The following is a 108,648-nucleotide window of genomic DNA, read 5'->3' on the forward strand; positions in this document are numbered from 1 at the left end:
GCAGACGGCGCAAGTGTTCGCGGCCGTTTTCCTGCTGACGCTGTTGCGCCCTGAGATTCTGAAGTTGGGTTTCCAGAGTTTCAACCGTGGCTTCGCGTTCTTCACGCTCCAGGCCCAGCCGTTGGATTTCCTGGCCACGGGCGAGCACGCCGCTTTCTGCCTCGCTAGCCCGACGTACGCGTAAAAAGTGCCTGCCAACCCAGTAGCCGTCGCGGCTAATCAGGCTTTGGCCGGCAGCCAATTGCCCGCGCAAGGCCAAGGCCTGTTCAAGGCTGTCGACCGGTTTGACCTGCCCCAGCCAAGGCGACAGATCGATCTGCGCCTCGACCTTGTCGAGCAAACTGCCGGGCATGCGCACGCCATCGCTGGCCGGGCTGAGCAGGCGCAGATCGCCTTGGGCGAACCCGGCCAGATCGAAATCACCGAAGTCGTCCACCAGCACCGCTTGCAGGTCGGCGCCGAGCACGGTTTCCACCGCCAGCTCCCAACCCGCTTCAACTTTCAGGCCTTCGGCCAAACGCGGACGATCCGCCAGATGCTGTTCACGTAGCCATTCGGCGGTGCCGGTGCCCGGATCGAGCGCGGCTTGCTGCAAGGCTTCCAGCGAGGCCAGCCGACCGTTGAGCCGCTGCAAATCACCCTGGGCCTGCTGCTGCGCCGAAAGGGCTTGCTGCAACTCCTGACGCAGTTGCTCAAGACGTTCGACTTGCGCCTCTTCACTGGCCTGCAAGTCTTCCAGCGTCGCCTCGGACGCGGCCAACTGCTCGCTGAGTTCCATGATCGCCGCGTCTTCCGGGTCTGCCGAAAGCAACGCGCGCTCTTCGGCCAGACGCTTCTGACGATCGGCCAATCGCTCCATGCTGGTTTCCAGCTGCTGGATCCGCGACTGCTGAACTTCAGCCTGGCGACGGGGCTCGGCGGCGGTGAGGTTGAAGGTGTCCCACTGCTCCTGCCAGCCATGCATGGTGGTTTCGGATTCTTCCAGTGCGGCGGCGGCCTCTTCGGCGGCGGCGCTGGTGACTTCCTGTTCCGGCGTGAGCATGTCCAGCTCTTCGCCCAAAGTCAGCAGTAAGGTGCGGTCATGGCCCAAGTGCGATTCGGTTTCCAGCCGCGCGCGCTCGGCTTCTTTCAGATCGTCCTGCAATTGACGCAAGCGCTGCTGACCGTGCTGGATGCTCTGCTCGACCCGAGCGATGTCGCCGCCGACCGAATAGAAGCGCCCCTGCACCAGATTGAAGCGCTCGGACAGGTCGTGATGCCCGTCACGCAGGCGTTCGATGGCTGCGTCGGCATTGCGCTGCTCGGCCACCAGGGCTTCGAAGGTGATTTCCTGGGTGCCGATGATCGCTTCGCGCTGGCCAACCTGCTCGTTCAGCGCCTGCCAGCGCAGGGCCGACAACTGGGCCTTGAGCTGACGCTCTTCGCCCTTGTATTCCTGATACTTCTTGGCGGCCTCGGCCTGGCGGTGCAAGCGTTCAAGCTGACGCTCGAGCTCTTCGCGCAGGTCGGTCAGGCGGGCCAGGTTTTCGTGGGTGCGGCGGATGCGGTTTTCGGTTTCGCGTCGACGCTCCTTGTACTTGGAGATGCCCGCCGCTTCCTCAATAAAGTTGCGCAGGTCTTCCGGCTTGGCTTCGATCAGCTTGGAGATCATCCCCTGCTCGATGATCGAATAGCTGCGCGGGCCGAGACCGGTGCCGAGGAAAATGTCAGTGATGTCACGACGACGGCATTTGGCGCCGTTGAGGAAATAGCTGTTCTGGCTGTCGCGGGTCACTTTGCGGCGGATGGAAATTTCCGCGTAGGCGGCATATTCGCCGATCAAGGTGCCATCGGAGTTATCGAACACCAGCTCGATGCTCGCCTGGCTCACCGGTTTACGGCTGGTGGAGCCGTTGAAGATGACGTCGGTCATCGACTCGCCGCGCAAGTTCTTGGCCGAGCTCTCGCCCATCACCCAACGCACGGCGTCGATGATGTTCGACTTGCCACAACCATTGGGCCCGACCACTGCCGCCATGTTACTGGGGAAGTTCACCGTGGTCGGGTCGACGAAGGATTTGAACCCCGCCAGTTTAATGCACTTGAGCCGCACGCTTAAGCGACCGTCAAGGCAGAAACCACCAGATCGCAACTGCGCTGGGCATACGCCGTCAGCACCACGCGGATCTGCGCAAAGTCACGGGCCAGCACGGCGGCCAGCAGGCGTTCGAACAGTTCCAGGAACTCGCTCATCGAGGCCTTGCGCTGATCCAGGGCAAGGAAATACGCGCGGCTCATGGCCGGCTGCAGATTCTCGACGGTTTCCTGCAAGTACGGGTTGTTGGCGAACGGATACGCGGCACGCATCACACTGAAGCTGTCGTCGACGAACGTGCGGATGTCCTGGCGTTCGTAGCTGGCGGTCAGGCGCTGCTGGATCTGCAGGAATGGCGCCATGTCGGCCTGGACTTGCCAACCGCTGGCCACGGCATTGCCGAGCAATATGTACAACTCGCTCATCAGCGTGCACAGGCTCTGCACCTTGTGCGCCGTCAGTTCAGTCACGTGGGCGCCACGTCGCGGTAAAATCGCGATCAAGTGGCGGCGCTCGAGGATCAGCAAGGCCTCACGGACTGAACCGCGGCTGACATTGAGGGCCAGCGTGACCTTCTGTTCCTGGATGCGCTCCCCCGGCTTCATTTCGCCGCGAATGATACGTTCGGCGAGGTGGTGAGCGATTTGCTCGGCGAGGCTGTCCGGCGCCTTGAACGTCATGGTTGTCCTTCAAACTCTTCGATCTGCACAAGCGGCGCAGTGTAGCGCAATTGAGGGGTCATGGCGGAGTGCCCACCCAGCGGTTTTTGGCACGATTCAAGCAAAAAGCAGGCTATCCCGTGAGGGTCAATAATGAAGGAACGAGTCGTTGATCGACAAAATGCCATTTCCTGACCTTTAAGTCAGAAAATCATTGACCGGAAAGTCAGACCTGATAAATTCGGCTCATGTCGGTTAACAACAATAATGAGTTTGCGAGGCCATCCGTGATCCAGTTTTTACTCAACCAGGAACTCCGTAGCGAGCACGCCCTGGACCCGAACCTGACTGTGCTCAATTACTTGCGCGAACATGTGGGCAAACCCGGCACCAAAGAAGGCTGCGCCAGCGGTGACTGTGGCGCGTGCACTGTGGTGGTCGGCGAGTTGCAGACGGATGACGATGGCCGCGAACACATTCGCTATCGCAGCCTCAACTCGTGCCTGACCTTTGTTTCGTCGCTGCACGGCAAGCAACTGATCAGCGTCGAAGACCTCAAGCACCAAGGCCAACTGCACAGCGTGCAAAAAGCCATGGTCGAGTGCCACGGCTCGCAGTGCGGCTTCTGCACCCCGGGCTTTGTCATGTCGTTGTTCGCCCTGCAAAAGAACAGCGATCAACCGGACTCCCACAAGGCCCATGAAGCGCTGGCCGGCAACCTCTGCCGCTGCACCGGTTATCGGCCGATCCTGGCCGCCGCCGAGCAATCCTGCTGCAACAAGCAACCGGACCAGTTCGATGCTCGCGAAGCGCAAACCATCGCTCGCCTGAAAGCCATCGCCCCCACCGACATCGGTGAACTCAACAGTGGCGACAAACGCTGCCTGGTGCCGTTGACCGTGGCCGATCTGGCCGACCTCTACGACGCTTATCCACAGGCCCGCCTGCTGGCCGGCGGTACCGACCTGGCGCTGGAAGTCACGCAATTCCACCGCACCTTGCCGGTGATGATCTACGTCGGCAACGTCGCCGAAATGAAGCGCATCGAACGCTTCGACGATCGCCTGGAAATCGGCGCCGCCACCGCCCTCTCCGACTGTTACGACGCTTTGAAGGCCGAGTACCCGGACTTCGGCGAATTGCTGCAGCGCTTCGCTTCGTTGCAGATTCGCAACCAGGGCACCCTCGGCGGCAATATCGGCAACGCCTCGCCGATCGGTGACTCGCCACCGCTGCTGATCGCCCTTGGCGCGCAGATCGTGCTGTGCAAAGGCGAGACTCGCCGCACCCTGGCCCTGGAAGATTACTTCATCGATTACCGGGTCACCGCACGCCAGGAAAGCGAGTTCATCGAGAAGATCATCGTGCCCCGCGCCAGCGCTGAACAACTGTTCCGCGCCTACAAGGTGTCAAAGCGTCTGGACGACGACATTTCCGCAGTCTGCGCAGCATTCAACCTGCGCATCGACAATGGCGTAGTCGCCGACGCCCGCGTTGCTTTCGGCGGCATGGCGGCCATCCCGAAACGTGCGAAAAACTGCGAAGCCGCGCTGGTTGGCGCACCGTTCCACAACGCCACCATTGAACGCGCCTGCGCCGCACTGGCCGAAGATTTCACACCGCTCTCGGACTTCCGCGCCAGCAAGGAATACCGCCTGCTCAGCGCGCAGAACCTGCTGCGCAAATACTTCATCGAACTGCAAACACCGCACATCGAGACTCGGGTGACCGCTTATGTCTAATCATCACGCCGTAGAGAAGACCCAAGCCGAACTGGCTGAATTGTTCGCCAAGGACCTGACCACCGGCGTCGGCCGCAGCGTCAAGCACGACAGCGCCGCCAAGCATGTGTCCGGTGAAGCGCAGTACATCGACGATCGGCTGGAATTCCCCAATCAGCTGCACGTTTATGCACGGCTGTCGGACCGCGCCCACGCGAAAATCATCAGCATCGACACCCAGCCCTGCTACGCCTTTGAAGGCGTGCGCATCGCCATCACCCACGAAGACGTGCCAGGCCTGAAAGACATCGGCCCGCTGTTGCCGGGCGATCCGCTGCTGGCCATCGATGATGTGCAGTTCGTCGGCCAACCGGTTCTCGCCGTCGCCGCGAAAGACCTGGAAACCGCGCGCAAAGCCGCGATGGCAGCGATCATCGTATACGAAGACCTCGAACCGGTTCTGGACGTGGTCGAAGCCCTGCGCAAACGCCATTTCGTGCTCGACAGCCATACCCACCAGCGCGGCGATTCGGCCAATGCCTTGGCCACTGCCGAGCATCGCATCCAGGGCACGCTGCACATCGGCGGCCAGGAACACTTTTATCTGGAAACCCAGATCTCTTCGGTGATGCCGACTGAAGACGGCGGGATGATCGTTTACTGCTCGACCCAAAACCCCACCGAAGTGCAGAAACTGGTGGCGGAAGTGCTGGACGTGTCGATGAACAAGATCGTCGTCGACATGCGCCGCATGGGCGGTGGTTTCGGTGGCAAGGAAACCCAGGCGGCAAGCCCGGCGTGCCTGTGCGCGGTGATCGCGCACCTGACCGGTCAACCCACCAAAATGCGCCTGCCGCGTGTTGAAGACATGCTGATGACCGGCAAGCGTCACCCGTTCTACGTCGAGTACGACGTGGGCTTCGACAGCACCGGCCGCCTGCACGGCATCGCCCTGGAGCTGGCCGGTAACTGCGGTTGCTCACCGGATTTGTCGGCGTCGATTGTCGACCGCGCGATGTTCCATGCCGACAACTCGTACTACCTGGGCGATGCGACCATCAATGGTCACCGCTGCAAGACCAACACCGCATCGAACACCGCTTACCGTGGCTTCGGTGGCCCACAAGGCATGGTTGCGATCGAAGAAGTGATGGACGCCATAGCCCGTCATCTGGCCCTCGATCCGCTGGCGGTGCGCAAGGCCAACTACTACGGCAAGACCGAGCGCAACGTTACCCATTACTACCAGACCGTCGAGCACAACATGCTCGAGGAAATGACCGCCGAACTGGAAGCCAGCAGCCAGTACGCCGAGCGTCGCGAAGCGATTCGTCGCTACAACGCCAACAGCCCGATCCTGAAAAAAGGCCTGGCGCTGACCCCGGTCAAATTCGGTATTTCCTTCACCGCCAGTTTCCTCAACCAGGCCGGTGCGCTGGTGCATGTCTACACCGACGGCAGCATCCACCTGAACCACGGCGGCACCGAGATGGGCCAGGGCCTGAACACCAAGGTTGCACAAGTGGTGGCTGAAGTATTCCAGGTGGAAATGGACCGGGTGCAGATCACCGCGACCAACACCGACAAAGTGCCGAACACCTCGCCGACCGCCGCTTCCAGCGGCGCCGACCTCAACGGTAAAGCCGCACAGAATGCCGCGGAAATCATCAAGAAACGCCTGGTGGAATTTGCTGCGCGGCAATACAAGGTCAGCGAAGAAGACGTGGAATTCCACAACGGTCATGTGCGGGTTCGCGATCACATCCTGACGTTCGAAGCGCTGATCCAGCAGGCGTATTTCGCCCAGGTGTCGTTGTCGAGCACTGGCTTCTACAAGACTCCGAAAATCTACTACGACCGCAGTCAGGCTCGCGGTCGGCCGTTCTACTACTACGCCTTCGGCGCGGCCTGCGCCGAGGTGATCATCGACACCCTGACGGGCGAGTACAAGATGCTGCGCACCGACATCCTCCACGACGTCGGCGCCTCGTTGAACCCGGCCATCGACATCGGTCAGGTCGAGGGCGGTTTCATCCAGGGCATGGGCTGGCTGACCATGGAAGAACTGGTGTGGAACGACAAAGGCAAACTGATGACCAACGGCCCGGCCAGCTACAAGATCCCGGCCGTGGCGGACATGCCGTTGGACCTGCGGGTGAAGCTGGTGGAAAACCGCAAGAACCCGGAAGACACGGTGTTCCATTCCAAGGCTGTGGGTGAGCCGCCGTTCATGCTTGGCATCGCCGTCTGGTGCGCGATCAAGGACGCCGTGGCGAGTTTGGGCGACTACCGGCATCAACCGAAAATCGACGCGCCGGCGACGCCGGAGCGGGTGTTGTGGGGCTGTGAGCAGATGCGTCAGTTGAAGGCGGTGAAGGCCGTCGAAACTGAGTCGGAAGTAGTGGTTTGATCGTTCCCACGCTCTGCGTGGGAATACAGCCCGCGACGCTCTGCGTCGCATTGTGAACAGCGGACGCGGAGCGTCCAGAGATGCATTCCCACGCCGAGCGTGGGAACGATCTTGAGAGGTGAACATGTATAACTGGATCGACGCCCTCGCCGACCTGCAAAACCGGGGTGAACCCTGTGTGTTGGTGACCATCATCGAAGAGCTCGGCTCGACGCCGCGCAATGCCGGCTCGAAGATGGTCATCAGCGCCACGCAAACGTTCGACACCATTGGTGGCGGGCATCTGGAATACAAGGCCATGCAGATCGGCCGCGAGATGCTTGCCAGCGGCCGGCAGGACACCCATCTGGAGCGCTTCAGCCTCGGTGCCAGCCTGGGCCAGTGCTGCGGCGGCGTGACCGTGCTGCTGTTCGAACCGATGGGCCAGGTGCAAGCGCAGATTGCTGTATTCGGCGCCGGACACGTCGGTCGGGCGCTGGTGCCGCTGCTCGCCAGCCTGCCCTGCCGGGTGCGCTGGATCGATTCGCGGGAAGCCGAATTTCCCGAACAGATCCCCCACGGTGTGCGCAAAATCGTCACCGAAGAACCGCTGGATGAAGTCGATGACCTGCCCGCTGGCAGCTACTGCATTGTCATGACCCACAACCACCAGCTCGACCTCGAACTCACCGCCGCGATCCTCAAGCGCAACGACTTCGCCTACTTCGGCCTGATCGGTTCGAAAACCAAACGGGTGAAATTCGAACACCGCCTGCGTGATCGTGGTTTCGACAGTGCCGTGCTGCAACGCATGCGCTGCCCGATGGGGCTGGGCGAAGTCAAAGGCAAGTTGCCTGTGGAAATCGCCATCTCCATCGCCGGAGAAATCATCGCCACCTATAACGCGAATTTCGGCCAGCACACCGCCAGCGCCGGATCATCGATCGCCAAACTGCTGCCTGCTTCGCGCCGCAGCCAAGCTTCTAACTGAAGAGCTTCGAACTGAAAAGCCTCGAATTGAAAAGCTTCGAACCAATTGAGAACCCAAGCCAATGACTCGCAAAGCCTACCGCGCCGCCATTCTGCACAGCATCGCCGACCCTGCCGAAGTGGGCATCGAAGCCTCCTACGAATATTTCGAAGACGGCCTGCTGGTGGTCGAGAACGGCCAGATCAACGCCATCGGCCACGCCAGCGAATTGCTGCGAACGCTGCCGGCTGACATCGAGATCACCCATTATCAGGACGCACTGATCACTCCCGGCTTCATCGACACCCATATTCACCTGCCGCAAACCGGCATGGTCGGCGCCTACGGCGAGCAACTGCTGGACTGGCTCAACACCTACACCTTTCCGTGCGAAAGCCAGTTTGCCGACAAGGTTCACGCCGATGAAGTCGCAGATATTTTCATCAAGGAACTGCTGCGCAACGGCACCACCACCGCCCTGGTCTTCGGCAGCGTGCATCCGCAATCGGTGAGCTCGTTTTTCGAGGCTGCCGAGCAACTGGATCTTCGGATGATCGCCGGCAAGGTGATGATGGATCGCAACGCGCCGGACTACCTGACCGACACTGCCGAATCGAGCTACGTCGAAAGCAAGGCGCTGATCGAACGCTGGCACGGCAAGGGCCGCCTGCATTACGCCGTCACCCCGCGCTTCGCCCCGACCAGCACCCCGGAGCAACTGACCCTCGCCGGCCAGTTGCTCAGCGAATACCCGGATCTGTACATGCAGACCCACATCAGCGAAAACCTCAAGGAAGGCGAGTGGGTCAAGGAACTGTTCCCGGAGCGCAAGGGCTACCTGGACGTCTACGATCACTACCAACTGCTCGGCGAGCGCTCGGTGTTCGCCCACGGCGTGCACCTGTGCGACGACGAATGCGCGCGCCTGGCGCAGACCGGATCGGCGATTGCGTTCTGCCCGACCTCGAACTTCTTCCTCGGCAGCGGCTTGTTCAACCTGCCGATGGCCGAGAAGCACAAACTGAATGTCGGACTGGGCACGGACGTCGGCGGCGGCACCAGTTTCTCGCTGCTGCAAACCCTGAACGAAGCGTACAAGGTCATGCAGCTGCAAGGCGCACGGCTGAGCCCGTTCAAGTCGCTTTACCTCGCCACCCTCGGCGGTGCCCGCGCGCTGCGCCTGGAAGACAAGATCGGCACCCTGCAACCGGGCACCGACGCGGACTTCCTGGTGCTGGACTACAACGCGACGCCGCTGCTGAGCTATCGCCTGAAGCAGGCCAATAACATAGCCGAGACGTTGTTTGTGTTGATGACGCTGGGGGATGATCGGACTGTGCTGCAGACGTACGCGGCGGGGCATCTGGTGCATCAGCGTTAAGGTTTTTCGGGCATAAAAAATCCCCCGCATTCATTGATTGCGGGGGATTTTTTTTGTCGCCTGTCAGACCGCTATCGCGACTCGGCCCGATTTATAGCTTGGCAGTCGAACGCCCCGGTTTCTTGGTCTGCAACAGATGCGAGAACACCGCATGCAAATCATCCGACGCGCTTTCTTCGTCGAGGTTGAGTTTGCTGTCGATGTGGTCCATGTGATGCATCATCAAATCCACCGCCAGCGTCGCGTCCCGCGCTTCGATGGCGTCGATCAGCTGGGTGTGTTCATCGTAGGAACAGTGGGAACGGTTGCCGCTCTCATACTGGGCGATGATCAGCGATGTCTGGGACACCAGGCTGCGCTGGAAGCTGATCAGCGGCGCGTTCTTCGCCGCTTCGGCCAGTTTCAAGTGGAACTCGCCCGACAGACGAATACCGGCACCGCGATCGCCACGGGAGAAGCTGTCGCGCTCGTCGTTGACCATCTGCCGCAAGTCGGCAATCTGCTCGGCAGTGGCGTGCTGCACCGCCAATTCAGTGATCGCCCGCTCCACCAGACGCCGCGCCATGAACACCTGACGGGCCTCTTCAACACTCGGGCTGGCGACGACAGCGCCGCGATTCGGACGCAGCAACACCACGCCCTCATGGGCCAGACGCGACAGCGCGCGGCGAATGATGGTGCGGCTGACCCCGAAAATTTCCCCCAGCGCTTCTTCGCTCAACTTGGTGCCGGGCGCCAGACGCTGTTCGAGGATGGCCTCGAAGATATGCGCGTAGACAATATCGTCCTGGGTACCGCTGCGGCCGGCTTTGCCTGCTCGCGGTTGTTTCTTGAGGGGTTGCAACTGTTCGTTCATGGGCACTCGAGTCGGGAGAACTGCGGCGAATTGACCGTGACTGTAATACGGCACAGTGGGTCACTGGCAAGTATCGCGTAAAAAACACTGCAATTGTACACAATGGCGGGTGGCAACACGACTGTACGGCTGTTTGTCGCCTTTGCTGTATCGCAACGCCCGGTTACGTTTCAGTTTAGGCTTGAACGCGCAAACCTGTGGGCGGGAACTGAAGTGAAGAGACCATTGTGGCGAGGGAGCTTGCTCCCGCTCGGCGGCGAAGCCGTCGTTGATGCTGCTAACGCGCTTCATCTATCTGAGCGCATTGGATTGTTTGGGGGGCCGCTTCGCAGCCCAGCGGGAGCAAGCTCCCTCGCCACAAAAGCTCCCCGGAGTTGATTATTTTTATAAAACAAGGAACACCGCTGTCATGACCGACGCCACGCACACGCAGCTTCGTCCCCTGACCGACACGTCGCCCTCGGCCATCGTCGCCGGGTTCATCGCCATGATGACCGGTTACACCAGTTCGCTGGTGCTGATGTTCCAGGCAGGCCAAGCGGCGGGCCTGAGCAGCGGGCAGATTTCGTCGTGGATCTGGGCGATCTCCATCGGCATGGCGGTGTGCTCGATCGGCCTGTCCTTGCGCTATCGCACCCCGATTACCATTGCCTGGTCGACCCCCGGCGCGGCGTTGCTGATCACCAGCCTGGGCGGTGTCAGCTACGGCGAGGCCATCGGCGCCTACATTACTTGCGCAGTGTTGGTGACCGTGTGCGGCCTGACGGGCAGTTTCGAACGGCTGGTGAAAAAGATTCCGGCCTCGTTGGCGGCGGCGTTGCTGGCGGGGATTCTGTTCAAGATCGGCAGCGAGATTTTCGTCGCCGCCCAGCACCGCACCGCGCTGGTCCTGGGGATGTTCTTCACGTATCTGCTGGTCAAGCGCCTGTCGCCACGCTACGCCGTGCTTGCGGCACTGTTGATCGGCACCGCGCTGGCCGGTTTCATGGGGTTGCTGGATTTCAGTGGCTTTCACCTGGAAGTCGCGACGCCGGTCTGGACCACGCCGCATTTCTCCCTGGCCGCGACCATCAGCATCGGCATCCCGCTGTTCGTGGTGGCGATGACCTCGCAGAACATGCCGGGCATCGCCGTTTTGCGCGCCGACGGCTACAACGTCCCGGCCTCGCCGCTGATCACCACCACTGGGATTGCCTCGCTGCTGTTGGCACCGTTCGGCTCCCACGGCATCAACCTGGCCGCCATCAGCGCAGCGATCTGCACCGGGCCGCACGCCCATGAGGATCGCAACAAGCGCTACACGGCCGCGGTCTGGTGCGGGATTTTCTACGGGATTGCCGGAGTGTTCGGCGCGACACTGGCGGCGTTGTTTGCCGCGTTGCCTAAAGAACTGGTGCTGTCGATTGCCGCGCTGGCGCTGTTCGGCTCAATCATCAACGGGCTGAGCATTGCCATGGCGCAAGTGCAGGAACGGGAAGCGGCGCTGATTACCTTTATGGTGACGGCATCGGGGCTGACGCTGTTTTCCATCGGTTCGGCGTTCTGGGGGATTGTCGCGGGGGTGTTGACGCTGGTGATTCTGAATTGGCGCAAGGCCTGAAAAAAACGGCGACCCTTGGGTCGCCGTTTTTTTGAACATCAGGCTACCGGATTGATCGGCTTTTCCGGGTACCAGACGTCGATCAGCGGGCTGACTTCAGCGCTGGTCAATTCACTACGGCCCTTGAGCCAGGCTTCAACAGCGGCACGCTGTGCTTCGGTCACCGAGCCACGCTTCTGCAGGCAAACCAGACCGAAGTCATCGCCGCCCACATAACCCAGACCGTTGGCTTCCATGGCTTCTTTCAGGAACGCGTCGAGGAAAGCATCAATGGCTTCATCAGCCAAATCTTCTTTGAAATCCAGGTTCAGTTCGAAACCCAGCTCTTGAAATTCATCGACGCACAGTTTTTTGCGCAGACGCTGGGAACGGTTAGTCGCCATTGGAACAATCCTCATAAGTAATAACGGGCGGCACTTTAGCAGTTTAAGGCGCCGATTACCCGCCTCAGAACGGCGCGACGTCTACCGTCGGTAAAAAAATAGCGGATTAGTCGACCAAGGTGCGGCACAAGCCCTTGCACCTTGGGGCATAATGCCGACACTTTCATGACCGCTGAGGGAATTTATCACCATGCCCTCGTCTTTTTTCCCCTCGGCTGTAGGGTTTTATTTCAGATGATCAAATCTTTGCGTCCATTGCTGCTGGCCAGCCTTCTTCTGCCCCTGGCCCTCCCCGTTTCCGCCGCACCGATCAACACCGCCCTGTCGCCCAACGTTGAAAAGGCCCTCAAGGCCAGCAAATTGCCGGACAGTGCCTTGTCGCTGGTGATGATCCCGCTTAATGGCCCGGGCACCCCAACCGTTTATAACGCTGACGTTTCGGTCAACCCGGCCTCGACCATGAAACTGGTCACCACCTATGCGGCGCTGGAAATGCTTGGCCCGAACCATCAGTGGAAAACCGAGTTCTACACCGACGGCACCCTCAGCGGTGGCATCCTCAACGGTAACCTCTACCTCAAGGGTGGCGGCGATCCGAAGCTGAACATGGAAAAACTCTGGCTGCTGATGCGCGACTTGCGCGCCAATGGCGTGACCCAGGTCACCGGTGACCTGGTGCTGGACCGCGGCTTCTTCGTGCAGCCGCAACTGCCCGAGTTCAACGACGACGGCAATGACGAGAACAAACCGTTCCTGGTCAAGCCCGACGCACTGCTGGTCAACCTCAAGGCCCTGCGATTCGTGGCCCGCAACGACTCGGGCAAGGTCCTGGTGTCGGTCGAGCCGCCGATTGCCAGCATCCGCATCGACAATCAGGTCAAGGCGCTCAACTCCAAGCAATGCACCGGGGGCGTGCGCTACAACCCGGTGACCCAGGCTGATGGCAGCGTCACCGTGACCGTCGGCGGCCAGTTGGGCGAAGGTTGCAGCTCCCAGACCTACTTGTCGCTACTCGACCACGCGACCTACACCGCCGGCGCCGTGCGCGCGATCTGGAAGGAACTGGGCGGCAGCATCCAGGGCCAGGATCGTCTGGCACCGACGCCGAGCAGCGCCAAGGTGCTGGCCCGGGCCTACTCGCCAGACCTGGCGGAAATCATTCGCGACATCAACAAATACAGTAACAACACCATGGCTCAGCAGTTGTTCCTGAGCCTGGGCCAGAAGTTCCGCACCGACGCCGACAGTGATGACGCCAAAGCGGCCCAGCGCGTGGTGCGTCAGTGGCTGGCGCAGAAAGGCATCACCGCACCGCACCTGGTGATGGAGAACGGCTCCGGCCTGTCCCGCGCCGAACGGGTAAGCGCGCGTGAAATGGCCGCGATGCTGCAAGCCGCCTGGCGCAGCCCGTACGCCGCCGAGTTCATCAGCTCGATGCCGATTGCCGGCACCGACGGCACCATGCGCAAACGCCTGAAGCGCACGGCCATGACCGGTGAAGCCCACGTCAAGACTGGCACCCTGAACACCGTGCGTGCCATCTCCGGCTTCAGCCGCGATGTCAATGGCAATACCTGGGCGGTGGTGGCGATCCTTAACGACAAGGCTCCGTTTGGCGCGTCTTCGGTGCTGGATCAGGTGCTGCTGGACCTGTATCGCCAGCCGAAACTGCCGACCACGGCATCGGTGTTGTAACCGGATCCATAGAACACCTCAGATCCAATGTCGGAGATTCTATGTTGCAGGGCAACCCTGCAACATAGAATCTCCAACAGGGTCTGTATGCAGACCTAGCTCATCTGCCCTTCAACCCGATCCCTTCCCGCCTGCTTCGCCGCGTAAACCCCCGAATCCGCCCGCAACAGCAACGCATCCGCGCCTTCCCCGGCCCGCCAGCTGGCAATCCCGAAACTCGCGGTAACGATCCCCACCTCGTCGATCGGCGAACTGCGCAACCCTTGCCATAGTTCCAAGGCCAGCACATGAGCCTGCTCGCCGTCGATGTCCGGACAGAGCACCATGAACTCTTCGCCCCCCAGGCGACAGAACACATCGGTGCGCCGCAGGCGACGGCCAATACGCTCACACACCGCCTGCAATACCCGATCGCCCACGGCATGGCCGTGCTGGTCATTGATGCGTTTGAAGTGGTCGATGTCGAGCATGATCACCGACAACTCGCCACCGCCGCGCTCGACCCGGGCCATTTCGGTGGTCAGGCGCTCCTGGAAGTAGCGGCGGTTATAGATCCCGGTCAATGAGTCGGTCACCGACAGTGCGCGCAACTCCTCTTCCACCCGCTTGAGGTCGGAAATGTCCGAAATGTAGCCATGCCACAGCACACCGCCACCGGGCAGTTCCTCCGGCGTTGCTTCGCCGCGGACCCAGCGCAGGCCACGCTCGGGCAATTGCACGCGATACTCTTCGCGCCAGGGGCTGAGGTTGTCCGCCGACACCTGGATCGACGCGCGGACCCGGCGCGAGTCCTGAGGATGAATCCGCGAGAACACCGCTTCGGCATTGCTCAGCAGTACCTCCAATTCGAGTTCGTAGATCTCGCGCATCCCGTCGCTGGCGTAGATAATGCTGAAGCGCCCATCGAACTCCATCTTGAACTGGTAAATCCCGCCGGGCACATGGGCACTGAGCTTCTTCAACAACAGGTCCCGCGCCGCCAGAGCCTCGTGGACGCGCTTGCGTTCGGTGATGTCGATGCAAATCGCCAAGTACCCGACCCACAAGCCTTGTTCGTCGAGGACCGGAGTCGCCAGCATGTTCACCGTCAAATGGCTGCCGTCGCGGCGCACCAGCGTCCACTCCCGGGCTTCATGACCGCCCTCTTCCCCGCCTTCGACCAACATGGCCTGACAGGTCGGAATCGGCTTGCCATAGCGCGCGCTCAACTCCGCCGACCGCGCCTCGAGCTCCCGGGGCAGGTGCAGGTTTTCCAGGGTCATGTGGCCCACGGTCTGCGCACTGGAGTAACCAAGCATGTGCTCGGCACCGGCATTGAAAGTGCTGACGATCCCCCGCAGGTCGGTGGCGATGATCGCCACCTGAGTCGCAGCATCCAGCACGCCGCGCAATTGGCCATGCGTGCCGCGCAGCTCTTGCTCACGGGCGTGCAGTTCCTCGGTCCGTTGCTCGACCATTTTCAGCGCCCGTTGCCGCTGGCTGACCAACACATAGAGAAACACACTGAGCAACAAGCTGAGTAAACCACCCAGCACCACCTGGCTGGTCACTGAAGAATGGTTGGCTTGCAGGAACGCAGCACTGGGGCGCATATCCACTTGATAATCGTGGTCGGCCAGGCGCAGCAAGCGCGTGGAGGATAAGTCACTGGCCCCCGCCGGGTTGGTCGACTCGTACAGCACTTCGTGTTGGTCATCGGTGGACAAGTCGAGAATGCGCACCGAGAGAGAATCATGATTCTCTTCCGGCAGCCCGTCCGCCAGCAGCTGGCGCATGCTGATCACCGCCATCACATACCCGGCGGGCGTGGTGCCCGGCAGCTGCTGACGGCTGACCGGTGCCACCAGCAACACACCCCGTGAATAGGCAGGCTCAATGCCTACCAGATGCAATGGTTGCGAGACAACCATGCGGCCAGTTCGATCGGCACGCTCCAGGGTCGAACGGCGCAGGGGCTGGGCCAGCAGGTCGTAACCCAGCGGCGTGGGCAGTCGGCTCTGGGTTTGTGTATAGAGCACCGGCACGTACTCGTCCCGTTCCGCGGCCGGTTGCAACTGGCCGTCGGCGGTGAGTTCGCGAAAGGTGAAATTGCTCAAGCCTTCGTCATGCACGAAGCGTTCAAGCAAGGGGCGTTCGGCGCGGGAAACCCGTGGTGCCCAGGAATAGGCTTGAGTGCGCCGCAAAAGAGGTTTGGCGTAACCGTCGAATTCCTCGCGGGACACCGACTCGGAATTGGCGAAGAACCGGCGCAGGCCATCAAGGCGCTGCTCCTGATCTTCGAAACGTTCTACGATACGGCTGTAGCGTTCACTGGCGAGCAGTTGGAAACGTTGCCGCATTTGCTGATGAAACTGATTGAGTGTTGCCCAGGCCAGCAACCCCGTAAGAATCCCGCCGACGAGCAATACCAGCAGCGCGACCAGCCAGGCCGAGACATCTTCGCTGATAAAACCCAGGATCTTGGGGCGCACGGCGTGTAACGACATAAACGCAACTCATAACGCCAGGTGCCGGAAAGCCCATTGGCCATGAGTTGAGTTATAGCTATTAGCCACTAATTTGACCAGCACTGAAAGAACCAAAGAGCCTTTAAAAATCAAGGCTCTGTGGATCCAATCAGGCTCAAGTGTCAGCGAGCAGTGATCTTCCAGGCACGGTGGATCTTGCCATTACGGGCGAAATCCGGATCGATGGTCTGGGCCGTGATTTCTTCAACGGCATAACGCTCGGTGAGGTTTTCCTCGAGCTGGAACTTGCGGAAGTTGTTGGAGAAGTACAACACCCCACCCGGTGCCAGTCGCGCCATGGCCAGGTCGATCAACTGCACCTGGTCACGCTGCACGTCGAAGATCCCTTCCATGCGTTTGGAGTTGGAGAAGGTCGGCGGGTCGATGAAGATCAGGTCGTATTCGTCACGGCAGGCGTCGAGCCAGGCCATCACGTCGCCCTGCTCCAGACGGTTCTTGTCGGAGAAACCGTTCAGCGACAGATTTCGCCGCGCCCAGTCCAGGTAAGTTTTCGACAGATCGACGCTGGTGGTGCTGCGCGCACCGCCCTTGGCCGCATGCACACTGGCCGTCGCGGTGTAGCAATACAGGTTGAGGAAGCGTTTGCCGGCCGCCTCTTTCTGAATCCGCATGCGCATCGGCCGGTGGTCGAGGAACAACCCGGTGTCGAGGTAGTCGGTGAGGTTCACCAGCAGCTTCACGCCGCCTTCGTTAACCTCGTTGAACTTGCCCTGGGCGCTCTGGCGTTCGTACTGCTTGGTGCCGCTCTGACGTTCGCGACGCTTGACCACCACGCGGCTCTTGTCGATGTTCAACGCCTGCGGGATTGCCGCGAGGGCATCGAACATCCGCGCCGAGGCTTTTTCCGGATCGATGGATTTCGGCGCGGCGTATTCCTGAACGTGGACCCAGTCGTGATACAGGTCGATGGCCATGGAATATTCCGGCATGTCGGCATCGTAGACGCGGTAGCAGTCGATGCCTTCACGCTTGACCCACTTGCCCAGCGCCTTGACGTTCTTTTGCAGACGGTTGGCAAACATCTGCCCACCTTCGCTCAGGCGCGGCTGCTCGATCACCGGGGCGGGTGCCGGAGCCGGTTTGATCGGATTGCCGTTCTTGTTGTACTTGCGCTCTTGCGGCTCACTCGGTGCTTCATCGTAGGCCGCCTGTTCACGCTCGGCCTGACGCTGTTCCGGGGTGCGACGCTCGCCGGTGACGAACTGGTCTGGCGTGACCTTGATCAACAGCAATTTGCACGGCAACGCGCCGTTCCAGAACGAATACTGTTTGTGGCTGCGGATGCCCATGCGCTTGCCCAGGTCCGGAGCACCGGTGAACACCGCCGCCTCCCAGTTCAAGCACGCCTGACGCAGACGCTCACCGAGGTTCTGGTAGAGGTAGAGCAGGCTCGCCTCATCGCCCAGACGCTCGCCGTACGGAGGGTTGCAGATCACCAGGCCTTTCTGGTTCTGGTCCGGGCGCGGCTCGAACGTTGCCACTTCGCCCTGGTAAATCTTGATCCACTCGCTCAGGCCGGCACGTTCGACGTTGTTGCGGCCCGGTTGAATCAGGCGTGGGTCGGCTTCGTAACCGCGAATCCACAGCGGTGGCTTGGCCAGGCCGGCCGCGGCGCGTTCAGTGGCTTCTTCGTGGAGTTTTTTCCACAGCGCCGGTACGTGACCGAGCCAGGCGGTGAAGCCCCACTGCTCACGGCGCAGGTTCGGCGCCATATCGGCGGCGATCATGGCGGCTTCCACCAGGAACGTGCCGACACCGCACATCGGGTCAGCCAGCGCGCCACCATCGGCGGCAATGCGCGGCCAGCCGGAACGGATCAGAATCGCTGCCGCGAGGTTTTCCTTCAGCGGCGCCGCGCCTTGCTGCAAGCGATAACCGCGCTGGTGCAGGCTGTGCCCGGACAGGTCGAGGGACAGGATGGCTTCGCCACGGTCCAGACGCAGGTGAACGCGCAGGTCCGGGTTGAGCTTGTCGATGGACGGGCGATCGCCTTGCGGGGTGCGCAGTTTGTCGACGATGGCATCCTTGACCTTCAAGGCGCCAAAGTGCGTGTTGTCGATGCCAGAGCCGTGACCGCTGAATTCGACGGCCAGGGTGCCGTCGTTGAGCATGTGGTCTTGCCAATCGATATCCAGCACGCCGTGATAGAGATCTTCGGCGTCCTTCATCGGGAAGCGCTTGAGCACCAACAGCACCCGGTTCGCCAGACGCGACCACAGGCACAGGCGATAAGCGGTTTCCATGGTGGCCATGCCGCGCACAGCCGAGGTGTGCTCGCGTGCTTCCTCAAGGCCAAGCCCGACGGCTTCCTCGATGAGCAGACCTTCAAGGCCTTTGGGGCAAGTGAGGAAGAGTTCGAAACGATCGGACATGGTAATTCCAGAGCCTTTAGCTAAGTGAACCGGCAACGCGTTGCCGATCCGGTTTTCAATCAGGCGTTTTTCTAACAGAACGCCCGCGTGGCACGAAGGTGTGCCGTCCCACCCTGACTGCTCGGGTTAAAAGAGCTTAGATGCCAGGGCAGATAAAAAAGTTGATGAAACAAAATGTCATAAGTCGACCCTTCGTCGAATAATACCCAAGAGCAACGGGTGTCATTCTCGTTAAGGCGCAACCCCCAGCATCCCAGCGAAGGGCCGATCATACCGGGCTTTGGCCAATCAACACGGCACAAATATCGTGTTACTTATGGCCATACCATCTTTATGGTTACGTTCTTATGACAAAACGGTCATTCCCTCGATGTGACGCATTGGTTAGAACTCCACTCAGGTTGACGTCGCAACGGCGTCAACACCTTGGCTCGCGACGCCGGCAGCGAGCCACCAACGGCAGAATTTTTCTGCCTGACCTCGATTGAGGTCGACGCGATACATACAGTCAACAAGTGAGGGAAACACCCTATGAGAAGACTTAAGCGTGATCCGTTGGAAAGAGCATTTTTGCGCGGATATCAATATGGCGTTGGTGGTAAATCCCGTGAGCTTTGCCCTTTTACTCTACCGTCGGTACGCCAAGCCTGGATCAATGGCTGGCGAGAAGGACGCGGCGACAATTGGGACGGTATGACCGGCACTGCGGGAATCCACAGACTCAACGAACTTCACGCCGTCGGCTAATACAGGGCACACACTCCGACACGACAATCTGATTACGCTACGACTTAACCACGCACGTCCTATCCGGACGGCGGGCTTCGGCCCAGGGGCTCCTTCGGGGAGCCCTTTTTTATGCCTGCAAAGAAACTACGGTGGTGAGGTCGTTTCTGTGGCGAGGGAGCTTGCTCCCGCTGGGCTGCGATGCGGCCCCAAAACCAATCAACCCGGAGTGTCAGGTAAAACGCGGTTGCAGGATTTACGACTGCTTCGCAGCCGAGCGGGAGCAAGCTCCCTCGCCACAAAAGCCCCCACCATCAGGGCCCAAATCAGGCTTCAGCGCAACGCGGCGATGGCATCTACCGATTCACGAATCAGTGCCGGGCCTTTATAGATAAAGCCCGAATAGATCTGCACCAGGCTCGCACCCGCAGTGATTTTCTCAGCCGCGTGCTTGCCTTCAGTGATACCGCCCACGGCGATGATCGGCAAGCGACCGGCCAGTTCCGCCGCCAGCACCTTCACGGTGTGGGTGCTCTTGTCGCGAACCGGTGCGCCGGACAACCCGCCCGCCTCGTCACCGTGCTCCAGGCCTTCGACGCCGACGCGGCTCAGGGTGGTGTTGGTGGCGATCACCGCATCCATCCCGGTTTCGATCAACGCCTGGGCGACTTGAGCGGTTTCTTCATCGCTCATGTCCGGTGCGATCTTGATCGCCAAAGGCACATGTTTGCCGTGGCGCAGGGCCAATTCCGCCCGGCGCGTGGCCAGGTCGGCGAGCAATTGCTTGAGCGAATCGCCGAATTGCAGGCTGCGCAGGCCCGGTGTGTTCGGCGAGCTGACATTGACCGTCACGTAGCTGGCGTGTGCGTAGACCTTGTCCAGGCAGATCAGGTAGTCGTCAACCGCACGTTCAACCGGCGTATCAAAGTTCTTGCCGATATTGATACCCAGCACGCCCTTGTACTTGGCTGCCGCCACGCGAGCGAGCAAGTGATCGACGCCGAGGTTGTTGAAACCCATGCGGTTGATGATCGCCTCGGCTTGGGGCAAGCGGAAAATCCGCGGTTTCGGATTACCCGGTTGCGGACGCGGGGTAATGGTACCGATTTCGACGAAACCGAAACCCAGTTGGGCAAATCCGTCGATCGCCGCGCCGTTCTTGTCCAGACCGGCCGCCAGACCCACCGGGTTCGGGAATTCCAGGCCCATGACCGTCACCGGCATTTTCGCCGGTGCCTTGCACAGTAAGCCGTTGAGGCCCAAACGCCCGCCCGCGCCGATCAGGTCCAGGGACAGATCGTGGGAGGTTTCCGGGGAAAGTTTGAACAGCAGCTGACGGGCCAGGGTGTACATGGGCAGGCTTGACTCGGGTGGCGATGAGAGGCGGCGATTATAGCCGCGCATCGAGTCCACAGGCGAGGCGCACGACAAAATCAGCCAGCGATGGCATATGCCTTGCACCAACATGATCATCAGCACTCATGCCAACGACGGAATGAGTGGAAGGACAATGGCGTCGTCACCGGCTCTGCTCGCGCAGAGGCCATGGGACGACGTTTTTTTTGGAAGGTGCAAATCGATGAATGAACCATCAGCCGGCCCACTGGCCTGGGTCAACGGCAGCGATGCCCCGGAAAAAACCGAAATAAACCTTGGCTTCATGGCTCTGAGCGACTGCGCCTCAGTGGTGGTCGCCGCCACCCAGGGCTTCGCCCAGCCTTACGGTCTGACCCTGAACCTCAAGCGCCAGTCGTCCTGGGCCAACCTGCGGGACAAACTGGTCAGCGGCGAACTCGACGCCGCCCACAGCCTGTACGGCCTGATTTACGCCGTGCACCTGGGCATCGGCGGCGTAGCCTCCACCGACATGGCCGTGCTCATGGGCCTGAACCAGAACGGCCAGAGCATCAACCTCTCCCACGGCTTGCAGGCCTTGGGCGTGACCAGTCCTGAAGCACTGGACCATCACGTGCACCAAAGTCGCCCAAAACTGACCTTCGCCCAGACATTTCCCACAGGCACCCACGCCATGTGGCTGTATTACTGGCTGGCGAGCCAGGGCATTCATCCGTTGCAGGATGTCGACAGCGTGGTGGTGCCGCCGCCACAAATGGTCGCGCACCTGCAAGCCGGGCGCATCGACGGGTTCTGCGTCGGCGAACCGTGGGCTGCCAGTGCGGTGCAACAGAATCTCGGTTTCACCATGGCCACCACCCAGACCATCTGGCCCGACCACCCGGAAAAAGTCCTCGGCTGCACCCGCGCCTTCGTCGAGCAATACCCCAATACCGCCCGGGCCCTGGTGATGGCGATCCTCGAGGCCAGCCGCTTCATTGAAGCCAGCCGCGAAAATCGCCGCAGCACCGCGCAACTGTTGAGCGCCCCCGAATACCTGGATGCCCCGCTCGATTGCATCGAACCGCGTTTGCTCGGCGACTATACCGACGGCCTGGGCAATCACTGGCAAGACCCGCATGCGATGCGTTTCCACAGTGGCGGAGAGGTCAATCTGCCGTATTTGTCCGACGGCATGTGGTTCATGACCCAGTTCCGTCGCTGGGGCTTATTGCGTGACGACCCGGATTACCTCGGCGTGGCCCGTCAGGTCCAGCAACTAGACTTATACCGAGAGGCCGCCACCGCTGTCGGCGTGCCCGCCCAGGTTCAGGAAATGCGCAGCAGTCAACTGATCGACGGCAAAGTCTGGGACGGTTCGGACCCGGCCGGCTATGCCCGCAGCTTCACGCTGCACGCCATGAGCGACAGCGCCCCCCTTCTCGCCAGCCGCTGACAGGAGCCTGCGAATATGTTGCGTATCCTGCTGATCAATGACACCGCGAAAAAAGTCGGGCGTCTGAAAGCGGCCCTGATCGAAGCCGGGTTCGAAGTCATCGACGAATCCGGCCTGACCATTGACCTGCCCGCGCGCGTCGAAACGGTGCGTCCGGACGTGATCCTGATCGATACCGAGTCACCGAGCCGCGATGTGATGGAACAAGTGGTGCTGGTTACTCGCGACCAACCACGGCCAATCGTGATGTTCACCGACGAGCACGATCCCGGCGTGATGCGCCAGGCGATCAAGTCCGGCGTCAGTGCCTACATCGTCGAAGGCATTCACGCACAACGCTTGCAGCCGATTCTCGACGTGGCCATGGCTCGCTTTGAAAGCGATCAGGCCCTGCGCGCGCAACTGCACGCCCGCGACCAGCAACTGGCCGAGCGCAAGCGCATTGAGCTGGCCAAGGGGCTGCTGATGAAGATGAAGGACTGCAACGAAGAAGAGGCCTACACCCTGATGCGCCGCCAGGCCATGAGCCGCCAGCAGAAGCTGATACAGGTGGCGGAACAGATCATTGCCATGAGTGAACTGCTCGGTTGATCCGATCATTGTGGCGAGGGGGCTCGCCCCCGTTGGGCTGCGAAGCGGCCCCTTGCATTCCTTCAGAAGTCCTCGCACACAGGCCTTGCGACGGCTTCGCCGCCGAACGGGGGCAAGCCCCCTCGCCACAAAAAGCAGATTGTTGGCACAGATCTCGCTAAGTAATCCCTGCAAGGTAACCAACGGCGGTTGCCCCACCTACGACAAAGACGTCGCTCACCTCATTCGCCCCCTTTTGCGAATCAGGTAGCGGCGTTTTTCCGTTTTGGCCCCAGAGACCGGGGCTGGTGGTGCGGCCGTTGCGGCGCCCCACCTGCAAGCTCATGACTCCTTCTTGATACGCCTGACAGCTGAGGTGCGCGATGAATTCAAGCTTCTGGAAATCCGGCCATACCCCGACACTGTTCGCAGCCTTCCTCTATTTCGATCTGAGCTTCATGGTCTGGTACCTGCTCGGCCCCCTGGCGGTGCAGATCGCCGCTGACCTGCACCTGACCACCCAACAGCGCGGGCTGGTGGTGGCCACGCCGATTCTGGCCGGTGCCGTATTGCGCTTTGCGATGGGCCTGCTGGCTGATCGCCTGTCGCCAAAAACCGCCGGGATCATCGGCCAGATAATCGTCATCAGCGCCCTGCTCGTTGCCTGGAAAGTCGGCATCCACAGTTACGAGCAGGCGCTGTTGCTGGGCCTGTTCCTCGGCATGGCCGGTGCGTCCTTCGCCGTCGCCCTGCCGCTGGCCTCGCAATGGTATCCGCCGCAGCACCAAGGCAAAGCCATGGGCATCGCCGGTGCCGGTAACTCGGGCACCGTGCTGGCCGCCCTGATCGCTCCGGTGCTGGCCGCCGCGTATGGCTGGAGCAACGTGTTCGGCTTCGCCCTGATCCCGTTGATCCTGACCCTGATCGTCTTCGCCTGGCTGGCCAAGAACGCCCCTGAGCGGCCGAAAGCCAAGTCCATGGCCGACTACCTCAAGGCCCTGGGTGACCGCGACAGCTGGTGGTTCATGTTTTTCTACAGCGTGACCTTCGGCGGCTTCATCGGTCTGGCCAGCGCCCTGCCCGGCTACTTCAACGACCAGTACGGCTTGAGCCCGGTGACCGCCGGCTACTACACCGCGGCGTGTGTATTCGGTGGCAGCCTGATGCGTCCGTTGGGTGGCGCGCTGGCGGATCGCTTCGGCGGGATTCGCACCCTGTTGGCGATGTACACCGTGGCAGCGATCTGCATTGCGACCGTGGGTTTCAATCTGCCGAGTTCCTACGCAGCATTGGCGCTTTTCGTCTGCACTATGCTCGGTTTAGGTGCAGGTAACGGTGCCGTATTCCAGTTGGTCCCACAGCGTTTTCGTCGGGAGATCGGTGTGATGACCGGTTTGATCGGCATGGCCGGTGGCATCGGTGGCTTCGCACTGGCGGCCGGCATGGGCGCGATCAAGCAAAGTACCGGCAGCTATCAAATGGCCTTGTGGTTGTTCGCCAGCCTCGGCGTACTCGCCTGGTTCGGTCTGCACGGGGTGAAACGTCGCTGGAGAACCACTTGGGGTTCGGCAGCCGTCACCGCGGCTCGCGTGTGAGGATTGAATGAGCCTGCAACTGAGTTTTGCCGAAGCCAGCGCCATCGGCCCTCGCGAAGAGAACCAGGACGCTCTGCGCCTGGTCACTCCGGCTCCGGCACTGGCGGCGAGCAAGGGCTACCTGTTCGCCATCGCCGACGGCGTCAGCCAATGCGCCGATGGCGGTCTCGCGGCCCGTTCGACCTTGCAGGCGTTGGCGCTGGATTATTACGCCACACCGGAAACCTGGGGTGTCGCCCAGGCACTCGATCGCCTGCTGCTGGCGCAAAACCGCTGGCTGCAGGCCAACGGCGGCGGGCAACCGCTGCTGACCACGGTCAGTGCCCTGGTGATGCGCGGCAGGCGTTTCACCCTGGCGCATGTCGGCGATTGCCGGGTTTACCGCTGGCACGCCGACACCTTGCAACGGGTGAGCGAGGATCACGTCTGGGACCAGCCGGGCATGCAGCATGTGCTCAAGCGGGCCCTGGGGCTGGATCAACATCTGGTGCTGGACTTTCTGGATGGCGAACTGCGCCTGAACGAGAGTTTCGTGCTGCTCAGCGACGGCATCTGGGCCGTGCTGGGCGATACCGCCATCGCGGCGATTCTGCGCGATCAACCTGACCTCAACAGTGCCGCGCAGACCCTGGTCAGCGCCGCGCACCTGGCGGGCAGCCAGGACAATGCCAGCGCCCTGCTGGTGCGGGTCGATGCCCTTGGCGAAACCAGCATTGGCGATGCACTGATTCACCTGCAGCAATGGCCTCTGCCGCCTGCACTGAAACCGGGCCAGACCTTCGAAGGCTGGCAGGTCGAAGGGATCCTCGGCCAGAGCCAGCAATCGCTGCTCTACCGGGTGCGCGATGCACAACAACAGCGCTGGCTACTGAAAACCTTGCCCGGCGCTCTGCGTGACGATCACCAGGCCGGGCAGGCATTGTTGTCGGAGGAATGGTTTCTCAAGCGTGTAGCCGGTCGGCATTTCCCTGAAGTCCATGCCGCCAGTCAGCGTCAGCATTTGTATTACGTGATGCGTGAGTATTCCGGATCGACCCTGGCTGAGTTGCATGAGCGCGTCACAACGCTGCCACTGGCGCAATGGCAGGACTTGGCCGAACGCTTGCTGCGGGCTGTCGGCATCCTGCATCGACGGCAGATTCTGCATCGCGATATCAAACCGGAGAATCTGCTGCTGGGGGACGACGGCGAGTTGCGCCTGCTGGATTTCGGCCTCGCCTACTGTCCGGGGCTGTCCGAAGATCAAGCCTTCGCCCTGCCTGGAACGCCCAGCTATATCGCGCCAGAAGCGTTCCGCGGCGACCTGCCGACACCACAACAGGATCTGTATGCCGTCGGCGTGACCTTGTACTACCTGCTCACCGGGCATTATCCCTACGGCGAAATCGAAGCGTTCCAGCGCCCACGGTTTGGCGTGCCTGTCAGCGCCAGTCGCTACCGGCCCGACCTGCCGGAATGGATCGCGCAAAGTCTGGAGCGCGCGGTGGCGGTAGCCCCGGATCAGCGCTTTGAAACGGCCGAAGAATGGTTGTTGCTGCTGGAACAGGGAGAACGACGCAGTTTGAGCGTGCGACCCAGACCGTTGCTGGAGCGCGAGCCGTTGAAGGTTTGGCGGACGTTGGCACTGGTGTCGTTGCTGGTGAATCTGGTGCTGCTGTTTTTGTTGTTTCACGGTTAAAAGATCAAAAGATCGCAGCCTGCGGCAGCTCCTTCGGGAGCCCACGATCTCCTGCGGGAGCTGCCGTAGGCTGCGATCTTTTGATTTTTCTGCTTCAAAACCGGGCATCGCGCCTTGAACCGGTGCACGCAAACACCCTCCTCCCATGACCAGAGCCCATAAATCCGGCCCTTGCGAGACTTGGCACAACCACTGCATTACCTTTCCCAACAGACATAAAGCCCGGCCTTCAACGTAGAAGGCTGCGCTGCCCGAGAGAACGGGACAAGGACAAAGGCGTCCTCGCTAGTTAGCTAGCGGGACGCCTTTTTTTGTTTGCGCAAAATTTTGTCGAGCAAGGTCTGAATGCCCTGATGAGGCAGGCCCGAGCTCCCCGGAGAACCTGATGAAAAAACTAAAACTGGTGATGATCGGCAACGGCATGGCCGGGGTTCGTACCCTGGAAGAACTGCTCAAGCTGAGTAATGAGCTGTACGACATCACGGTCTTCGGCGCCGAACCGCATACCAACTACAACCGCATCCTGCTGTCCCCCGTACTGGCTGGCGAACAGACGTTCGAAGAGATCGTGCTCAACGATCTGGACTGGTACCTGGAAAACAACATCAAGCTGCTGCTCAACCGCAAAGTGGTGGAGATCGACCGGGTCAAACGCCGGGTCATCGCCGAAGACGGCACTGAGGCTGAATACGACCGCCTGCTGATTGCCACCGGCTCGACCCCGTTCATCCTGCCAATCCCCGGCAATACCTTGCAGGGCGTGATCGGCTACCGCGACATTGCCGACACCCAAGTGATGATCGACACCGCCAAGACCCACAAGCACGCCGTGGTCATCGGTGGCGGCCTGCTGGGCCTTGAAGCCGCCAACGGCCTGATGCTGCGGGGCATGCACGTCACCGTGGTGCACATCGGCGAATGGCTGCTGGAGCGCCAACTGGACAAAACCAGCGGCCAACTCCTGCAAACCGCCCTGGAAGCCCGTGGCCTGCATTTCCGCCTGTGCGAACAGACCCAGGCCCTGCACGACGCCGGCAATGGCCGGGTCGGCTCAGTGCAGTTCAAGAACGGCGACATCATCCCCGCCGATCTGGTGGTGATGGCCGCCGGCATTCGCCCCAACACCAAACTGGCGGAAAAAGCCGGCATCCCTTGCAGCCGCGGGATTCTGGTCAACGACACAATGCAAACCTACGACCCTCGGGTGTACGCCATCGGTGAATGCGCCAGCCACCGCGGCACCGCCTACGGCCTGGTCGCACCGCTGTTCGAACAAGCCAAGGTGTGCGCCAACCACCTCGCCCAACTGGGCTTCGCCACTTACAAGGGCTCGGTGACGTCGACCAAATTGAAAGTCACCGGCATCGACCTGTTCTCCGCCGGCGACTTCATGGGCGGCGAAGGCACCGAGACCATCACCCTCTCCGACCCGATTGGCGGGGTGTACAAAAAACTGGTGATCAAGGATGACGTGCTGGTCGGCGCCTGTCTGTACGGCGATACGGCAGACGGCGGCTGGTATTTCCGGCAGATCCGTGAGAACCATGCCATCGGCGAGATCCGCGATCATTTGATGTTCGGCGAAAACGCCTTGGGCGACGTAGGACACCAAGGCCAGGACAAAGCCATGAGCATGGCCGACACTGCCGAAGTCTGCGGCTGTAACGGCGTGTGCAAAGGCACCATCGTCAAAGCCATTCAGGAACACGGGCTGTTCAGCGTCGACGACGTGAAGAAACACACCAAGGCCGCCAGCTCCTGCGGCTCTTGTGCCGGCCTCGTCGAACAGATCCTGATCAACACCGTGGGCGGTGCGGCAGACGTCAAACCGAAAAGCGAAAAAGCCATCTGCGGGTGCAGCGACCTCAACCACGGGCAAATCCGCCAGGCCATCCGCGACCAGCATCTGCTGACCATCGCCGGCACCATGAGCTACCTGAACTGGCGCACGCCGAACGGCTGCGCCACCTGCCGCCCGGCGCTCAACTACTACCTGATTTCCACCTGGCCCGGCGAAGCCAAGGACGATCCGCAATCGCGCCTGATCAACGAACGCGCCCACGCCAACATTCAGAAAGACGGCACTTACTCTGTCGTCCCGCGGATGTGGGGCGGTGTGACCAATCCTTCAGAACTGCGGCGCATCGCCGACGTGGCCGACAAGTACAACGTGCCGATGGTCAAGGTCACCGGCGGCCAACGCATCGACTTGCTGGGGATCAAAAAGCAAGACTTGCCGGGCGTCTGGAAAGACCTGGACATGCCGTCCGGCCACGCCTATGGCAAATCCATCCGCACCGTGAAAACCTGTGTCGGCAGTGAGTTCTGCCGCTTCGGCACCCAGAATTCCACGCAACTGGGCATCGAGCTCGAACATGACCTGTTCAACATGTGGTCACCACACAAAGTAAAACTGGCTGTCTCCGGTTGCCCACGCAACTGCTCGGAAGCGGGGATCAAGGACGTCGGAATTATCGGCGTGGATTCCGGCTGGGAGATGTACATCGGTGGCAACGGCGGGATCAAGACCGAAGTCGCTGAATTCTTCGTCAAGTTGAAAACCGCTGAAGAGGTGCGCGAATACAACGGCGCTTTCCTGCAGCTGTACCGTGAAGAAGCCTTCTACCTCGAGCGCACCGTGCATTACCTGCAACGGGTCGGCATGGAACACATCAAGAAAGCCGTGCTGGAAGACCCGGTACGGCGCAAGGCACTCAACGAACGCCTGCAATTCTCCCTGTCGTTCGAACAGGACCCGTGGAAAGAACGCCTCGAGCAACCACTGCTGAAAAAAGAATTCGAAGTCATTCCCGTGAAGAACCTGGAGGTGTCGGTATGAACTGGCTGGATATCTGCGCACTGGAAGAGATCAACACCCTTGGCTCGCGGATCGTCGCCGGCCCGAAAGGCGACATTGCGATTTTTCGTACGAGCGACGATGAGGTTTTCGCCCTCGACGACCGCTGCCCGCACAAGGGCGGGCCGCTGTCCCAGGGGTTGATCTACGGCAAACGGGTCGCCTGCCCGCTGCACAACTGGCAGATCGACCTGGAAACCGGCGAGGCCCAGGCTCCCGATATCGGCTGTGCCCACCATCATTCGGCACGGGTCGAAAATGGCCGGGTGCTGCTGGCTCTGCGGGAAGCAAGCTGATGGACCGCCAAATCACCGCCTCCACCTGCTGCTACTGCGGGGTCGGCTGCGGCGTGCTGATCGAGCACGACGGCGAGCGCATTCTCGGCGTCAGCGGCGATCCGGCGCACCCGGCCAACTTCGGCAAATTGTGCAGTAAAGGTTCGACCTTGCATCTGACCGGCGACCTGACGGCGCGGGCCTTGTACCCGCAACTGCGCCTGGGCAAAGGACTGGCTCGCAGCCGCACAGATTGGGACAGCGCACTCGATCACGCCGCCAGTGTCTTCGCCAAGACCATCGCCGAACACGGCCCGGACAGCGTCGCGTTCTATATCTCCGGGCAATTGCTGACCGAGGATTACTACGCCTTCAACAAACTGGCGCGGGCGCTGGTGGGCACCAACAACATCGACAGCAATTCACGGCTGTGCATGTCTTCAGCGGTGGTCGGCTACAAGCGCAGCCTCGGCGCCGATGCTCCGCCCTGCAACTACGAAGACCTGGAACTGAGCGACTGCGTGATGATCGTCGGCAGCAACATGGCCTACGCCCACCCGGTCCTGTTTCGTCGCCTGGAAGAAGCCAAATCCCATCGTCCGCAGATGAAAGTCATCGTCATCGACCCACGGCGCACTGACACCTGCGATCTGGCTGACCTGCACCTGGCGATTCTGCCCGGTACCGATGTCGCGTTGTTCCATGGGATTTTACACTTGCTGCTGTGGGAAGACTGGATCGACCGCGACTTCATCAAGGCCCACACCGAAGGCTTGGCCGAGCTGAAAAACCTGGTACGCGACTACACCCCGGCAATGGTCTCGCAACTCTGTGGCATCAGCGTCGAGCAACTGCACCAATGCGCGGAATGGGTCGGCACGTCACCGAGCTTTCTGTCGCTGTGGTGCATGGGGCTGAATCAGTCCACCGCCGGCAGCGCGAAGAACAGCGCGCTGATCAACCTGCACTTGGCTACCGGGCAAATCGGTCGGCCCGGCGCAGGACCTTTCTCGCTGACCGGTCAGCCCAATGCCATGGGCGGCCGGGAAACCGGCAGTTTGTCAAACCTGCTGCCAGGCCATCGCGAAGCGGCCAATGCCGAACACCGGGCGCAAGTGGCCGCCTACTGGGGCGTCGATCAACTGCCCGAAAACACCGGGCTCACGGCCATCGAACTGTTCGAGCAGATGCGCAGCGGCAAGATCAAAGCCCTGTGGATCGCCTGCACCAACCCTGCCCAGTCGCTGCCGGACCAGACCTCTGTGCGCGAGGCACTGCAAGCCTGCCCGTTCGTGGTGTTGCAGGAAGCCTTCCACACCACCGAAACCGCCGCATTCGCCGACCTGTTGCTGCCCGCCGCCAGTTGGGGTGAAAAGGACGGCACGGTTACCAACTCCGAGCGACGCATTTCCCACGTCCGCCGAGCCATCGGCGCCCCCGGTGAAGCACGGCCCGATTGGGCGATCACCGTGGATTTCGCACAGCGTCTGGAAAAACACCTGCGTCCCGGAGCCTCCAGCCTGTTTGCCTTTGAAACCCCGGCACAGGTCTTCGACGAATACAAACAACTGACTCGCGGCCGCGACCTCGACCTGTCCGGGATCAGTCATGAGTTGATCGACCAGCTCGGACCGCAGCAATGGCCCTTCCCCGCCGGAGCCCGCGAAGGCACCGCGCGGTTGTACCTTGACGGGGTATTCCCGACCGCCAGCGGGCGTGCGCAGTTCGTGACCGACCCCTATCGCGCCGCCAAGGAACAACGCGATGCGCGTTTCCCGCTGACCTTGATCACCGGTCGCCTGCGCGATCAATGGCACGGCATGAGCCGCACCGGCACCGCCGCGCAACTGTTCGGCCATGTCAGCGAAGCCGTGTTGAGCCTACACCCGGATGAACTGCGTCGGCATCGCCTGCAACCTGGCGACCTGATCAATCTGAAAAGTCGCCGGGGCGCGGTGATCCTGCCGGTCAGCAGCGACGACAGCGTACGTCCGGGCCAGGCTTTCCTGCCGATGCATTGGGGCGACCGCTTTCTCAAGGGCGGTGTGAATACCCTCACCCTTCCCGCCTTCGATCCGTTGTCGAAGCAACCGGAACTCAAACACAGCGGTGTGCGGCTCGAGCCTGTGCATTTGCCCTGGCAGCTTTTCGCCCTGATCGAAGGTGATGTTCAACAGCACCTGGAGACGTTGCGACCACTCTGCGAGGCGTTTTCCTACGCCAGCCTCAGCTTGGCCGGCCGTGAGCGTCCCGCGCTGCTGATACGCGCCGCCAGCGCCACCGCGCCAGAGCCGCAGTTGTTGCGTGATATCGATCAATGCCTGGGGCTCAACGACGGCCCGGTATTGGCCTACGACGACCCCCGGCGCTCGATCGGTAAACGGGTGCGTATCGAGAACGGCCGGATCACCGCGATTCGCCTGGCCGGTGAAACACTCGCCCAACATTGGCTGCAAAGCCTGTGGCTCGAAGGTCGCGCCGACGAACAACTGCGCCGTTGGCTGCTGGCACCGTTGAGTGCGCCACCAGGCAACGCTGGCGCCCCTGCATCCGGCAGCAAAACCCTGTGCAACTGCATGAACGTCAGCCAGAACGCAATCTGTGCCGGAATCAGCCGTGGCCTGGACTTGCAAGGTTTGAAACAAGAATTGGGCTGCGGCACGCAATGCGGCTCCTGCGTCCCGGAAATCAAGCGTTTACTGGCCGCCACTGCGCAGCCAGTCGCCGTCACCTCGTGAGGAAAACACTATGAGCGCAAAAGTCTGGCTGGTGGGTGCGGGTCCCGGCGATCCGGAATTGCTGACCCTCAAGGCGGTTCGTGCGTTGCGCGAAGCGGACGTGGTGTTGATCGACGATCTGGTCAATCCTGCGGTACTGGAGCATTGCCCGAATGCGCGAATTATTCCCGTGGGCAAGCGCGGCGGCTGTCGCTCCACGCCTCAAGCCTTCATTCATCGCCTGATGCTGCGTTATACCCGCCACGGCAAATGCGTGGTGCGGCTCAAGGGTGGCGATCCGTGCATCTTCGGACGCGGCGGTGAAGAGGCGCAGTGGTTACGTGAACGAGGGGTCGAGGTTGAATTGGTCAATGGCATCACCGCTGGCCTTGCCGGCGCGACCCAATGTGATATTCCACTGACACTGCGGGGTGTCGCCCGTGGCGTGACACTGGTCACGGCGCACACTCAGGATGACAGTAGCCTGAACTGGCAGGCCCTGGCTCAAGGCGGCACCACGTTGGTGGTCTATATGGGTGTCGCAAAACTGAGCGAGATTCGTGAGCAACTGCTGGCCGGTGGAATGGCCGCCGATACTCCCGTGGCGATGATCGAAAACGCTTCGCTGCCGCACCAACGGGAATGCCGGAGCGACCTGACAGCAATGGAAGAGGATGCCCTCAGCTTTCAGTTGAAGAGCCCGGCGATCCTGGTGATCGGTGCCGTGGCAGCCTGTGCAACTTCATCTCTGTGGGAGCGCGACTTGCCCGCGATGGTGGCCGATCAATCAGCCTGAACCCTACCTATTACTCCCTCTTCACCAAATCGCAGACAAAGAAAAGCCCGGCCTAAGCCGGGCTTTTCTTGAGCTGCGAGCTAATTACTTAGCTTGAGCTTCAACCTTCGCTTCTACGCGACGGTTTACAGCGCGACCAGCTTCAGTGGCGTTGTCAGCAACTGGGCGGGATTCGCCGTAGCCAACAGACTGAACGCGGGACGGCGAAACACCGTACTGGTTGGTCAGAACTTGCTTAACGGCGTTTGCACGACGCTCGGACAGTTTCTGGTTGTAAGCGTCAGGACCGACGGAGTCAGTGTGACCTTCAACAACAGTAGTGGTGGATGGGTACTGCTTCATGAAGTCAGCCAGGTTTTTGATGTCGCCGTAGCTGTTAGGCTTGACTACCGACTTGTTGAAGTCGAATTTCACGTCCAGCTCAACACGAACAACTTCAGCAACTGCTGGGCAGCCATCAGCGTCAACAGTTACGTTGGCTGGGGTGTCTGGGCACTTGTCAACGTTGTCGCAAACGCCATCGTTGTCGCTGTCGGAGCAAACTTCAGCCGGTGCTGGAACTGGAGCAGCAGCAGGCTTGGAGCCGCCACCGAAGTTCACACCGATACCGACGCTAGGAGCCCACTCGGTGTCGCCCTGGTCGATGTTGTACTGAGCTTCAACGCCAGCACGGGCGTAGAAGTTTTCAGTGAAGTACAGCTTGGCACCGCCGCCAACGTTGGCGAAAGTGGAGCGGTTACGACCCGAACCGTTCTGGCCAATGCTCTGGTCCGAGAAACCGGCAGAAACGTATGGACGGATCATGTCGCCTGGGTTGTTGAAGTGGTACAGAGCGTCCAGAGCGGTATCAGCGCCCTTTACGTTGCGACCATCATCTGCACGTACGTTGTGTACTTCGTCGTAGGCCAGACGCAGTTCTACGTCGTCGGTCAGGAAGTAACCAACCGAGCCGCCGAACAGGTTGCCGTTGTTCTTGAAGTTACGATCGCTGTCGTACTGTTCTTTCTTGGCGAAGCCTTCGATTTCAACTGCGCCTTGGCCTTGTGCCAGCGCGCCGAACGAAGTAGCGGCAATAAGAGAACCAATGGCCAAGCCCAAGGTGTTTTTCAGTTTCATCCGTTAAATCCCCATCTGGTGATTGTGAAGCAGTCCCGCAAACCGGGGGACAACTCGGCGGCAAGTCTATCAGAACTTGCCTACACGTAAGAGATATTTGCGCCAAACTAAGTTTCGGCAATGCCTGCAAATTTCTCACGCAATTTGTCTAGAGCGCGTTTGTACCGCATTTTTGTTGCACTCAAGCCCATGTGCATGATGTCTGCGATCTCCTGAAACTCCAGCTCTGCGACAAAACGTAGCACCAGAATTTCACGATCAATCGGGTTCACATACACCAGCCAGCGATCAAGTCCGCCCTTCTCCTCGGGTTTCGGCGCCTTTTCTTCAGACGCTTCCTCGAGGGGGTCCAGACTCAAAGCGTCCATCAAGCGACGCTTACGCCGTTCCTTCCGATACTGCGTGATGCACTCGTTGTACGTGATGCTGTAGAGCCACGTCTTGAACTTCGATTTGCCCTCGAAGTTCTTCAGGCCGTACAGCACCTTCAACATCACTTCCTGACAGACATCGTCTGCATCACGATCGTTCCCCAGGTACCGTGCACAAACGTTAAATAATGTTCGCTGGTAACGCCGCATCAGTTCTTCATAGGCGCGCGTTACGTGAAACAGCTCGGTATGCGAGCGCGCGACCAACTCCTCATCAGAGAGCTCGCGGGGGTCGTAGCGCGTGGAGAGCGATTGAGCTTTATTCAAAACAAGTCGGGCCGACAGTCAGGTCAATGTCCGCCGCAACCCCTCAGGGCATTTTGCGGCGGCATACATTAGCAGGATTTGCCGGGTTAGCGGCTACTCACATGCTGCTCCAGGAGAATCCGATTCGAGAGAGAGACTAGCTCACCCTCGTCGGTCAGCACCGTGGTTTTCACCGTGCCGATCTCTTCGATCTGCCCTTCGACCTCGCCAACACGCACTTGTTGCCCAACCTGATACAACTCTCGCACATAGATTCCCGCAAGAATCTGACCGGCAATTTCCCGGCTTCCCAACCCCATGGCCAGCGCAACCGCCAGACCAACGGTAATCAAGACGATCACAATCACGTGGTTGAGCAGGTCTGTCTTGACCTCCAACTGGCTGATCGCAACCGAAATACTGATGATGATCACCAGGCCCTGGGCAATCCGCCCCAGGCCCGCGGCGTAATCCAGCCCTACACCTTCTGCCGCGCCACGTACCAGCCCATTGGCCAGTTGCGCCAGCAAGACACCCACCAGCAGCACCAGCGCCGCGCCGAATACTTTCGGAACATACAGCGCCAGCATGTCCAGCGTAGCCGAAACTCGTTCAAGTCCAAGGGATTCTGCGGCAGAAACGAGAAAAATCAGCAGGACGAACCAGTAGACAATTTTGCCGATCAGCGTCGAAATAGGCACCTGGAGGCCGGCGCGGGACAGCAATTTGGTCAGTCCGGTGCCACCCATCAGGCGATCAAGGCCCAATTTGGCGAGCAATTTTGAGAGCAGCGTGTCCAGCAGCTTGGCCACGACAAAACCCAGCAGCAGCACAACCAGTGCGCCAAACAGGTTCGGAATGAAGTTCGCAACTTTGGTCCACAACGCAGTCATTGCAGTGACGAGGCTCTGAGTCCAGAGATCAAGTTCCATATTCAATCAGCCTTATCAGCAGTGCGGGCGGTAGGTTTACGCAGACGAGAAACCGGCGCTACATGGGCCGATCCGTTATTCAGGGCGATCATCAGCGCGGGCAGCCAACGGCCCAGAAGGCTGAACAGATCGCCGGCACCGACCTGGCGGTTGGCGGTTTTCAGTACACGCCCCAGACAGGCATCGTCGTCACGGCTGGACGGCGATGCTTTGAGCATGTCACGCAAAGACTGTTCAAACGGATCGTGCATACGCACCTCTCGTGATGTCTGTCAAAGACGCGGTTAGATTTGGTCGGGTCACATGGCTCATCGTCAGACCCAGCGTAAACGTCGGAATAACCACCACTGCCCCAGCGCCACCAAGACCATCAACAGGCAGGCGATCAGGAAGCCGTAGGGGTTGGCAGAGAACGGAATACCGCCGACGTTGATGCCCAAAAGACCGGTCAGAAAACTCATCGGCAAAAAGATTCCGGTGATGATCCCGAAGCGATACATCGTGCGGTTCATGCGCACGCTCAAACGCCGGTCTTCAGCCTCCAGGACCAGCCCCACGCGCTCCCGGGTCAATTCCAGTTCCTCGAGGTAACGGGTCAGGCTGTTGTTCAATTCGTTCCAGTAATCGCCATCGTCTTCGCAGAACCACGGCAGTTTTATCCGCGTCAGCTGACCGAAAATATCCCGCTGCGGCGCCAGAAAACGCTTCAGCCCAGCGGCCCTGCGGCGGATCTGCAAAACAGCCCCATGCTCAGGTGTATACCGTTCGTCGGCATCCAGCTTTTCTTCTTCCTCATCGACAACTTCCGAGAGGTCGCCGACCAGATCCTGCACTTTATGGGTAAGGTATTGCGCCATATACAGGATCAGCTCGGAAGCGCTTCTCGGCCCTTTGCAGTCGGCCAGTTGCACCAACAACTCTTCGGTGGCACGCAACGGCCGCAAACGCAGGGAAATCACCCGTTGAGCCGAACCGAAGATCCGCACCGAGACCATGTCTTCCGGCTCCGCGCCCGGATTCAGGTTGACCCCGCGCAGAAACAGCAGCAGTTCAGAGTCCGGCAGCGGCAAAAGACGCGGTCGGGTGTTCTCTTCCAGCAACAAATCGCAACTAAATTCACTCAGCCCGCTGGATTTGCGCAGCCAGGTCTGGGTTTGCGGGTGACTGCGATCCCAGTGCAGCCACAGGCTTTCGTGGGCCTGCAGCTGCAAGTCATCGAGTTCAGTCCGGGCTATCGAACGCGCACCGCCTTTACCGTCCAGCACCAGGGCATGCACCAGCCCCCACTGCGCGTTTTCTTCCTCGAACATCCTCACCCCTATTCTTGAAACAAAAAGCCGGCAGCGCTTATTCAGGCATTTTCAGCGGGCTTGGCGAGATGATCACGCCGTTGTTGTCCGCATAAACGTAGTGGCCCGGGTGAAAGGTCACGCCCGCGAAGGTCACGGCAACGTTGAGATCGCCAACACCGCGCCTGTCGGTTTTCATCGGGTGACTGGCCAGGGCCTGAACCCCCAGATCAGTTTGCGCGATGACGTCGACGTCGCGGATGCAACCGTAGATCACCAGCCCTTCCCAACCGTTGTTCGCGGCTTTCTCGGCCAGCATGTCGCCCAACAGCGCGCGGCGCAGGGAACCGCCACCGTCGACCACCAGCACCTTGCCGTTGCCCTTGAGCTCGACTTGCTCCTTGACCCGCGAGTTGTCTTCGAAACATTTGATGGTCACGATTTCGCCGCCGAAAGAATCACGGCCGCCGAAATTGCTGAACATCGGTTCCAGCACCTGCACCAGCTCCGGATAGGCGTCGCACAGGTCAGGCGTGAGGTAATGGTTCATCGAGAAACTCCTGTAACAAGGAAGACAATCGAGTATGCAGCATACTCGGGCCAAGGCTGGACGGTTGCAAATCGCTCCATACGCACGAACACAGCGACCGCATCAATCACTCAAAGTGACCAGAACCACTCAATGCGTCACATATTAGCCGCAAGCCGACCAGAGAGAAATGCCCTTGTTAGAGCATCAGGCTCAAATCGCTGTGGCCAAATCCGGCTTTTCACCCAGTAAAGGCGTCTGTTGATCCGCCAGCCAGCGAGCCACCAACGGCCAGACTTCAGCCTGCGCAGCCTTGCTGACCAGCATTTCCACGTGACCGAAATTATCGCCAAAGCCTTGCTCGCGGCCAAGGGTGATGAACTGCTTGTGCTCGGAGCCGACTTGATCGAACAGCTTATGGCAGGCCCAGGTCGGGTCCTGATGATCGCCCGCGGCACTCACGGCCAGCACCGGCAATTGCACCTCGGCCAAACCCGCCCACCAGTCTTTGTCGGCATCGCCGAAGCGGCCGAACAGCCCGTACCAACGCATGCTTTCCAGGGCCAGGCCTATCGGCTCGTCCTCCGGGCCGCGCTTGAGCCGAGAGCCCGACAGTTGGGCAAAACGCTTGAGAATGAAGCGCCCGCTCCACTCCACCGGTGGAAACTTCAACGGCCAGTAAGTACGGCTGACTTGCGTGCCGAAAAACGCCGCGGAAGCCACGGCGGGCTCGCCCAGGTACTGGCCGCCCAACGCCGCGGCGAGGGTAATGCCGCCCAGCGAATGGCCGATCCAGTGCGGGATCTGGCCGCTTTGCTCGCGCACGAACGCGCCAATGGCCGGCAAATCGTAACGCGCATAGTCGGCGACGCTGTTCTGGCGATAGTTCTGGTTGCGCTGAGACAGGCCGTGACCACGCATTTCCGGAATCCACACATCGAATCCCAGACGCGTCAGGTAAGCGCCCAGGCCCAAACCTTTGGGAGAAAACCAGAACCGCCGATTGGAAAAACTGCCATGCAGCAGAATCACCGGCACGCCACGCACCGCCGGCTCATCGGCCAGGCCCAGGCGTGTCACAGCCAGCTCAACGGTGCCGTCGGGGCTGTTGCCGGGTTTCAAACGATAGACGTCTTCGCTCAGATCGCCGCGCCGCTCGGCGCTGATCAGGGCGACAGGAAATAGGTTGCTGCTACTTTGCATATGCTCTTGCACAAAAAAGGGCGGCATCCAGAGGAGCCCGCCCTACTTGAATCTCTGAAAGGGCCGATCACAGATCGGCCCTTTCACTCACACCATCAGGCCGAAGCCTGACCTTCAGCCAGGAAGAACCAGGTTTCCAGTACGGAATCGGGGTTCAGCGAAACGCTTTCGATGCCCTGCTCCATCAGCCACTTGGCCAGGTCCGGGTGGTCCGAAGGGCCCTGACCGCAGATACCGATGTACTTGCCGGCCTTGTTGCACGCGGCAATGGCGTTGGCCAGCAGCTTCTTGACTGCAGGGTTACGCTCGTCGAACAGGTGCGCGATGATCCCGGAGTCACGGTCCAGGCCCAGGGTAAGCTGGGTCAGGTCGTTGGAGCCGATGGAGAAACCGTCGAAGAACTCGAGGAACTCTTCAGCCAGGATCGCGTTGGACGGCAGTTCGCACATCATGATCACGCGCAGACCGTTGTCGCCACGGGCCAGACCGTTTTCAGCCAGCAGATCGACCACCTGGCTCGCTTCGCCCAGGGTACGGACGAACGGCACCATGATTTCAACGTTGGTCAGGCCCATCTCGTTACGCACGCGCTTGAGGGCGCGGCATTCGAGCTCGAAGCAGTCACGGAACGATTCGCTGATGTAACGCGAAGCGCCACGGAAACCCAGCATCGGGTTTTCTTCTTCCGGCTCGTAGAGTTTGCCGCCGATCAGGTTCGCGTATTCGTTGGACTTGAAGTCCGACAGACGCACGATGACCTTTTTCGGCCAGAACGCTGCCGCCAGGGTGCTGATACCTTCGACCAGTTTGTCGACATAGAAGCCGACCGGGTCGCTGTAACCAGCAATGCGCTTGTCGACGCTGTCCTTGATTTCCTGCGGCAGGCCACCGTAGTTCAACAGCGCCTTGGGGTGCACGCCGATCATGCGGTTGATGATGAATTCCAGACGGGCCAGGCCCACACCGGCGTTCGGCAGTTGCGCGAAGTCGAAGGCGCGGTCCGGGTTGCCGACGTTCATCATGATCTTGAACGGCAGCTCCGGCATGGCATCCACGGAGTTTTTCTTGATGTCGAAGCCCAGTTCGCCTTCGAAGATGTAACCGGTGTCGCCTTCAGCGCAGGAAACGGTCACGCCCTGGCCGTCTTTCAACAGCTGGGTGGCGTTGCCGCAACCGACCACGGCCGGGATGCCCAGCTCGCGAGCGATGATCGCCGCGTGGCAGGTACGGCCGCCACGGTTGGTGACGATGGCGCTGGCGCGCTTCATGACCGGTTCCCAGTCCGGGTCGGTCATGTCGGAAACCAGCACGTCGCCCGGCTGGACTTTGTCCATCTCGGACACGTCCTTGATGATCCGCACCTTGCCGGCGCCGATGCGCTGGCCGATGGCACGACCTTCCACCAGCACGGTGCCGGTTTCTTTCAACAGGTAACGTTCCATGACGTTGGCCTGGGTACGGCTCTTCACGGTTTCCGGACGGGCCTGCACGATGTAGAGCTTGCCGTCGTCGCCGTCTTTGGCCCATTCGATGTCCATCGGGCACTTGTAGTGCTTCTCGATGATCATCGCCTGCTTGGCCAGCTCGCTGACTTCGGCGTCGGTCAGGCAGAAACGCGCACGATCGGCCTTGTCCACGTCGATGGTCTTGACCGATTTACCGGCGCGGGCTTCGTCACCGTAGATCATCTTGATGGCTTTGCTGCCCAGGTTGCGACGCAGGATGGCCGGGCGACCGGCTTCCAGCGTGCCTTTGTGGACGTAGAACTCATCCGGGTTCACCGCGCCTTGTACGACGGTTTCACCCAAGCCGTAGGCGCCGGTGATGAACACCACATCACGGAAGCCCGATTCGGTATCGAGGGTGAACATCACCCCGGCGGTGCCGGTTTCGGAGCGGACCATGCGCTGCACGCCAGCCGACAGGGCCACCAGCTTGTGGTCGAAGCCCTGGTGGACGCGGTAGGAAATGGCGCGATCGTTGAACAGGGAGGCGAACACCTCTTTGGCGGCGCGAATGACGTTTTCGACACCACGGATGTTCAGGAAGGTTTCCTGCTGACCGGCGAAGGAAGCGTCCGGCAGGTCTTCGGCGGTAGCGGAAGAGCGCACGGCCACGGCCATGTCAGGGTTGCCGGCCGACAGCGTGGCGAACGCGGTGCGGATCTCGGCGTTGAGCTTCTCGGGGAACTCGGCTTCCATGATCCATTGACGGATCTGGGCGCCGGTCTTGGCCAAGGCGTTTACATCATCGACGTCCAGGGCGTCGAGGGCGGCATGGATCTGATCGTTCAGGCCGCTCAGTTCCAGAAAATCACGATAAGCCTGAGCTGTCGTGGCAAAGCCACCTGGCACCGATACACCGGCGCCTGCAAGGTTACTGATCATCTCGCCCAGGGATGCGTTCTTGCCCCCCACATGCTCTACATCATGGACGCCGAGCTTATCGAGGGAAACTACGTACTCTACCAAGGTGATCTCTCCACTAACTGTGTTGGAAAAGCTCAGAAGCCGGCGACTCGGGGGAGCCTTTGCCGGCTGTATGGCCTGGACCTGGAAAATAAGTGAGAATGCGGGCCATCGGTGGCCGACAAATCGCGCCTACTATATCCAAGAATCGTCACTAGCTTAAGGCCCAAGGTGCAAATGAAACGATCTGCTTTCTTTATCTCCGATGGCACCGGCATTACCGCCGAAACCCTCGGCCAAAGCCTGCTGGCGCAGTTCGAAAACATTACCTTCAGCAAAATCATACGACCGTACATCGACGACGCTGATAAAGCGCGGGCCATGGTACAACAAATCAACAAAGCCGCCGAAAACGATGGTTTTCGTCCGATTATTTTCGACACCATTGTCAATCAGGACATTCGTGAGATTCTCGCAACGTCGAATGGTTTCATGATCGACATTTTCTCGACCTTCCTGGCGCCCCTTGAACAGGAGCTGACCGAGCATTCTTCCTACACCGTCGGCAAATCCCACTCCATCGGCCATAACTCCAATTACATGGAGCGTATCGAGGCGGTGAACTTCGCCCTCGACAATGACGATGGCGCCCGCACGCACTATTACGACAAAGCTGACTTGATACTAGTAGGCGTGTCGCGATGCGGCAAAACACCGACGTGTTTGTACATGGCCATGCAATTCGGCATCCGCGCAGCCAACTATCCGCTGACCGAAGACGACATGGAGCGCCTGCAACTGCCGACCGCCCTGCGCGCCCATCATCACAAGCTGTTCGGCCTGACCATCGACCCGGACCGCCTCACCGCGATCCGCAACGAACGCAAGCCCAACAGCCGCTATTCGAGCTACGCGCAGTGCGAATTCGAAGTGCGCGAGGTGGAGAATCTGTTCCGACGCGAGAACATTCCCCACATCAATTCCACGCATTTCTCCGTGGAAGAGATCTCGGCGAAGATTCTGGTGGAGAAAGGTGTGGAACGGCGGTTCAAGTAGATAGTCGGCGGCAGTTATGCCGCCTTCGCGGCCAGCTAGATCACAAACAAATCCACAAACCGGTTCACCGGCGTCGCTTCAAGTGCTGCCGGGTCCTTGCACAGCGCAAGGATCTCGGCGCTTCGCTGAGCCGTGAAGCGCGTCGTCAGGTTGACCTTGAACTTGTCTTCCAGCAACGGAATGCCATCAGCACGGCGCCGGCGATGACCGATCGGGTACTCCACCATCACATTATCGGTGCTGGAACCGTCCTTGAAGAACACCTGTACCGCGTTGGCGATGGAGCGTTTGTCCGCCTCCAGGTATTCGCGGGTGAAGCGCGGGTCTTCGACAATGACCATTTTGTCGCGCAGCACATCGATAATCGGGTGCGCGGCGTGGAAGTCGTCTTCGTACTGCTCGGCCACCAGATTGCCGAATACCAGGGGTACGGCGGTCATGTACTGGAGGCAGTGATCGCGGTCCGCAGCGTTGGCCAGCGGGCCGACCTTGGAGATGATGCGGATCGCTGATTCGTGGGTGGTGATAACGATCCTGTCGATTTCATGCAGGCGATTCCTGACCAATGGATGCAGGGTGACGGCAGCCTCGCAGGCCGTTTGCGCGTGGAACTCGGCGGGGAAGCTGATCTTGAACAGCACGTTTTCCATCACATAGCTGCCGAACGGCCGGGAAAAACTGAAAGCTCGCTTGCCTTCAGGCTTGAGCCCCAGGTCGTTGTTGGTGTGGCTGAACAGTACATCGTAGAAACCCCATTGCTTGGCGGTCAGTACACCGGGGATGCCCATCTCACCACGCATCGCAATGTCCGCCAGACGCACGCCCCGACTGGTCGCGTCTCCGGCCGCCCAGGATTTACGCGATCCGGCGTTCGGCGCATGCCGGTAAGTGCGCAGCGCCTGGCCGTCGGCAAAGGCATGGGACAACGCCGACAGCAGCTGCTCGCGATTGGCGCCCATGAGTTTGGCAGTGACGGCGGTCGAGGCGACTTTCACCAGAATCACGTGATCAAGACCGACGCGGTTGAACGAATTCTCCAGGGCGATCACGCCCTGAATCTCGTGCGCCATGATCATGGCTTCCAGCACAGCGCGAATGGTCAACGGGGCGTCGCCATTGGCCAGGCGCTTTTGCGACAGGTGGTCGGCCACCGCGAGAATACCGCCGAGGTTATCGGACGGATGGCCCCATTCGGCGGCGAGCCAGGTGTCGTTGTAATCGAGCCAGCGGACGATGCAACCGATGTCCCAAGCGGCCTTGACCGGGTCGAGACGATAGCTGGTGCCGGGCACGCGGGCGCCGAAGGGGACGACAGTGCCTTCGACGATAGGACCCAGGTGTTTGGTGCATTCGGGGAAACGCAGCGCCAGCAAGCCGCAGCCGAGGGTGTCCATCAGGCAATTGCGGGCAGTATCAAGCGCCTCGGGCGACTGGATGTTGAAATTGAGGACGTAGTCGGCGATGTCCTGCAGAACCGTGTCGTAGTCGGGGCGGGTGTTCAGGTCGACGTTGGCGCTCATGTTCGATTCACTCTTGAAGTGGTTCGTTGATGGGACCTCGGTTCAGGGTAGTCTCAGTCGGCACAACACTCTTGTTTTGGAAATGCATCACCTATGGGAGCGGCGCTCCCACAGGGATTTGTGTATGCCTGGATTGAGGTTAGAAACAATCCCCCGGCACCCGGACATAACCTTCCATCAACACCCGCGCACTGCGGCTCATGATGGCTTTTTTCACCGTCCACTCACCGTTGACCTTTGCGGCCTCGGCGCCCACGCGCAAGGTGCCGGACGGATGGCCGAAGCGCACGGCGTTGCGTTCGATACCGCCCGCTGCCAGGTTGACCAAGGTGCCGGAAATCGCCGCCGCCGTGCCGATCGCCACCGCTGCCGTGCCCATCATGGCGTGGTGCAGCTTGCCCATGGACAACGCGCGCACCAGCAGGTCGATGTCGGCGGCTGCGATTTTCTTGCCGCTGGACGCGATGTAATCCGCAGGTGGGGCGACGAACGCGACCTTCGGCGTGTGCTGGCGCTTGGCGGCCTCATCCAGGTGTTCAATCAGCCCCATGCGCAGCGCACCGTAAGCGCGGATGGTTTCGAACATTGCCAAAGCCTCCAGGTCACTGTTGATCGCGCCCTGCAACTCGGTGCCGGTGTAGCCGATGTCTTCGGCGTTGATGAATATGGTCGGGATGCCAGCGTTGATCAGGGTAGCCTTGAGCGTGCCGACACCTGGCACTTCAAGGTCGTCCACCAGATTGCCGGTGGGGAACATCGAGCCACCGCCACCCTCTTCTTCCGCCGCCGGATCCATGAATTCGAGCTGCACTTCGGCGGCCGGAAAGGTCACGCCGTCGAGTTCAAAATCACCGGTTTCCTGCACCTCGCCATTGGTGATCGGTACATGAGCGATGATGGTCTTGCCGATGTTGGCCTGCCACACGCGCACCACCGCCACACCGTTGTGCGGAATGCGGCTGGCATCCACCAGGCCATTGCTGATGGCGAACGAACCCACCGCCGCCGACAGGTTGCCGCAGTTGCCGCTCCAGTCGACGAAAGGTTTGTCGATGGCGACCTGACCGAACAGGTAATCGACGTCGTGATCGGCCTTGATGCTTTTCGACAGGATCACGGTTTTGCTGGTGCTGGACGTCGCGCCGCCCATGCCGTCGATTTGCTTCTCGTACGGATCGGGGCTGCCGATCACGCGCAGCAACAAGGCATCGCGGGCGGTGCCTGGCATCTGCGCCGCTTCGGGCAAATCCTTGAGGCTGAAGAACACGCCTTTGCTGGTGCCGCCGCGCATGTAGGTGGCAGGGATTTTTATCTGAGATGCGTGAGCCATATTGATCCTGTATGGCCAGCGCGGGACTTGAAATCCCGCGCGGCTCGTCGTGTTAAACGGCAACCGCCGACTCTTCGAGGAAGTCCTGAGCGAAACGCTGCAACACGCCGCCGGCCTCGTAGATCGACACTTCTTCGGCGGTGTCGAGGCGGCAGGTCACCGGCACTTCGACGCGTTCACCGTTCTTGCGGTTGATCACCAGCGTCAGCGTCGCGCGCGGGGTGCGATCGCCGATCACGTCATAGGTTTCGCTGCCATCTATCCCTAAGGTTTTACGATTGGTGCCCGGCAGGAACTCCAGCGGCAACACGCCCATGCCCACCAGGTTGGTGCGGTGAATGCGCTCGAAACCTTCGGCGGCAATCGCTTCCACCCCCGCCAGACGCACGCCTTTGGCCGCCCAGTCCCGGGACGAACCCTGGCCATAGTCGGCACCGGCAATGATGATCAGCGGCTGCTTGCGTTCCATGTAGGTTTCGATGGCTTCCCACATGCGCATCACTTTGCCTTCCGGCTCCACGCGGGCAAGAGAACCCTGCTTGACCTTGCCGTTTTCCTGCACCATTTCATTGAACAGTTTCGGGTTGGCGAAGGTTGCGCGCTGCGCGGTCAAGTGGTCGCCGCGGTGCGTGGCGTAGGAGTTGAAGTCCTCTTCCGGCAGGCCCATTTTCGCCAGGTACTCACCCGCTGCGCTGTCGAGCATGATCGCGTTCGAAGGCGACAGGTGATCGGTGGTGATGTTGTCCGGCAGCACCGCCAGCGGGCGCATGCCCTTGAGCGGACGCGCGCCGGCCAGCGCGCCTTCCCAGTACGGCGGACGACGGATGTAGGTGCTCATCTCGCGCCAGTCGTACAGCGGCGTGACTTTCGGGCCAGTGTCTTCGTGGATGGCGAACATCGGAATGTACACTTGGCGGAACTGCTCCGGCTTGACCGAGGCCTTGACCACCGCGTCGATTTCTTCGTCGCTCGGCCAGATGTCTTTCAGGCGGATTTCCTTGCCATCGACCACGCCCAGTACATCTTTTTCGATGTCGAAACGGATGGTGCCGGCGATGGCATAAGCCACCACCAATGGCGGCGATGCGAGGAACGCCTGCTTGGCGTACGGGTGAATCCGCCCGTCGAAGTTGCGGTTGCCGGAGAGTACGGCGGTGGCGTACAGGTCGCGGTCGATGATCTCTTGCTGGATCACCGGATCCAGCGCACCAGACATGCCGTTGCAGGTAGTGCAGGCGAAGGCCACGACGCCGAAGCCGAGTTGCTCCAGCTCTTTGGTCAGACCGGCTTCATCCAGATACAGCGCCACGGTTTTCGAACCGGGTGCCAGGGACGACTTGACCCATGGCTTGCGGGTCAGCCCAAGCTGGTTGGCATTGCGCGCCAGCAGGCCGGCGGCAATGACGTTGCGCGGGTTACTGGTGTTGGTGCAACTGGTGATGGCGGCGATGATCACCGCACCGTCCGGCATCTGGCCGGGCACGTCTTCCCACTGGCCGGAGATGCCTTTGGCAGCCAGATCCGAGGTCGCGACACGCGCATGCGGATTGCTCGGGCCGGCCATGTTGCGCACCACCGAGGACAGGTCGAAGCTCAACCCGCGCTCGTACTGCGCGCCTTTGAGGCTATCGGCCCACAGGCCGGTCTGTTTGGCGTAGCTCTCGACCAGTTGCACTTGCTCGTCTTCACGGCCGGTGAGTTTCAGGTAGTCGATGGTCTGCTGGTCGATGTAGAACATTGCCGCAGTGGCGCCGTATTCCGGGGCCATGTTGGAAATGGTCGCGCGGTCGCCGAGGGTCAGGTTTGACGCACCTTCACCAAAGAACTCCAGCCACGCGCCGACGACTTTCTGTTTGCGCAGGTATTCGGTCAGCGCCAGCACCATGTCGGTAGCGGTGATGCCCGGTTGCAGCTTGCCAGTAAGCTCGACGCCAACGCTTTCCGGCAAACGCATCCACGACGCGCGGCCGAGCATCACGCTTTCCGCTTCCAGACCGCCGACGCCGATGGCGATCACACCCAGCGCATCGACATGCGGGGTATGACTGTCGGTGCCGACGCAGGTATCAGGGAAAGCCACGCCGTCGCGCACCTGGATCACCGGCGACATTTTCTCCAGGTTGATCTGGTGCATGATCCCGTTGCCCGGCGGGATCACGTCGACGTTCTTGAAGGCTTTCTTGGTCCAGTTGATGAAGTGGAAACGGTCTTCGTTGCGACGGTCTTCAATGGCGCGGTTCTTTTCGAAGGCCTCGGGATCGAAGCCGCCACGCTCGACGGCCAGGGAATGGTCGACGATCAATTGCGTCGGCACCACCGGGTTCACTTGCGCCGGGTCGCCGCCTTGCAGGGCAATGGCATCGCGCAAGCCGGCAAGGTCCACCAGGGCGGTCTGACCGAGAATGTCGTGGCACACCACGCGGGCCGGAAACCACGGGAAGTCGAGGTCGCGTTTGCGCTCGATCAGTTGCTTCAGGGAATCGGTGAGCGTGGCCGGGTCACAGCGACGCACGAGGTTTTCCGCCAGCACGCGGGAGGTGTACGGCAGGGTGTCGTAGGCGCCTGGCGCAATGGCATCGACCGCCGCACGGACGTCGAAATAATCCAGAGAGCTGCCGGGCAGCGGTTTGCGGAATTCAGTATTCATCGTCAGGACTCGGTCACGGTAATTTCAATAGGTGGGCGCCTGGCACCGGGCTGAACCCCGACCTGCAGGGTTCCCGGTTTCGTCAGTAACCAGTACCGGCGCCCTCCCCGGTCAGCGTTGTTCGATTGGCACGAACTTGCGCTGTTCGACGCCGACGTACTCGGCGCTCGGGCGGATGATGCGGTTGTTGGCACGTTGCTCGAACACGTGGGCCGCCCAGCCGGTCAGGCGCGAGCAGACGAAGATCGGTGTGAACAACTTGGTCGGGATGCCCATGAAGTGGTACGTCGAGGCGTGGTAGAAGTCGGCGTTCGGGAACAGTTTCTTCTGTTCCCACATGGTTGCATCGATGGCTTCTGAAACCGGGAACAACACCGTGTCGCCCACTTCGTCGGCGAGTTTTTTCGACCAGCCCTTGATCACCTCATTGCGCGGATCGTTGTCCTTATAGATCGCGTGGCCGAAGCCCATGATCTTGTCCTTGCGTGCCAGCATGCCGAGGGTGCCCTCGACCGCCTCTTCCGGCGAGCTGAAGCGCTCGATCATTTCCATCGCCGCTTCGTTGGCCCCGCCGTGCAGCGGGCCGCGCAGGGAACCGATGGCAGCGGTGATGCAGGAATACAGATCCGACAGCGTCGAGGCACACACCCGAGCGGTGAAGGTCGAGGCGTTGAATTCGTGCTCCGCGTAGAGGATCAGCGAAACGTTCATCACCTTGACGTGCAACTCGCTCGGCTTCTTGTCGTGCAACAGGTGCAGGAAATGGCCGCCGATGCAGGCTTCGTCGGTCACGCAGTTGATGCGCTTGCCGTCGTGGCTGAAGCGATACCAGTAGCACATGATCGCCGGGAACGCGGCCAGCAGGCGGTCGGTTTTGTCGTGCTGCTCGGAGAAATCTTTCTCCGGCTCGATGTTGCCCAGGAACGAGCAACCGGTGCGCATCACATCCATTGGATGGGCGTCGGCGGGGATGCGCTCCAGCACTTCCTTCAACGCTTGCGGCAGGTCGCGCAGCTTGCTCAGTTTCTCGGTATAGCCGGCCAGTTGTAACTGGGTCGGCAGTTCGCCGTACAGCAGCAGGTAAGCCACTTCTTCGAACTGTGCGTCAGCCGCCAGTTCGCGCACGTCGTAACCGCGATAGGTCAGGCCGGCACCCGACTGGCCCACGGTGGACAGTGCGGTTTGCCCGGCAACCTGGCCACGGAGCCCGGCGCCACTGAGTACTTTTGCTTCGGCCATTGCTGTCTCCAATCTTGAATTTGTTAGGGAATCGGCAAGTTGTGGGGGATTGCGCCTTACTTCTTCGCCGCAAACAACGCATCGAGCTTCTGCTCGAACGTGTGGTAATCGATGCGATCGTAAAGCTCCATGCGCGTCTGCATGGTGTCGATGACGTTCTGTTGCGTGCCGTCGCGGCGGATCGCGGTGTAGACGTTTTCCGCAGCCTTGTTCATCGCGCGGAACGCCGACAGCGGGTACAACACCAGCGACACATCGGCACCGGCGAGCTGCTCGGTGGTGTACAGCGGTGTCGCGCCGAACTCGGTGATGTTGGCCAGGATCGGCGCTTTCACGCGGCTGGCGAACAGTTTGTACATCTCAAGTTCAGTGATGGCCTCCGGAAAGATCATGTCGGCGCCGGCCTCGATGCACGCGGCGGCGCGATCCAGTGCAGACTCCAGACCTTCCACCGCCAGGGCATCGGTGCGGGCCATGATCACGAAGCTGTCGTCGGTGCGCGCATCAACAGCGGCTTTGATGCGGTCGACCATTTCCTGCTGCGAAACGATCTCTTTATTGGGACGGTGACCGCAGCGCTTGGCGCCGACCTGGTCTTCGATGTGAATTGCCGCCGCGCCGAACTTGATCATCGACTTGACGGTACGGGCGACGTTGAACGCCGAGGAACCGAAACCGGTGTCCACGTCCACCAGCAGCGGCAGGTCGCAAACGTCGGTGATGCGGCGCACGTCGGTCAGCACGTCATCCAGGCCGGTAATGCCCAGGTCCGGCACGCCGAGGGAGCCGGCAGCCACCCCGCCCCCCGACAGGTAGATAGCCTTGAAACCGGCGCGCTTGGCCAACAGCGCGTGGTTGGCGTTGATCGTGCCGACCACTTGCAGCGGATGCTCGCTGGCGACCGCATCGCGGAAACGCTGGCCTGGAGTGCTCTTGTTGGAACTCATGACTCACCTCGTTCAGTGGCTGTCGGGTTAGCGCCGTCCTGGTAGTGACGGGCGATATTGCGTTTGGAGGCGCCGATGTGACGGCGCATCAACAACTCGGCCAGTTCACCGTCACGGTCGGCGATGGCATCGAGAATTCGGTGGTGCTCGGCAAACGCCTGGCGTGGCCGATTGGGCGTGGTGGAAAACTGGATGCGGTACATGCGCACCAGTTGATAGAGCTCGCCGCAGAGCATCTGGGTCAGGGTGCGGTTGCCGCTGCCCTGGATGATCCGGTAATGAAAGTCGAAATCGCCTTCCTGCTGGTAATAGCCGACGCCCGCCTGAAACGCCGCATCACGCTCGTGGGTTTCCAACACCCGGCGCAGTTCGTCGATTTCTTCAACGGTCATGCGTTCAGCCGCCAGACGGCACGCCATGCCTTCCAGGGATTCGCGGATTTCGTAGAGTTCCAGCAATTCGGCGTGACTCAACGACACCACCCGCGCCCCGACGTGCGGCACGCGAACCAGCAGGCGCTGGCCTTCCAGTCGGTGGATCGCCTCACGCAACGGCCCGCGGCTGATGCCGTAGGTGCGCGCCAGCTCCGGCTCGGAGATCTTGCTGCCCGGGGCGATCTCACCCTTGACGATGGCCGCCTGAATGCGTCGGAAGACGTTTTCGGAAAGTGTTTCCGAGTCGTCCTGAACCGTGACCGGGGGATCGAGTTGATCCAGCATATTGTCGACACCTTTAAAAGCAATGCCGCAAAAACTAGCGAATAAGGCCGGTTACGTCAAAGGATAAATAGACATTGTCGACAATCGTCTAATAACCGCTTGCACCATAAAGAAGCAGCACCCTCGGTTACAGCCGTCCGCCAGCGCTGGCGCCATAAAACCACCGTGCTAGAATGCCGCCCGCATTTGCTTGTCATCTGCATTGCCTGTCATAAAAAAAGGATAGGCATACGAGGGAGCTTGTGCAGCAATGCCAGGGCCTTGAATTGAAGAACGGACCGCTGCGCATCAGGATTTATGAGACTCAAGCTCTTCACCACATTTCTTTGTCTTCTTGGCCTGTCAGGTTTTGCCGCGGCAGGGGAAAAGACTGTGTACGGCCTCAATGAGTACGCGTCGCTGGATGGCATCAACCTGGAAGTTGCCGCCAAACTCGACACCGGGGCGAAAACCGCCTCGCTGAGCGCCCGCGACATCAAACGTTTCAAACGCAATGGCGAATCCTGGGTGCGCTTCTATCTGGCCATCGACGCCGCGCATTCGCACCCGATTGAACGACCGCTGGCCCGTGTCAGCAAGATCAAGCGCCGGGCCGGTGACTACGACCCGGAAGAAGGCAAGAAGTACACCGCCCGTCCGGTCATCGAGCTGGATATCTGCATGGGGTCGGCTTTACGCAGTATTGAAGTGAACCTGACCGACCGCAGCGCCTTCCAATACCCGCTCTTGATCGGCTCCGAGGCACTCAAGCGTTTCGATGCGCTGGTCGATCCAAGTCTTAAATACGCTGCTGGCAAACCTGCCTGCGCCACCGACGCACATACCGCAGAGTAATTCCAATGCGCTCTCTTACCCTCCATCTGAAATTGCTGATCGCCATCCTGGTGGTGCTGGGCATTTCAGTTACGGCCTATCAGATTTTCGTGCTCGGTATTCCGGTGACTGAAGATGCCACCGATGACTTGTGGAACATCGACGCCAAGGTCGAGTTCGTCGCCAACGCCAAAGACCCGATCAAGATCCAGATGTTCGTGCCGCCGCTGAGCCGCGACTACGTGAGCCTTAACGAGAGTTTCATTTCCAATAACTACGGTGTGGCAGTGAACCGTGTCGACGGCAACCGCAAGGTCACCTGGTCGGCACGTCGGGCCAAGGGCAACCAGACCCTTTATTACCGCCTGGTGCTGACCAAGCGCTACACCGGCGAAAAATCCAAGGTCAAAGGGGCGACCTTCCGCGACAGCATCGCCGTCGAAGGTCCGGAAAAAATCGCCGCCGAAGCCTTGCTCGCGCCGATCCGCCAGCATTCGGCCGACGTCGAAACTTTCATCGGCGAAGCCATCAAGCGTGTCAACAACCTCAACGACGACAACGTGAAACTGCTGCTGGCCGGCGATACGTCCACCGCGAACAAAGCCAAAATCGTTGAGCTGGTTCTGTCCATCGCCCACGTGCCGGTGGAAAAGGTCCACACCATCCGCCTGGTGGCCGATCAGCCGCAAACGCCTGAACTCTGGTTGCGCAGTTTCAACGGTACCGACTGGCTGTACTTCAACCCGGAAACCGGCGAACAGGGCCTGCCCACCGACCGCTTGCTGTGGTGGACCGGCGATGAAAACCTGATCACCGTCGATGGCGGCAAGAAAGCCAACGTCACCTTCAGCCTGAACAACAGCGAAATGAACGCCATTCGCCTGGCCAAGCTGACCGACGAGAACTCCGACGCCAACTTCCTCGACTACTCGCTGTACGGCCTGCCGCTGCAAACCCAGCAGACCTTCATGATCATGGTGATGATCCCGATCGGCGTGCTGGTGATCCTGATCCTGCGCAACCTGATCGGCATCCAGACACTCGGCACCTTTACCCCGGTGCTGATCGCCCTCGCCTTCCGGGAAACCCAGCTCGGCTTCGGCATCGTGCTGTTTACCATCATCACGGCGCTGGGGCTGTCGCTGCGTTCCTACCTTGAGCACTTGAAACTGCAAATGCTGCCGAGATTGTCGGTGGTGCTGACCTTCGTGGTGGTGCTGATCGCGGCGATCAGCCTGTTCAGCCACAAACTCGGCCTGGAGCGCGGATTGTCGGTGGCGCTGTTCCCGATGGTGATTCTGACCATGACCATCGAACGCCTGTCGATCACCTGGGAAGAGCGCGGTGGCGGCCATGCCATGAAAGTGGCGATCGGCACGCTGTTCGCCGCCTCCCTGGCGCACCTGATCATGAGCGTGCCGGAGCTGGTGTACTTCGTGTTCACCTTCCCGGCGGTCCTGCTGATTCTGGTGGCTTTCATGCTGGCCATGGGTCGCTATCGCGGTTACCGCCTGACCGAACTGGTGCGTTTCAAGGCTTTCCTGAAGGAGGCTGACGCCTGATGTTCGGTCTCTGGAAGACCTGGAAAGCCCTGGAGGCCCGGGGCATCATGGGGATCAATCGGCGTAACGCCGACTACGTGCTCAAGTACAACAAGCGCAGCCTGTACCCGATCGTCGATGACAAGATCATCACCAAGGAACGCGCCATCGCCGCCGGCATCCACGTGCCGGAGCTGTACGGCGTGATCTCCACCGAGAAGGAAATCGATAACCTCAAGGAGATCATCGGCGGGCGCACCGACTTCGTGATCAAACCGGCCCAGGGCGCCGGCGGCGACGGCATCATTGTGGTTGCCGACCGGTTCGAGGGGCGCTATCGCACAGTGTCCGGCAAGATCATTGACCATGAGGAACTCGAGCACCATATCTCGAGCATCCTCACCGGCCTGTATTCCCTGGGCGGGCACCGCGACCGTGCGCTGATCGAATACCGCGTGACCCCGGACCAGATCTTCAAAAGCATCAGCTATGAAGGTGTGCCGGATATCCGCATCATCGTGCTGATGGGTTATCCGGTGATGGCCATGCTGCGCCTGCCGACCCGCCAGTCCGGCGGCAAGGCCAACCTGCACCAGGGCGCCATCGGCGTCGGTGTCGACCTGGCCACTGGCCTGACATTGCGCGGCACCTGGCTGAACAACATCATCAACAAACACCCGGACACCACCAACGCGGTAGACGGCGTGCAACTGCCCTACTGGGACGGTTTCATGAAACTGGCCGCCGGCTGTTACGAGTTGTGCGGGCTGGGCTACATCGGCGTCGACATGGTGCTTGACCAGGAGAAAGGGCCGCTGATTCTTGAGCTCAATGCCCGGCCTGGGTTGAACATTCAGATCGCCAACGATTGCGGCCTGACGTCCCGTACCCACGCGGTCGAGGCGCGACTCGAAGAGCTGAAGGCGCGCGGGATCACCGAAACGGCGCAGGAACGTGTGGCGTTCGTTCAGGAACTGTTTGGGCATATTCCGACGATTGAGGGCTGACCCCTCTGGCTCTTTGTGGCGCGGGAGCTTGCTCCCGCTTGACTGCGCAGCAGTCATAAAACGGCATCCTCGGTTTCTCTGAAAACCGAGGGGCTGATTTTTTTGGGCCTGCTTCGCAGTCCGCCGGGAGCAAGCTCCCTCGCCACAGGCAAACTTCCCTCGCCGCAGATGTATCTCTTGCCGACATCCCCTCTAGGAGCAAATCCTGCAGAGGACTACAATCGCTCCCCCGCCTCGTTGGCTGATCTGCCCCGCCCATGTTGACCTGTTCTGTACACCCGCTGCCCTATCGCGCCAACCCTGCCGAGTACTTCGCGGCGATTCGTCATGCCCCCGGTGCCGTGCTGCTCGACAGCGGCCGGCCGAGTGCCGAACGTGGGCGTTTTGACCTGCTCAGCGCCTGGCCGCTGGAGCAACTGGCCGTGTTGCCGGATGAAAGCGGCAGCCATTTCCTGCAACGCCTTCGCAAGAACCTTACACGGCTCGGTGAAGCAACCGTCCCTGACGACTTGCCCTTCGCCGGCGGCCTGATCGGCTACCTGAGCTACGACTTCGGCCGGCATCTGGAAAACCTGCCGAGCCAGGCGCGGGACGATCTGCAATTGCCCGACGCACGCTTCGGGCTGTATGACTGGGCACTGATCAGCGATCACCATCTGGCTACCAGTCAACTGGTGTTCCACCCGACGCTGATCGACAGCGAACGACAACGGCTGATCGAACTGTTCACTCAGCCCACCACCGAGAATATCCAGCCATTCAAACTGGACGGCCCGATGAGTGCTGACCTGAGCGCTGACGACTATCGGCAAGCCTTCGAACGCATTCAGCAGTACATCCAGGCTGGCGACTGCTATCAGGTCAACTTCGCCCAGCGCTTTCGCGCCCAATGCCAGGGCGATCCGTGGGCGGCCTATTGCGCGCTGCGGGCGGCTTGCCCGACACCGTTTTCCGGCTTCCAGAGCCTGCCCAACGGCGACGCGGTGCTGAGCCTGTCGCCGGAGCGCTTTGTCAAAGTCAGCGAGCGCCACGTCGAAACCCGCCCGATCAAAGGCACCCGCCCCCGCGGGCTGACCTCTGCCGAAGATGCGGCGAACGCCGCCGAACTGCTGGCCAGTCCCAAGGACCGCGCGGAAAACCTGATGATCGTCGACTTGCTGCGCAACGATCTGGGTCGTACCTGCCGTATCGGCTCGGTACGGGTGCCGGAGCTGTTCAGCCTGGAAAGCTATCCGAACGTGCATCACCTGGTGAGCAGCGTTACCGGCGAACTGGCGGATGACAAGGACGCGCTGGACTTGATCGCCGGCAGCTTCCCCGGCGGCTCGATTACCGGCGCGCCAAAAATTCGCGCCATGCAGATCATCGATGAACTGGAACCGACCCGTCGCGGGTTGTATTGCGGTTCATTGCTGTATCTGGACGTGCGCGGGGAGATGGACAGCTCCATCGCCATTCGCAGTTTGTTGGTCAAGGATGGGCAGGTGTGCTGCTGGGGCGGCGGGGGGATCGTCGCGGATTCGGATTGGCAGGCGGAGTATCAGGAATCGATTACCAAGGTGAAGGTGCTGCTCGAAACGTTGCAGGGCCTCTAAAAGCTTCGCGGGCAAGCCTCGCTCCTACAGAATTCAGGTCGTGGAATCGACCATGCCCTGTAGGAGCGAGGCTTGCCCGCGAAGGCATCCTCGCAGACGACTACAAACTCAAAGCCCGGTTCGAGGCCTTGATGAACTCCTGCTTCAACTCGGTAAAGCTGTGCACCGCCGGGAACTGCGGGAACTCGCGAATCACATTGTCCGGCGCGTGGAACAGAATCCCGGCATCCGCCTCGCCCAGCATCGTGGTGTCGTTGTAGGAATCCCCCGCCGCAATCACTCGGTAGTAGAGGCTCTTGAACGCCAAAACCGACTGACGCTTGGGATCTTTCTGACGCAGCTGATAGCCCGTGACCCGACCGGCATCGTCAGTAATCAGACGATGACAAAGCAAAGTCGGGAAGCCCAGTTGACGCATCAGCGGCTGGGAAAATTCGTAAAAGGTGTCCGACAGAATCACCACCTGAAAGCGCTCACGCAGCCAGTCGACAAATTCACTGGCGCCTTCCAGAGGCTTGAGCGTAGCGATCACTTCCTGAATGTCGGAGAGCTTCAGGCCATGCTCGTCGAGAATCCGCAGGCGCTGCTTCATCAACACGTCGTAGTCGGGAATGTCCCGAGTGGTGGCCCGGAGGGACTCGATCCCGGTTTTTTCGGCAAAGGCGATCCAGATTTCCGGGACCAGCACACCTTCAAGATCCAGACAGGCAATTTCCACAAGACACTCCCATTAGTATTATTTATGAGTCGAGCGAGCAAAAGGACTGCCGAACTCTAGCGACTCGCCCCCCTCCGTGCAACGCAGAGGACGCGCCAGCCACCGCAGGATTTTGTTACCATCGACGCATATAGAGCGCCCAGCGCCACCGACCTGTAGGAAGCCGCCCTGATGAGCCCATCGTTCGACGTCGTGGAACTCGCCACGACCTATGCCAACAAATCCGCCCAGGACATCCTGAAACTCGCGTTTGCCGAGTTCGGCGATGACCTGTGGATATCTTTCAGCGGCGCCGAGGATGTGGTGCTGGTGGACATGGCCTGGAAGCTGAACAAGAACGTCAAAGTGTTCAGCCTCGACACCGGCCGCTTGCATCCCGAGACCTACCGCTTCATCGAGCAGGTGCGCGAGCACTACAAGATCGATATCGAAGTGGTGTCGCCGGACTACAGCAAGCTCGAACCTTTCGTGAAGGAAAAAGGCCTGTTCAGTTTCTACAAGGATGGCCATGGCGAGTGCTGCGGCATTCGCAAGATCGAGCCGCTGCGTCGCAAACTGTCTGGCGTGACCGCCTGGGCCACCGGCCAGCGTCGGGACCAGAGCCCGGGCACCCGCAGCGCCGTCGCGGTGCTGGAAATCGACACCGCGTTTTCCACCCCGGAACGTACCCTGTACAAGTTCAACCCGTTGGCACAGATGACCAGCGAAGAGATCTGGGGTTACATCCGCATGCTGGAGCTGCCGTACAACAGCCTGCATGAACGCGGATTCATCAGCATTGGTTGCGAGCCTTGCACCCGTCCGGTGCTGCCGAACCAGCATGAGCGCGAAGGTCGTTGGTGGTGGGAAGAAGCCACGCAGAAAGAATGCGGGCTGCATGCCGGAAACATCATCAGCAAGTCCAAAGCTTAAAAGATCGCAGCCCGTAGCAGCTCCTGCAGGAGCTGGCGAAGCCTGTGATCGTTTACTTTAAAAATGTGTACACAGAAATGTCACCATAAGTGCCATATCTGTGTGCACTTTTAGTTTTAGCGCCCCAAAAAGTTACATTCCCCTGTCCTGACTTCCTCAGTCGAACACTCCGACAAAACCCTGCCCAAAATAAATACCTGTTCAATCGGTCAATTTATATCGTCTTTTTTTCAACTACTTATCTTCAATAAATAACAAAACGAAATTAGCCTTAAATTTTATAGATCACCGACTGGCACATATCTGGCTTAAGTGAAGACATGTTTTGTATACAATAAATACAAAAACATACACACACTTTAGATCCGCAAGCCTGAAGCGCCCTATCCCGTACAGGCTGCAGATGCCCCGTAACCAATGATGCTCTCCCACCCGCGACGAAGATTTGTCGAGCCCACGCTCATGCACAGTCATCGCGGCAACGAGCTTCAGGAGCCTGCCGGAATGCGTACTAGCCTCCCCAATAACAATATTGCGCTGGATCTGACCTCTCCTCTTTCTACCTCCGTGATTCACGATCAAACGTTTCAACCACCCGTCGTGCTCAGCCCCCGCCTGCATAACAAGGACCTCGCGCCGACCAAGGCCGAAGGTCGGCGCTGGGGCCGTTACAGCATCTTTGCCCTGTGGACAAACGATGTGCACAACATTGCCAACTACTCCTTTGCCATTGGCTTGTATGCACTGGGCCTGAGCGGCTGGCAGATTCTGCTGTCCTTGGGAATCGGTGCTGCGCTGGTGTATTGCTTCATGAACCTTTCCGGTTACATGGGCCAGAAAACCGGGGTGCCGTTTCCGGTGATCAGCCGGATCAGTTTCGGCATCCATGGCGCGCAGATTCCTGCATTGATTCGCGCCGTTATCGCCATTGCCTGGTTCGGAATTCAGACGTACCTGGCGTCAGTGGTCTTTCGCGTATTGCTGACGGCGGTGCATCCCGGACTCGCCGATTACGACCACAATTCGATACTCGGACTGTCGAGCCTGGGCTGGGTGTGTTTCGTGGCGATCTGGTTCGTGCAGTTGGCGATTCTGGCCTATGGCATGGAAATGGTGCGACGCTACGAGGCGTTTGCCGGCCCGGTGATTTTGTTGACCGTCGCCGCCCTCGCCGGCTGGATGTACTTCCAGGCCAACGCCACCATCGCCTGGTCGATTCGTGAACCGCTGAGTGGCGGTGAGATGTGGCGCAATATCTTTGCCGGCGGCGCCTTGTGGCTGTCGATCTACGGCACGCTAATCCTCAATTTCTGCGACTTCGCCCGCTCTTCTCCCTGCCGCAAGACCATCCGGGTCGGAAATTTCTGGGGCCTGCCCGTCAACATTCTGGTATTCGCCGGGATCACCGTCCTGCTGTGCGGTGCGCAATTTCAGATCAATGGCCGGATCATCGAAAGCCCGACCGAGATCATCGCGTCGATTCCCAATACCTTCTTTCTGGTACTCGGTTGCCTGGCGTTCCTGATTGTCACCGTGGCAGTGAACATCATGGCCAACTTCGTGGCCCCGGCCTTTGTCCTGAGCAATCTGGCGCCCAAATACCTGACCTTCCGCCGCGCCGGACTGATCAGCGCGACCATCGCTGTGCTGATCCTGCCGTGGAACCTCTACAACAGCCCGCTGGTGATCGTGTATTTCCTGTCGGGCCTCGGCGCCCTGCTCGGCCCGTTGTACGGGGTGATCATGGTCGACTACTGGCAGGTACGAAAAGGCCGGATCAACGTGCCGCAGTTGTACAGCGAAGATCCCGATGGCGATTATTACTACAGCCGTGGGGTCAATTTGCGCGCCGTGGCGGCGTTCATTCCGGCCGCCTTGATCGCCATTGTCCTGGCCCTGGTGCCAGGTTTCGACAGCGTCTCGCCATTCTCCTGGCTGATTGGCGCCGGGATTGCAGGGATGCTCTACCTGATCATCGCCAAACGGCAGCCTTACTACGCCGATGTCAGCGGAGAAGCCATCGCGGTCGATAACGTCAGCCATTAATCCTCTTGGCGGCCCGGTGACATCGGGCCGCAAACCACTCGCTATAAGGACCTCCCATGCGAATTCTCGTGGTCAACGTCAACACCACCGAATCCATTACCCAGGCCATCGCCCGTCAAGCACAGTCCGTGGCCGCGCCCGGCACGGAAATCATTGGCCTGACCCCGCATTTCGGCGCCGACTCCATTGAAGGCAATTTCGAAAGCTACCTGGCCGCCATCGCCGTGATGGACCGGGTCATGTCCTACGATCAGCCCTTCGATGCGGTAATCCAGGCCGGCTATGGCGAGCACGGCCGCGAAGGTTTGCAGGAGTTGCTCAATGTGCCGGTGGTGGACATCACCGATGCCGGCGCCAGCACCGCGATGTTCCTCGGCCATGCCTATTCGGTGGTCACCACCCTCGACCGCACCGTGCCGCTGATCGAGGATCGCCTCAAACTCTCCGGGCTCTGGGATCGTTGTGCGTCGGTGCGGGCCAGTGGGTTGGCGGTGCTGGAGCTGGAGTCCGATCCAGAGCGTGCGCTGGAGGCGATCGTCCGCCAGGCGGAACTGGCGGTGAGCGAGGACAAGGCCGAGGTGATTTGCCTGGGCTGTGGCGGCATGGCCGGGCTGGACGAGCAGATTCGTCAGCGCACCGGCGTACCAGTGGTTGATGGCGTGACGGCGGCGGTGACCATTGCCGAATCACTGGTGCGGTTGGGGTTGTCGACGTCGAAAGTGCGGACGTATGCGACGCCTCGGCCGAAGACCATTATTGGTTGGCCTGGGCGGTTTGGGCGCTAGACCGCGTTATCGTTCTTCGCGGGCAAGCCTCGCTCCTACAGGGGTTTGCATCACTCTGTGGGAGCGTGGCTTGCCCGCGATGGCCTCCCCTCGGTCCCAAGCCGGGCTCAAACTGCACTGAACCGCTGCCCCAACCCCTGCTCGGCAAACTGTTCAATGATGAAGTCGACAAACGCCCGGGTCTTGCCCGGCAGCAGTTTGTGCTCGGCGTAATAGATGGAGATATTGCCATCGTCGACGTACCAGTCGGGCAGCACCCGCTGCAAGGTCCCGGCGTCCAGATAGCCAACGGCGAACGGCATGCTCACCAATGCAATGCCCAAATCCTGGGTCGCCGCCGCGCAGGCTGCTTCCGAATCGCTCATGGTCATTCGCGCCTTGAGCGTCAGCGGGCTGTGTTGCCGGTTGCGACAGGTCAGTTGCCAGGAACGCACGCGCCCCGTCTGCGGCGACCGTATCAGGATGCCATCGTGGCGCTGGAGGTCATCGGGCTCGATGATCGCTTCGTGCCCGGCCAGGTACCCGGCTGAAGCCACCAACACTCGATGGGCGGGCGTCAGCTTGCGCGCCACCACGCCCTGGGGCAGTTCGAATCCACCGCCAATCGCCGCATCGAACCCCTGGCCGATCAGGTCGACCTGACGGTTATCGAAATGCCAGTCCGGGTTGATCGCCGGAAAGCGCCGCAAAAACTCTCCGAGCAACGGCACGATGTACAAGCGCCCGAACACCGTGCCCATGCTGACCTTCAGCGTTCCCGCCGGACGTCCTTCGGCGCTGGCCAGGTTGGCCACGGCATTCTGGATCGTGTGCAGGCTGGCGCTGACTTCGCCGAGAAACAGCTGACCGGCCTCGGTCAGCGTCAGGCTACGCGTGCTGCGCTGGAACAGCCGCACACCAAGCCGCGCCTCCAGCTTGGCGACGCTCTTGCCCACCGCAGCAGGCGTCAGGCTCAAGCGTCGCGCAGCCTCGGCGAAGCTGCCAACCTCAGCGCTGCGCACGAAGCATTCGATACTGCTGAAGGTTTCCATAAGCGCCACTATAAACTTCTGGTTTACACAGACTATAGCAATCACGGTCTACCCGCCGGGTAATGCGAAGCCGATACTCGACTCCGACAACAAGGCAGCCTGCCTTGAACTTCTGGAGATCGACATGACCACTCAACACCTCAGCGGTAAAGTAGCTCTGATTCAAGGCGGTTCACGCGGTATCGGTGCTGCCATCGTCAAACGCCTGGCCGCAGAAGGCGCAGCCGTCGCCTTCACCTATGTCAGCTCTACCGCCAAAGCCGAAGACCTGCAAAACAGCATCATCTCCGCTGGCGGCAAAGCCCTGGCCATCAAGGCCGACAGCGCCGATGCCGTTGCTATTCGCAATGCCGTCAATGCCACCGTCGAGACCTTCGGCCGCCTGGACATCCTGGTCAACAACGCAGGCGTTCTGGCCGTCGCACCGCTGGAGGACTTTAAACTCGAAGACTTCGACCAGACCCTGGCCATCAACGTACGAAGTGTGTTCATCGCCACCCAGGAAGCCGCCCGCCACATGACCGAAGGCGGTCGCATCATCAACATCGGCAGCACCAATGCCGATCGCATGCCTTTCGCCGGCGGTGGCCCGTACGCCATGAGCAAATCGGCGCTGGTCGGCCTGACCAAAGGCCTGGCTCGCGACCTCGGCCCGCGGGGTATCACCGTCAACAACGTGCAACCAGGCCCGGTCGACACTGACATGAACCCCGCCAGCGGCGACTTCGCTGATAGCCTGATCCCGCTGATGGCTGTGGGTCGTTACGGCAACGTGGAAGAAATCGCCAGCTTCGTCGCCTATCTCGCAGGTCCCGAAGCTGGCTACATCACCGGTGCCAGCCTGACCATCGACGGTGGTTTCGGCGCCTGATACACCGCTCGACTGAAACAAAAACGCCGGCAATCAATTGCCGGCGTTTTTTTGTGTCAGGGACTTTTGTCTCAGGGACTACCGAATGATCAGGCCCACTCAAGCGCCGGCAAGCCACATGTACCGGGTTTGAACGCCTTCAACGTACGAAGAATGCCATCGGCGTGTGCGTACTTTTCGTCGGCCATCGCCGCATCCGGGACCGCAATCGCCGTCATTCCTGCCGCTTTGGCTGCAGTGACGCCGAACGGCGAATCCTCGAATACCAGGCAATCCCGGGGCGCGACCCCAAGGCGTCGCGCCGCCGTCAGGAAAATATCCGGCGCCGGTTTCGCCGCCCCAACTTCCGGGTCGTCAGCGGTGACAATGAAGTCAAACAGCGCGAACCAGTCGCGGTGCAAAGTGGTTTTCTGACCAAACGACTGACGCGAAGAGCTGGTGCCCACCGCGATAGGAATGTTGTTGGCTTTCAAGTGCCGAACCAGTTCCTCTGCTCCGGGCATCGCCAGCGCCGTCGGAAAACGCTCGCGCATCAAGGGCTCGCGGATCACCAGAAACTCTTCGGCGGTGATCGGCAAGTCCAGCGCCTCGACTACATAGCGCGCCAGATCACCCGCGCCACGGCCGATGATGTTCTGTTTGACGCTCCAGTCGAAGGTCCGCCCATAGCGCTCGGCAATGATGGACGTGACCTCGGTGTAAATGCCCTCGGTGTCCAGCAGCAAACCGTCCATATCGAAAATCACGGCCTTGATCGGACCGAACTCATCCAAGGGTGCACTCATCGCATCTGATCCGTTTTCTCATGACATCCCAGGACGGCTCAGGTACGGCCGGATCCGTGATGGATTAAAGGGTTCAGCAGCATAGCGAGCGCGATTGGTCGAGAGCAACGGGCAATGCCTGGCGGATACAAAATCCTCTGCCAAGGGCGCCGTGATGATTTAGCGATTTCCCCTACACCAAACACCTCCTTTCCCGACTTCTTTCCTTTTTGATCCCCCGCAAAGTCTCTCGCTCCACATTGATCTGCGCGAGGGATTGCGAATGTTCGAACCTGACAAGGTCCTGGCCTTGAACAACGCCATCGGTCTGCTGGTGGTCGCCGCCATGAACCCCAAACAGCCGGACATCAAAGCGCTGCTCGGTGATTTCCGACTCTGCCTCAACGACTACGAGGCCTGGGCGGAAAACTTCTGGACCGGTGGCGCGCTCAACGTCGAGCAAGTGTTCAAGGTCGGCAACGAAGTCCGGCTCAGCGCACCGAAGGACTCCACCGCGCCTTTCAGTTCAACACTCGCCATGTGCCCGGCCAGCGGTCCGTTGACCCTGGTGCATATGTTTGAAGCCGCGCGTTTCGTGCCGATCGGCGATACGCCGGTGATGCTCGAACCGGTTATCTCCCAGCACAACGGTGAGCTGACGTTCGGTGAGCCCGTCCACGCAACCATCGGCCCCAGCGGCATTCTCGAAATCCCCGAATGCTGGCGCGGCCATCACTATCGCATCACCTTCTTTCCCAATGTTTCCACTGAACACGTCAAAGCACTCTACGCCTCCTATCAGGGCGTGATCGGCGAGCTGGAAGGCTGGTTGCGCAACGAATGGAGGAGCGAATTCGAGCCTTTATGGGCAGATTTTTCCAAAGCTGGTTTCACTCAACGCTACGGCCTGCTGCAACAGGCTGACTGGCACAGTTTCGAGCGTTCGCTGCACGGCTTGTGGGATGACGTGAAGCAGGTCTACGCCCTGGTGGCGGACCTGCAAGGCAGCAGCGAAAAACTCCTTGAGTACCTGACACAAGGCGAGCTTGAGACGCTGCTGAACGCTTCGGCTGAAACCATTGCCAATGTGTTGCTGATGCTGAGCGATGAGCCGTTGATGTTCATCCATCTCGCAGCCTTCACCAGTTGGCTGAGGATGTTGCCGCCGCAGTACATCGCCGAAGTCGTGGCACAAGTTCGTACGGAAATATTAATCAGCTTCCTGCTGGTGCGTCTCACAGGTCCTACGGGCCTGAAGCTCGGCATGAGCGCCAAAGTGCTGGACAAGATCAAGTCCCATCGGGCTCGACAATGGTTGGCGACTGCCAGTTTGCGACTGGCCGAACTGACGGCCAAATCCGACCTGACAGCCCACGCTGGTGTCCTCAAACCGCTCGTGGTCAGTGCGCGCAATGCACCGCTGAAACCTGCACCGACGGTTCCACTGCAGATCAGCGCCGGCAACTCACCGGTTGTGCAGGTGAACAATCCACTCGCCATTGCCCGCGACAAGTCTGCAGCCAAGACCCGGCTGGGCCGTCACGAACCCCACGACGATGCACCGAATCAAGCGAAAAACCCCAATGGCGACAGCGCCGATTGCTCGGCACTGACCTGCACCAACGGCTGCCCTGTGTCGATGGTCAGCGGCGAAGAACTGCTGACCCTGACCGACGGTGCGCTGGACGGGCTGCTGCCGTTTGCCTTCACCCGGTTGTACCGCACCAGCGCGGTGGAAATCGATTGCGGGCTGGGCTGGGGCTGGAGCCATTCGCTGGCGCAGCGGTTGGAGCTGGGCGTTGAACAGGTCGTCTGGATCGACCATGAAAACCGTCGCACCACGTTCCCGCTGCCGAGCAACGAACGCCCAGCGATCCACAACAGCCTGTCGCGCGCGGCGATTTATCTCGGTGATGACCCCGAGGAACTGATCCTCGCGCTGGCCGGCGAGACGAGTCGGTTCTACCACTTTCACAACGGTCGACTGACGGCGATCAGTGACGCCTACAACAACCGCCTGCGCATCACCCGCGACCGACAGGAGCGTATTCAACGCCTCGACAACGGTGCCGGTCGTTCGCTGCTGTTGTGCTACGAGCGCAGGCACCTCATCGCCGTCGAATACCAGTCGTTTCACCCCAGCGATGACTTGGGTGAAGCCTGGCGTACAGAGCAAACACTGGCTTTCTACCGCTATGACGCCCGCCAGCGCTTGATCGAAGCGATCAATGCTGCTGGGGAAAGCGAGCGTTACGACTACGACGACCACCATGTAATTTTGCAGCGACAACTGACCGGTGGCGCGAGTTTCTTCTGGGAGTGGGAACGGTCTGGCAAGTCGGCGCGCTGCGTGCGGCATTGGGCGTCGTTTGCGCAGATGGACACGCGCTATGTCTGGGATGACCAGGGCCGCGTCACCGTCCGGAACATCGACGGCAGCGAAGAGGTTTACGTCCACGACGACCGGGCGCGACTGGTGCGCCGGGTCGGGCTGGACGGCGGCGAACAGCTCAAGGCCTATGACGAGCAGGGCCGATTGGTGGCCGAACAGGATCCGCTCGGCGCCGTCACCGAATACCGTTACGACGACGTCGGACGCTTGGTCGCGCTGATTCCGCCGCAAGACGAGCCGACGTCCTACGAGTATCGCAACGGTTTCCTGCATGCGCGCTATCGCGGTCAGGCGGTGTGGAAATACCAGCGCAATGCCCAGGGCGATGTCACCGAGGCGACCGATCCCGACGGTCAGGTCACCCATTACCACTACGACCCTCAGGGCCGGTTGCTGTCGGTCCGCTACCCGGACACCAGTCGGCATGTCTTTGTCTGGAATGCCTTGGGCCAGTTGCTCGAAGAGACCTTGCCGGACGGTGGGCAGCGGCGCTTTTCCTACGATGCGCTGGGACGGCAGACGACTCGTCAGGACGAACACGGTGCGCTTACCCAGTACCAATGGGACGCCATTGGCCGACTGGTCCAGACAACATTCCCTACCGGCGCCACCCGTGGGTTCAGTTACAACGCCTACGGCAAGATCACCGCCGAACGCGATGAACTGGGCCGCATCACCCGCTATGAATACGTCGACGACCTGCACCTGGTCAGCCGCCGGATCAATCCCGACGGCACCCAGCTCAAGTACCGCTATGACAATGCGCAGCTGCTGCTGACGGAAATCGAGAACGAATCCGGCGAACACTATCGGCTGGACTACACGCCCAGCGGCCTGATCCGACAGGAAACCGGCTTCGACGGCCGTCGTACCGCGTACGCCTACGATCTCAATGGGCACCTGCTGGAGAAAACCGAGTTCGGCGATGACGGCTCGCAGCTGGTGACGGCTTACAAGCGGGATTCGGCCGGGCGCTTGCTGGTCAAGACCTTGCCCGACGGCATCCAGGTCGAATACCGCTACGACTCGCTGGGCCGGCTGACCCGCGTCGACGACGGCCACGATCACCCGCTGGAGTTCGAGTACGACCAGCAGGACCGGCTGATCACCGAGCACCAAGGCTGGGGCACGTTGCATTATGGCTACGATGCCTGCGGCCAGCTCAACCGCCTGCGCCTGCCGGACGGCAGCAAACTCGACTACCGCCACGCCAAGGGCGGTGCGCTGACGGCCATTGACCTCAATGGCGCACGACTGACCTCGCATACGTTCCTCGCCGGTCGCGAACAAAACCGCCAACAGGGCCTGCTGCTCAGTGAATATGCCTACGACGAACAGCGCCGTCTGAAGGCCCACGCTGTCGGCCAGCACCAACATCCGCTCTACCGACGCGACTATGCCTATAGCCTCAATGGCAATCTCGACAGCATCGCCGACACCCGCCATGGCCAGCGCAGCTATCAGTACGACCCGCTCAATCGACTGATCCGCGTGCGCCACTCCCGCGACCAACAGCCGGAAAGCTACGCCCACGACCCAGCCGGCAACCTGCTGATGCAGGACCGCCCCGGCCCGACGACCGTCAAAGGCAATCGCCTGTTGATGCAAGGCGATCGCCACTTCGACTACGACACCTTCGGCAACCTGATCCGCGAGCGCCGTGGCACCGGGCAGAAACTGGTCACCGAATACCGCTACGACTGCCAGCATCGGCTGGTCGGCGTCACTACGCCGGACGGTCGTTGTTCAAGTTATCGCTACGACGCCTTCGGCCGCCGCATCGCCAAAACCGTCGACGGCAAAACCATCGAGTTTTTCTGGCAAGGCGACCACCTCATCGCCGAACACAGCCAGGACCACCATCGCAGCTACGTCTACGAACCCGGCACCTTCCGCCCGCTGGCCATGCTCGACGGCAAAGGCCCGCGTAAGGCTTGTCCCTTCTACTACCAGCTCGACCACCTCGGCCCCCCGCAAGAACTCACGGACTACAGTGGCGACATCATCTGGGCCGCCCGATACACCGCCTATGGCCGCCTCACCCGCCTCAACCGCGACACCCACCAGGTCTTCGATCAACCGCTGCGCTTTCAAGGGCAGTATTACGACGCGGAAACCGGCCTGCATTACAACCGGCATCGCTACTACAATCCGGATATCGGGCGGTACCTGACGCCGGACCCGAGCAAGTTGGCGGGCGGGTTAAACGGCTATCAGTACACGCGCAATCCGGCGGGTTGGGTTGATCCGTTGGGGTTGAATGAGTGCCCTGGGGGGGATGGGTGTAGGCCGGCGGACGGGATTAAAGACCCGACGGTAGACGCCAGAGCTGCTCTGGGAGAGCCCGGTCTCCCTACCCCAAGAAATCGGTATTTGTACCGTGGAGACTCGCGAGAATCTTGGGAGATTTTTGAAGCTGGGTTTGAGCCCTTGGGTGATAGTACTGATCTCTACCTGCATGCTCTGGACAACAGAAGCCCTCCCAGCCTATTTGTCAGCACTACAACATCCGAAAAGGAAGCAATAAAGTTCGCTACAGGCTACGGATATGAAGCCGGATTTATTTACGTGATAAAGAATATTCGCGGAATAGATGTGAATAAGAAACTCGGCATGATGTCCCCTCATAGGGGTGAGGTTGAAATTGCTTTTCCGGGTGGAATTGACACCCGAGACATTATCGGCGTTACCCCCGTCAACGCCGATGGTAGCTATGTGGGCTACTCAACCCCCAACCCAAACAGGAAGTGACCATGAAAATAGTAGAAGTATCTATATACACCCAAGGTATCACTGAGAAAGTTTTGATCGAATGCGATCGGCAAAAATCGGCACTAACTTTCACTATGAAAAACGGTGTAAAAAAAACATACATAGCCCCTGATCTTTACTTATGCCTTGGTCTGTTACGAGCCGACTTCCCTGAAACAAAATTTCTGTGTAAAGGCTCAAAACTTAACGTTCACCCCTCGCGTATGTCATCACAAATGTCTGGTGGAGTCGTAGCGTATGAACTTCACATGGGAAAACCAACCGAAACTGAAGACGTAGTCAACATCTTCGATTACGAAGAAAACGACATCACACATGACATTCAACAACAAAAGGATTTCTACAAACATTGGCTCGAATCATTAGCATAATAAACCCGATACATACACATCTAGATTTCCGAGCTTTGAAGTTAGGCACTAGCATGGGGGCTAGGGGGTCGTAAAAACCAACTCATATGAAAAGCCCATCTGGTTGCTGGGCTTCGATATCTACTCGACCTTAATCTAACCACAAGTTCTACCATCTTCCCCACTGTCGGAACTTTCCGAGCGTCCACTTTGCCCAGAACCACCTGATCCTCCAGACCCACTTCCAGAACCACTCCCCATCGAACTTCCACCACTCACCGACCCGCTGCCCTTCCCCGGGTCGATGCTACTCCCGTTGGCATCACCACCTTTGCCACCACCAATGGTGTCCGGTGGCAGCGCCTTCCCATCCGAGGTACCCGCATTCATTTCCGAATAAGGCGGCATCCCGCCCTTGTCGACCGGCGCATCGCGACCGGTAGATTCAGCAAACGCCGCCAATGAACTGATCGACAATAAGCCGACTATCGTAAGCGCCATCCATTTTGACCTGATCATGGTGCATCTCCTTTAAAGAGTGCTTTACCTGATCTCTGGTGGTGATCGCTTTTTAAAGGAGCCGCACAATCGACAATCGGCGATGCACCACCTCACAGGTTTCAGCTCGGTTCGCCCGAGGCGTCATCGCCGGCGATGTCCGGGTCTTCCGGGTCGGCTTCCACATTACCCCGCCTCACATCATCGGCGGGCACCTGTTCCACAGCGGTGTCGTCATCGTCGGGCGGGCGCTGGTCGCGGCGCAGCGAATTGGTGGGCGAAGGCAGCGGATATTCGGGGGTATCGTCGATATCGGAGTCTTTCGGATCAGCGTTCATAACGCACCTCTCAATGGACCTGAAAAGCAGATCCTTGCCTTTCGAGGCCAACACGACAGACACGGTTCGATCAGAGGGATCGAGGTCGGCCCGACCGCAAAATCACTCGTCGTCTTCCTCGTCATACTCATCATTCTCCAGATTGCCCACATCGCCTGCGTCATCGGCATCGTTGAGCGGTACCGTGGCGTCGTCCATCAGAGACCCCGGATCTTCGTTGCCAGGATCGTTGATCGGGCCTTCTTCTTCCTTGTCTTCGGTTTCCGGACTCATGGGCATGCCTCACAACGTTCAGAGTTATATAAAGTTCGAGAGGTCCTACGGCAAATCGTTCCAGCGTCCTATCGATAGAAACGAAAAACCCGGCACTCGGCCGGGTTTTACTTTAACTCGATATCGAGTTAGTGATTCTTGTACTTATTTTTATGCTTGTGTTTGTAGTAGCCGCCACCGGAATGCGAACTGCCGCGGTCATCACCCATGTTGCTGCCCACCGCGCCACCGGCTGCGCCGCCCAGGCCTGCGCCAATGGCCGAACCCGTGGAGCCACCCAGGCTGTTGCCGATCACCGAACCACCCGCCGCGCCGAGACCACCGCCGACGGCCGCTTCTGTGCGACTGCCCTTGCGCGCACCGACCGCACTGCCTGCCGCACCGCCGACGCCAGCGCCCACCGCGGCCCCGGTGCTGCCGCCCAACTGCCCGCCGACTACGTTGCCCAACACACCGCCAAGACCACCGCCGACTGCGGCGTCACCGTTGCCGCCCGCCATTGCGCCCTGAGCGACCAAAAGCCCCAAAAACACCGTGGACAATGTCAAACGCATGAAACGCATGATATGCACCTCTAATTTCCGCATTGGGGGGAAGAACGTGCCGCGGATAGGCATCAGCCTGCATCTGGGTCTGTTATACAGAAAACCAATACCGACTGTATGAGATTTGAGCCACATGATGCAGAAACGTTCCAAAACGAAAAAGCCCGGCATTAAGCCGGGCTTTTTCAGCTGACCTTCAGGATCAATGACGCTTTTTGGACAGGTTGCTGCCTACGCCGCCGCCCAATGCGCCACCCAGGCCTGCGCCGATGGTGGAGCCGTTCTTGCCGCCCAGGCTGTTACCGATTATCGAACCGCCCGCCGCGCCAACACCGCCGCCGATGGCCGCTTTGGTGCGGCTGCCTTTACGTGCGGCAACAGCGCTGCCGGCTGCACCCGCTACGCCAGCACCAATCGCTGCGCCAGTGCTGCCGCCCATTTTTTGGCCAACCACGTTACCCAACGCACCACCCAGACCACCACCGAGCGCGGCCGTGCCGTCGCCGGCAGCCATCGCACCTTGAGCAACCAAAAGGCCCAGAACCAGAGCAGGCAGTGTCAAACGCATAACAAGAACCTCAAAAAAAGGGGAACCGAAAGGCCGGAGATTGAATGCTTTAGCGGAGGGAAAGTCCAGACACAAAACCAGAACAACCTCGCCAATGGCGACGGTTGGACAGCGTTTATGCAAAAGGTTTTATGACAGGCAAAAAAAAGCCCGCTGGGGAGACGGGCCAGGGTACTGCTTTCTAACGGATGAGCTGAGCCTACGGAGGCCGGTGTGAAAAGTTTGTGAAAAAAATACCAGTGCTCGCAAAGTTGTAGGACATTTCTCAGCATTGCCACCGAGCCACGTTTCCCGCCCTTCAGAAACAAGAAACCCCGCTCAATGGCGGGGTTCGTGCTGTGATCGGTTTACTTCCTGGAGGGCGCCCCCAGCTTGGGCATAAATTTCGATTTCGGCCCTCGGGTCCGAGGCACTGCAGATTTGATTTTGTTGATTTTGATACGGTCTTCGCCGAAGCTCGGCACATAGTCCGTCTGACCACACTGCACGCAATCATTGATTGGAAACTCTGCACCGTCGTCTTCGATATACGGCTCAGCCATATCTTCGCTCCTCTCAAAACGGGTCGATACCGGCAAGCCCTTTTTGCCTGAAAAATATCGACCACCCTGGTTTTTGAGACTAGCCGGTCATTCCCAGACTTGTGATTCAGATCGTTACATGCCCGACGAATGGCCAGTACCGAGCAACCTACCTCAGCTTGACCGCCGTCCCGGTCACAAACACCACCACCATCCCACCCTTGCCGGCAGGCATACTGATCTCATAATCGAGCCCCACCACCGCATCCGCCTGAAGCACCCGCGCCCGCTCCTTGATCTCCTCGGTCGCCTGAACCCGCGCCTCCTTCAATGCCCGCTCCAACGTCTGAGAACGCCCACCAAAAAAATCCCGCATCCCGGCGAACATATCGCGAATCACGTTAACGCCCTGCACCGACTCGGCGCTGACGATGTCCAGGTAGGCGGTGATTTGCCGACCTTCGATGGTGTGGGTTGTGGTGGTGATCATGAGATGTCCTTCTTCATAGAAGCGCGCATTATTCCTCGGTAGCCAGGTGATGAAAACAAAAAGCCCGGAACTGGATTACCCCCAGTAATGGTTGAGTAATACCAACTCGAATGCCGCTACAAGCACCATAAAGAACACGAACCTTCGTGAAAATACCCGCCTGGGGCGTGATGGCGTCCAATCGGATACCTGGCACAGCGCACTGATGAAATCGAGTAAATCGCTCATGAATCCCTTCATACACAAAAAACTCGCACCGAACGGATCGCTAGGCGAGGTGAATCAGCCTTTCACGGCATCGAAAGAATCAGGGGGTCAGAGCAGCTTGATCAACACCGCAGTAACAGTCGCCACCGTACCGATCAAGCCAGTCGCAACAGCTACCGGGTACCAAAAAGTTTCACGGGTCATCTTGCCCGCTTCGGCATTCAGCTTGCGCTGCTCAGCCATCAGCTTGACGATTTCCACGTGAACCTTCTCCAACTCCGCCTGCTTCATGGTGAATTCCTGCATAACCTGCGTGCGTCCGTTCCGGATAATGGGGCGCGTCGTGTGCACTGCCCTTTGGGTCATTTTGTACCTTAAAGGCGCAAAACGAATACCCCCTCCCGATGCAGCTCATGCGAGGTGCCAAAACCTATGAAAGCCCCCAAACCATATGGCTTTCCAGCATTGCTTCCCACACGCCTATCCATCGTCCTACATCAATTTCGGAAGCGCCTTCGCTGATACCGCCATGCATAAAATCCAGACGCCAGAAACCACAAAACCCCTGACTTCTCTCGAAATCAGGGGTTTTGTGTATATCGAATTTGGCGGTGAAGGAGAGATTCGAACTCTCGATACAGTTTCCTGTATACACACTTTCCAGGCGTGCTCCTTAAGCCACTCGGACACTTCACCGTATCTCGTCAAACGCATTCAGTCTGTCGAGGCGCGCTAATGTAGTCGAAAGCTTTTCTGATGGCAAACATTTTTTTCAGAATTTTCATGCGCTTAACGCGATTAGCGCTTTGGGGGCGTTCAAGGGCATGGCAAACCTGCCAATCTCCGGCTTCGCCTCCCCTTCTATATAGAGGCCAATGCACGGTGGACGGGGCGGGCTGCGCCTGGAGGGCTGGAAAAGGGTGACTGGCGGGTCAGTCACGGCGCTTTACCTGGCCTACAGCGGTGGGTAACGTCTGCCCTACTTTATTAGAAGGATTGGCGTCATGAGTGAGTTGATTTCCTACCATCTCGAAGACGGTATCGCGACCCTGACCTTGAGCAATGGCAAGGTCAATGCCATCTCTCCAGACGTGATTGTCGCGTTTAACGCTGCGCTGGATCGGGCGGTAGCGGATCGGGCGGTGGTGATCATTACCGGTCAGCCGGGGATTTTGTCGGGTGGTTATGATTTGAAGGTGATGACGGCCGGCCCTAACGAGGCCATGGCACTGGTGGCTGCCGGTTCGACCCTGGCTCGTCGCCTGTTGTCGCATCCGTTCCCGGTGGTCGTGGCGTGTCCTGGGCATGCGGTGGCCAAGGGTGCGTTTCTTCTGTTGTCGGCTGACTACCGCATCGGTGTCGATGGCCCGTTCAGCATTGGCCTGAACGAAGTGCAGATCGGCATGACCATGCACCATGCCGGTATCGAACTGGCCCGTGATCGTCTGCGCAAGTCGGCGTTCCATCGCGCGGTGATCAACGCCGAGATGTTCAACCCACAAAACGCCGTGGACGCCGGCTTCCTCGATAAGGTGGTGTCGGCCGAAGAGCTGCAAGACGCGGCGCTGGCGGCGGCTCGTCAGTTGAAGAAGCTCAACATGATCGCCCACAAGAACACCAAGTTGAAAACGCGCAAGGCGCTGCTGGAGACGCTGGACAACGCGATCATCCTGGATCAGGAGCACATGGGCTAAGCCCGAACGCGTTGCACCGAAAAGCCCGACCGTCGTGTCGGGCTTTTTCTTGGGTGTCTGGTTTAAAAACTTACAACCGCTCTAGGCCGCATCTGACCCACAAGTCGGAAACATGCGCTCAAACATCGGCTATCTCCCACTTCTATAGCGGCAATTGCCGAAAACAGTGCACATCCGTACACTGCGCCACCTTTTGTCCCGGTGGGCCTTTAAATGCTGTTTGTGTTTCGTATGTTATTGATGGGCCTGCACTTTATTCTGGCCGGTGTGCTCGGAGTGATTCTCGGGCTGTGCCGTCCGTTCAATCCGGACAACAGCCGTTTGTGCGCCCGTCTGTATGCGTGGCCGGCAATGTGCATTTTGCGTTTACGGGTCAAGGCCGATGTCGGGCCGCTGATGGATAAACCCGATAGCTGCGTGATCATCGCCAACCACCAGTCCAACTACGATCTGTTTGTGTTCGGCAACGTGGTGCCCCGCCGCACCGTGTGCATCGGCAAGAAGAGCCTGAAGTGGGTGCCGCTGTTCGGGCAGTTGTTCTGGCTGGCGGGCAATGTGTTAATCGATCGCGGCAATGCGCACAAGGCACGCCAGTCGATGCTGACCACCACGCACACCTTGCAGAATGAAGACACCTCGATCTGGGTCTTCCCCGAGGGCACCCGCAACTTGGGCGAAGAGCTGCTGCCGTTCAAGAAAGGCGCGTTCCAGATGGCGATTGCCGCCGGCGTGCCAATCGTGCCGGTGTGTGTCAGCAGTTACGTCAAACACATGCGATTGAACCGCTGGCGCAGTGGGAAGATTCTGATCCGTTCGTTACCGGCAATTCCTACGGCTGGATTGAGTCTGGATGACATGCCGATGTTGATCGCCCAGTGCCGCGAACAGATGCGTGAGTGCATCGACTCGATGGATCGGCAGCTGCAAGCCGCCTGAATGAAACCCGCCCTGTGCGGGTTTTCTTTTGCCTGCGAACTCTACCGATTTTGCTGACTCTCAAGCAGTAGACAAGGTTAAGCTGAAACCTGCCTGGCACCGCCAGTCTTTACCAATAGAAAGCGACCGATAAGAAGTGAATCATCATGGGTAGAGTCGTTGCTGCTGCGGTTTACAGCGCCGGTAAAAAAGTCACCAACATCACCCTCGACGAAGGCGCTGCCTGGGCTGCCAAGCCTGGCCACTTTGTGTGGATCGGCCTCGAAGAGCCCAATGCGCAGGAGCTGTTCAACCTGCAACGCCAGTTCAACCTGCACGAACTGGCCATCGAAGACGCCCTGGAAAAACACAGCCGACCGAAGCTGGAAACGTTCGGCGATGCGCTGTTCATCGTCACGTATTCACCGATCCGCAACGAAGGCAAATTGCAGTTCATCGAGACGCATATCTTCGCCGGCAAGGGTTACATCATTACCGCACGTAACGGTCATTCGGCGTCCTACGCCCATGTCCGACAGCGTTGTGAGGCGCGCCCGCTGTTGCTGGAGCATGGGGAAGATTTCGTACTCTATGCCATCCTCGATTTCGTGATTGAAAACTACCAGCCGATGGGCGAAGCGATTCATGCCGAGATCGATGAGCTGGAGAGTAATGTCCTCTGCGGTTCCCTGAACGAACGCGACATCCAGAAACTCCACGGCCTGCGCCGCGATGTATTGCGCTTGCGCCGGTACGCGGCACCGATGGTGGAGATCGGTGAGGAACTGCAAAAGCTGAGCTTTCCGTTTATCGACAAAAATATGCGCCCGTATTTCCGCGATGTGCAGATTCATGTCACGCGGCAACTGGAAGACCTGACGACCCTGGCGGACATTGCCAGCCAGACCATCGAGGTCGGGGTGTTGCTGGAGGCGTCACGCCAGAGCGTGGTGCAGCGCAAGTTTGCGGCATGGGCGGCGATTCTGGCATTCCCGACCGCGGTGGCCGGGATCTATGGGATGAACTTCCAGAACATGCCGGAGTTGAGCTGGCATTACGGGTATTTCGCGGTGCTGGGGTTTATCACCGTTGGGTGCGTCGGTTTGTGGGCGAGCTTCAAAAAGTCTGGGTGGTTGTAGTCGGGACCGAGGCGTCTGCAAAATTCGCGGGCAGCCTCGCTCCTACAGGGTTATCCGTAGGAGCGAGGCTTGCCCGCGAAGCTTTTAAGGCTTAACCGAGTCAGTCTCAGGCTTGTGCGCCACAAACCGCATCATCCACTCTGCGACGGTAGTGCCGTGATGCTCGTGTTCAAGACTCGCCATACCTTGCGAATAAATCTGCTCGCCCAGTGCTTCCTGGCGGATATCCAGCAGCGCCCGCGAGTAATCGTGAATGAACTCCGGATGCCCCTGGAAGCACAGCACCTGATCGTTGATGTGGTACGCGGCGAACGGGCAGAAATCGCTAGAAGCAATCACCGTCGCGTTTTCCGGCAATGCGGTGACCTGATCCTGGTGACTGATCAGCAACGTCAGTTCTTCCCTCACCGGGCTCATCCACGGCGCCTTGGCCGCGAGTTTGTATTTGTGGGTGCCGACTCCCCAGCCCTGGGTCGCCCGCTCGCTCTTGCCGCCCAATAGCAGCGCCAACAGTTGGTGACCGAAGCACACGCCCAGCAGTTTGTCGCCACGCTCGTAGCGCTTCAGCAGATACGTCTTGAGGGTTTGAATCCATGGGTCGGTGCCGAAGGAATCGGCCTTGCTGCCGGTGACCAGATACGCATCGAAGGTCAGGTCATCGCTGGGATAATCGCCCTGCATCACGTTGTACACGCTGAATTCGGCCGCGATGGGTTGCTGCGAAAACAGACGCTGGAACATCTGCCCGTAACCCTGATATTGATCGACCAGTTCCGGACGCAGGATGTCGGTTTCCAGAATGCAGATGCGTAACGACATAAAAAATACCTGACACATGGTGGGAATAATGCACACCCCAGAGCCTGCCTTGAAACACGGTGGCAAGGCAAGCCCCGGAAGGCGTCATCGGTCCCTTGGAACGTCCCCTTAGAACAACGCGTCCTTGGCGGCTTTCTCCAGCAACAGCGCAGGCGGCGTGAAGCGTTCGCCATATTGCTCGGCCAGGTACTGGGCGCGGGCAACAAAGTCTTTCACACCGTACTGGTTGATGAATTGCAGCGCACCGCCGGTCCAGGCTGCGAAGCCGATGCCGAAGATCGAGCCAACGTTGGCATCCGCCGTCGAGGTCAGCACGCCCTCCTCTACACAACGCACGGTTTCGATGGCCTGGATGAACAGCAAGCGATCGCGCACGTCTTTCGGCGAAATCTGCCCGGCGGCTTTCTCGAAGCGGGTTTTCAGCTCCGGCCACAAATGTTTCTGCCCGGCGGCCGGGTAATCGTAGAAACCACCTCCAGCGGCCTTGCCCGGACGCTTGAATTCCTTGAGCAACAAGTCAATCACGGCAAACGCCGGGTGCTCAATCAGCGGTTTCCCTTCCGCTTGCAGGTCTTTGGCGGTTTGCTGGCGGATATGGCTCATGAGGCTGAGGGAAACTTCGTCGGAGATCGCCAGAGGCCCGACGGGCATGCCGGCCTTGCGCGCTTCGGTCTCGATCATCGGCGCGCTCACGCCTTCGCCGAGCATCGCGATGCCTTCGTTGGTGAAGGTGCCAAACACCCGCGACGTAAAAAAGCCACGACTGTCATTGACCACAATCGGAGTTTTCTTGATTTGCAGGACGAAATCGAAACCGCGAGTCAGGGTTTCGTCGCTGGTATGGACGCCTTTGATGATTTCCACCAACGGCATTTTCTCCACGGGACTGAAGAAATGCAGGCCGATGAATTTGCTCTGGTCTGGCACGGCGGTGGCCAGGCCACTGATCGGCAACGTCGAGGTATTGGAGGCGATCACCGCGTCCGGGCCGACGACGGTTTGCGCTGCCGATGAGACCCTGGCTTTAAGCTCGCGATCTTCAAACACCGCTTCGATAATCAAATCGCAACCAGCCAGATCCGCGTCATTTTCGGTGGTATGGATTCGCGTCAGAATCGCCTCGCGCTGCTCCCGGCTCAACTGACCCCGAGCAACCTTCTTGTCCAGCAGCGCCGCCGAGTGAGCCTTGCCCTTCTCTGCCGCGGCGAGGTTGATGTCTTTGAGCACCACATCGATACCGGCCGAGGCGCTGACAAACGCGATGCCCGCGCCCATCATCCCGGCGCCGAGCACGCCGACTTTCTTCGTCACGTAAGGCGCTATGCCCTGAGGTCGCGAACCGCCGGCATTGATCTCATTGAGCTGGAACCAAAAGGTGCCGATGAGGTTTTTCGACACCTGGCCCGTAGTCAGTTCGGTGAAGTAGCGGGTTTCGATCAGGTGCGCGGTGTCGAAATCCACCTGAGCGCCCTCCACCGCGGCGCAGAGGATTTTCTCCGGCGCGGGCAGGCACCCCTGGGTTTTACTACGTAGGATCGACGGCGTGATGGCCAGCATCTGCATGACTTTCGGATCCGACGGCGTACCGCCAGGGATCTGATAACCCTTCACATCCCAACGCTGCACAGCAACCGGATGAGCAGCAATCCACGCCCGCGCCTTGGCCATCAGCTCATCGTGATCAACAGCCAACTCATCGATCAACCTCGCTTGCAGCGCCTGTTGCGGGCGGATTTTCTTGCCTTCCAGCAGATACGGCAGAGCTTTTTCGATGCCCAGCATGCGCACCATGCGCACCACCCCGCCGCCGCCCGGCAACAGGCCGAGGGTGACTTCCGGCAGGCCAAGCAGCACCGACGGGTTGTCGAGCGCCACACGGTGATGGCATGCCAGGCAGATTTCCCAACCGCCGCCGAGCGCCGCACCGTTAATGGCGGCAACCACCGGTTTACCGAGGGTTTCCAGGGTGCGCAACTGGCCCTTGAGGGTCAGCACCATGTTGTAAAAGGCTTGGGCTTCGGACTTGCCGACCTTGATCAGTTCATTGAGGTCGCCACCGGCGAAGAAGGTTTTCTTGGCCGAGGTGATGATCACGCCGGCAATCGCATCCTTGTCGGCGACCAGGCGCTCGACACAGGTGGCCATGGCCTCGCGGTAGACCGCGTTCATGGTGTTCGCGCTCTGGCCCGGCATGTCGATGGTCAGGACGACGATCCGGTCCGGGCCCTTTTCGTAACGAATGGCTTGGGTCATGGCAATTTTCCTTGAGTCGGATTTTCTTAAACGCAGGCTCAGAGGCGTTCGATGATGGTGGCAATGCCCATGCCGCCGCCGACACACAATGTCGCCAGGCCATAGCGCAGGCGCCGGGTTTCCAGTTCATCGAGCAGCGTGCCGAGAATCGCGCAACCGGTGGCGCCGAGCGGATGGCCCATGGCGATGGAGCCGCCGTTGACGTTGACCTTGTCCGGGTCGATGGCCATGTCCTTGATGAACTTCAACACGACCGAGGCGAACGCTTCATTGACTTCGAACAGGTCGATGTCTTCGACCCGCAGCCCGGCCTTGGCCAGTGCCTTGCGGGTGGCCGGCGCCGGGCCGGTGAGCATGATGGTCGGGTCGGTGCTGGTGACTGCCGTGGCGACGACCCGCGCCCGTGGCTGCAAGCCCAGCGCCCGGCCCTTCGCTTCGGAGCCGATCAGCATCAGCGCCGCGCCATCGACGATCCCGGAGCTGTTGCCCGGCGTGTGAACGTGGTTGATCCGCTCGACCTGGCTGTACACCCGCAATGCCGTGGCGTCGAAGCCCATTTGCCCGATCATTTCGAAACTTGGCTTGAGCTTGCCCAGGCCTTCCATCGTCGAATCGGCGCGAATGAACTCATCGTGATCAAGCAGGATGATGCCGTTCTGGTCCTGCACCGGCACCAGCGACTTGTTGAAGGAACCATCCGCCCGCGCCCGCGCCGCTTTCTGCTGGGAGTGCAACGCGAAGGCATCGACGTCCTGACGACTGAAACCTTCGATTGTCGCGATCAGGTCAGCACCCACGCCCTGGGGTGTGAAATGGCTGTGCAAGTTGGTTTCCGGGTCCAGCGCCCAGGCCCCGCCGTCGCTGCCCATGGCCACGCGGGACATCGACTCGACGCCACCGACCACCACCAGATCTTCGAAGCCGGAACGCACTTTCATCGCGCCCAGGTTCACTGCTTCCAGCCCCGACGCGCAGAAGCGATTGAGTTGCACACCCGCCACGCTGACGTCCCAATCGGCCACTTGTGTGGCGGTCTTGGCAATGTCGGCGCCCTGATCACCGATAGGCGTCACGCAGCCAAGCACCACGTCGTCGACCTGACTGGTGTCCAGGGAGGTGCGCTGCTGCAACGCCGTCAGCAGCCCGGCCACCAGGTTCACTGGCTTGACGCTGTGCAAGGCGCCATTGGCCTTGCCTTTGCCACGGGGCGTGCGTAACGCGTCAAATATCAAAGCTTGGGTCATGGCGTTCTCGAACCTGAGGGTGATCTCTATACCCTCACCTTATGCCGAGCAGCCGTGGATTCAATGACCACAGCGCTCATTGGCGTTGACGGTCACGCTCAGACGAACGGTAGTCAGCTATCGGATTAATCGATTCGTGTCACCAAGCTGTCTAGCCAACGGGCGCCCAAGAAGATGGCCATAGGCCTCATGTCTTTTTGGCAGTGGTCAGCGCTAAGTCCATACGAAATGGATCTAAGCCAAGCGTGACGCGGGCCCTAATGTAAACCTGTACGAAGTTGTCGTCGGGTTTTGCCGAGGCTCTCGTCCTACAGGAAGTGCAGCGCTCTGCCGTCATGGAGATATGCAGGCAGGCAACCAGGAAATAACAAAAAAGGCGGTCAAGCCATGTTCAAACATTCGAAAGTACGTCAAGCCGGGCTCATTCTATTTGCTACTACGCTGTTGTTGATTTTGCCGAACCTGACCAAGGTGCTTGGCTGATCGAGCAGCGGGGGTTTTCATTTCGCCTGATAAAAATGTGACTGGCTCGCTATCCGGGCCGGCGTGGCTGTGCCAACCTTTGCGGCACTTCCACGACATGGACGACGATCACTTGAAAGCGCTCATTCTGTTTGGGGCCTTGCTGCTCAGCACGCCTCTGTCTGCCGCGCAGCTGAATCTTGAGCTGGGCGCGAGCCCTCGCACGTGGCAGACCGAGGAATTGCTCAAGCATCCTCAGGCTCAGACCATCACGATCACTAACGACGTTTCCTACAAACGGGACATGAGCTATCGCGCCGTGCCGTTGGCGGCGTTGTTGACGGGCATCAAGCCTGACGACCACTTGCAAGCCGTGGCCCTGGACGGTTTTGCCGCCGAACTGGCCGCCGCGCCGTTGCTCAATACCCAGGGCGCGCGGGCCTGGCTGGCGATTGAAGACCCGGCCAAGCCGTGGCCGCCGCTGTCCGAGGGCAAGCCCAGTGCCGGGCCGTTCTATCTGGTCTGGACCGATCCACAGGCGGGCAATATCAGTCCCGAGCAATGGCCGTTCGAAGTGGCGAGCATCAAGCGCATGGCCCCGGTGGCTGAGCGCTTCCCTGCCCTGTTACCCGATCCTGCGCTGAAGGCGGACCATCCGGTGAACAAGGGCTTTGCGCTGTTTCAGAAGAACTGCCTGGCCTGTCATCGACTCAATGGCGCGGGGGACGCGCAGTTCGGGCCGGACCTGAATATTCCGTTCAACCCGACCGAGTATTTCGGCGCAGACTTCCTCAAGCGTTACATCCGTGACCCGCAGAGCTTGCGCCAGTGGCCGCAGGCGAAGATGCCCGGGTTCTCACCGACGGTGTTGCCGGAGGGGGATCTGGAGTTGTTGGTGGGGTATTTGAAACACATGGCGGGACGCAAGGTGTCTTCGGCCAAGTAAACATCCACCTGTGGCGAGGGAGCTCGCTCCCGCTGGGGCGCGAAGCGGCCCTCAAATCAGGCGACGCGATCCGTCAGGCAAACCGCATTCGCCGGGTTTGCGACTGCTGCGCAGCCGAGCGGGAGCAAGCTCCCTCGCCACAATGAATGACTGCTACTGCTGTTGGACGGAGATCACCGGCGCAGGCGTCGGCGCGACCAACACCTTGGCATGCATCTGCTCATACCCGCCGCCACGGCGCATACCGCGCACCGGACAGGCGTCGAGGTAGTCCAGGCCCACGGCCAGTTTCAAGTGACGTTCAGGCCGGGCCAGTTCGTTGGTCACATCGAAGCTATACCAGGCGTCATTCAGCCAGGCTTCCGCCCAGGCGTGACTGGCCAGGTGTTCACTGTTCTCGCTGTACAAATACCCCGACACATAACGCGAGGGGATGCCCAGGCTGCGGGCGCAGGCGAGAAACGCATGGGTATGGTCCTGGCAGACCCCGGAACGCCCGGCGAAAGCTTGCGCGGCGCTGGTCTCCACTTCGGTGGCACCTGGCGTGTAGGTCATGTGCTGGTTCAGGCCATGCATCAAATCGATCAGCGCCGTGCGATCCCGCCGTTGCTTGCACGCCTTCCCGGCAAACGCGCGCAGGGCTTCGTCGGCTTCGGTCAGCCGGGTGAAACGCAGGAACGGCAGCGCCGACTGACTCTCGTGCTCGGCTTCGCGCAGCTCGTCGATATCGACCTGGCCACGGGCGCCGATGATGATCGCCTCATGCGGCTCGTCCAGGGTCAACACATGCAGGATGTTGCCGAACGGATCGAGTTGCGCGCGCACCGGGCGCGGCAGGTCAAGTTGCCAGCTCAGCACGTGCTGGCGCTCGCTGTCGTGGGGTGTCAGTCGCAGGTACTGGATGCTCGCCCGCACCTGATCTTCGTAGTGATAGGCGGTCTCGTGGCTAATGGAAAGTCTCATGCAGCCTCCAGATAGGAACTGTGTATGGCATTGCCCAACTGGCGCACCAGCGGGATGAACTCGGTCAGCCAGGTGTGCAGGCCTTCGTCGAGGATTTCGTTGATACCGGTGTAGCGCAGGCGCGCGTCCATTTCCGCCGCCAGGCGTTGTGCGGGACGGCCGTTGGCCCCCGGTAGTTGAGCGAGAATCTGATCGACCTCTTCGGTGCAGGCTCGCAGGGATCGCGGCACATCGGCGCGCAGCAATAACAGCTCGGCCACATGCCGGGCGCCGGGGGCGTCGCGGTAGATTTCGGTGTAGGCCTCGAACGATGACAAGGCCCGCAACAAGGCGCTCCATTGGTAATAGGCGTGGGCCGTACCGTCACTGACTGCTTCGGCTTGATCGCCGGCCATTTCGTAACGGGCATCTAGCAGGCGCAAGGTGTTGTCGGCCCTTTCGATGAAGGTGCCCAGACGAATGAAGCGGAACGCGTCGTTACGCATGATCGTGCCGTAGCAAGCGCCGCGGAACAGGTGGGAACGTTCCTTGATCCACTCACAGAAACGGCTCATGCCGTAGCGACTCAAGCCCTGCTCGGCGATCCCGCGAATTTCCAGCCAGGTGGCGTTGATGTTTTCCCACATGTCGGCGGTGATTCGCCCACGCACCGCATGGGCGCTGGCTCGCGCGGCACCGAGGCAGCTGTAGATGCTCGCCGGGTTGGCCGCGTCCAGGGCGAAAAAATGCAGCAGCCGTTCGGCATGCAGATCGCCGTGGCGCGCCAGGTAATCGTCCAGGGTGCCAGTGATCAGCAACGGCATGGCCAGTTCGTGCAAGCCGTCGCCACGACCGTCCTGGGGCATCAGCGACAGCGAATAACTGATGTCGAGCATCCGCGCGAGGTTTTCCGCCCGCTCCAGGTAACGCGACATCCAGTACAGATCCGAGGCAGTTCTACTTAACATGGCAAGCTTCCTTCAATCCTCGACCACCCAGGTGTCCTTGGTTCCGCCGCCCTGGGACGAGTTCACCACCAGGGAGCCTTCACGCAAGGCGACACGGGTCAAACCGCCGGGCACAACCCGGGTTTCGCGGCCAGACAATACAAACGGACGCAGGTCGATGTGGCGCGGTGCGATGCCGTTTTCGACAAAGGTCGGACAGGTCGACAACGACAACGTCGGTTGCGCGATGTACGCGTGGGGCTTGGCTTTGATCCGCTCGCGGAAAGACTCGATCTCCGCTGCCGTCGCCGCCGGCCCCACCAGCATTCCGTAACCGCCGGAGCCTTGGGTTTCCTTGACCACCAGCTCCGGAAGGTTGGCCAGCACGTGGGACAGTTCAGAAGGATTACGACACTGCCACGTCGGCACGTTCTTCAGGATCGGCTCTTCATCGAGGTAGAAACGAATCATGTCCGTGACGAAGGGATACACCGACTTGTCGTCCGCGACCCCGGTGCCGATGGCATTCGCCAGCACCACATTGCCGGAGCGGTAGGACGACAGCAGCCCTGGAACGCCAAGCATCGAATCGGGGTTGAACGCCAGCGGATCGAGGAACGCATCGTCGAGGCGACGGTAGATCACGTCGACCGCTTTCGGCCCGTCCGTGGTGCGCATGAACACCTTGTCGTCGCGCACGAACAGGTCGGCGCCTTCCACCAGTTCAACGCCCATTTCCCGAGCGAGGAACGCATGCTCGAAAAACGCACTGTTGAAACGCCCCGGCGTCAGCACCACCACGCTCGGGTTGTCGATCGGGCTGGAGCTTTTCAGAGTGTCGAGCAGCAGGTTCGGGTAGTGGTCGATCGGTGCGATGCGCTGGGCCGCGAACAACTCGGGGAACAGGCGCATCATCATCTTGCGGTCTTCGAGCATGTAGCTCACGCCGCTGGGGGTACGCAGGTTGTCTTCGAGCACGTAGTAGGTGCCGTCGCCATCGCGCACCAGGTCGACACCGGAAATGTGCGAATAGATATCGCGGTGCAGATCCAGCCCTTGCATCGCCAACTGGTATTGCTCGTTGGCCAGCACTTGTTCGGCCGGGATGATGCCGGCCTTGATGATGCGCTGCTCGTGATAGAGGTCGGCAAGGAACATGTTCAATGCCTTGACCCGCTGAATGCAGCCGCGTTCGACGACCCGCCATTCACTGGCGGGGATGCTGCGGGGAATGGTGTCGAAGGGAATCAGGCGCTCTGTCCCCTGCTCATCACCATAGAGCGTGAAGGTAATCCCGGCACGATGAAATAACAGATCGGCCTCGCGTCGCCGTTGTGCCAAAAGCTCGTCAGGCGTTTCGGCCAGCCAACGGGCAAACTCCCGATAATGCGGACGGACCTGGCCGCCGGCATCGTACATTTCATCAAAAAAGGTGCGGATCATGCCGTACTCCTTGTCACACGGACATCCAGGCCTTCGCAAGGCCCGTGCCATAGGCAGAAACGCTTTGATATCAATCAGTTGGATAATGTCGCTGCGCGCACCGCACCAATCCTGTGCGGTAAATGCCCCACCCTGATCGCCCCCGCTTCATGGCGAAGCAATGCTGTCGCCTATCAGCAGCATAGTCAGAGTTGATTTCACTGCTCGGGAGGGAGATGCGGATAATCCGTACATTCGCTGGAAAACTGATCGCTCTTCCCTTTAGCCGCCTGTTCAGGTGGCTTTTTTTTGTCCGTTTGAAATGTGGCGAAATAAAAAGATCGAAACAAAAACGGCCAACCCAAAGGTCAGCCGTTACTAAGTGTCACTGTTCATAAGCTTATGCGAGTAGCCCTCGTATCTCCTGTTTGACGCCCCATCCCTCGATGATGCCACCCAGAGGCTCGACCACCGCCTCGAAGTCCTGCTCGAAGTCGCCGATCCCGTCGTAGGTGGCGTACATCACTTTGCTCAGTTCCAGCGACCACGCGCCGTCGTCACGCGCGCTGATCTGGGCATTCAAGGATTCACCACAAAAATGACCTGCCGCCCTGCGTGCCCGCTCCTCGTCCGGGAAAATGGCGTAGAACTCGATGGGATGGAATCGTGAAAAATCGAAACCGCCTTCTTTCATGCGGCGCAGCACGCTGCTGCTGATGTCTTCTTGATAGGCTGTGCTCATGAAACGTCCCCCTCAGACTGATGGATAGACTTTCCGTATTCCCTGCACTTTCGATGCGGCAACAGAGGTTGCCGCCGGGAAACAAGCATGTAGCTGACAAGACCAGACCTTAGCGAGTCACTCGCTGATCTCGGTTGCAGAGTAGCCTCAAGACAGAGCCGCTGCCAAGGCCTGGTGGTGAATGTGACAGGAGGTGTATCAAATCGGAGTAATACTGAGGATTTCAATGCTGTTTTGGGATTTCAGACTTTTGACGGTCGGATCAGCGGTACGACCCTCCAGATCATTGAGGTCCAGTTCGGCAGCGACCGGCAGGCGTCGGGCGCGAACGAGTTTGGCGGCTTGCTCCTTGCTCGGGCACTCCTCGCACTCGAAGAGTTCGTCGACTGATTCACCGTGATCATCCACGAAAGTGATTTTCCACTTTTGCATCGGTGCCTCCTCGGTAAAACCCATGGATGGGCTTACATCTATCTCGACTCGTGCATTGGCCGATCGTTCCAAGGGATCCTAAAAGCAAGACATGAAAAAAGGCCGTCACCCGCGTGTTTCACACACCGGCGACGGCCTTTCTTATCGACGAAGCATCAGTCGTTGCTAGGTTTGTTCACTGCTTGCAGCACGTACTGCGGCAACGCGAAGGCACCAATGTGGATTTCCGGGTTGTAATAGCGGGTGATGATGCCGCTGCCGGCGAAGCGCTGTTGCAGGGTTTCGCGGGACAATTTGCGATAAGCGGTATCGGTCGCGCCCCAGGCGAAGGTCATTGCGCCGCCGATGTAGGTCGGCACGGCTGCCTGATAGAAGTGCCAGTCCGGGAACAGGCTGCGCAGGCGACCGGCGGTGGTTTTGACTTCTTCGATTTGCATGAACGGGGTGCCGTTCTGGGTCACCAGAATGCCGCCTTCGTTCAGGCAGCGGTGGCAAGCCTGGTAGAAGTTTTCGGAGAACAGCACTTCGCCCGGACCGATCGGGTCGGTGGAGTCGGAAATGATCACGTCGAACTTTTCGGTGGTGGTGGCGACGAAACGCATGCCGTCGTCGATCACCAGGTTCAGGCGTGGATCATCGAACGCCCCCTTGGAGTGGTTCGGCAGGAATTCCTTGCACATGTCGACCACGGTGCCGTCGATTTCGACCATGGTGATGTGCTCGACGCTGCGGTGCTTGGCCACTTCACGCAGCATGCCGCCGTCGCCACCACCGATGATCAGCACGCGCTTGGCGGTGCCATGGGCGAGGATCGGCACGTGGGTGAGCATTTCGTGGTAGATGAATTCGTCGGCTTCGGTGGTCTGGATTACGCCATCCAGCGCCATCACCCGGCCCATGCGCGGGTTTTCGAAAATCACCAGGTGCTGGTGTTCGGTGCGCACTTCGTGCAGCAGTTTTTCCATGCGAAAACGCTGGCCATAGCCTTCGTAGAGGGTTTCCAGGTACTCGCTGGTTGGGGTATTGCTCATGGGAAGTGCTCCGATGAATGCGGGTGGCAACGGACGGTTACCCGCCCATGATGGCCAATCGATCGCCTCGATTGACCGGGAAAGGCGCGCATTCTACGTCGCGGAACATGACAGGTCGAACCTTCTGATGCACACACCGGTAGGAGCGAGGCTTGCCCGCGAAGAACGATGACTCGGTCTATCAGGTACACCGCAGCGATCCTTTCGCGGGCAAGCCTCGCTCCTACCATGAAGATCGTCAGATCCGCACATCGCCTCTTGGCCCGGCGATGGCCCAGATGATCAGGCCCAGCACCGGCAGCAGCAGGATCAACAGCACCCAAAGGACTTTCATCCCGGTTTCGGCGCCACTTTTAAGCACGTTGATGATGGCCCAGATATCCAGGGCAAAAATAATCAGGCCGATCAGGGTGTTGAACGTGGAACCCATGGTGTCGCTCCAAAAAAATGGTAGGCACTCTTAGGATAGTCGGGCCTGGCGAGGGTTCCGTTTTATTACCGTTGTAGACGGTTTCAGACGTGGATGGCCACTTTCAGGGCTTCCAGGGAGGGCGCGGCGGCGATGCCGACTTCGGCGCACAACTCCAGCACCCGTGGCACGTCGTTGCCAAAGACCAGCACCACTTGCAGTTCGTCGTCGAGCAACTGGCTGAAATTCATCAAGGTGTAGCCACCGTTTTCCTTGTTCAGGCTGCTCATCTGCACCTGAATGCGATTGAGTGCCGTGAGGGCTTCGGTTTTGGCCAGTTGCTTGGGCTTGATGTTGAACTCAACGCCGGGGCCGAACGAGGCGACGATCTGCGCGAACAGGTCCATGTAGGTGTCGGCCTGGAACAGCACGGTTTCCGGCAGACTGCCGACGACAACCCACTCGCCCAACGGGATCGGAAAGGTGTCGTCGTAGTTGATATCTGGATTGGCCGCCAGAAAAGCCTCGGGATCGGCGTAGGCCTGAGCCGCTTCGTCAGCGATTTTCAGGATTTCGTCCTCGCCCATGCACCCGGAGCTGATTTTGCTGATGAGTTCGACGAGTGCGGCTTTCATGAGGTGGATCCTGTAGCGAGGGAATTTTGAGGGCGCGAAGGATACCGCATTCGGAAACGGATTGCGGGACCTGGCAGGAACCTGTGGCGAGGGGGCTTGCCCCCGTTCGGCTGCGAAGCAGTCGTAAATCCGGTGAATGTGGTCTATCTGAATGACCGCGATCGCTGATTTTGGGGCTGCTTCGCAGCCCAGCGGGAGCAAGCTCCCTCGCCACAAAAGCCCGAATCAGGCCAGGAGTTTTTGCAGCTGAGCCGTGGTATCCGCCGCGCCCATGGTCTTGGCCGCGTCCAGCGCAGACACGCCATTGGCGTCCTTGGCTTTCGGATCGGCGCCTTTGCTGATCAGGTAGTCGATGATTTCGACGCGGTTGAACATCGCCGCCATCATCAGCGCAGTGCGTCCGTCGAAGGACGAACCTTCCACTTCAGCGCCACCCTCGACCAACGCCTTGACCACTGCCAGATCACCCTTGAATGCCGCGCCGGCAATCGGGCTCTGGCCGTTGTCGTTGCGAATCTCGGGATCGGCCTTGTGTTCGAGCAAAACTTTTACGGTGTCGACATGGCCGTGGTACGCGGCGAGCATCAGTAAAGTGTCGCCCTTGTGGTTGCGCAGGTTCGGCGGCAGGCCCTTGGTCAGCAGCGCAGCCATCATGGCCGCATCGCCCTCGCGCGCTTTGTTGAACACCTGTTCGGCAAATTCAGCAGCCTCTTCGGGGGTCATCTGGCGGCTTTTGTCTGACATTGGGGACTCCACATTCGGTCAATCGGAAAGCCGATAGTTTCCCGAGCAGCCCGGAACCTGTCACTTGTTTTTTCTCATGGACGGTCATAGCGATATTCAATAGCGACCCTTTCAATAGCGATGCCTGCCTCCGTAAATATCCGCCAGCACCTGCTCGGTGACTCGCACGTAGGTTTCGGTGCCCGGCAGCCAGGCATAAATCGGGTCATCGCCGGTTTTGCTCGGGTCGAAGGCTTCGTCCTTGAGCCGGGTCTTCTGGTACTTGAAGGTCCCGGTGGTTTCCATTTTCACTTTCACCCGCAGGAACAGTGGCACCGCATAGGCCGGCATTTGTTGCCTGGCGAACGCCAGCAACTCACTGAAATCCAGGGTCGCCAGGGATTCGGCCGGTGTAATGGCCGCCATCCCCGCCCGCCCGTTGGTGTTGTGGATTTCCACGCCATAGGCCACGGCTTCGGCGATGTGCGGGTGTTGCAACAGGATGTTCTCGACCTCGGTGGTGGAGACGTTTTCGCCCTTCCAGCGGTAGGTGTCGCCCAGGCGATCGACAAACTGCGCGTGACCGAAACCGATGTTGCGCAGCAGGTCACCGGTATTGAAGTAGCGGTCGCCCTTCACGAACACATCGTGGAGCACCACTTTTGCGGTCTTCTGCGGATCGGTGTAGCCGTCCAGAGGTGCCTTGTCGTCGATCCTCGCCAACAACAGCCCCTGCTCGCCCTTGGCCACTTTGCGCATGAACCCCTTGGCATCCCGCGTGGGGGCACCGCTGTCGTGGTCGTACGCCACCAGCTCCCAGGACATCAGGGAAAAGCCAATGGTGTTGTCGAAGTTGAGGATGTTGGTGAAACCAATATTGCCGTCGCTGGCGGCGTACAGCTCGCAGATGTGGTCGACGGCAAATCGCGTCTTGAACTCGTTCCACGCGCCGGGGCGCAGACCATTGCCGATCATCTTCCTCACGCTGTGCCGACTGTCGTCGACGCTGCGCGGTTGATCCACCAGGTAGCGACACAATTCGCCAACGTACCCGAGGGTGGTCGCCCGGTATTTGCGCACGTCGCTCCAGAACTGGCTGGCGCTGAACTTGCGGCGGATGGCAAACCCCGACGACCCGCTGATCGCCGAGCCCCAGCACACGCAGAGCCCGGTGGCGTGGTACAGCGGCAAGGTGCAATAGACGACGTCCTGCGGCTGCATGTCCAGGGCGATCAGCCCGAAGCTGGCGGAGCTGCGCATCCAGCGGCCGTGTTTGAACACCCCGGCCTTGGGCAACCCGGTAGTGCCCGAGGTGTAGATATAGAAACAAGGGTCATCGAAAAAAACCTGCCGGCTGCTGACGGGATTGTCACTGGGCGCGTCGCAGCTGGCCGCCATCAGGTTAATGAAGCCATCGGGCGTTTTGCCCGGATCGCGATAAGTATCTTGATCGGCGACAAACCAGGTGCGCGCCACATCGATGGCCACCCGCTCGCGGACCGCATTGAAGGCCGGAACCAGCTCTTCTCCGACCACAATCCCTACAGGCGCCACCAGATTCAGGCTATGAACCAGGGTATCGCGGGTCTGGGAGGTATTCAGCAAGGCGCTGATCGCACCGACCTTGGCCACCGCCAATATCGTCACCAGCAGTTCCACACGGTTCTCGATAAACACCGCGACCACATCGCCCTTGCCGATGCCTTGGGCAATCAGGTGATGGGCGATGCGATTGGCCCACTGATTGGCCTGTGCATAAGTGAGCATCACGTCGCCCTGCAGCAATGCCGGGCCATCGGGATTGCGCAACGTCGCCTGCTCGAAGCTCCAGCCGAGACCACACGGTTGGGTCGGGTCCTTGACGTTGGCGACTTTCATGCCCTTCACCACGCGGGGGATGGCTTTGGCAATGGAAGGCAGCTTGCGGAGCATCATGCCCCAGGTAATCGTGTCGTGCAGCGTGCGGCTCATGGTTGCTCCCGTTCGATCTTTTTATTGTCGGGTGGCGTTGATTGAGGCCGAAAATACGTCAGGGCTTCTTGAGCTGTACACGCGGTTTTTGCAATGTTTTGTATCCGCGACCGATGCCTTCGCAAAGCGGAACTCCGCCGTTGCGATTGGTTCCATCCAGTTGTCGACGATCTCGCAAAATGCAGGATGCACGATGGCCATTCATGCAAATTGCACGAAAGCCAAAAAATCATAAAAATGTAACTTACTGATTTATATGAAATTTTAAAAATATAGGTGCTGGCACAATCACTGCAACTACCCCTCCATGTTGCCCTTCAAGCACAAAATGGAGCTGATAGACATGAGCCTGATCCAGGAAAAATTTTCGTCGCTGTTCTCCAACTTCGAAGTGACCACCCAGCCCCGGCCGGATGGCGGCATTCTGCTGACCCTGCGCAGCCACGACGGTAAAGTCTTCAAACGTTCGATTTCCTACCAGCAATTGCATGCCGGCGATCAGCTGTCATGGGTCATCAGCGCGATTCGCCGTGACGTCGCCGAACAGGCCAGCGAACTGCCGCAGATTTCCATGCTGCAAAGCCAGCAACGGTTCGCACTGCCGACCTATCACTCGGCATAAACCGTAACAGCGCTATAAACGATCAGGCCGTGAGAGCTTTCGCTTCACGGCCTGAGTTGTTTCTACGGCTGATGTTTAAAAGACAGACGGACTGATCCGCGCAAAACTGTCCACCGTCACATGCCCTGCCAACTCCCCGCCTTCACGTGCCAGGCCACAGGTGGCCATGCCGGCCGTGCGCGCCGCGTCCAGTTCCTGAACGATGTCGGACAGAAACAGAATCTGCGAAGCCTCGACACCAATCCCCTGGGTGATGCGCTGGTAGGACTGCGCTTCGCGCTTGGGCCCTGAAGTGGTGTCGAAATAGCCACTGAACAGTGGCGACAGATCCCCCGCCTCCGAACAACCGAAAATCAGTTTTTGCGCCTGAATCGATCCCGAGGAATACACAAACAGTTGATAGCCTTCCTGATGCCAGCGTTTCAGCGCTTCAACGGCGTCCGGGTAAACGTGGCCTTTCAACTGCCCGGCCAGATACCCCTGCTCCCAGACCATGCCTTGCAACGCCTTGAGCGGCGTGGCCTTGCGGTCTTCGGCGATCCAGCCCAAGAGGATTTCGATAACCCGCTCGACGTCGGCTTGTGGTTCACCGCCGTCACGCCGCACAGCCTCGAGCTGTTCGGCGACGTCAGCACGTTCGGCATTTTCGCGAACGAAGTCCGGCAGGTGTTTGGCCGCGTACGGAAACAACACGTCGAACACAAAACTCACCGCGCTGGTGGTGCCTTCGATGTCGGTGAGAATCGCTTTGATCGGCATCGGTTCAGTCCTCAAGACACGGGAAGTGGCTGGCGATGTCATCGCCGGTGAAGTTGGCCACCCAGCCTTCGGGGTTGTTGAACAGGCGGATTGCGACGAAATGCGGGTTTTCACCCATGTCGAACCAGTGCTTTGTGCCGGCTGGCACCGAGATCAGGTCGTTCTTCTCGCAGAGCACGGCGTACACGTAATCGTCGATGTGCAGGGTGAACAAGCCACGGCCGGCGACGAAAAATCGCACTTCGTCTTCGCCATGACGGTGTTCATCGAGAAACTTGGCACGCAACTCGGCTTTTTGCGGGTGATCGCTTTTCAAGCTGACCACGTCGACGGTGATGTAACCGCGCTCGGTCATCAGCTTGTCGATTTGCTCCTGGTACGCGGCGATCACTTCTTCCTGACTGGCGCCGGGCTGGATTTTCGCTGCGGCTTGCCAACGGTCGAAACGCACGCCCTGCTCGGCCAGGGTCGAGGCGATGTCTTCAAAGTGGGTCAGCACCTTGTTCGGAATGTCAGGGCTTGAGACGTGGTAAACGGACAGGCTGCTCATCAGGGCAACTCCTTAACAGTTCATGCATTACGGTTAAAGAGCGAGCGCGTCTTCAACTCGCACTCGAACAAAAATTCAAAAGCCTCGATCTGCCGCAGTGCGTCGCTCATGCGCGCGCCCCACGTGTAGAGGCCATGACCGCGAATCAGGTAGCCGACGCAATCAGGGTGGGCGTCGAGCCAAGGCTGCACCTTGGTGGCCAGCCGCGCAATGTCCTGGTCGTTGTCGAAAATCGGCACGCGCACCCGGGACTCGTGGGTCGACACGCCGCTGAAGGCCTTTTGCAGTTCGTAGTCTTCGAACTCGATGAAATCTTCCGGCGTCAGGCGCGACAGCACCGTGGCGTTCACCGAATGGGTGTGCAGCACCGCGCCGATCTCCGGACGCCAGCTATAGAGCTGGGTGTGCAACAGGGTTTCGGCGGACGGCTTCTTGCCTGGCTCCAGGCTGTTGCCTGACAAGTCGGTGGCCAGCACATCGTCTGGGCCCAGTTGGCCCTTGTGCTTGCCGGACACGGTCAGCAAGGCTTCGGTCGGCGACAGGCGGGTCGAGTAATTGCTGCTGGTGGCCGGCGACCAGCCGCGGCCATACAGAAAGCGCCCGGCGTCGATGATTTCCTGGGCGAGGTGTTCACGGGTAAGGCTCATGGCCTGTCCTCTTGCATACGTGTGGCAATGATAACGGCAGCGGCAAAGGCTGCGAGGCTGGCAATACTAAAGGTCAATGTGGCGCCGAGGGCATTCCAGCTGTAGCCGGAGTACAACGCGCCCAGTGCACCGCCGGTGCCGGCCAGCGCGGCATACAACGCCTGGCCCTGCCCTTGCTGGCGCGCGCCGAAGCTACGTTGCACGAACTGGATGGCAGCGGCGTGAAAGCTGCCGAAGGTGGCGGCGTGCAGCACCTGGGCGAACAACAGCACCCAAAGGAACTCGGCAAACGAGCCGAGCAACAACCAACGCAAAGCCGCCAGCAGGAAACTCGCCAGCAGCACCCGGCGTACCGAGAAGCGCGCGAGAATCTTGCTCATGAACAGAAACATCAAGACTTCGGCGACCACGCCGACCGCCCAGAGCATGCCGATCAGCCCGCGACTGTAACCGAGTCGCTCAAGGTGCAAGGTCAGAAAGGTGTAATACGGCCCGTGACTCATCTGCATCAGCGCCACGCACGCGTAAAACGCCAATACTCCGGGGTTGCGCAATTGCTGGAGGAATCCCTCCCCCGTCAACCGTTCACCCTGGACCGGTTGCGCGTTGGGCACCCAGAGACTGCTGACGACGATCCCGGCCATGATCAGCACCAGTGCCACCGGGTAAATGTCGAGGCTGAGCCATTCGAACAATCGGCCCAGCGCCACGACAGTGATGATGAAACCGATGGAGCCCCACAGGCGAATCTGACTGTAACGCGAGGTCTGTCCCCGCAAATGAGCCAGGGTGATGACCTCGAACTGCGGCAACACCGCATGCCAGAAAAACGCGTGCAAGGCCATGACCATCGCCAGCCAGGCGTAGCTTTTGCTGACGAAAATCAGCGAGAAGGTCAGCAAGGTGCAGGCGGCGCCGAAACGCACGATCGCCAGGCGTCGCCCGGTGTAGTCACCGAGCCAGCCCCAGATATTCGGCGCCACGCAGCGCATCAGCATCGGGATCGCCACCAGTTCGCCAATGCGCGCGGCGCTGAAGCCCAGATGATCGAAGTACAGCGCCAGAAACGGCGCTGTCGAACCGAGCAAGGCGAAATAGAACAGGTAGAAGCTGGAAAGCCGCCAGTACGGGAGCGCCGCCCCCGTCATCAGACTGCAGCGGCCTTCAGATCAGCCATTAAAGCTGCCCCAACACCGGAGTGCTCACGCGCACATCGGCGTTCTGCCCGCGGTGACGCAGCAAGTGGTCCATCAGCACGATGGCCATCATCGCTTCGGCGATTGGCGTGGCGCGGATGCCGACGCACGGGTCGTGACGGCCCTTGGTGACGACCTCCACCGGGTTGCCATGGATATCGATGGAACGGCCCGGCGTGGTGATGCTCGATGTAGGCTTGAGCGCCAGGTGCGCAACGATCGGCTGACCCGACGAAATGCCACCGAGAATGCCGCCGGCGTTGTTGCTGAGGAAACCTTCCGGGGTCATTTCATCTCGGTGTTCAGTGCCACGCTGGGCGATGCTGGCAAAACCGGCACCGATTTCCACGCCCTTGACCGCGTTGATGCTCATCAGCGCATGGGCCAGTTCGGCGTCGAGGCGGTCGAAGATCGGCTCGCCGAGGCCCGGCATCACGCCTTCGGCGACCACGGTGATCTTCGCGCCGACCGAATCCTGGTCGCGACGCAACTGGTCCATATAGGCTTCCAGCTCCGGCACTTTGTCCGGGTCGGGGCTGAAGAAGGCGTTATCTTCCACCGAATCCCAGGTCTTGAACGGGATTTCGATCGGGCCGAGTTGGCTCATGTAGCCACGAATGACGATGCCCTGGGTGGCCAGGTATTTCTTGGCAATCGCGCCGGCGGCTACGCGCATGGCGGTTTCACGGGCCGAACTGCGACCGCCGCCGCGGTAATCGCGCTCACCGTATTTGTGATGGTAGGTGTAGTCGGCGTGGGCCGGACGGAACAGATCCTTGATCGCCGAGTAGTCCTTGGACTTCTGGTCGGTGTTGCGGATCAACAGGCCGATGGCGCAACCGGTGGTGCGGCCTTCGAACACGCCGGAAAGGATCTCGACTTCGTCGGCTTCCTGGCGCTGGGTGGTGTGGCGGCTGGTACCGGGCTTGCGGCGGTCCAGGTCGCGCTGCAGGTCCTCAAGGGAGATCTCCAGGCCCGGCGGGCAGCCATCGACAATGGCGACCAACGCCGGACCATGGCTTTCGCCCGCGGTGGTGACAGTGAACAGCTTGCCGTAGGTATTGCCGGACATGCAGGACGCTCCGTGAAATCGAACCTAAAATACGTAATGCGCGCCAGTATACGCAGGCTACCCAAGTAGTTCATCCTCGAACCTTATGGGTGCCTGCGAGTCCAACCGGCACCTTGTTGATGATGGCGTGATGATGCTGCGAGTTCTAGCCTTGAGCCTTACCCTGTTTACCGGTCTTCTTTCCAATGTAGCCCAGGCCACCGTCCTGCAACGTCCCATCACCCTGGACACCGGCAGTGGCGAGCTTTTCGGCTCGCTGTTGCTGCCCAAGTCCGACACGCCGGTACCGGTTGTCCTGATCATTTCCGGCTCCGGCCCTACGGATCGTGACGGAAACAACCCCGACGGCGGGCGCAACGACAGCCTCAAACGGCTGGCCTGGGTGCTGGCCAAACACAACATCGCCAGTGTGCGTTACGACAAACGCGGCGTGGCGGCGAGCCTTGCGGCAACGCCCGATGAACGCAATCTGTCGGTGGAAGCCTACGTGGCCGATGCCGTGGCCTGGGGGCAGAAGCTCAAGGCCGACCCGCGCCTGGGCAAACTGATTTTGCTGGGCCACAGCGAAGGTGCGTTGATTGCCAGCCTGGCGGCGCCAAGTGTCGACGCTGCGGCGGTGATTTCCCTGTCCGGCAGCGCGCGGCCGATCGATCAAGTGCTGCGCCAGCAGTTGAGCAATCGCTTGCCGCCGGCCTTGATGCTGCGCAGCAATGAACTGCTCGACAGCCTCAAGGCCGGCCACACTGACGACAACGTGCCGCCGCAGTTGCAGGTGATTTTCCGCCCCAGCGTGCAGCCGTACCTGATTTCACTGTTCCGCCAGGACCCGGCAGCCGCCTTCGCCAAACTGAAGATGCCGGCACTGATCATTCAGGGCAGCAACGACATCCAGGTCGGCGTGGGTGACGCCAGGGCGCTCAAAGCCGCCAAACCGGACGCCGAACTGGCACTGATCGAAGGCATGAACCACGTCATGCGCATCGTGCCCAACGACGTGAAGCGGCAATTGGCCTCCTATAAAGATCCGCAATTGCCCCTGGCGGCGGAGCTCGGCGCACGAATCCTCGGATTTATTGACGGACTTCGCCCCAGTTAAGCTCCAGTCCTGAAAAAAACGGCCGATAAGCCTTTGTCGCCAGCGCTATGACTGGCGGCAACAGGGCTTGGACAGGATCTCGCCGTTATGACTGATACCCAGACTTCACCCGACTCCACCGCTGAAAAAGACACACCGCCAGCGGTCGAGCTGCCGTGGGCGGACGTCCACGTCGAGCACCACAAAATGCTCCGCCTGGCGCCGTTGCAAACCGACCGTAACACCGGCGGCCGACCGCTGCGCTTTGTCGAATTCGGTTACGCCGAACGCAACAGCAAGGAGCACAGCCTGCTGCGCATGGCCATCAAGCTGCCAGGCCAACGGGTACGCAAAGAACAGAATCATCTGGATGTGTGGGTCGATCACACCGCCAAACGCGTGCATTTCGCTCCGGAAAGCGGCTTGCAGATAGAGCCGATGAACCGTGGCATCGGGCGCTATATGGCGGCTCAAGGCATTACTTGGGCGAAGAAACGATGGCCCGCCTACACCGTCGACGGCACCGACCTGAACAACAAGGACGCGTTGAACGAAGACACGCGCCTGCGCCGCGACCACTTTCTGCGGGTGCACGGTTTTGACGTGGCCTACGCCGATGCCCAGCATTTGAAGGGCAGCGTCAAAGAGGTGCAGATCGGTGATTTGCTGGGCGACTGGAACAGCGAAAAGCTGCAACAGGTGGAAATCCTCGAAGCCGCGCAGATGCTCCAGCAAGCCGAGCAGAACCTGGCGGAACAGGAAGTCAAACTGAAGAAACACGAAGAAAAGGTCAGCAAGTACAAGCGTGAAGACGCTGGACTGCGTTTTACCATTACCTGTCTGGTGGCGTTTGCGGTGTTTCAGGCGGGGTTGTTGATCTGGATTGCCACGCATCGTTGATAGCGTAATCCGCGGCGCGCCATTCGCGGGCAAGCCTCGCTCCTACAGGTGTTGTGTCGTACCCAATTGATGTGGCACACACAAAACCTGTAGGAGCGAGGCTTGCCCGCGAAGGCTTTCTCAGGTCAGACGCGAGAAGCGAACAGCGCCTGATGATCGCGGCACTGCTCGGCGGTCAGCATGAACACCCCATGCCCACCGCGCTCGAACTCCAGCCAGGCGAAATCGACTTCCGGGTACAACGCCTCGACGTGAACCTGGCTGTTACCCACCTCGACGATCAATAAACCTTTCTCGGTCAGATGATCCGCCGCTTCGGCGAGCATGCGGCGCACCAGGTTCAAACCGTCGTCGCCACAGGCCAGGCCCAGCTCGGGTTCGTGTTGATATTCGTCCGGCATGTCGGCGAAATCTTCCGCATCGACGTAAGGCGGGTTCGACACGATCAGGTCGAAACGTTGCCCTGGCAAACCATCGAAACCATCGCCCTGAACGGTGAACACACGCTCGTCGACACCGTGGCGCTCGATGTTCTGGTTAGCCACTTCCAGTGCTTCGAACGACAGGTCGGCCAAAACCACTTCGGCGTTCTGGAACTCATAGGCACAGGCGATACCGATGCAACCGGAACCGGTGCACAAGTCGAGAATGCGCGCAGGTTCGGCACCCAGCCACGGCTCGAAACGTTTTTCGATCAGCTCGCCAATCGGCGAACGCGGGATCAGCACGCGTTCGTCGACAATGAACGACAAGCCGCAGAACCAGGCTTCGCCCAGCAGGTAAGCGGTCGGAATGCGTTCTTCGATGCGGCGCTTGAGCAGGCGTTGCAGATTGACCAGCTCATCGTCCTCCAGACGGCAGTCCAGATAGCTGTCGGCGATTTCCCACGGCAAGTGCAGCGCACCCAATACCAGTTGACGGGCTTCGTCCCAGGCGTTGTCGGTCCCATGGCCGAAAAACAGATCCTCCCCATGGAAGCGGCTGACGGCCCAACGGATATGGTCACGCAGGGTACGAAGGCGGGAAGTGATCACGGGGTAAACTCCAGAAAAAACGACTGACGATTCTAACAGCCAAAAGGCGCCGCGACGACGCAGGAAAAACACCGGATCAGATGTAGGACTCTTCTATTTTTTCAGCGAGCTATTGAACAGAACGAGTATCTTGACAAGGCTGCGAGCCAGCAACGGCGGTGCCTGCGATGGAAGCGATTCACAGAAGCGCTCAGCCAGAGGACAATGCCGCAAAAGCCCCACCCGAAGGAGCCCCAGAATGTCCGTTCCAAAAACGATGTTTCAACTCAGCGGCCGTGGTTACGCAGCGGCCAATCTGGGTCATGCGACCCTAGTCATCATCGATGCCCAGAAAGAATACCTCAGTGGTCCGCTGGCCCTGAGCGGCATGGATGCTGCCGTCGCGAACATCAAACACCTGCTGGCCGCTGCCCGTGCAGCCGGTCGGCCAATCGTGCATGTGCGTCATCTCGGCACCGTCGGTGGGCTGTTCGATCCCCAGGGCGAACGCGGTGAGTTCATCCCGGGCCTGGAGCCACAGGGCGACGAAACCGTCATCGGCAAATTGCTGCCAAGCGCGTTTCACGGCACCGAACTGTACGATCGCCTGCAACAACTGGGCTCGCTCGACCTGATCGTTTGCGGTTTCATGAGTCACTCCAGCGTCAGCACCACCGTGCGTGCGGCGAAGAACCTGGGCTTTCGCTGCACTCTGGTGGAAGACGCCTGCGCGACGCGGGATTTGCCTTGCAAGGGCGGGATCCTCAGCGCCGAACACGTTCAGCAGACCGAAATGGCGATCATGGCGGACAACTTCGCCACCCTCGCCCTGACCCGCGATCTGATCTGATCGACCGTCGATGAGCGGCCCAAACCGCCGCTCATCCGCAAAAGCCTCTCATTTGCCGTAATTGCCCTAGCCTCAGGAACATCCCGGTCAACTCCCGGTCGAAGGGCCGATACCCATTGAGGAAGGTCGGAATGAAGTTATCCGATGGTTTTGATGCACGCCGCTTGCGGCCCAAGGGCCAACGCAACTGGCGATTTCGTTTCGGCGCAGCGTTCGCTGCCCTGCTGGCGATGTGCGGTGTATTGCTGGCGATGGCCGGCGCGGCCAGCCTGCTCGGGCGGCCACCGGCGTTGGGCGAGTTGAATGCCAGCCCGCTGGGCTCGTCGATCATTCTGGCGGTGGGCGTGTTCGTGCTGTACCTCGGCGTGTCGCTATGGCGCCGCTGCCGTCGCCGTTCGCGCCAGTCGCGAGAGCTGAACATAGCCCCGCACCTGATGAAAAAACACGACTGAATCAAAGGCCTGGCGTTTTGACGGGCCTCAATTGTTATGGATAGCGCTCCGACTTGGGTAAACTGCCCCCCCTTCGCGGAGGCTGACATGCAAGACGACGATTTTTCCCTGTTCAAAAGCGCGATCCAAGGCGTCAAGCCGATCAAGCACGATCGCGCCGAAACCGGCAAACCCAAGGCCGACCGCGCGCAAATCGCCAAGCTGCGCCAGGCCGCCACTGTGCGCACCGATGCGACCACCGTTGACGGGCTGTCCGATCAGTTTGTGATTGATGTCGGCCCGGAAGACGAGCTGATGTGGGCGCGTGACGGTGTTCAGGAAAGCCAGATGCGCAAGCTCAAGATCGGACAGATTCCGTTCGAAGGCAGCCTCGACCTGCATGGCATGAACGTGGAAAAGGCCCGTGAAACCCTCTGGGCGTTTCTGGCCGAAGCAACTAAATTCGAAATCCGCTGCGTGCGCGTCACCCACGGCAAAGCCGTGCGTCTGGACGGCAAGCGGCCGATGATCAAGAGTCACGTCAACACTTGGCTACGTCAGCATCCACAAGTGCTCGGCTTCACCTCGTGCCAGCCGAAACACGGCGGCGCCGGAGCGGTTTACGTGATGCTCAAACGCACCATGATGGAAGGTCGCGACGAGTAAAGCTGTCGCTTCACGCTTGCAGCGCCGTGTTTGCCACCGTACCCTTGCCCTTTGCGTAAAATCCCACAGGTAGTTTCATGTCCCTGGAACAGAATTACACCGCGATTCTCGGCCAATTGGGCGAGGACGTGTCCCGCGAGGGCCTGCTCGACACGCCAAAACGTGCCGCCAAAGCCATGCAGTACCTCTGCCGCGGTTATGAACAGACGCTGGAAGAGGTCACCAACGGTGCCTTGTTCAGCTCCGACAACAGCGAGATGGTGCTGGTCAAGGACATCGAGCTCTACTCGTTGTGCGAGCATCACCTGCTGCCGTTCATCGGCAAGGCGCACGTTGCCTATATTCCGAGCGGCAAGGTACTGGGACTGTCGAAAGTCGCGCGGATCGTCGATATGTACGCCCGCCGCCTGCAGATCCAGGAAAACCTCAGCCGCCAGATCGCCGATGCGGTCCAGCAAGTCACCGGCGCCCTGGGCGTGGCGGTGGTGATCGAGGCCAAGCACATGTGCATGATGATGCGCGGTGTGGAGAAACAGAATTCGACGATGATCACCTCGGTGATGCTCGGTGAGTTCCGCGAAAACGCCGCCACCCGCAGCGAGTTTCTCAGCCTGATCAAGTAACGCGCAGCAAGAAGAAAACCGGCACTGATCGCCGGTTTTTTTTCGCCTGCGAAAAATCAGGTAAGCTGCGCGCCTTCTGTTTGCCCTGAGAGACTTATACCGTGTTCGTCAAAGCGCTTCGTGTCGGCCTCGGCCAACTGATCATCTTCATCGATTTCATCACCCGCCCTGGCAAGAAGCAGCGCCCCGCCGCCGCTCAGGCTCAGGTCGAAGCGGCCGCCAAGGACCTGACGCTGTATCAGTTCCACGCCTGCCCGTTCTGCGTGAAAACCCGTCGCACCCTGCGTCGCCTGAACGTTCCGGTGGCCTTGCGCGATGCCAAGAACAACGAACAGGATCGCCAGGCCCTGCTGGAGCAAGGCGGCAAGATCAAGGTGCCGTGCCTGCGCATCGAAGAGAATGGCCAGACCACCTGGATGTATGAGTCCAAGGTGATCATTGATTATCTGGATAAGCGGTTTGCTGCGGTCTGACGCTTCTGTGGCGCCGGTATAAACACCGCAAAACCCGAACAAAAATAAACCGGCCAATTGGCCGGTTTATTCGTTTCTACCCCCTCTCCCACCAACAGCCTCAGGCTGCTTGCGCCGCCTGGGCCTGACGCACCACCGCTGCCAATCGCTTGAGCCCTTCGTCCAGCCGTGCCGGATCAATGTGGCTGAAGTTCAGTCGCAGATGGCCGGGGTTGTTATCCGGCTCAGGGAAAAACGGTTCGCCCGGCATGAACGCCACATCTGCTGCCAGCGCCGCTTTGAGCAGCGTGCGGGTATCCAGCGGCAGCTTGAGCGTCAGCCAGAAAAACAGCCCACCCTGCGGCACGTTCCAATCCGCCAGATCGGAAAAATGCCTTTCAAGTGCCGACTGGAACGCATCCCGACGAACCCGGTAGAAGTCCCGCAACTCGCCCAAGTGCTGCTGGTATTTTTCAGTACCGATCCATTGCAGCGCTTGCCATTGCCCGATGCGGTTGGTGTGCAGATCGGCCGATTGCTTGAGCCGCAGCAAATGCGGGAACAGGTCCGGACTGGCAATCAAATAACCAACCCGCAGGCCCGGCAGCAGGGTTTTCGACACGGTGCCGGTGTAGATCCAACTGGCCTTGGTCAAGCGGCTGACGATCGGTGTGGCGCTGCCGCCATCGAAGGTCAGTTCGCGATAGGGTTCGTCTTCGATCAGGGTCACGCCGAACTCGTCGAGTAACGCCGCCACCGCATCGCGCTTGGCTTCGCTGTAGCGCACCGCCGACGGATTCTGAAACGTCGGGATCAGGTAGATGAACGCTGGCTTGTGTTGTTCCAGACGGCTGCGCAGTTGCACCAGGTTCGGGCCATCAGCCTCCAGCGGGACGGTGATGCAATCGGCGCCAAACAGCTGAAAAATCTGCAACGCCGCCAGGTAGGTCGGCGCTTCAAGCAGGATTTCGGTGCCTTTGTCGATGTGGAGCTTGGCCGCCAGATCGAGGGTTTGTTGCGAACCGCTGACCACCAATACCTGACTCGCCTCACACGGCACGCCCAACGCCCGGGCTTCGGCCGCCAACGCTTCACGCAGTGCCGGCTCGCCTTCGCTCATCCCATATTGGCCCATGGACAGCGGCATCTGCGCCCACTCGACTTTCGGCAGCATGGCTTCGGCCGGCAAACCGCCGGCGAACGACATCACTTCCGGGCGCTGGGCGGCGGCGAGGATTTCACGGATCAAAGAACTTTTAAGGCGCGAGACACGTTCGGAAAAAGCCATGGGGGTCACCGGTAGCGAGGCCTGAGGAAAATGAGTCAAACTGATTGACCGAAATTACGACAGACCGAGCGGATACGTCAACATGCTTGACCTTAAAAACCCCACCACCCAGCAACAAGCCATGGAAGCGTTCTTCTTCGGCTATCAGGCCTTCACCGCCAAGGCTGATGAAATGCTCGAGCGTCGCGGCTTGAGCCGGGTGCATCAGCGCATCGTGTTTTTCATCGCGCGTTATCCGAACCTGAGCGTCAAGGAGTTACTGGCGCTGCTCGGCGTGACCAAGCAGGCGCTGAACATTCCGCTGCGGCAGTTGGTGGAAATGCATTTGGTGAACAGCGTCGCGTCCCAGACCGACAAGCGTAAGCGGCTGCTGGAACTGACTGTGGAAGGCGCGCGGTTCGAGCAGTCGTTGCGGCGCGAGCAGGTGAAATTGCTCGAGCGGGTGTTTGCCGAAGCTGGGGAGACGGCGGTGAATGGGTGGTTGGCGGTGAATCAGGCATTGGGGGAAGTAACCAGAGTTGATCGGAACGACACCTGACTGTGGCGAGGGAGCTTGCTCCCGTTCGGCTGCGCAGCAGTCGCAAAGAACGATAACGCCGGTATGCCTGAAAAATTGCCACCGCCTGAGTCGGGCCGCTGCGCGCCCCAGCGGGAGCAAGCTCCCTCGCCACAAAAAGCTCGCTACACATCACATTTCATATCTATATACCCCGCCTGCCATTTTTTTCGTCTACAAAATCAAAAACATTATTTGCTTTATTTGTATACAAAAGCATAATTCGCTTCGTGCGAGTTCCTGACCATCAGGTCAACAAATTCGCAAGTACCTCAAAGGGTCGCTGCCACCCTCATGGGTCCGGCCCTGGAAATAACAATAAAACTCTTGAGGAGTACTCGCTGTGGAAAGCCGCAAATCCGAAGCCTCGACGCTGGAACTCTCGCCGCCGTTACGCAATGGCTGGCTGGAGCGCATCTTCAAACTCAGCTTGCACGGCACCACGGTGAAGACCGAGCTGATCGCCGGTCTGACAACCTTCATCACCATGGCCTACATCATCTTCGTCAACCCCAACATCATGGCCGATGCCGGGATCGATCACGGTGCCGCGTTCGTGGCCACCTGCATCGCCGCCGCGCTGGGCTGCCTGTTGATGGGTCTGTACGCCAACTGGCCGGTGGGCCTGGCGCCGGGCATGGGCCTGAACGCATTCTTCACCTACACCGTGGTCGGCACCATGGGCTACAACTGGGAAACCGCTCTCGGCGCGGTGTTCGTGTCCGGCGTGTTGTTCATGTTCCTGACCTTTTCCCGGATTCGTGAATGGCTGCTCAATAGCATTCCGGTGAGCCTGCGCTTCGCCATGGGTGCGGGTGTGGGCCTGTTTCTGGGGCTGATCGGCCTGAAAACCTCGGGCATCGTCGTCGATAGCCCGGCCACCCTGATCAAGCTCGGCTCCCTGCGCGAGCCCGGCCCGCTGCTGGCTGCCATCTGCTTCCTGATGATCGCCGTGCTCAGCTACCACAAAGTGTTCGGCGCGATCCTCATCAGCATCATCACCGTGACCCTCGCCGGCTGGGGCCTGGGCCTGGTGCACTACGAGGGCATCATGTCGGCCCCGCCGAGCCTGGCACCGACCTGGATGGCCATGAACATCGCCGGCGTGTTCAACGTCAGCATGATCAGTGTGGTGCTGGCCTTCCTCTTCGTGCACATGTTCGACACCGCCGGCACCTTGATGGGCGTCGCCCAGCGCGCCAACCTGGTGAACGCTGACGGCCGGATCGAAAACCTGTCCCGCGCCATGAAAGCCGACAGTGCCTCCAGTGTTTTCGGGGCGGTGGTGGGTGTTCCGCCGGTCACCAGTTACGTGGAAAGTGCCGCTGGCGTAGCGGCGGGTGGTCGGACTGGTCTTACCGCCGTGACCGTAGGTGTGCTATTTATTGCCGCAATGTTTTTCGCACCGCTGGCTGGCATGATCCCCGCTTATGCAACCGCCGGTGCGCTGATTTATGTAGCGATGCTGATGATGGGCGGCATGGCGCACATCGAATGGGAAGAAGCGACCGACAGCATTCCGGCGATCGTCACCGCGATCATGATGCCGCTGACCTTCTCGGTCGCCGACGGCATCGCGCTGGGCTTCATCACTTACGTGGTGCTGAAGGCCGGCACCGGTAAGTACAAGGAAATATCCGTCAGCCTGTGGGTGCTCTGCGCGATCTTCATCGCCAAGTTCATCTTCTTATAAGCGTCACGCGGTACGCGTTTCAAACCAGCCTCACCCCGTCGGGTGGGGCTTTTGTGCATAGGGGGGAAAGTGATGAGTCTGGAAACCTGGCTGCTGTTCAGCGGCGCTGCGCTGGTGGTGATCCTGATACCGGGGCCACTGTCTTTGCTGATGATCAGCAACAGTCTGAATTACGGTTTGCGTCGTTCTTACCCGGCGTTTCTCGGAGGCGTGTTTGCCTCGATCTGCCTGCTCAGCGCTTCGGCGTTCGGCTTGGGCGCATTGCTGCTGGCGTCGGAACAGCTGTTCAGCGCTCTGAAAATCGTCGGCGCGCTGTATCTGTTCTACCTCGCCTGGCAGAGCTGGCAGCAATCACGCCAACCCTCCCTGGGCGCCGAAGTGCCCCAGGCTGCGCCGGTGCCACGCTTTCGTGCACTGTTCGGGCGCGCATTCATGCTCGGCGCCAGCAACCCGAAAGACATTTTGTTCTTTGCCGCGTTCCTGCCGCAGTTTTTGAGTGCCGAACAACCCTTCCTGCCGCAGTTGCTGGTGATGATTGCCACCTGGACCGTGCTGGATCTGCTGTGCAAGCTGGCTTATGGGCTGGGGGCTCATGGCGCGGCGCGGTATCTGCGTAGCGGCAAGGGGCAAAGCTGGTTTAACCGGGTCAGTGCCGGGTTGTTCAGCGGTGCGGGCGCGGCCTCATTGTTGAGCCGCTAAGGGCAAAAGATCGCAGCCTCGTTGCACTCGACAGCTCCTACAGGGGGAATGCGTTTCCATGTAGGAGCTGCCGAAGGCTGCGATCTTTTGACTTTCCACCAGGCGAAAAAAAGCCCGCAGTGTGAGCGGGCAAAAGACCAAAGAAGCTATATGCGCAGTCGCTTCCAGGTTGAGGCAGCTGCTTGGGGGATCAGCTGCCGCGATAGGTGGAATAGCTATACGGCGAAATCAGCAACGGCACGTGGTAGTGATCCTGTTCGGCAGAAATGCCGAACCGCAGCACCACCACGTCGAGGAACGCAGGCTCAGGCAACTGAACGCCACGGGCGCGGTAGTAATCGCCCGCATGAAATTGCAGCTGATAGACCCCGGTACGGTAGTCATCGCCTTGCAGCAACGGCGCATCGACCCGGCCGTCGCTGTTGGTGAGCGCCGTGGCGACCAGTTCCAGCTGCGAGCCTTCGACGCGGTACAGCTCGACCTTGATCGAACTGCCCGGGCAACCGTGTGCAGCGTCCAAAACGTGTGTAGTCAAACGTCCCATTGGTTCTGCGCGCCTGCCTGCGTGGAGCAGTCAGACCTCGCACCTCCCGAAGTCAGTTGAAAAGGACACCGCACCGTTCCGGAGCACGAAAAGTTGCGGCGAGCGACTGATTAAGACATTTTTCAAAAAAATTGTACACAATAAAAACGACATTTTTACGACCACCAACGGCATTCATGGTTTGCGGGCGAATCTTGCGCCAAACCATAAGATCAGTGGACCTTCTATCCATTAGCTGACCAGTCAGGCAGGTTTCTTGCAGTACCCTCCAATGAGAGCAGTCAGTGAAAAATGCAAAAAATCAGGCTTACAAAGTGAATATAAAGTTGTATACAATCACTCCGTCGCTGTGACGCCAGCCTGCCCTCTCATCGCCAGGCCGCCACACACACCCTGACTTTGAACAAGTCGACACGAACAAGAAGGAAGACTGCAGTGAGCGCTGACTACCCACGCGACCTGATCGGTTACGGCAGTAACCCTCCTCACCCACACTGGCCGGGCAATGCCCGCATCGCCCTGTCCTTCGTGCTCAACTACGAGGAAGGTGGCGAGCGCAATATCCTTCACGGCGATAAAGAGTCCGAAGCCTTCCTCTCGGAAATGGTCTCGGCGCAGCCGCTGCAAGGCGAGCGCAACATGAGCATGGAATCCCTTTACGAGTATGGCAGCCGTGCCGGCGTCTGGCGGATTCTGAAACTGTTCAAGGAATTCGACATCCCGCTGACCATCTTCGCCGTGGCCATGGCCGCCCAGCGTCACCCGGACGTGATCCGCGCGATGGTCGAGGCCGGCCACGAGATCTGCAGCCACGGCTATCGCTGGATCGACTACCAGTACATGGACGAAGCGCAGGAACGCGAGCACATGCTCGAAGCGATCCGCATCCTCACCGAAATCACCGGCGAGCGCCCGCTGGGCTGGTACACCGGCCGCACCGGCCCGAACACCCGTCGGCTGGTGATGGAAGAAGGCGGTTTCCTCTATGACTGCGACACCTACGACGACGACCTGCCCTACTGGGAACCGAACAACCCGACCGGCAAGCCACACCTGGTGATCCCGTACACCCTGGACACCAACGACATGCGCTTCACCCAGGTTCAGGGTTTCAACAAGGGCGACGACTTTTTCGAATACCTGAAGGACGCCTTCGACGTGCTGTATGCCGAAGGCGCCGAGGCACCGAAAATGTTGTCGATCGGCCTGCACTGCCGGCTGATCGGCCGTCCGGCGCGCCTGGCCTCGCTCAAACGCTTTATCGAATACGCTAAAAGTCATGAACAGGTGTGGTTCAGCCGCCGCGTCGACATCGCTCGCCACTGGCAGCAAACCCATCCGTACCAAGGGGCTGCCAAATGAGCCACTTCCAGACACTGAAACCCTCGACCCTGAGCCGCGACGCGTTTGTCGCCGCCTTCGCCGACATCTACGAACACTCGCCATGGGTGGCCGAGAAGGCCTTCGACCTGGGCCAGGACGCTTCGATCGACCAGATCGAAACCCTGCACCAGCGCATGAGCGATATCCTGTTGAGTGCCGATCACGCCAGCCAACTGGCCCTGATCAACGCGCACCCGGACCTGGCCGGCAAAGCTGCCGTCCAGGGCCAACTGACCGAAGCCAGCACCCATGAACAGGCTGGCGCCGGTATTCACCAATGCACGGCCGAAGAGTTTCAGCGCTTCACCGAGCTGAACGACGCCTACAAGGCCAAGTTCAAGTTTCCCTTCATCATGGCGGTAAAAGGCAGCAACCGGCATCAGATCCTCGCGGCGTTCGAAACGCGCATTCACAATTCGGTCGACACCGAATTCAAATGCGCGCTGGCGCAGATCAACAAGATCGCGTTGTTCCGATTACTGACCCTATAGCGAGCTTTGCCCGAGTGTTCTCAAACGCAAACAGCACCCAGGGCACTGCAAGCATCCCAAGCCAACTTATTAAAGGCAGACAAGAAGAATGAAAGCTTACGCCGTACCTTTCGAGAAGTTCGTCAACCTGGCCGACGCCCGTCTGGGCACCAAAATCATCTCGGTCACCGATGACTGGTTCGCAGACGCCAACCGTCTGTTCCAGCCGACCCCGGCCGTGTGGAAAGAGGGCGTGTTCGATGACAACGGCAAGTGGATGGACGGCTGGGAGTCGCGCCGCAAGCGCTTCGAAGGCTACGACAGCGCGGTGATCCGCCTGGGCGTACCGGGTTCGATCAAAGGCGTGGACATCGACACTTCATTCTTCACCGGCAACTACCCGCCATCGGCCTCCCTGGAAGCCTGCTTCCTGGCCTCGGGCGAGCCGGACGAAAACACCCAGTGGACTGAAGTGCTGTCGGCCGTCGAGCTGCAGGGCAACAGCCATCACTACCACGAAATCAATAACGACCAGGCGTTCAGCCACCTGCGCTTCAACATCTATCCGGATGGTGGCGTGGCCCGTCTGCGCGTGTACGGCATTCCGTTCCGCGACTGGTCGGCCGTTGGCGACAACGAACAAGTCGACCTGGCTGCAGCCCTGAACGGCGGTCGCGCCCTCGCCTGCTCCGATGAACACTTCGGCCGCATGAGCAACATCCTCAACCCGGGCCGTGGCATCAACATGGGCGATGGCTGGGAAACCGCACGTCGTCGTACCCCGGGCAATGACTGGGTGATCGTCGCGCTGGGCCATGCGGGTGAAGTCGAGAAAGTCATCGTCGACACCCTGCACTTCAAGGGCAACTACCCGGACAGCTGCTCGATCCAGGGTGCATTCGTGAAGGGCGGCACCGACAGCCAGATCGAAACCCAATCGCTGTTCTGGCGCGAACTACTGCCAAGCCAGAAGCTGGAAATGCACGCCGAACACACCTTCGCCGAGCAGATCAAGGCGCTGGGCCCGATCACCCACATCCGCCTGAACGTGTTCCCGGATGGTGGTGTGAGCCGCCTGCGCGTTTTGGGCAAGGTCGCGAAGTAATGCTGAGCCTGTAGGAGCCGGCTTGCTGGCGATAGCGCCCTCACTG

The 108,648-nt window shown here is 59.9% G+C and carries 96 protein-coding genes and 1 tRNA gene (1 of these 97 only partly in view); 44 read left to right on the plus strand and 53 right to left on the minus strand.

The window, feature by feature from the left end:
• Both smc and AC07VO_RS10900 read right to left on the minus strand, forming a co-directional pair.
• On the minus strand, positions 1 to 2,092 hold the 5' portion of the coding sequence (smc, locus tag AC07VO_RS10895) for a chromosome segregation protein SMC (protein WP_018925282.1). Its footprint begins 1,397 nt before the window's first position; only the first 2,092 of its 3,489 coding nucleotides appear in the window; its start codon is at positions 2,090 to 2,092; its stop codon lies beyond the left edge, outside the window.
• A 2-nt stretch (positions 2,093 to 2,094) separates the two neighbouring features.
• Positions 2,095 to 2,754 carry a GntR family transcriptional regulator gene (locus AC07VO_RS10900; RefSeq protein ID WP_086945131.1) on the minus strand — a complete coding sequence of 220 codons (660 nt, stop codon included), beginning with the start codon at positions 2,752 to 2,754 and terminating at the stop codon, positions 2,095 to 2,097.
• 266 nt (positions 2,755 to 3,020) lie between these two features.
• Here AC07VO_RS10900 and xdhA point away from each other — a divergent pair, with 266 nt between their 5' ends.
• The 4 genes from xdhA (at position 3,021) to guaD (ending at position 9,194) form a co-directional block, all read left to right on the plus strand.
• Positions 3,021 to 4,475 (plus strand): xanthine dehydrogenase small subunit, encoded by a 1,455-nt coding sequence (xdhA, locus tag AC07VO_RS10905; protein WP_086945132.1) that lies wholly within the window; start codon positions 3,021 to 3,023, stop codon positions 4,473 to 4,475.
• Entirely contained in the window at positions 4,468 to 6,864 is a 2,397-nt protein-coding gene (gene xdhB / locus AC07VO_RS10910) for a xanthine dehydrogenase molybdopterin binding subunit (RefSeq protein ID WP_086945133.1), read from the plus strand. Before xdhA ends, xdhB begins: the two co-directional genes overlap by 8 nt.
• A gap of 124 nt (positions 6,865 to 6,988) precedes the next feature.
• A complete protein-coding gene (gene xdhC, locus AC07VO_RS10915; protein WP_019579882.1) occupies positions 6,989 to 7,834 on the plus strand; it encodes a xanthine dehydrogenase accessory protein XdhC in 846 nt (281 codons plus the stop codon).
• 61 nt (positions 7,835 to 7,895) lie between these two features.
• Entirely contained in the window at positions 7,896 to 9,194 is a 1,299-nt protein-coding gene (guaD, locus tag AC07VO_RS10920; RefSeq protein ID WP_495007515.1) for a guanine deaminase, read from the plus strand.
• Positions 9,195 to 9,285: 91 nt separating this feature from the next.
• Here guaD and AC07VO_RS10925 read toward each other — a convergent pair whose 3' ends face one another.
• The gene (locus AC07VO_RS10925) at positions 9,286 to 10,050 is read right to left on the minus strand and encodes a GntR family transcriptional regulator (protein WP_007941070.1); all 765 of its coding nucleotides are present in this window, start codon (positions 10,048 to 10,050) and stop codon (positions 9,286 to 9,288) included.
• 409 nt (positions 10,051 to 10,459) lie between these two features.
• Between AC07VO_RS10925 and AC07VO_RS10930 the strand changes: the two genes are divergently transcribed.
• A complete protein-coding gene (locus AC07VO_RS10930) occupies positions 10,460 to 11,650 on the plus strand; it encodes a benzoate/H(+) symporter BenE family transporter (RefSeq protein WP_018925276.1) in 1,191 nt (396 codons plus the stop codon).
• Between the two features lie 38 nt (positions 11,651 to 11,688).
• Here AC07VO_RS10930 and AC07VO_RS10935 read toward each other — a convergent pair whose 3' ends face one another.
• The gene (locus AC07VO_RS10935) at positions 11,689 to 12,033 is read right to left on the minus strand and encodes a YggL family protein (protein WP_018925275.1); all 345 of its coding nucleotides are present in this window, start codon (positions 12,031 to 12,033) and stop codon (positions 11,689 to 11,691) included.
• A gap of 234 nt (positions 12,034 to 12,267) precedes the next feature.
• On the opposite strand from AC07VO_RS10935, the gene dacB reads away from it, so the two are divergent.
• Positions 12,268 to 13,728 carry a D-alanyl-D-alanine carboxypeptidase/D-alanyl-D-alanine endopeptidase gene (dacB, locus tag AC07VO_RS10940; RefSeq protein WP_018925274.1) on the plus strand — a complete coding sequence of 487 codons (1,461 nt, stop codon included), beginning with the start codon at positions 12,268 to 12,270 and terminating at the stop codon, positions 13,726 to 13,728.
• Positions 13,729 to 13,823: 95 nt separating this feature from the next.
• Here the strand turns inward: dacB and AC07VO_RS10945 are convergent, their stop codons facing one another.
• On the minus strand, positions 13,824 to 16,214 hold the full coding sequence (locus AC07VO_RS10945; RefSeq protein ID WP_086945135.1) for a sensor domain-containing diguanylate cyclase: 2,391 nt from the start codon (positions 16,212 to 16,214) through the stop codon (positions 13,824 to 13,826).
• A gap of 143 nt (positions 16,215 to 16,357) precedes the next feature.
• The gene (gene rlmKL, locus AC07VO_RS10950) at positions 16,358 to 18,628 is read right to left on the minus strand and encodes a bifunctional 23S rRNA (guanine(2069)-N(7))-methyltransferase RlmK/23S rRNA (guanine(2445)-N(2))-methyltransferase RlmL (RefSeq protein ID WP_018925272.1); all 2,271 of its coding nucleotides are present in this window, start codon (positions 18,626 to 18,628) and stop codon (positions 16,358 to 16,360) included.
• Positions 18,629 to 19,159: 531 nt separating this feature from the next.
• On the opposite strand from rlmKL, the gene rmf reads away from it, so the two are divergent.
• Complete coding sequence (gene rmf, locus AC07VO_RS10955; RefSeq protein ID WP_003223300.1) at positions 19,160 to 19,375, plus strand: ribosome modulation factor; 216 nt, start codon at positions 19,160 to 19,162, stop codon at positions 19,373 to 19,375.
• A gap of 312 nt (positions 19,376 to 19,687) precedes the next feature.
• Here the strand turns inward: rmf and AC07VO_RS10960 are convergent, their stop codons facing one another.
• Entirely contained in the window at positions 19,688 to 20,707 is a 1,020-nt protein-coding gene (locus AC07VO_RS10960; RefSeq protein WP_026331742.1) for a quinone-dependent dihydroorotate dehydrogenase, read from the minus strand.
• Between the two features lie 226 nt (positions 20,708 to 20,933).
• Between AC07VO_RS10960 and AC07VO_RS10965 the strand changes: the two genes are divergently transcribed.
• The 8 genes from AC07VO_RS10965 (at position 20,934) to cobA (ending at position 32,633) form a co-directional block, all read left to right on the plus strand.
• The gene (locus tag AC07VO_RS10965; RefSeq protein WP_086945136.1) at positions 20,934 to 22,145 is read left to right on the plus strand and encodes a CmpA/NrtA family ABC transporter substrate-binding protein; all 1,212 of its coding nucleotides are present in this window, start codon (positions 20,934 to 20,936) and stop codon (positions 22,143 to 22,145) included.
• A gap of 15 nt (positions 22,146 to 22,160) precedes the next feature.
• Entirely contained in the window at positions 22,161 to 22,736 is a 576-nt protein-coding gene (locus AC07VO_RS10970; RefSeq protein WP_007940646.1) for an ANTAR domain-containing response regulator, read from the plus strand.
• 362 nt (positions 22,737 to 23,098) lie between these two features.
• Complete coding sequence (locus AC07VO_RS10975; RefSeq protein WP_018925267.1) at positions 23,099 to 24,310, plus strand: nitrate/nitrite transporter; 1,212 nt, start codon at positions 23,099 to 23,101, stop codon at positions 24,308 to 24,310.
• Positions 24,311 to 24,317: 7 nt separating this feature from the next.
• Positions 24,318 to 25,988 (plus strand): bifunctional protein-serine/threonine kinase/phosphatase, encoded by a 1,671-nt coding sequence (locus AC07VO_RS10980; protein WP_064619175.1) that lies wholly within the window; start codon positions 24,318 to 24,320, stop codon positions 25,986 to 25,988.
• 385 nt (positions 25,989 to 26,373) lie between these two features.
• Positions 26,374 to 28,827, plus strand: a complete 2,454-nt coding sequence (gene nirB, locus AC07VO_RS10985; protein WP_086945137.1) for a nitrite reductase large subunit NirB — start codon at positions 26,374 to 26,376, stop codon at positions 28,825 to 28,827.
• Positions 28,824 to 29,141, plus strand: a complete 318-nt coding sequence (gene nirD, locus AC07VO_RS10990; RefSeq protein WP_018925265.1) for a nitrite reductase small subunit NirD — start codon at positions 28,824 to 28,826, stop codon at positions 29,139 to 29,141. Before nirB ends, nirD begins: the two co-directional genes overlap by 4 nt.
• Positions 29,141 to 31,858 (plus strand): nitrate reductase, encoded by a 2,718-nt coding sequence (locus AC07VO_RS10995; RefSeq protein WP_086945138.1) that lies wholly within the window; start codon positions 29,141 to 29,143, stop codon positions 31,856 to 31,858. Before nirD ends, AC07VO_RS10995 begins: the two co-directional genes overlap by 1 nt.
• 10 nt (positions 31,859 to 31,868) lie before the next feature.
• Positions 31,869 to 32,633, plus strand: coding sequence for a uroporphyrinogen-III C-methyltransferase (gene cobA, locus AC07VO_RS11000; RefSeq protein WP_086945139.1), 765 nt, complete (start codon positions 31,869 to 31,871; stop codon positions 32,631 to 32,633).
• A gap of 84 nt (positions 32,634 to 32,717) precedes the next feature.
• Here cobA and AC07VO_RS11005 read toward each other — a convergent pair whose 3' ends face one another.
• The 8 genes from AC07VO_RS11005 to ppsA all read right to left on the minus strand — a co-directional run bounded on the left by AC07VO_RS11005 (position 32,718) and on the right by ppsA (position 40,850).
• On the minus strand, positions 32,718 to 33,749 hold the full coding sequence (locus tag AC07VO_RS11005) for an OmpA family protein (protein ID WP_018925262.1): 1,032 nt from the start codon (positions 33,747 to 33,749) through the stop codon (positions 32,718 to 32,720).
• Positions 33,750 to 33,856: 107 nt separating this feature from the next.
• On the minus strand, positions 33,857 to 34,447 hold the full coding sequence (gene sigX, locus AC07VO_RS11010) for an RNA polymerase sigma factor SigX (protein WP_017337463.1): 591 nt from the start codon (positions 34,445 to 34,447) through the stop codon (positions 33,857 to 33,859).
• Positions 34,448 to 34,533: 86 nt separating this feature from the next.
• Positions 34,534 to 35,358 carry a mechanosensitive ion channel family protein gene (locus AC07VO_RS11015; protein WP_007940637.1) on the minus strand — a complete coding sequence of 275 codons (825 nt, stop codon included), beginning with the start codon at positions 35,356 to 35,358 and terminating at the stop codon, positions 34,534 to 34,536.
• Positions 35,359 to 35,360: 2 nt separating this feature from the next.
• The gene (locus tag AC07VO_RS11020; protein ID WP_007940635.1) at positions 35,361 to 35,609 is read right to left on the minus strand and encodes a hypothetical protein; all 249 of its coding nucleotides are present in this window, start codon (positions 35,607 to 35,609) and stop codon (positions 35,361 to 35,363) included.
• Positions 35,610 to 35,672: 63 nt separating this feature from the next.
• Positions 35,673 to 36,668 carry a zinc transporter ZntB gene (locus AC07VO_RS11025; protein WP_086945771.1) on the minus strand — a complete coding sequence of 332 codons (996 nt, stop codon included), beginning with the start codon at positions 36,666 to 36,668 and terminating at the stop codon, positions 35,673 to 35,675.
• A gap of 37 nt (positions 36,669 to 36,705) precedes the next feature.
• Positions 36,706 to 37,197, minus strand: coding sequence for a ribonuclease E activity regulator RraA (rraA, locus tag AC07VO_RS11030; protein WP_018925259.1), 492 nt, complete (start codon positions 37,195 to 37,197; stop codon positions 36,706 to 36,708).
• Positions 37,198 to 37,389: 192 nt separating this feature from the next.
• Positions 37,390 to 38,379, minus strand: coding sequence for an alpha/beta fold hydrolase (locus AC07VO_RS11035; protein ID WP_018925258.1), 990 nt, complete (start codon positions 38,377 to 38,379; stop codon positions 37,390 to 37,392).
• Positions 38,380 to 38,474: 95 nt separating this feature from the next.
• On the minus strand, positions 38,475 to 40,850 hold the full coding sequence (gene ppsA / locus AC07VO_RS11040; RefSeq protein ID WP_086945772.1) for a phosphoenolpyruvate synthase: 2,376 nt from the start codon (positions 40,848 to 40,850) through the stop codon (positions 38,475 to 38,477).
• Positions 40,851 to 41,024: 174 nt separating this feature from the next.
• On the opposite strand from ppsA, the gene ppsR reads away from it, so the two are divergent.
• Positions 41,025 to 41,843, plus strand: coding sequence for a posphoenolpyruvate synthetase regulatory kinase/phosphorylase PpsR (gene ppsR / locus AC07VO_RS11045; protein WP_018925255.1), 819 nt, complete (start codon positions 41,025 to 41,027; stop codon positions 41,841 to 41,843).
• A 35-nt stretch (positions 41,844 to 41,878) separates the two neighbouring features.
• On the opposite strand, the gene prpD is transcribed toward ppsR, so the two are convergent.
• The 6 genes from prpD to AC07VO_RS11075 form a co-directional block, all read right to left on the minus strand.
• A complete protein-coding gene (gene prpD / locus AC07VO_RS11050) occupies positions 41,879 to 43,363 on the minus strand; it encodes a 2-methylcitrate dehydratase (RefSeq protein ID WP_018925254.1) in 1,485 nt (494 codons plus the stop codon).
• A 139-nt stretch (positions 43,364 to 43,502) separates the two neighbouring features.
• Positions 43,503 to 44,693 (minus strand): 2-methylaconitate cis-trans isomerase PrpF, encoded by a 1,191-nt coding sequence (gene prpF / locus AC07VO_RS11055; protein WP_086945773.1) that lies wholly within the window; start codon positions 44,691 to 44,693, stop codon positions 43,503 to 43,505.
• A 52-nt stretch (positions 44,694 to 44,745) separates the two neighbouring features.
• Positions 44,746 to 47,340 (minus strand): Fe/S-dependent 2-methylisocitrate dehydratase AcnD, encoded by a 2,595-nt coding sequence (gene acnD / locus AC07VO_RS11060; protein ID WP_111454666.1) that lies wholly within the window; start codon positions 47,338 to 47,340, stop codon positions 44,746 to 44,748.
• 111 nt (positions 47,341 to 47,451) lie between these two features.
• A complete protein-coding gene (gene prpC, locus AC07VO_RS11065; protein ID WP_018925251.1) occupies positions 47,452 to 48,579 on the minus strand; it encodes a bifunctional 2-methylcitrate synthase/citrate synthase in 1,128 nt (375 codons plus the stop codon).
• A 56-nt stretch (positions 48,580 to 48,635) separates the two neighbouring features.
• Positions 48,636 to 49,526 (minus strand): methylisocitrate lyase, encoded by an 891-nt coding sequence (gene prpB / locus AC07VO_RS11070; protein WP_018925250.1) that lies wholly within the window; start codon positions 49,524 to 49,526, stop codon positions 48,636 to 48,638.
• Complete coding sequence (locus AC07VO_RS11075; protein WP_007902102.1) at positions 49,523 to 50,245, minus strand: GntR family transcriptional regulator; 723 nt, start codon at positions 50,243 to 50,245, stop codon at positions 49,523 to 49,525. Before AC07VO_RS11075 ends, prpB begins: the two co-directional genes overlap by 4 nt.
• A gap of 297 nt (positions 50,246 to 50,542) precedes the next feature.
• Here AC07VO_RS11075 and rloA point away from each other — a divergent pair, with 297 nt between their 5' ends.
• From rloA to pabB, 4 genes are all read left to right on the plus strand, one after another.
• Positions 50,543 to 51,079 carry a retropepsin-like aspartic peptidase RloA gene (rloA, locus tag AC07VO_RS11080; protein ID WP_019579744.1) on the plus strand — a complete coding sequence of 179 codons (537 nt, stop codon included), beginning with the start codon at positions 50,543 to 50,545 and terminating at the stop codon, positions 51,077 to 51,079.
• A gap of 5 nt (positions 51,080 to 51,084) precedes the next feature.
• Complete coding sequence (gene rloB / locus AC07VO_RS11085; RefSeq protein ID WP_018925249.1) at positions 51,085 to 52,620, plus strand: osmotic stress tolerance membrane protein RloB; 1,536 nt, start codon at positions 51,085 to 51,087, stop codon at positions 52,618 to 52,620.
• A complete protein-coding gene (locus tag AC07VO_RS11090; RefSeq protein ID WP_018925248.1) occupies positions 52,620 to 53,606 on the plus strand; it encodes an alpha-L-glutamate ligase-like protein in 987 nt (328 codons plus the stop codon). Before rloB ends, AC07VO_RS11090 begins: the two co-directional genes overlap by 1 nt.
• 257 nt (positions 53,607 to 53,863) lie before the next feature.
• On the plus strand, positions 53,864 to 55,201 hold the full coding sequence (pabB, locus tag AC07VO_RS11095) for an aminodeoxychorismate synthase component I (RefSeq protein ID WP_086945775.1): 1,338 nt from the start codon (positions 53,864 to 53,866) through the stop codon (positions 55,199 to 55,201).
• Positions 55,202 to 55,301: 100 nt separating this feature from the next.
• Here pabB and thrH read toward each other — a convergent pair whose 3' ends face one another.
• Positions 55,302 to 55,919, minus strand: a complete 618-nt coding sequence (gene thrH, locus AC07VO_RS11100; RefSeq protein ID WP_086945776.1) for a bifunctional phosphoserine phosphatase/homoserine phosphotransferase ThrH — start codon at positions 55,917 to 55,919, stop codon at positions 55,302 to 55,304.
• Positions 55,920 to 56,090: 171 nt separating this feature from the next.
• On the opposite strand from thrH, the gene AC07VO_RS11105 reads away from it, so the two are divergent.
• From AC07VO_RS11105 to AC07VO_RS11115, 3 genes are all read left to right on the plus strand, one after another.
• A complete protein-coding gene (locus tag AC07VO_RS11105; protein WP_007942164.1) occupies positions 56,091 to 56,831 on the plus strand; it encodes a phosphoadenylyl-sulfate reductase in 741 nt (246 codons plus the stop codon).
• A 504-nt stretch (positions 56,832 to 57,335) separates the two neighbouring features.
• A complete protein-coding gene (locus AC07VO_RS11110; RefSeq protein WP_086945777.1) occupies positions 57,336 to 58,877 on the plus strand; it encodes an NCS1 family nucleobase:cation symporter-1 in 1,542 nt (513 codons plus the stop codon).
• Between the two features lie 56 nt (positions 58,878 to 58,933).
• Complete coding sequence (locus AC07VO_RS11115) at positions 58,934 to 59,662, plus strand: aspartate/glutamate racemase family protein (protein ID WP_007942162.1); 729 nt, start codon at positions 58,934 to 58,936, stop codon at positions 59,660 to 59,662.
• 107 nt (positions 59,663 to 59,769) lie between these two features.
• On the opposite strand, the gene AC07VO_RS11120 is transcribed toward AC07VO_RS11115, so the two are convergent.
• On the minus strand, positions 59,770 to 60,693 hold the full coding sequence (locus AC07VO_RS11120; RefSeq protein WP_018925244.1) for a LysR family transcriptional regulator: 924 nt from the start codon (positions 60,691 to 60,693) through the stop codon (positions 59,770 to 59,772).
• A gap of 124 nt (positions 60,694 to 60,817) precedes the next feature.
• Between AC07VO_RS11120 and AC07VO_RS11125 the strand changes: the two genes are divergently transcribed.
• On the plus strand, positions 60,818 to 61,564 hold the full coding sequence (locus AC07VO_RS11125) for a 3-oxoacyl-ACP reductase family protein (protein ID WP_086945778.1): 747 nt from the start codon (positions 60,818 to 60,820) through the stop codon (positions 61,562 to 61,564).
• 89 nt (positions 61,565 to 61,653) lie between these two features.
• Here AC07VO_RS11125 and AC07VO_RS11130 read toward each other — a convergent pair whose 3' ends face one another.
• Complete coding sequence (locus tag AC07VO_RS11130; protein ID WP_192351599.1) at positions 61,654 to 62,349, minus strand: HAD-IA family hydrolase; 696 nt, start codon at positions 62,347 to 62,349, stop codon at positions 61,654 to 61,656.
• Between the two features lie 262 nt (positions 62,350 to 62,611).
• On the opposite strand from AC07VO_RS11130, the gene AC07VO_RS11135 reads away from it, so the two are divergent.
• Both AC07VO_RS11135 and AC07VO_RS11140 read left to right on the plus strand, forming a co-directional pair.
• A complete protein-coding gene (locus AC07VO_RS11135; protein WP_495007516.1) occupies positions 62,612 to 67,471 on the plus strand; it encodes an RHS repeat-associated core domain-containing protein in 4,860 nt (1,619 codons plus the stop codon).
• Positions 67,472 to 67,473: 2 nt separating this feature from the next.
• Positions 67,474 to 67,863 (plus strand): hypothetical protein, encoded by a 390-nt coding sequence (locus tag AC07VO_RS11140; RefSeq protein WP_086945781.1) that lies wholly within the window; start codon positions 67,474 to 67,476, stop codon positions 67,861 to 67,863.
• Between the two features lie 599 nt (positions 67,864 to 68,462).
• Here AC07VO_RS11140 and AC07VO_RS11145 read toward each other — a convergent pair.
• The 8 genes from AC07VO_RS11145 to AC07VO_RS11180 form a co-directional block, all read right to left on the minus strand.
• Complete coding sequence (locus AC07VO_RS11145; protein WP_018925239.1) at positions 68,463 to 68,678, minus strand: hypothetical protein; 216 nt, start codon at positions 68,676 to 68,678, stop codon at positions 68,463 to 68,465.
• A 102-nt stretch (positions 68,679 to 68,780) separates the two neighbouring features.
• Positions 68,781 to 68,951 (minus strand): hypothetical protein, encoded by a 171-nt coding sequence (locus AC07VO_RS11150; RefSeq protein ID WP_018925238.1) that lies wholly within the window; start codon positions 68,949 to 68,951, stop codon positions 68,781 to 68,783.
• A gap of 128 nt (positions 68,952 to 69,079) precedes the next feature.
• Positions 69,080 to 69,505, minus strand: coding sequence for a glycine zipper domain-containing protein (locus AC07VO_RS11155; RefSeq protein WP_026286342.1), 426 nt, complete (start codon positions 69,503 to 69,505; stop codon positions 69,080 to 69,082).
• Positions 69,506 to 69,698: 193 nt separating this feature from the next.
• Positions 69,699 to 70,064: a glycine zipper domain-containing protein gene (locus tag AC07VO_RS11160; RefSeq protein WP_019648242.1), complete on the minus strand. Its 366-nt coding sequence runs from the start codon at positions 70,062 to 70,064 to the stop codon at positions 69,699 to 69,701.
• A 347-nt stretch (positions 70,065 to 70,411) separates the two neighbouring features.
• Complete coding sequence (locus AC07VO_RS11165) at positions 70,412 to 70,606, minus strand: hypothetical protein (protein ID WP_007940781.1); 195 nt, start codon at positions 70,604 to 70,606, stop codon at positions 70,412 to 70,414.
• Between the two features lie 148 nt (positions 70,607 to 70,754).
• Positions 70,755 to 71,075, minus strand: coding sequence for a YbjQ family protein (locus AC07VO_RS11170; RefSeq protein WP_018925235.1), 321 nt, complete (start codon positions 71,073 to 71,075; stop codon positions 70,755 to 70,757).
• Between the two features lie 315 nt (positions 71,076 to 71,390).
• Positions 71,391 to 71,573: a hypothetical protein gene (locus AC07VO_RS11175; protein WP_007940783.1), complete on the minus strand. Its 183-nt coding sequence runs from the start codon at positions 71,571 to 71,573 to the stop codon at positions 71,391 to 71,393.
• Positions 71,574 to 71,888: 315 nt separating this feature from the next.
• Positions 71,889 to 71,978, minus strand: a tRNA-Ser gene (locus AC07VO_RS11180).
• 308 nt (positions 71,979 to 72,286) lie between these two features.
• On the opposite strand from AC07VO_RS11180, the gene AC07VO_RS11185 reads away from it, so the two are divergent.
• The 3 genes from AC07VO_RS11185 (at position 72,287) to AC07VO_RS11195 (ending at position 75,030) form a co-directional block, all read left to right on the plus strand.
• The gene (locus AC07VO_RS11185; RefSeq protein WP_064619225.1) at positions 72,287 to 72,976 is read left to right on the plus strand and encodes a crotonase/enoyl-CoA hydratase family protein; all 690 of its coding nucleotides are present in this window, start codon (positions 72,287 to 72,289) and stop codon (positions 72,974 to 72,976) included.
• Between the two features lie 213 nt (positions 72,977 to 73,189).
• On the plus strand, positions 73,190 to 73,912 hold the full coding sequence (locus AC07VO_RS11190) for a 1-acylglycerol-3-phosphate O-acyltransferase (RefSeq protein WP_018925219.1): 723 nt from the start codon (positions 73,190 to 73,192) through the stop codon (positions 73,910 to 73,912).
• A 146-nt stretch (positions 73,913 to 74,058) separates the two neighbouring features.
• A complete protein-coding gene (locus tag AC07VO_RS11195; RefSeq protein ID WP_086945797.1) occupies positions 74,059 to 75,030 on the plus strand; it encodes a magnesium and cobalt transport protein CorA in 972 nt (323 codons plus the stop codon).
• An 84-nt stretch (positions 75,031 to 75,114) separates the two neighbouring features.
• On the opposite strand, the gene AC07VO_RS11200 is transcribed toward AC07VO_RS11195, so the two are convergent.
• From AC07VO_RS11200 to AC07VO_RS11210, 3 genes are all read right to left on the minus strand, one after another.
• Entirely contained in the window at positions 75,115 to 75,849 is a 735-nt protein-coding gene (locus AC07VO_RS11200) for an amidotransferase (protein ID WP_018925217.1), read from the minus strand.
• A gap of 108 nt (positions 75,850 to 75,957) precedes the next feature.
• Positions 75,958 to 78,102: a 3-hydroxyacyl-CoA dehydrogenase NAD-binding domain-containing protein gene (locus AC07VO_RS11205; RefSeq protein ID WP_086945798.1), complete on the minus strand. Its 2,145-nt coding sequence runs from the start codon at positions 78,100 to 78,102 to the stop codon at positions 75,958 to 75,960.
• A gap of 38 nt (positions 78,103 to 78,140) precedes the next feature.
• The gene (locus AC07VO_RS11210) at positions 78,141 to 79,346 is read right to left on the minus strand and encodes an acetyl-CoA C-acetyltransferase (RefSeq protein WP_064619234.1); all 1,206 of its coding nucleotides are present in this window, start codon (positions 79,344 to 79,346) and stop codon (positions 78,141 to 78,143) included.
• A gap of 580 nt (positions 79,347 to 79,926) precedes the next feature.
• Between AC07VO_RS11210 and AC07VO_RS11215 the strand changes: the two genes are divergently transcribed.
• A complete protein-coding gene (locus AC07VO_RS11215; RefSeq protein WP_086945799.1) occupies positions 79,927 to 80,754 on the plus strand; it encodes a c-type cytochrome in 828 nt (275 codons plus the stop codon).
• 153 nt (positions 80,755 to 80,907) lie between these two features.
• Here AC07VO_RS11215 and AC07VO_RS11220 read toward each other — a convergent pair whose 3' ends face one another.
• The 10 genes from AC07VO_RS11220 to AC07VO_RS11265 form a co-directional block, all read right to left on the minus strand.
• The gene (locus AC07VO_RS11220) at positions 80,908 to 81,717 is read right to left on the minus strand and encodes a transglutaminase family protein (RefSeq protein WP_064619236.1); all 810 of its coding nucleotides are present in this window, start codon (positions 81,715 to 81,717) and stop codon (positions 80,908 to 80,910) included.
• Positions 81,714 to 82,664 carry an alpha-E domain-containing protein gene (locus AC07VO_RS11225; protein WP_026286340.1) on the minus strand — a complete coding sequence of 317 codons (951 nt, stop codon included), beginning with the start codon at positions 82,662 to 82,664 and terminating at the stop codon, positions 81,714 to 81,716. Before AC07VO_RS11225 ends, AC07VO_RS11220 begins: the two co-directional genes overlap by 4 nt.
• A 12-nt stretch (positions 82,665 to 82,676) precedes the next feature.
• Positions 82,677 to 84,086 (minus strand): circularly permuted type 2 ATP-grasp protein, encoded by a 1,410-nt coding sequence (locus AC07VO_RS11230; protein WP_018925211.1) that lies wholly within the window; start codon positions 84,084 to 84,086, stop codon positions 82,677 to 82,679.
• Positions 84,087 to 84,465: 379 nt separating this feature from the next.
• Positions 84,466 to 84,807 (minus strand): ribonuclease E inhibitor RraB, encoded by a 342-nt coding sequence (locus AC07VO_RS11235; RefSeq protein WP_018925210.1) that lies wholly within the window; start codon positions 84,805 to 84,807, stop codon positions 84,466 to 84,468.
• Between the two features lie 198 nt (positions 84,808 to 85,005).
• Positions 85,006 to 85,239, minus strand: a complete 234-nt coding sequence (locus AC07VO_RS11240; protein ID WP_064619239.1) for a hypothetical protein — start codon at positions 85,237 to 85,239, stop codon at positions 85,006 to 85,008.
• Between the two features lie 155 nt (positions 85,240 to 85,394).
• The gene (gene speE, locus AC07VO_RS11245; RefSeq protein ID WP_018925208.1) at positions 85,395 to 86,270 is read right to left on the minus strand and encodes a polyamine aminopropyltransferase; all 876 of its coding nucleotides are present in this window, start codon (positions 86,268 to 86,270) and stop codon (positions 85,395 to 85,397) included.
• 238 nt (positions 86,271 to 86,508) lie between these two features.
• The gene (locus AC07VO_RS11250; protein ID WP_007940802.1) at positions 86,509 to 86,700 is read right to left on the minus strand and encodes a PLDc N-terminal domain-containing protein; all 192 of its coding nucleotides are present in this window, start codon (positions 86,698 to 86,700) and stop codon (positions 86,509 to 86,511) included.
• Positions 86,701 to 86,783: 83 nt separating this feature from the next.
• Positions 86,784 to 87,314: a hypothetical protein gene (locus tag AC07VO_RS11255; RefSeq protein ID WP_064619242.1), complete on the minus strand. Its 531-nt coding sequence runs from the start codon at positions 87,312 to 87,314 to the stop codon at positions 86,784 to 86,786.
• Positions 87,315 to 87,539: 225 nt separating this feature from the next.
• Positions 87,540 to 88,058, minus strand: coding sequence for an ankyrin repeat domain-containing protein (locus tag AC07VO_RS11260; RefSeq protein WP_019648228.1), 519 nt, complete (start codon positions 88,056 to 88,058; stop codon positions 87,540 to 87,542).
• 111 nt (positions 88,059 to 88,169) lie between these two features.
• On the minus strand, positions 88,170 to 90,008 hold the full coding sequence (locus AC07VO_RS11265) for a long-chain-acyl-CoA synthetase (RefSeq protein WP_086945800.1): 1,839 nt from the start codon (positions 90,006 to 90,008) through the stop codon (positions 88,170 to 88,172).
• A gap of 343 nt (positions 90,009 to 90,351) precedes the next feature.
• On the opposite strand from AC07VO_RS11265, the gene AC07VO_RS11270 reads away from it, so the two are divergent.
• The gene (locus tag AC07VO_RS11270) at positions 90,352 to 90,630 is read left to right on the plus strand and encodes a DUF3509 domain-containing protein (RefSeq protein WP_018925205.1); all 279 of its coding nucleotides are present in this window, start codon (positions 90,352 to 90,354) and stop codon (positions 90,628 to 90,630) included.
• Positions 90,631 to 90,705: 75 nt separating this feature from the next.
• Here the strand turns inward: AC07VO_RS11270 and mtnC are convergent, their stop codons facing one another.
• The 5 genes from mtnC to aroC are packed head-to-tail and all read right to left on the minus strand — an operon-like array spanning position 90,706 to position 94,854.
• Entirely contained in the window at positions 90,706 to 91,389 is a 684-nt protein-coding gene (gene mtnC, locus AC07VO_RS11275) for an acireductone synthase (RefSeq protein WP_086945801.1), read from the minus strand.
• 4 nt (positions 91,390 to 91,393) lie between these two features.
• Positions 91,394 to 91,939 carry a 1,2-dihydroxy-3-keto-5-methylthiopentene dioxygenase gene (locus AC07VO_RS11280; protein ID WP_086945802.1) on the minus strand — a complete coding sequence of 182 codons (546 nt, stop codon included), beginning with the start codon at positions 91,937 to 91,939 and terminating at the stop codon, positions 91,394 to 91,396.
• 20 nt (positions 91,940 to 91,959) lie between these two features.
• Entirely contained in the window at positions 91,960 to 92,586 is a 627-nt protein-coding gene (locus AC07VO_RS11285) for a methylthioribulose 1-phosphate dehydratase (protein ID WP_018925202.1), read from the minus strand.
• A complete protein-coding gene (locus tag AC07VO_RS11290) occupies positions 92,583 to 93,734 on the minus strand; it encodes an MFS transporter (RefSeq protein ID WP_086945803.1) in 1,152 nt (383 codons plus the stop codon). Before AC07VO_RS11290 ends, AC07VO_RS11285 begins: the two co-directional genes overlap by 4 nt.
• A gap of 28 nt (positions 93,735 to 93,762) precedes the next feature.
• Positions 93,763 to 94,854 carry a chorismate synthase gene (aroC, locus tag AC07VO_RS11295; protein ID WP_018925200.1) on the minus strand — a complete coding sequence of 364 codons (1,092 nt, stop codon included), beginning with the start codon at positions 94,852 to 94,854 and terminating at the stop codon, positions 93,763 to 93,765.
• Between the two features lie 85 nt (positions 94,855 to 94,939).
• On the opposite strand from aroC, the gene AC07VO_RS11300 reads away from it, so the two are divergent.
• Positions 94,940 to 95,950, plus strand: coding sequence for an alpha/beta hydrolase (locus tag AC07VO_RS11300; RefSeq protein ID WP_086945804.1), 1,011 nt, complete (start codon positions 94,940 to 94,942; stop codon positions 95,948 to 95,950).
• An 87-nt stretch (positions 95,951 to 96,037) separates the two neighbouring features.
• Positions 96,038 to 96,829: a hypothetical protein gene (locus tag AC07VO_RS11305; protein WP_064619253.1), complete on the plus strand. Its 792-nt coding sequence runs from the start codon at positions 96,038 to 96,040 to the stop codon at positions 96,827 to 96,829.
• A gap of 125 nt (positions 96,830 to 96,954) precedes the next feature.
• On the opposite strand, the gene prmB is transcribed toward AC07VO_RS11305, so the two are convergent.
• On the minus strand, positions 96,955 to 97,863 hold the full coding sequence (prmB, locus tag AC07VO_RS11310; protein ID WP_028941057.1) for a 50S ribosomal protein L3 N(5)-glutamine methyltransferase: 909 nt from the start codon (positions 97,861 to 97,863) through the stop codon (positions 96,955 to 96,957).
• Positions 97,864 to 98,101: 238 nt separating this feature from the next.
• Here prmB and AC07VO_RS11315 point away from each other — a divergent pair, with 238 nt between their 5' ends.
• The 5 genes from AC07VO_RS11315 to AC07VO_RS11335 all read left to right on the plus strand — a co-directional run bounded on the left by AC07VO_RS11315 (position 98,102) and on the right by AC07VO_RS11335 (position 100,885).
• Complete coding sequence (locus tag AC07VO_RS11315; RefSeq protein WP_007940817.1) at positions 98,102 to 98,692, plus strand: cysteine hydrolase family protein; 591 nt, start codon at positions 98,102 to 98,104, stop codon at positions 98,690 to 98,692.
• A 131-nt stretch (positions 98,693 to 98,823) separates the two neighbouring features.
• Complete coding sequence (locus AC07VO_RS11320) at positions 98,824 to 99,144, plus strand: hypothetical protein (RefSeq protein ID WP_018925195.1); 321 nt, start codon at positions 98,824 to 98,826, stop codon at positions 99,142 to 99,144.
• 87 nt (positions 99,145 to 99,231) lie between these two features.
• Positions 99,232 to 99,789 (plus strand): Smr/MutS family protein, encoded by a 558-nt coding sequence (locus tag AC07VO_RS11325; RefSeq protein ID WP_008005647.1) that lies wholly within the window; start codon positions 99,232 to 99,234, stop codon positions 99,787 to 99,789.
• 77 nt (positions 99,790 to 99,866) lie between these two features.
• On the plus strand, positions 99,867 to 100,412 hold the full coding sequence (folE, locus tag AC07VO_RS11330; RefSeq protein ID WP_007988130.1) for a GTP cyclohydrolase I FolE: 546 nt from the start codon (positions 99,867 to 99,869) through the stop codon (positions 100,410 to 100,412).
• 101 nt (positions 100,413 to 100,513) lie between these two features.
• Complete coding sequence (locus tag AC07VO_RS11335) at positions 100,514 to 100,885, plus strand: glutathione S-transferase N-terminal domain-containing protein (RefSeq protein ID WP_018925194.1); 372 nt, start codon at positions 100,514 to 100,516, stop codon at positions 100,883 to 100,885.
• 100 nt (positions 100,886 to 100,985) lie between these two features.
• Here AC07VO_RS11335 and AC07VO_RS11340 read toward each other — a convergent pair whose 3' ends face one another.
• Positions 100,986 to 102,152 carry an aminotransferase-like domain-containing protein gene (locus tag AC07VO_RS11340; RefSeq protein WP_018925193.1) on the minus strand — a complete coding sequence of 389 codons (1,167 nt, stop codon included), beginning with the start codon at positions 102,150 to 102,152 and terminating at the stop codon, positions 100,986 to 100,988.
• Between the two features lie 82 nt (positions 102,153 to 102,234).
• Between AC07VO_RS11340 and AC07VO_RS11345 the strand changes: the two genes are divergently transcribed.
• From AC07VO_RS11345 to AC07VO_RS11355, 3 genes are all read left to right on the plus strand, one after another.
• Complete coding sequence (locus AC07VO_RS11345) at positions 102,235 to 102,690, plus strand: MarR family winged helix-turn-helix transcriptional regulator (protein WP_064619259.1); 456 nt, start codon at positions 102,235 to 102,237, stop codon at positions 102,688 to 102,690.
• A gap of 361 nt (positions 102,691 to 103,051) precedes the next feature.
• Positions 103,052 to 104,401, plus strand: coding sequence for an NCS2 family permease (locus AC07VO_RS11350; protein WP_064619262.1), 1,350 nt, complete (start codon positions 103,052 to 103,054; stop codon positions 104,399 to 104,401).
• A 72-nt stretch (positions 104,402 to 104,473) separates the two neighbouring features.
• On the plus strand, positions 104,474 to 105,100 hold the full coding sequence (locus AC07VO_RS11355) for a LysE family translocator (protein ID WP_018925190.1): 627 nt from the start codon (positions 104,474 to 104,476) through the stop codon (positions 105,098 to 105,100).
• A gap of 190 nt (positions 105,101 to 105,290) precedes the next feature.
• Here the strand turns inward: AC07VO_RS11355 and uraH are convergent, their stop codons facing one another.
• Complete coding sequence (uraH, locus tag AC07VO_RS11360; protein ID WP_007940831.1) at positions 105,291 to 105,644, minus strand: hydroxyisourate hydrolase; 354 nt, start codon at positions 105,642 to 105,644, stop codon at positions 105,291 to 105,293.
• 435 nt (positions 105,645 to 106,079) lie between these two features.
• Between uraH and puuE the strand changes: the two genes are divergently transcribed.
• The 3 genes from puuE (at position 106,080) to alc (ending at position 108,602) form a co-directional block, all read left to right on the plus strand.
• Positions 106,080 to 107,006: an allantoinase PuuE gene (gene puuE, locus AC07VO_RS11365; protein WP_007940832.1), complete on the plus strand. Its 927-nt coding sequence runs from the start codon at positions 106,080 to 106,082 to the stop codon at positions 107,004 to 107,006.
• A complete protein-coding gene (uraD, locus tag AC07VO_RS11370; protein ID WP_086945805.1) occupies positions 107,003 to 107,518 on the plus strand; it encodes a 2-oxo-4-hydroxy-4-carboxy-5-ureidoimidazoline decarboxylase in 516 nt (171 codons plus the stop codon). Before puuE ends, uraD begins: the two co-directional genes overlap by 4 nt.
• 88 nt (positions 107,519 to 107,606) lie before the next feature.
• Positions 107,607 to 108,602: an allantoicase gene (gene alc / locus AC07VO_RS11375; protein ID WP_007940834.1), complete on the plus strand. Its 996-nt coding sequence runs from the start codon at positions 107,607 to 107,609 to the stop codon at positions 108,600 to 108,602.
• The last annotated feature ends 46 nt before the right edge of the window (positions 108,603 to 108,648 follow it).

Source organism: Pseudomonas sp. GW821-FHT03E01, assembly GCF_059420765.1.

Excerpts from the sequence above, each read along its gene's own strand:
- AC07VO_RS11105 (WP_007942164.1), top strand. The coding sequence starts at position 56,091 with ATGAGCCCATCGTTCGACGTCGTGGAACTCGCCACGACCTATGCCAAC.
- AC07VO_RS11130 (WP_192351599.1), bottom strand. The coding sequence starts at position 62,349 with ATGAGTGCACCCTTGGATGAGTTCGGTCCGATCAAGGCCGTGATTTTC.
- prpD (WP_018925254.1), bottom strand. The coding sequence starts at position 43,363 with ATGAGCGCCAACGTCGACCTGAACACCCGCCCCGACTACGACACGGTT.
- folE (WP_007988130.1), top strand. The coding sequence starts at position 99,867 with ATGTCCCTGGAACAGAATTACACCGCGATTCTCGGCCAATTGGGCGAG.
- AC07VO_RS10980 (WP_064619175.1), top strand. The coding sequence starts at position 24,318 with ATGAGCCTGCAACTGAGTTTTGCCGAAGCCAGCGCCATCGGCCCTCGC.
- AC07VO_RS11320 (WP_018925195.1), top strand. The coding sequence starts at position 98,824 with ATGAAGTTATCCGATGGTTTTGATGCACGCCGCTTGCGGCCCAAGGGC.
- uraH (WP_007940831.1), bottom strand. The coding sequence starts at position 105,644 with ATGGGACGTTTGACTACACACGTTTTGGACGCTGCACACGGTTGCCCG.
- AC07VO_RS11145 (WP_018925239.1), bottom strand. The coding sequence starts at position 68,678 with ATGAACGCTGATCCGAAAGACTCCGATATCGACGATACCCCCGAATAT.
- AC07VO_RS11225 (WP_026286340.1), bottom strand. The coding sequence starts at position 82,664 with ATGTTAAGTAGAACTGCCTCGGATCTGTACTGGATGTCGCGTTACCTG.
- guaD (WP_495007515.1), top strand. The coding sequence starts at position 7,896 with ATGACTCGCAAAGCCTACCGCGCCGCCATTCTGCACAGCATCGCCGAC.
- AC07VO_RS11175 (WP_007940783.1), bottom strand. The coding sequence starts at position 71,573 with ATGAAGCAGGCGGAGTTGGAGAAGGTTCACGTGGAAATCGTCAAGCTG.
- uraD (WP_086945805.1), top strand. The coding sequence starts at position 107,003 with ATGAGCCACTTCCAGACACTGAAACCCTCGACCCTGAGCCGCGACGCG.
- acnD (WP_111454666.1), bottom strand. The coding sequence starts at position 47,340 with ATGAATACTGAATTCCGCAAACCGCTGCCCGGCAGCTCTCTGGATTAT.
- AC07VO_RS11110 (WP_086945777.1), top strand. The coding sequence starts at position 57,336 with ATGCGTACTAGCCTCCCCAATAACAATATTGCGCTGGATCTGACCTCT.
- nirB (WP_086945137.1), top strand. The coding sequence starts at position 26,374 with ATGAAAAAACTAAAACTGGTGATGATCGGCAACGGCATGGCCGGGGTT.
- rloA (WP_019579744.1), top strand. The coding sequence starts at position 50,543 with ATGAGACTCAAGCTCTTCACCACATTTCTTTGTCTTCTTGGCCTGTCA.
- AC07VO_RS10900 (WP_086945131.1), bottom strand. The coding sequence starts at position 2,754 with ATGACGTTCAAGGCGCCGGACAGCCTCGCCGAGCAAATCGCTCACCAC.
- AC07VO_RS11165 (WP_007940781.1), bottom strand. The coding sequence starts at position 70,606 with ATGGCTGAGCCGTATATCGAAGACGACGGTGCAGAGTTTCCAATCAAT.
- AC07VO_RS11185 (WP_064619225.1), top strand. The coding sequence starts at position 72,287 with ATGAGTGAGTTGATTTCCTACCATCTCGAAGACGGTATCGCGACCCTG.
- AC07VO_RS11025 (WP_086945771.1), bottom strand. The coding sequence starts at position 36,668 with ATGTTCGAGGAAGAAAACGCGCAGTGGGGGCTGGTGCATGCCCTGGTG.
- AC07VO_RS11215 (WP_086945799.1), top strand. The coding sequence starts at position 79,927 with ATGGACGACGATCACTTGAAAGCGCTCATTCTGTTTGGGGCCTTGCTG.
- dacB (WP_018925274.1), top strand. The coding sequence starts at position 12,268 with ATGATCAAATCTTTGCGTCCATTGCTGCTGGCCAGCCTTCTTCTGCCC.
- AC07VO_RS11090 (WP_018925248.1), top strand. The coding sequence starts at position 52,620 with ATGTTCGGTCTCTGGAAGACCTGGAAAGCCCTGGAGGCCCGGGGCATC.
- AC07VO_RS11340 (WP_018925193.1), bottom strand. The coding sequence starts at position 102,152 with ATGGCTTTTTCCGAACGTGTCTCGCGCCTTAAAAGTTCTTTGATCCGT.
- AC07VO_RS10930 (WP_018925276.1), top strand. The coding sequence starts at position 10,460 with ATGACCGACGCCACGCACACGCAGCTTCGTCCCCTGACCGACACGTCG.
- AC07VO_RS10945 (WP_086945135.1), bottom strand. The coding sequence starts at position 16,214 with ATGTCGTTACACGCCGTGCGCCCCAAGATCCTGGGTTTTATCAGCGAA.
- pabB (WP_086945775.1), top strand. The coding sequence starts at position 53,864 with ATGTTGACCTGTTCTGTACACCCGCTGCCCTATCGCGCCAACCCTGCC.
- AC07VO_RS11120 (WP_018925244.1), bottom strand. The coding sequence starts at position 60,693 with ATGGAAACCTTCAGCAGTATCGAATGCTTCGTGCGCAGCGCTGAGGTT.
- AC07VO_RS11135 (WP_495007516.1), top strand. The coding sequence starts at position 62,612 with ATGTTCGAACCTGACAAGGTCCTGGCCTTGAACAACGCCATCGGTCTG.
- speE (WP_018925208.1), bottom strand. The coding sequence starts at position 86,270 with ATGAGCAATACCCCAACCAGCGAGTACCTGGAAACCCTCTACGAAGGC.
- AC07VO_RS11305 (WP_064619253.1), top strand. The coding sequence starts at position 96,038 with ATGACTGATACCCAGACTTCACCCGACTCCACCGCTGAAAAAGACACA.
- AC07VO_RS11315 (WP_007940817.1), top strand. The coding sequence starts at position 98,102 with ATGTCCGTTCCAAAAACGATGTTTCAACTCAGCGGCCGTGGTTACGCA.
- AC07VO_RS11355 (WP_018925190.1), top strand. The coding sequence starts at position 104,474 with ATGAGTCTGGAAACCTGGCTGCTGTTCAGCGGCGCTGCGCTGGTGGTG.
- AC07VO_RS10925 (WP_007941070.1), bottom strand. The coding sequence starts at position 10,050 with ATGAACGAACAGTTGCAACCCCTCAAGAAACAACCGCGAGCAGGCAAA.
- AC07VO_RS11250 (WP_007940802.1), bottom strand. The coding sequence starts at position 86,700 with ATGGGTTCCACGTTCAACACCCTGATCGGCCTGATTATTTTTGCCCTG.
- AC07VO_RS10935 (WP_018925275.1), bottom strand. The coding sequence starts at position 12,033 with ATGGCGACTAACCGTTCCCAGCGTCTGCGCAAAAAACTGTGCGTCGAT.
- AC07VO_RS10960 (WP_026331742.1), bottom strand. The coding sequence starts at position 20,707 with ATGTACACCCTGGCCCGTCAGCTGCTGTTCAAACTTTCCCCGGAAACC.
- xdhB (WP_086945133.1), top strand. The coding sequence starts at position 4,468 with ATGTCTAATCATCACGCCGTAGAGAAGACCCAAGCCGAACTGGCTGAA.
- xdhC (WP_019579882.1), top strand. The coding sequence starts at position 6,989 with ATGTATAACTGGATCGACGCCCTCGCCGACCTGCAAAACCGGGGTGAA.
- AC07VO_RS11285 (WP_018925202.1), bottom strand. The coding sequence starts at position 92,586 with ATGAGCCTTACCCGTGAACACCTCGCCCAGGAAATCATCGACGCCGGG.
- rlmKL (WP_018925272.1), bottom strand. The coding sequence starts at position 18,628 with ATGTCCGATCGTTTCGAACTCTTCCTCACTTGCCCCAAAGGCCTTGAA.
- AC07VO_RS11140 (WP_086945781.1), top strand. The coding sequence starts at position 67,474 with ATGAAAATAGTAGAAGTATCTATATACACCCAAGGTATCACTGAGAAA.
- mtnC (WP_086945801.1), bottom strand. The coding sequence starts at position 91,389 with ATGCCGATCAAAGCGATTCTCACCGACATCGAAGGCACCACCAGCGCG.
- AC07VO_RS11280 (WP_086945802.1), bottom strand. The coding sequence starts at position 91,939 with ATGAGCAGCCTGTCCGTTTACCACGTCTCAAGCCCTGACATTCCGAAC.
- prpC (WP_018925251.1), bottom strand. The coding sequence starts at position 48,579 with ATGGCCGAAGCAAAAGTACTCAGTGGCGCCGGGCTCCGTGGCCAGGTT.
- alc (WP_007940834.1), top strand. The coding sequence starts at position 107,607 with ATGAAAGCTTACGCCGTACCTTTCGAGAAGTTCGTCAACCTGGCCGAC.
- AC07VO_RS11235 (WP_018925210.1), bottom strand. The coding sequence starts at position 84,807 with ATGAGCACAGCCTATCAAGAAGACATCAGCAGCAGCGTGCTGCGCCGC.
- aroC (WP_018925200.1), bottom strand. The coding sequence starts at position 94,854 with ATGTCCGGCAATACCTACGGCAAGCTGTTCACTGTCACCACCGCGGGC.
- AC07VO_RS10975 (WP_018925267.1), top strand. The coding sequence starts at position 23,099 with ATGAATTCAAGCTTCTGGAAATCCGGCCATACCCCGACACTGTTCGCA.
- nirD (WP_018925265.1), top strand. The coding sequence starts at position 28,824 with ATGAACTGGCTGGATATCTGCGCACTGGAAGAGATCAACACCCTTGGC.
- rraA (WP_018925259.1), bottom strand. The coding sequence starts at position 37,197 with ATGAACCATTACCTCACGCCTGACCTGTGCGACGCCTATCCGGAGCTG.
- AC07VO_RS11345 (WP_064619259.1), top strand. The coding sequence starts at position 102,235 with ATGCTTGACCTTAAAAACCCCACCACCCAGCAACAAGCCATGGAAGCG.
- AC07VO_RS11160 (WP_019648242.1), bottom strand. The coding sequence starts at position 70,064 with ATGCGTTTGACACTGCCTGCTCTGGTTCTGGGCCTTTTGGTTGCTCAA.
- AC07VO_RS11200 (WP_018925217.1), bottom strand. The coding sequence starts at position 75,849 with ATGTCGTTACGCATCTGCATTCTGGAAACCGACATCCTGCGTCCGGAA.
- AC07VO_RS11075 (WP_007902102.1), bottom strand. The coding sequence starts at position 50,245 with ATGCTGGATCAACTCGATCCCCCGGTCACGGTTCAGGACGACTCGGAA.
- AC07VO_RS11190 (WP_018925219.1), top strand. The coding sequence starts at position 73,190 with ATGCTGTTTGTGTTTCGTATGTTATTGATGGGCCTGCACTTTATTCTG.
- cobA (WP_086945139.1), top strand. The coding sequence starts at position 31,869 with ATGAGCGCAAAAGTCTGGCTGGTGGGTGCGGGTCCCGGCGATCCGGAA.
- AC07VO_RS11015 (WP_007940637.1), bottom strand. The coding sequence starts at position 35,358 with ATGGAACTTGATCTCTGGACTCAGAGCCTCGTCACTGCAATGACTGCG.
- AC07VO_RS11125 (WP_086945778.1), top strand. The coding sequence starts at position 60,818 with ATGACCACTCAACACCTCAGCGGTAAAGTAGCTCTGATTCAAGGCGGT.
- AC07VO_RS11300 (WP_086945804.1), top strand. The coding sequence starts at position 94,940 with ATGGGTGCCTGCGAGTCCAACCGGCACCTTGTTGATGATGGCGTGATG.
- AC07VO_RS11005 (WP_018925262.1), bottom strand. The coding sequence starts at position 33,749 with ATGAAACTGAAAAACACCTTGGGCTTGGCCATTGGTTCTCTTATTGCC.
- rloB (WP_018925249.1), top strand. The coding sequence starts at position 51,085 with ATGCGCTCTCTTACCCTCCATCTGAAATTGCTGATCGCCATCCTGGTG.
- AC07VO_RS11170 (WP_018925235.1), bottom strand. The coding sequence starts at position 71,075 with ATGATCACCACCACAACCCACACCATCGAAGGTCGGCAAATCACCGCC.
- AC07VO_RS11260 (WP_019648228.1), bottom strand. The coding sequence starts at position 88,058 with ATGTCAGACAAAAGCCGCCAGATGACCCCCGAAGAGGCTGCTGAATTT.
- AC07VO_RS10965 (WP_086945136.1), top strand. The coding sequence starts at position 20,934 with ATGAATGAACCATCAGCCGGCCCACTGGCCTGGGTCAACGGCAGCGAT.
- AC07VO_RS11035 (WP_018925258.1), bottom strand. The coding sequence starts at position 38,379 with ATGCAAAGTAGCAGCAACCTATTTCCTGTCGCCCTGATCAGCGCCGAG.
- AC07VO_RS11255 (WP_064619242.1), bottom strand. The coding sequence starts at position 87,314 with ATGAAAGCCGCACTCGTCGAACTCATCAGCAAAATCAGCTCCGGGTGC.
- AC07VO_RS11265 (WP_086945800.1), bottom strand. The coding sequence starts at position 90,008 with ATGAGCCGCACGCTGCACGACACGATTACCTGGGGCATGATGCTCCGC.
- prpF (WP_086945773.1), bottom strand. The coding sequence starts at position 44,693 with ATGGCTCACGCATCTCAGATAAAAATCCCTGCCACCTACATGCGCGGC.
- AC07VO_RS11270 (WP_018925205.1), top strand. The coding sequence starts at position 90,352 with ATGAGCCTGATCCAGGAAAAATTTTCGTCGCTGTTCTCCAACTTCGAA.
- AC07VO_RS11230 (WP_018925211.1), bottom strand. The coding sequence starts at position 84,086 with ATGATCCGCACCTTTTTTGATGAAATGTACGATGCCGGCGGCCAGGTC.
- AC07VO_RS11150 (WP_018925238.1), bottom strand. The coding sequence starts at position 68,951 with ATGAGTCCGGAAACCGAAGACAAGGAAGAAGAAGGCCCGATCAACGAT.
- AC07VO_RS11210 (WP_064619234.1), bottom strand. The coding sequence starts at position 79,346 with ATGACCCAAGCTTTGATATTTGACGCGTTACGCACGCCCCGTGGCAAA.
- AC07VO_RS10995 (WP_086945138.1), top strand. The coding sequence starts at position 29,141 with ATGGACCGCCAAATCACCGCCTCCACCTGCTGCTACTGCGGGGTCGGC.
- AC07VO_RS11020 (WP_007940635.1), bottom strand. The coding sequence starts at position 35,609 with ATGCACGATCCGTTTGAACAGTCTTTGCGTGACATGCTCAAAGCATCG.
- AC07VO_RS11240 (WP_064619239.1), bottom strand. The coding sequence starts at position 85,239 with ATGCAAAAGTGGAAAATCACTTTCGTGGATGATCACGGTGAATCAGTC.
- rmf (WP_003223300.1), top strand. The coding sequence starts at position 19,160 with ATGAGAAGACTTAAGCGTGATCCGTTGGAAAGAGCATTTTTGCGCGGA.
- AC07VO_RS11195 (WP_086945797.1), top strand. The coding sequence starts at position 74,059 with ATGGGTAGAGTCGTTGCTGCTGCGGTTTACAGCGCCGGTAAAAAAGTC.
- AC07VO_RS11115 (WP_007942162.1), top strand. The coding sequence starts at position 58,934 with ATGCGAATTCTCGTGGTCAACGTCAACACCACCGAATCCATTACCCAG.
- AC07VO_RS10970 (WP_007940646.1), top strand. The coding sequence starts at position 22,161 with ATGTTGCGTATCCTGCTGATCAATGACACCGCGAAAAAAGTCGGGCGT.
- ppsR (WP_018925255.1), top strand. The coding sequence starts at position 41,025 with ATGAAACGATCTGCTTTCTTTATCTCCGATGGCACCGGCATTACCGCC.
- AC07VO_RS11290 (WP_086945803.1), bottom strand. The coding sequence starts at position 93,734 with ATGACGGGGGCGGCGCTCCCGTACTGGCGGCTTTCCAGCTTCTACCTG.
- AC07VO_RS11325 (WP_008005647.1), top strand. The coding sequence starts at position 99,232 with ATGCAAGACGACGATTTTTCCCTGTTCAAAAGCGCGATCCAAGGCGTC.
- AC07VO_RS11220 (WP_064619236.1), bottom strand. The coding sequence starts at position 81,717 with ATGAGACTTTCCATTAGCCACGAGACCGCCTATCACTACGAAGATCAG.
- prpB (WP_018925250.1), bottom strand. The coding sequence starts at position 49,526 with ATGAGTTCCAACAAGAGCACTCCAGGCCAGCGTTTCCGCGATGCGGTC.
- AC07VO_RS11205 (WP_086945798.1), bottom strand. The coding sequence starts at position 78,102 with ATGACCCAAGCCATTCGTTACGAAAAGGGCCCGGACCGGATCGTCGTC.
- AC07VO_RS11155 (WP_026286342.1), bottom strand. The coding sequence starts at position 69,505 with ATGCGTTTGACATTGTCCACGGTGTTTTTGGGGCTTTTGGTCGCTCAG.